At 65.6% G+C, this 110636-nt stretch carries 117 protein-coding genes and 2 tRNA genes (2 of these 119 running past the window's edge); 49 read left to right on the top strand and 70 right to left on the bottom strand.

Translation table 11 applies throughout. The annotated features are described in order from the left end of the window. Positions 1-859, top strand: partial view of an EAL domain-containing protein gene (locus WJU17_RS08040; protein WP_346326806.1) — the 3' end only. 1232 nt of this gene lie to the left of the window's left edge; 859 of the gene's 2091 nt are visible here — the last part of the coding sequence; its start codon lies beyond the left edge, outside the window; it ends in the stop codon at positions 857-859. An 84-nt stretch (positions 860-943) separates the two neighbouring features. On the opposite strand, the gene WJU17_RS08045 is transcribed toward WJU17_RS08040, so the two are convergent. From WJU17_RS08045 to WJU17_RS08060, 4 genes are all read right to left on the bottom strand, one after another. Then, positions 944-1645, bottom strand: coding sequence for an outer membrane beta-barrel protein (locus WJU17_RS08045; protein WP_346326807.1), 702 nt, complete (start codon positions 1643-1645; stop codon positions 944-946). Positions 1646-1862: 217 nt separating this feature from the next. Continuing rightward, positions 1863-2456, bottom strand: coding sequence for a hypothetical protein (locus tag WJU17_RS08050; RefSeq protein ID WP_346326808.1), 594 nt, complete (start codon positions 2454-2456; stop codon positions 1863-1865). An 80-nt stretch (positions 2457-2536) separates the two neighbouring features. Further along, complete coding sequence (locus WJU17_RS08055; RefSeq protein WP_346326809.1) at positions 2537-3007, bottom strand: nuclear transport factor 2 family protein; 471 nt, start codon at positions 3005-3007, stop codon at positions 2537-2539. Between the two features lie 55 nt (positions 3008-3062). Continuing rightward, positions 3063-3689, bottom strand: coding sequence for a VOC family protein (locus tag WJU17_RS08060; protein WP_346326810.1), 627 nt, complete (start codon positions 3687-3689; stop codon positions 3063-3065). A 487-nt stretch (positions 3690-4176) separates the two neighbouring features. Between WJU17_RS08060 and WJU17_RS08065 the strand changes: the two genes are divergently transcribed. The 3 genes from WJU17_RS08065 (at position 4177) to WJU17_RS08075 (ending at position 5570) form a co-directional block, all read left to right on the top strand. Beyond that, on the top strand, positions 4177-4638 hold the full coding sequence (locus WJU17_RS08065) for a VOC family protein (RefSeq protein ID WP_346326811.1): 462 nt from the start codon (positions 4177-4179) through the stop codon (positions 4636-4638). Positions 4639-4764: 126 nt separating this feature from the next. Next, positions 4765-4947 carry a hypothetical protein gene (locus WJU17_RS08070; RefSeq protein WP_346326812.1) on the top strand — a complete coding sequence of 61 codons (183 nt, stop codon included), beginning with the start codon at positions 4765-4767 and terminating at the stop codon, positions 4945-4947. Positions 4948-5000: 53 nt separating this feature from the next. Next, positions 5001-5570: a putative 2OG-Fe(II) oxygenase gene (locus WJU17_RS08075; protein WP_346326813.1), complete on the top strand. Its 570-nt coding sequence runs from the start codon at positions 5001-5003 to the stop codon at positions 5568-5570. A gap of 3 nt (positions 5571-5573) precedes the next feature. Here WJU17_RS08075 and WJU17_RS08080 read toward each other — a convergent pair whose 3' ends face one another. Then, on the bottom strand, positions 5574-6863 hold the full coding sequence (locus WJU17_RS08080; RefSeq protein WP_346326814.1) for a phospholipase D-like domain-containing protein: 1290 nt from the start codon (positions 6861-6863) through the stop codon (positions 5574-5576). Positions 6864-7096: 233 nt separating this feature from the next. Here WJU17_RS08080 and WJU17_RS08085 point away from each other — a divergent pair, with 233 nt between their 5' ends. Together WJU17_RS08085 and WJU17_RS08090 are read left to right on the top strand one after the other, a co-directional pair. Continuing rightward, the gene (locus WJU17_RS08085; RefSeq protein ID WP_346326815.1) at positions 7097-7372 is read left to right on the top strand and encodes a hypothetical protein; all 276 of its coding nucleotides are present in this window, start codon (positions 7097-7099) and stop codon (positions 7370-7372) included. A 97-nt stretch (positions 7373-7469) separates the two neighbouring features. Continuing rightward, entirely contained in the window at positions 7470-8198 is a 729-nt protein-coding gene (locus WJU17_RS08090) for a pseudouridine synthase (RefSeq protein WP_346327415.1), read from the top strand. On the opposite strand, the gene WJU17_RS08095 is transcribed toward WJU17_RS08090, so the two are convergent. Together WJU17_RS08095 and WJU17_RS08100 are read right to left on the bottom strand one after the other, a co-directional pair. Beyond that, on the bottom strand, positions 8195-9430 hold the full coding sequence (locus WJU17_RS08095) for a serine hydrolase domain-containing protein (protein ID WP_346326816.1): 1236 nt from the start codon (positions 9428-9430) through the stop codon (positions 8195-8197). The two genes, WJU17_RS08090 and WJU17_RS08095, sit on opposite strands and share 4 nt — an antisense overlap. A gap of 197 nt (positions 9431-9627) precedes the next feature. Next, the gene (locus WJU17_RS08100) at positions 9628-9867 is read right to left on the bottom strand and encodes a hypothetical protein (protein ID WP_346326817.1); all 240 of its coding nucleotides are present in this window, start codon (positions 9865-9867) and stop codon (positions 9628-9630) included. Between the two features lie 148 nt (positions 9868-10015). Between WJU17_RS08100 and WJU17_RS08105 the strand changes: the two genes are divergently transcribed. The 3 genes from WJU17_RS08105 to WJU17_RS08115 all read left to right on the top strand — a co-directional run bounded on the left by WJU17_RS08105 (position 10016) and on the right by WJU17_RS08115 (position 13053). Further along, entirely contained in the window at positions 10016-10258 is a 243-nt protein-coding gene (locus tag WJU17_RS08105; RefSeq protein WP_346326818.1) for a DUF2188 domain-containing protein, read from the top strand. 83 nt (positions 10259-10341) lie between these two features. Continuing rightward, on the top strand, positions 10342-11628 hold the full coding sequence (locus WJU17_RS08110) for an MFS transporter (protein ID WP_346326819.1): 1287 nt from the start codon (positions 10342-10344) through the stop codon (positions 11626-11628). A gap of 57 nt (positions 11629-11685) precedes the next feature. Further along, a complete protein-coding gene (locus WJU17_RS08115) occupies positions 11686-13053 on the top strand; it encodes an amino acid permease (protein ID WP_346326820.1) in 1368 nt (455 codons plus the stop codon). Here the strand turns inward: WJU17_RS08115 and WJU17_RS08120 are convergent. The 6 genes from WJU17_RS08120 to WJU17_RS08145 form a co-directional block, all read right to left on the bottom strand. Further along, positions 13036-14085, bottom strand: a complete 1050-nt coding sequence (locus tag WJU17_RS08120; RefSeq protein ID WP_346326821.1) for a nucleotidyltransferase family protein — start codon at positions 14083-14085, stop codon at positions 13036-13038. The genes WJU17_RS08115 and WJU17_RS08120 overlap by 18 nt on opposite strands. A 43-nt stretch (positions 14086-14128) precedes the next feature. Next, positions 14129-15037 carry an HprK-related kinase A gene (locus WJU17_RS08125; protein WP_346326822.1) on the bottom strand — a complete coding sequence of 303 codons (909 nt, stop codon included), beginning with the start codon at positions 15035-15037 and terminating at the stop codon, positions 14129-14131. Next, positions 15034-15324, bottom strand: a complete 291-nt coding sequence (locus tag WJU17_RS08130) for an HPr-rel-A system PqqD family peptide chaperone (RefSeq protein ID WP_346326823.1) — start codon at positions 15322-15324, stop codon at positions 15034-15036. The genes WJU17_RS08125 and WJU17_RS08130 overlap by 4 nt, the downstream gene beginning before the upstream one ends. Before the next feature lie 17 nt (positions 15325-15341). Further along, positions 15342-15857 (bottom strand): hypothetical protein, encoded by a 516-nt coding sequence (locus tag WJU17_RS08135; RefSeq protein ID WP_346326824.1) that lies wholly within the window; start codon positions 15855-15857, stop codon positions 15342-15344. A 145-nt stretch (positions 15858-16002) separates the two neighbouring features. After that, a complete protein-coding gene (locus tag WJU17_RS08140) occupies positions 16003-16737 on the bottom strand; it encodes a methyltransferase (protein WP_346326825.1) in 735 nt (244 codons plus the stop codon). Continuing rightward, positions 16730-16939 carry a DUF2007 domain-containing protein gene (locus WJU17_RS08145; protein ID WP_346326826.1) on the bottom strand — a complete coding sequence of 70 codons (210 nt, stop codon included), beginning with the start codon at positions 16937-16939 and terminating at the stop codon, positions 16730-16732. Before WJU17_RS08145 ends, WJU17_RS08140 begins: the two co-directional genes overlap by 8 nt. A gap of 107 nt (positions 16940-17046) precedes the next feature. Between WJU17_RS08145 and WJU17_RS08150 the strand changes: the two genes are divergently transcribed. The 6 genes from WJU17_RS08150 to WJU17_RS08175 all read left to right on the top strand — a co-directional run bounded on the left by WJU17_RS08150 (position 17047) and on the right by WJU17_RS08175 (position 22802). Next, entirely contained in the window at positions 17047-18057 is a 1011-nt protein-coding gene (locus WJU17_RS08150) for a polyprenyl synthetase family protein (RefSeq protein WP_346327416.1), read from the top strand. 76 nt (positions 18058-18133) lie between these two features. Next, positions 18134-18210, top strand: a tRNA-Pro gene (locus WJU17_RS08155). 132 nt (positions 18211-18342) lie between these two features. Continuing rightward, positions 18343-19764: a DegQ family serine endoprotease gene (locus WJU17_RS08160; RefSeq protein WP_346326827.1), complete on the top strand. Its 1422-nt coding sequence runs from the start codon at positions 18343-18345 to the stop codon at positions 19762-19764. A gap of 84 nt (positions 19765-19848) precedes the next feature. Then, positions 19849-20763 carry a ChuX/HutX family heme-like substrate-binding protein gene (locus WJU17_RS08165; RefSeq protein ID WP_346326828.1) on the top strand — a complete coding sequence of 305 codons (915 nt, stop codon included), beginning with the start codon at positions 19849-19851 and terminating at the stop codon, positions 20761-20763. A 70-nt stretch (positions 20764-20833) separates the two neighbouring features. Continuing rightward, complete coding sequence (locus WJU17_RS08170) at positions 20834-22216, top strand: aspartate aminotransferase family protein (RefSeq protein ID WP_346326829.1); 1383 nt, start codon at positions 20834-20836, stop codon at positions 22214-22216. Between the two features lie 73 nt (positions 22217-22289). After that, the gene (locus WJU17_RS08175) at positions 22290-22802 is read left to right on the top strand and encodes a hypothetical protein (RefSeq protein ID WP_346326830.1); all 513 of its coding nucleotides are present in this window, start codon (positions 22290-22292) and stop codon (positions 22800-22802) included. Positions 22803-22859: 57 nt separating this feature from the next. Here the strand turns inward: WJU17_RS08175 and WJU17_RS08180 are convergent, their stop codons facing one another. Next, positions 22860-24401 carry an AMP-binding protein gene (locus tag WJU17_RS08180; protein ID WP_346326831.1) on the bottom strand — a complete coding sequence of 514 codons (1542 nt, stop codon included), beginning with the start codon at positions 24399-24401 and terminating at the stop codon, positions 22860-22862. Between the two features lie 236 nt (positions 24402-24637). Here WJU17_RS08180 and WJU17_RS08185 point away from each other — a divergent pair, with 236 nt between their 5' ends. The 5 genes from WJU17_RS08185 to WJU17_RS08205 all read left to right on the top strand — a co-directional run bounded on the left by WJU17_RS08185 (position 24638) and on the right by WJU17_RS08205 (position 30871). Further along, on the top strand, positions 24638-25447 hold the full coding sequence (locus WJU17_RS08185; RefSeq protein WP_346326832.1) for an SDR family oxidoreductase: 810 nt from the start codon (positions 24638-24640) through the stop codon (positions 25445-25447). A gap of 23 nt (positions 25448-25470) precedes the next feature. Further along, positions 25471-27021: a wax ester/triacylglycerol synthase family O-acyltransferase gene (locus tag WJU17_RS08190; protein WP_346326833.1), complete on the top strand. Its 1551-nt coding sequence runs from the start codon at positions 25471-25473 to the stop codon at positions 27019-27021. Between the two features lie 5 nt (positions 27022-27026). Beyond that, the gene (locus WJU17_RS08195; protein ID WP_346327417.1) at positions 27027-27872 is read left to right on the top strand and encodes an alpha/beta fold hydrolase; all 846 of its coding nucleotides are present in this window, start codon (positions 27027-27029) and stop codon (positions 27870-27872) included. Beyond that, the gene (locus WJU17_RS08200) at positions 27869-28366 is read left to right on the top strand and encodes a MarR family transcriptional regulator (RefSeq protein WP_346326834.1); all 498 of its coding nucleotides are present in this window, start codon (positions 27869-27871) and stop codon (positions 28364-28366) included. The genes WJU17_RS08195 and WJU17_RS08200 overlap by 4 nt, the downstream gene beginning before the upstream one ends. Before the next feature lie 213 nt (positions 28367-28579). Then, positions 28580-30871 (top strand): PAS domain S-box protein, encoded by a 2292-nt coding sequence (locus WJU17_RS08205; RefSeq protein ID WP_346326835.1) that lies wholly within the window; start codon positions 28580-28582, stop codon positions 30869-30871. 4 nt (positions 30872-30875) lie between these two features. Here WJU17_RS08205 and WJU17_RS08210 read toward each other — a convergent pair whose 3' ends face one another. Beyond that, positions 30876-31058, bottom strand: coding sequence for a hypothetical protein (locus tag WJU17_RS08210; RefSeq protein WP_346326836.1), 183 nt, complete (start codon positions 31056-31058; stop codon positions 30876-30878). Positions 31059-31179: 121 nt separating this feature from the next. On the opposite strand from WJU17_RS08210, the gene WJU17_RS08215 reads away from it, so the two are divergent. The 6 genes from WJU17_RS08215 to WJU17_RS08240 all read left to right on the top strand — a co-directional run bounded on the left by WJU17_RS08215 (position 31180) and on the right by WJU17_RS08240 (position 36225). Further along, positions 31180-31563 carry a DUF2147 domain-containing protein gene (locus WJU17_RS08215; RefSeq protein WP_346326837.1) on the top strand — a complete coding sequence of 128 codons (384 nt, stop codon included), beginning with the start codon at positions 31180-31182 and terminating at the stop codon, positions 31561-31563. A gap of 4 nt (positions 31564-31567) precedes the next feature. Beyond that, the gene (locus WJU17_RS08220) at positions 31568-32473 is read left to right on the top strand and encodes an MBL fold metallo-hydrolase (protein ID WP_346326838.1); all 906 of its coding nucleotides are present in this window, start codon (positions 31568-31570) and stop codon (positions 32471-32473) included. After that, on the top strand, positions 32473-33834 hold the full coding sequence (locus WJU17_RS08225; protein WP_346326839.1) for an aminotransferase: 1362 nt from the start codon (positions 32473-32475) through the stop codon (positions 33832-33834). The genes WJU17_RS08220 and WJU17_RS08225 overlap by 1 nt, the downstream gene beginning before the upstream one ends. A 132-nt stretch (positions 33835-33966) precedes the next feature. Beyond that, positions 33967-34989 carry a quinolinate synthase NadA gene (nadA, locus tag WJU17_RS08230; RefSeq protein WP_346326840.1) on the top strand — a complete coding sequence of 341 codons (1023 nt, stop codon included), beginning with the start codon at positions 33967-33969 and terminating at the stop codon, positions 34987-34989. Further along, a complete protein-coding gene (gene nadC / locus WJU17_RS08235) occupies positions 34982-35824 on the top strand; it encodes a carboxylating nicotinate-nucleotide diphosphorylase (RefSeq protein WP_346326841.1) in 843 nt (280 codons plus the stop codon). Before nadA ends, nadC begins: the two co-directional genes overlap by 8 nt. Before the next feature lie 17 nt (positions 35825-35841). Next, complete coding sequence (locus WJU17_RS08240) at positions 35842-36225, top strand: nuclear transport factor 2 family protein (RefSeq protein WP_346326842.1); 384 nt, start codon at positions 35842-35844, stop codon at positions 36223-36225. A 12-nt stretch (positions 36226-36237) separates the two neighbouring features. On the opposite strand, the gene WJU17_RS08245 is transcribed toward WJU17_RS08240, so the two are convergent. Next, positions 36238-36918: a nitroreductase gene (locus WJU17_RS08245; RefSeq protein WP_346326843.1), complete on the bottom strand. Its 681-nt coding sequence runs from the start codon at positions 36916-36918 to the stop codon at positions 36238-36240. A gap of 247 nt (positions 36919-37165) precedes the next feature. Here WJU17_RS08245 and WJU17_RS08250 point away from each other — a divergent pair, with 247 nt between their 5' ends. Then, positions 37166-38548: an FAD-dependent oxidoreductase gene (locus tag WJU17_RS08250; protein WP_346326844.1), complete on the top strand. Its 1383-nt coding sequence runs from the start codon at positions 37166-37168 to the stop codon at positions 38546-38548. Between the two features lie 32 nt (positions 38549-38580). Here the strand turns inward: WJU17_RS08250 and WJU17_RS08255 are convergent, their stop codons facing one another. Beyond that, positions 38581-39054, bottom strand: coding sequence for a nuclear transport factor 2 family protein (locus WJU17_RS08255; protein ID WP_346326845.1), 474 nt, complete (start codon positions 39052-39054; stop codon positions 38581-38583). A 154-nt stretch (positions 39055-39208) separates the two neighbouring features. After that, positions 39209-39862: a glutathione S-transferase family protein gene (locus WJU17_RS08260; RefSeq protein WP_346326846.1), complete on the bottom strand. Its 654-nt coding sequence runs from the start codon at positions 39860-39862 to the stop codon at positions 39209-39211. A 154-nt stretch (positions 39863-40016) separates the two neighbouring features. Between WJU17_RS08260 and WJU17_RS08265 the strand changes: the two genes are divergently transcribed. Beyond that, a complete protein-coding gene (locus WJU17_RS08265) occupies positions 40017-40283 on the top strand; it encodes a DUF2171 domain-containing protein (protein ID WP_346326847.1) in 267 nt (88 codons plus the stop codon). A gap of 441 nt (positions 40284-40724) precedes the next feature. On the opposite strand, the gene WJU17_RS08270 is transcribed toward WJU17_RS08265, so the two are convergent. From WJU17_RS08270 to pdxH, 10 genes are all read right to left on the bottom strand, one after another. Next, complete coding sequence (locus WJU17_RS08270; protein ID WP_346327418.1) at positions 40725-41429, bottom strand: YoaK family protein; 705 nt, start codon at positions 41427-41429, stop codon at positions 40725-40727. A 130-nt stretch (positions 41430-41559) separates the two neighbouring features. Further along, the gene (locus WJU17_RS08275; protein ID WP_346326848.1) at positions 41560-42432 is read right to left on the bottom strand and encodes a crotonase/enoyl-CoA hydratase family protein; all 873 of its coding nucleotides are present in this window, start codon (positions 42430-42432) and stop codon (positions 41560-41562) included. A gap of 35 nt (positions 42433-42467) precedes the next feature. Further along, positions 42468-43964 carry a hypothetical protein gene (locus WJU17_RS08280; protein WP_346326849.1) on the bottom strand — a complete coding sequence of 499 codons (1497 nt, stop codon included), beginning with the start codon at positions 43962-43964 and terminating at the stop codon, positions 42468-42470. Then, positions 43961-45478, bottom strand: coding sequence for a hypothetical protein (locus tag WJU17_RS08285; RefSeq protein ID WP_346326850.1), 1518 nt, complete (start codon positions 45476-45478; stop codon positions 43961-43963). Before WJU17_RS08285 ends, WJU17_RS08280 begins: the two co-directional genes overlap by 4 nt. Before the next feature lie 5 nt (positions 45479-45483). Continuing rightward, positions 45484-45816, bottom strand: coding sequence for a hypothetical protein (locus tag WJU17_RS08290; RefSeq protein WP_346326851.1), 333 nt, complete (start codon positions 45814-45816; stop codon positions 45484-45486). A gap of 64 nt (positions 45817-45880) precedes the next feature. Continuing rightward, entirely contained in the window at positions 45881-46639 is a 759-nt protein-coding gene (locus WJU17_RS08295; RefSeq protein WP_346326852.1) for an SDR family oxidoreductase, read from the bottom strand. Beyond that, positions 46636-48432 carry a hypothetical protein gene (locus WJU17_RS08300; protein WP_346326853.1) on the bottom strand — a complete coding sequence of 599 codons (1797 nt, stop codon included), beginning with the start codon at positions 48430-48432 and terminating at the stop codon, positions 46636-46638. Before WJU17_RS08300 ends, WJU17_RS08295 begins: the two co-directional genes overlap by 4 nt. Before the next feature lie 42 nt (positions 48433-48474). Further along, the gene (locus WJU17_RS08305) at positions 48475-48822 is read right to left on the bottom strand and encodes an ArsC family reductase (RefSeq protein WP_346326854.1); all 348 of its coding nucleotides are present in this window, start codon (positions 48820-48822) and stop codon (positions 48475-48477) included. Between the two features lie 4 nt (positions 48823-48826). Next, positions 48827-49753: a cation diffusion facilitator family transporter gene (locus tag WJU17_RS08310; RefSeq protein ID WP_346326855.1), complete on the bottom strand. Its 927-nt coding sequence runs from the start codon at positions 49751-49753 to the stop codon at positions 48827-48829. 7 nt (positions 49754-49760) lie between these two features. Further along, positions 49761-50360 (bottom strand): pyridoxamine 5'-phosphate oxidase, encoded by a 600-nt coding sequence (gene pdxH, locus WJU17_RS08315; RefSeq protein ID WP_346326856.1) that lies wholly within the window; start codon positions 50358-50360, stop codon positions 49761-49763. Positions 50361-50509: 149 nt separating this feature from the next. Between pdxH and WJU17_RS08320 the strand changes: the two genes are divergently transcribed. Continuing rightward, positions 50510-50995 (top strand): RT0821/Lpp0805 family surface protein, encoded by a 486-nt coding sequence (locus WJU17_RS08320; RefSeq protein ID WP_346326857.1) that lies wholly within the window; start codon positions 50510-50512, stop codon positions 50993-50995. 62 nt (positions 50996-51057) lie between these two features. On the opposite strand, the gene WJU17_RS08325 is transcribed toward WJU17_RS08320, so the two are convergent. Continuing rightward, positions 51058-51885 (bottom strand): peptidoglycan-binding protein, encoded by an 828-nt coding sequence (locus WJU17_RS08325; RefSeq protein ID WP_346326858.1) that lies wholly within the window; start codon positions 51883-51885, stop codon positions 51058-51060. A 297-nt stretch (positions 51886-52182) separates the two neighbouring features. Between WJU17_RS08325 and fabI the strand changes: the two genes are divergently transcribed. From fabI to WJU17_RS08345, 4 genes are read left to right on the top strand one after another with little or no spacing between them, the layout of a single operon-like run. Next, positions 52183-53004 (top strand): enoyl-ACP reductase FabI, encoded by an 822-nt coding sequence (gene fabI / locus WJU17_RS08330; RefSeq protein ID WP_346326859.1) that lies wholly within the window; start codon positions 52183-52185, stop codon positions 53002-53004. A gap of 19 nt (positions 53005-53023) precedes the next feature. Continuing rightward, entirely contained in the window at positions 53024-54097 is a 1074-nt protein-coding gene (gene aroC, locus WJU17_RS08335; RefSeq protein WP_346326860.1) for a chorismate synthase, read from the top strand. 58 nt (positions 54098-54155) lie between these two features. Beyond that, complete coding sequence (locus WJU17_RS08340; protein WP_346326861.1) at positions 54156-54554, top strand: hypothetical protein; 399 nt, start codon at positions 54156-54158, stop codon at positions 54552-54554. Between the two features lie 59 nt (positions 54555-54613). After that, entirely contained in the window at positions 54614-54961 is a 348-nt protein-coding gene (locus WJU17_RS08345; RefSeq protein WP_346326862.1) for a hypothetical protein, read from the top strand. Positions 54962-54965: 4 nt separating this feature from the next. Here the strand turns inward: WJU17_RS08345 and WJU17_RS08350 are convergent, their stop codons facing one another. Genes WJU17_RS08350 through WJU17_RS08390 form a run of 9 tightly spaced genes read right to left on the bottom strand, consistent with a single transcriptional unit; the run spans position 54966 to position 65118 of the window. Beyond that, on the bottom strand, positions 54966-56237 hold the full coding sequence (locus tag WJU17_RS08350; protein WP_346326863.1) for a hypothetical protein: 1272 nt from the start codon (positions 56235-56237) through the stop codon (positions 54966-54968). 4 nt (positions 56238-56241) lie between these two features. Then, a complete protein-coding gene (locus WJU17_RS08355) occupies positions 56242-57585 on the bottom strand; it encodes a hypothetical protein (RefSeq protein WP_346326864.1) in 1344 nt (447 codons plus the stop codon). Further along, positions 57582-58508: an ABC transporter ATP-binding protein gene (locus WJU17_RS08360; protein WP_346326865.1), complete on the bottom strand. Its 927-nt coding sequence runs from the start codon at positions 58506-58508 to the stop codon at positions 57582-57584. Before WJU17_RS08360 ends, WJU17_RS08355 begins: the two co-directional genes overlap by 4 nt. A 33-nt stretch (positions 58509-58541) precedes the next feature. Then, positions 58542-59282, bottom strand: coding sequence for a TlyA family RNA methyltransferase (locus tag WJU17_RS08365; RefSeq protein ID WP_346326866.1), 741 nt, complete (start codon positions 59280-59282; stop codon positions 58542-58544). Between the two features lie 9 nt (positions 59283-59291). Beyond that, a complete protein-coding gene (gene dxs, locus WJU17_RS08370) occupies positions 59292-61217 on the bottom strand; it encodes a 1-deoxy-D-xylulose-5-phosphate synthase (protein ID WP_346326867.1) in 1926 nt (641 codons plus the stop codon). A gap of 14 nt (positions 61218-61231) precedes the next feature. After that, positions 61232-62098, bottom strand: coding sequence for a polyprenyl synthetase family protein (locus WJU17_RS08375; RefSeq protein ID WP_346327419.1), 867 nt, complete (start codon positions 62096-62098; stop codon positions 61232-61234). Positions 62099-62154: 56 nt separating this feature from the next. Next, positions 62155-62409: an exodeoxyribonuclease VII small subunit gene (locus WJU17_RS08380; protein ID WP_346326868.1), complete on the bottom strand. Its 255-nt coding sequence runs from the start codon at positions 62407-62409 to the stop codon at positions 62155-62157. Positions 62410-62442: 33 nt separating this feature from the next. Beyond that, a complete protein-coding gene (locus WJU17_RS08385; RefSeq protein ID WP_346326869.1) occupies positions 62443-63381 on the bottom strand; it encodes a histone deacetylase family protein in 939 nt (312 codons plus the stop codon). A 24-nt stretch (positions 63382-63405) separates the two neighbouring features. Continuing rightward, entirely contained in the window at positions 63406-65118 is a 1713-nt protein-coding gene (locus WJU17_RS08390) for a long-chain fatty acid--CoA ligase (RefSeq protein WP_346326870.1), read from the bottom strand. A gap of 300 nt (positions 65119-65418) precedes the next feature. Here WJU17_RS08390 and rnk point away from each other — a divergent pair, with 300 nt between their 5' ends. Beyond that, positions 65419-65799, top strand: coding sequence for a nucleoside diphosphate kinase regulator (rnk, locus tag WJU17_RS08395; protein ID WP_346326871.1), 381 nt, complete (start codon positions 65419-65421; stop codon positions 65797-65799). A gap of 17 nt (positions 65800-65816) precedes the next feature. Here the strand turns inward: rnk and WJU17_RS08400 are convergent, their stop codons facing one another. After that, complete coding sequence (locus WJU17_RS08400; RefSeq protein WP_346326872.1) at positions 65817-66917, bottom strand: MBL fold metallo-hydrolase; 1101 nt, start codon at positions 66915-66917, stop codon at positions 65817-65819. A gap of 95 nt (positions 66918-67012) precedes the next feature. Here WJU17_RS08400 and WJU17_RS08405 point away from each other — a divergent pair, with 95 nt between their 5' ends. The 4 genes from WJU17_RS08405 (at position 67013) to WJU17_RS08420 (ending at position 71372) form a co-directional block, all read left to right on the top strand. Further along, entirely contained in the window at positions 67013-67981 is a 969-nt protein-coding gene (locus WJU17_RS08405; protein WP_346327420.1) for an L-threonylcarbamoyladenylate synthase, read from the top strand. Continuing rightward, entirely contained in the window at positions 67978-69405 is a 1428-nt protein-coding gene (locus WJU17_RS08410; RefSeq protein ID WP_346326873.1) for an FAD-binding oxidoreductase, read from the top strand. The genes WJU17_RS08405 and WJU17_RS08410 overlap by 4 nt, the downstream gene beginning before the upstream one ends. A gap of 90 nt (positions 69406-69495) precedes the next feature. Beyond that, complete coding sequence (locus WJU17_RS08415; RefSeq protein ID WP_346326874.1) at positions 69496-71250, top strand: DUF945 family protein; 1755 nt, start codon at positions 69496-69498, stop codon at positions 71248-71250. Beyond that, complete coding sequence (locus tag WJU17_RS08420; protein WP_346326875.1) at positions 71250-71372, top strand: hypothetical protein; 123 nt, start codon at positions 71250-71252, stop codon at positions 71370-71372. Before WJU17_RS08415 ends, WJU17_RS08420 begins: the two co-directional genes overlap by 1 nt. Positions 71373-71378: 6 nt before the next feature. Here WJU17_RS08420 and WJU17_RS08425 read toward each other — a convergent pair whose 3' ends face one another. The 3 genes from WJU17_RS08425 to WJU17_RS08435 are packed head-to-tail and all read right to left on the bottom strand — an operon-like array spanning position 71379 to position 76115. Beyond that, positions 71379-72767, bottom strand: coding sequence for an efflux transporter outer membrane subunit (locus WJU17_RS08425; protein WP_346326876.1), 1389 nt, complete (start codon positions 72765-72767; stop codon positions 71379-71381). Positions 72768-72789: 22 nt separating this feature from the next. Beyond that, positions 72790-74745 (bottom strand): MacB family efflux pump subunit, encoded by a 1956-nt coding sequence (locus WJU17_RS08430; protein WP_346326877.1) that lies wholly within the window; start codon positions 74743-74745, stop codon positions 72790-72792. Further along, positions 74742-76115 carry an efflux RND transporter periplasmic adaptor subunit gene (locus WJU17_RS08435; RefSeq protein WP_346326878.1) on the bottom strand — a complete coding sequence of 458 codons (1374 nt, stop codon included), beginning with the start codon at positions 76113-76115 and terminating at the stop codon, positions 74742-74744. Before WJU17_RS08435 ends, WJU17_RS08430 begins: the two co-directional genes overlap by 4 nt. Before the next feature lie 301 nt (positions 76116-76416). On the opposite strand from WJU17_RS08435, the gene WJU17_RS08440 reads away from it, so the two are divergent. The 3 genes from WJU17_RS08440 to WJU17_RS08450 are packed head-to-tail and all read left to right on the top strand — an operon-like array spanning position 76417 to position 78180. After that, complete coding sequence (locus WJU17_RS08440) at positions 76417-77070, top strand: MotA/TolQ/ExbB proton channel family protein (protein WP_346326879.1); 654 nt, start codon at positions 76417-76419, stop codon at positions 77068-77070. 1 nt (position 77071) lies between these two features. After that, entirely contained in the window at positions 77072-77512 is a 441-nt protein-coding gene (locus tag WJU17_RS08445; protein ID WP_346326880.1) for an ExbD/TolR family protein, read from the top strand. Then, the gene (locus WJU17_RS08450) at positions 77509-78180 is read left to right on the top strand and encodes an energy transducer TonB (RefSeq protein WP_346326881.1); all 672 of its coding nucleotides are present in this window, start codon (positions 77509-77511) and stop codon (positions 78178-78180) included. Before WJU17_RS08445 ends, WJU17_RS08450 begins: the two co-directional genes overlap by 4 nt. Positions 78181-78195: 15 nt before the next feature. On the opposite strand, the gene WJU17_RS08455 is transcribed toward WJU17_RS08450, so the two are convergent. Then, positions 78196-78870, bottom strand: coding sequence for a hypothetical protein (locus WJU17_RS08455; RefSeq protein ID WP_346326882.1), 675 nt, complete (start codon positions 78868-78870; stop codon positions 78196-78198). Between the two features lie 64 nt (positions 78871-78934). Between WJU17_RS08455 and WJU17_RS08460 the strand changes: the two genes are divergently transcribed. Further along, on the top strand, positions 78935-79813 hold the full coding sequence (locus WJU17_RS08460) for an alpha/beta hydrolase (protein ID WP_346326883.1): 879 nt from the start codon (positions 78935-78937) through the stop codon (positions 79811-79813). Here WJU17_RS08460 and WJU17_RS08465 read toward each other — a convergent pair. The 5 genes from WJU17_RS08465 to WJU17_RS08485 all read right to left on the bottom strand — a co-directional run bounded on the left by WJU17_RS08465 (position 79810) and on the right by WJU17_RS08485 (position 83741). Beyond that, positions 79810-80199 (bottom strand): ankyrin repeat domain-containing protein, encoded by a 390-nt coding sequence (locus WJU17_RS08465; protein ID WP_346326884.1) that lies wholly within the window; start codon positions 80197-80199, stop codon positions 79810-79812. The genes WJU17_RS08460 and WJU17_RS08465 overlap by 4 nt on opposite strands. A gap of 8 nt (positions 80200-80207) precedes the next feature. Then, positions 80208-81047 (bottom strand): SDR family NAD(P)-dependent oxidoreductase, encoded by an 840-nt coding sequence (locus WJU17_RS08470; protein WP_346326885.1) that lies wholly within the window; start codon positions 81045-81047, stop codon positions 80208-80210. 13 nt (positions 81048-81060) lie between these two features. Then, positions 81061-81711: a glutathione S-transferase family protein gene (locus tag WJU17_RS08475; RefSeq protein ID WP_346326886.1), complete on the bottom strand. Its 651-nt coding sequence runs from the start codon at positions 81709-81711 to the stop codon at positions 81061-81063. 109 nt (positions 81712-81820) lie between these two features. Further along, a complete protein-coding gene (locus WJU17_RS08480; RefSeq protein WP_346326887.1) occupies positions 81821-82858 on the bottom strand; it encodes a glycosyltransferase family 1 protein in 1038 nt (345 codons plus the stop codon). A 49-nt stretch (positions 82859-82907) separates the two neighbouring features. Further along, positions 82908-83741, bottom strand: coding sequence for a UDP-2,3-diacylglucosamine diphosphatase (locus WJU17_RS08485; RefSeq protein ID WP_346327421.1), 834 nt, complete (start codon positions 83739-83741; stop codon positions 82908-82910). A gap of 177 nt (positions 83742-83918) precedes the next feature. On the opposite strand from WJU17_RS08485, the gene WJU17_RS08490 reads away from it, so the two are divergent. Beyond that, positions 83919-84821 (top strand): diacylglycerol kinase family protein, encoded by a 903-nt coding sequence (locus WJU17_RS08490; protein ID WP_346326888.1) that lies wholly within the window; start codon positions 83919-83921, stop codon positions 84819-84821. 7 nt (positions 84822-84828) lie between these two features. Here the strand turns inward: WJU17_RS08490 and WJU17_RS08495 are convergent, their stop codons facing one another. After that, a complete protein-coding gene (locus tag WJU17_RS08495; RefSeq protein ID WP_346326889.1) occupies positions 84829-86337 on the bottom strand; it encodes a 3-hydroxyacyl-CoA dehydrogenase in 1509 nt (502 codons plus the stop codon). A 135-nt stretch (positions 86338-86472) separates the two neighbouring features. Between WJU17_RS08495 and WJU17_RS08500 the strand changes: the two genes are divergently transcribed. Together WJU17_RS08500 and WJU17_RS08505 are read left to right on the top strand one after the other, a co-directional pair. Next, the gene (locus tag WJU17_RS08500; protein WP_346326890.1) at positions 86473-87333 is read left to right on the top strand and encodes a sulfurtransferase; all 861 of its coding nucleotides are present in this window, start codon (positions 86473-86475) and stop codon (positions 87331-87333) included. A 193-nt stretch (positions 87334-87526) separates the two neighbouring features. Continuing rightward, entirely contained in the window at positions 87527-89383 is a 1857-nt protein-coding gene (locus WJU17_RS08505) for a potassium/proton antiporter (RefSeq protein ID WP_346326891.1), read from the top strand. Here WJU17_RS08505 and WJU17_RS08510 read toward each other — a convergent pair. Genes WJU17_RS08510 through WJU17_RS08520 form a run of 3 tightly spaced genes read right to left on the bottom strand, consistent with a single transcriptional unit; the run spans position 89380 to position 91312 of the window. Next, the gene (locus tag WJU17_RS08510; protein WP_346326892.1) at positions 89380-89766 is read right to left on the bottom strand and encodes a RidA family protein; all 387 of its coding nucleotides are present in this window, start codon (positions 89764-89766) and stop codon (positions 89380-89382) included. The two genes, WJU17_RS08505 and WJU17_RS08510, sit on opposite strands and share 4 nt — an antisense overlap. A gap of 20 nt (positions 89767-89786) precedes the next feature. Next, positions 89787-90548 (bottom strand): glucose 1-dehydrogenase, encoded by a 762-nt coding sequence (locus WJU17_RS08515; RefSeq protein WP_346326893.1) that lies wholly within the window; start codon positions 90546-90548, stop codon positions 89787-89789. Beyond that, positions 90548-91312, bottom strand: a complete 765-nt coding sequence (locus tag WJU17_RS08520; RefSeq protein ID WP_346326894.1) for a glucose 1-dehydrogenase — start codon at positions 91310-91312, stop codon at positions 90548-90550. Before WJU17_RS08520 ends, WJU17_RS08515 begins: the two co-directional genes overlap by 1 nt. A 137-nt stretch (positions 91313-91449) precedes the next feature. Between WJU17_RS08520 and WJU17_RS08525 the strand changes: the two genes are divergently transcribed. Further along, positions 91450-91944 (top strand): hypothetical protein, encoded by a 495-nt coding sequence (locus WJU17_RS08525; protein ID WP_346326895.1) that lies wholly within the window; start codon positions 91450-91452, stop codon positions 91942-91944. A gap of 3 nt (positions 91945-91947) precedes the next feature. On the opposite strand, the gene aroQ is transcribed toward WJU17_RS08525, so the two are convergent. The 9 genes from aroQ to WJU17_RS08570 form a co-directional block, all read right to left on the bottom strand. Beyond that, positions 91948-93225 (bottom strand): gamma subclass chorismate mutase AroQ, encoded by a 1278-nt coding sequence (aroQ, locus tag WJU17_RS08530; protein ID WP_346326896.1) that lies wholly within the window; start codon positions 93223-93225, stop codon positions 91948-91950. A 105-nt stretch (positions 93226-93330) separates the two neighbouring features. Beyond that, complete coding sequence (locus WJU17_RS08535) at positions 93331-93777, bottom strand: thioesterase family protein (RefSeq protein ID WP_346326897.1); 447 nt, start codon at positions 93775-93777, stop codon at positions 93331-93333. A 1-nt stretch (position 93778) separates the two neighbouring features. Beyond that, entirely contained in the window at positions 93779-94558 is a 780-nt protein-coding gene (locus tag WJU17_RS08540) for an SDR family oxidoreductase (protein ID WP_346326898.1), read from the bottom strand. A 64-nt stretch (positions 94559-94622) separates the two neighbouring features. Beyond that, on the bottom strand, positions 94623-95774 hold the full coding sequence (locus WJU17_RS08545) for a phage tail sheath C-terminal domain-containing protein (protein WP_346326899.1): 1152 nt from the start codon (positions 95772-95774) through the stop codon (positions 94623-94625). 68 nt (positions 95775-95842) lie between these two features. Continuing rightward, positions 95843-96058, bottom strand: coding sequence for a hypothetical protein (locus tag WJU17_RS08550; protein WP_346326900.1), 216 nt, complete (start codon positions 96056-96058; stop codon positions 95843-95845). A 138-nt stretch (positions 96059-96196) separates the two neighbouring features. Next, positions 96197-96544, bottom strand: a complete 348-nt coding sequence (locus WJU17_RS08555) for a glycine zipper 2TM domain-containing protein (protein WP_346326901.1) — start codon at positions 96542-96544, stop codon at positions 96197-96199. A gap of 227 nt (positions 96545-96771) precedes the next feature. Then, a tRNA-Glu gene (locus WJU17_RS08560) sits at positions 96772-96847 on the bottom strand. A 73-nt stretch (positions 96848-96920) separates the two neighbouring features. Beyond that, positions 96921-97343, bottom strand: coding sequence for a M67 family metallopeptidase (locus tag WJU17_RS08565; RefSeq protein WP_346326902.1), 423 nt, complete (start codon positions 97341-97343; stop codon positions 96921-96923). Next, positions 97340-97726: a hypothetical protein gene (locus tag WJU17_RS08570; protein ID WP_346326903.1), complete on the bottom strand. Its 387-nt coding sequence runs from the start codon at positions 97724-97726 to the stop codon at positions 97340-97342. Before WJU17_RS08570 ends, WJU17_RS08565 begins: the two co-directional genes overlap by 4 nt. On the opposite strand from WJU17_RS08570, the gene WJU17_RS08575 reads away from it, so the two are divergent. The 3 genes from WJU17_RS08575 to WJU17_RS08585 all read left to right on the top strand — a co-directional run bounded on the left by WJU17_RS08575 (position 97725) and on the right by WJU17_RS08585 (position 100171). Beyond that, positions 97725-98717 carry an RluA family pseudouridine synthase gene (locus tag WJU17_RS08575; RefSeq protein WP_346326904.1) on the top strand — a complete coding sequence of 331 codons (993 nt, stop codon included), beginning with the start codon at positions 97725-97727 and terminating at the stop codon, positions 98715-98717. The genes WJU17_RS08570 and WJU17_RS08575 overlap by 2 nt on opposite strands. A gap of 111 nt (positions 98718-98828) precedes the next feature. Then, positions 98829-99740: an RNA polymerase sigma factor RpoH gene (gene rpoH, locus WJU17_RS08580; protein ID WP_346326905.1), complete on the top strand. Its 912-nt coding sequence runs from the start codon at positions 98829-98831 to the stop codon at positions 99738-99740. A 143-nt stretch (positions 99741-99883) separates the two neighbouring features. After that, positions 99884-100171 carry a DUF1294 domain-containing protein gene (locus tag WJU17_RS08585; RefSeq protein WP_346326906.1) on the top strand — a complete coding sequence of 96 codons (288 nt, stop codon included), beginning with the start codon at positions 99884-99886 and terminating at the stop codon, positions 100169-100171. 18 nt (positions 100172-100189) lie between these two features. Here WJU17_RS08585 and WJU17_RS08590 read toward each other — a convergent pair whose 3' ends face one another. The 9 genes from WJU17_RS08590 to tilS all read right to left on the bottom strand — a co-directional run. Next, complete coding sequence (locus WJU17_RS08590) at positions 100190-101482, bottom strand: adenylosuccinate synthase (RefSeq protein WP_346326907.1); 1293 nt, start codon at positions 101480-101482, stop codon at positions 100190-100192. Between the two features lie 2 nt (positions 101483-101484). Beyond that, positions 101485-102630, bottom strand: a complete 1146-nt coding sequence (locus WJU17_RS08595) for an ATP phosphoribosyltransferase regulatory subunit (RefSeq protein ID WP_346326908.1) — start codon at positions 102628-102630, stop codon at positions 101485-101487. 39 nt (positions 102631-102669) lie between these two features. Further along, complete coding sequence (gene serA, locus WJU17_RS08600) at positions 102670-104253, bottom strand: phosphoglycerate dehydrogenase (RefSeq protein WP_346326909.1); 1584 nt, start codon at positions 104251-104253, stop codon at positions 102670-102672. Continuing rightward, positions 104253-105401, bottom strand: coding sequence for a phosphoserine transaminase (locus tag WJU17_RS08605; RefSeq protein ID WP_346326910.1), 1149 nt, complete (start codon positions 105399-105401; stop codon positions 104253-104255). The genes serA and WJU17_RS08605 overlap by 1 nt, the downstream gene beginning before the upstream one ends. A gap of 154 nt (positions 105402-105555) precedes the next feature. Beyond that, entirely contained in the window at positions 105556-106353 is a 798-nt protein-coding gene (gene thiD, locus WJU17_RS08610; protein WP_346326911.1) for a bifunctional hydroxymethylpyrimidine kinase/phosphomethylpyrimidine kinase, read from the bottom strand. Then, positions 106350-107702 (bottom strand): phosphoglucosamine mutase, encoded by a 1353-nt coding sequence (gene glmM, locus WJU17_RS08615; RefSeq protein WP_346326912.1) that lies wholly within the window; start codon positions 107700-107702, stop codon positions 106350-106352. Before glmM ends, thiD begins: the two co-directional genes overlap by 4 nt. Further along, positions 107699-108529, bottom strand: a complete 831-nt coding sequence (gene folP / locus WJU17_RS08620) for a dihydropteroate synthase (protein ID WP_346326913.1) — start codon at positions 108527-108529, stop codon at positions 107699-107701. Before folP ends, glmM begins: the two co-directional genes overlap by 4 nt. A gap of 35 nt (positions 108530-108564) precedes the next feature. Further along, complete coding sequence (gene ftsH / locus WJU17_RS08625) at positions 108565-110490, bottom strand: ATP-dependent zinc metalloprotease FtsH (RefSeq protein ID WP_346326914.1); 1926 nt, start codon at positions 110488-110490, stop codon at positions 108565-108567. Positions 110491-110563: 73 nt separating this feature from the next. Continuing rightward, positions 110564-110636 carry the final stretch of a tRNA lysidine(34) synthetase TilS gene (tilS, locus tag WJU17_RS08630; RefSeq protein WP_346326915.1) on the bottom strand. The gene runs 1205 nt beyond the window's last position, so the window shows 73 of its 1278 coding nt (coding positions 1206-1278); its start codon lies beyond the right edge, outside the window — the gene reads right to left on this strand; its stop codon occupies positions 110564-110566.

Below are 110636 nucleotides of genomic sequence, written 5' to 3' on the forward strand. Positions count from 1 at the left end.
GCAGGGCAAGCAGCACTTCCAGTTCTTCACCGCCCAGATGAACGCCGAGATCGAGGAACGTCTGACCCTGATCGGCGGCTTGAGCCAGGCGCTGGACCGGGAAGAGTTCGTCCTGCATTTCCAGCCCAAGATGGATCTGCGCACCGGACTGCTTGCCGGCGCGGAGGCCCTGCTCAGATGGCGGCACCCCGAACTGGGCCTGGTTCCCTCCGCCAAGTTCATTCCCATCATGGAAGAAAGCGGCCTGATCGGCCCGGTGAGCGAATGGGTGATCGAAGCGGCCTGCCGGCAGCACCGGCTGTGGCGCGATCATGGTCTGGACATCAAGGTCGCGGTCAATCTGTCCGTCCGCCAGCTGCGCCAGCCGGATCTCGCCAAGATCGTCGGTGCCTTGCTGGCCAAGACCGGGATCGATGCCAGCGGCCTCGAGCTGGAGATCACCGAGAACATGCTCATCAAGGATACGGATCATGCCGTCCGCACCCTGCGTGAGCTGAACGAGATGGGCATCACGCTGGCGCTCGACGATTTTGGCACCGGCTATTCGTCCTTGTCCTATCTCAAGCGATTTCCGCTGCAGACGATCAAGATCGACCGTTCCTTCATCGTCAACATCGCCATCGACGTCGACGACCGGGAGATCATCCGGACAATCATCGCCATGGGCCATTCCCTGCGCCGGCGCGTGCTCGCCGAAGGGGTGGAGACGCCGCAACAGGTAGAAATCCTGCGCGAGATGGGCTGTGACGAAATCCAGGGGTACGTTTTCAGCCCGCCGGTCACAGCGGATGAGGTCGCGCGGCTGGCGCAGCCGGGACGGGTCGCCGAACCGATCCGTTTTGGCGACGTGGCCGAGTAACCGTCCCGCTATCCGGGCGCATGAAAAAGGGCCGGCTTGCGCCGGCCCCTCGGATGATTCTGGAACCCGTCCTATCGGATGGTTCTAGAAGTAGTAGGACACACCGACCGAGGCCTGATGCGCCGTCGGCTTGATCACGAAGCTGTTGAGGGGATTCACCGTCACTTCGTAATCGCTGTAATTGGCGTAGGTGTAGTCCAGACGGGCAGTCCAGCCGCCGCCGAGCGCCGCTTCAATGCCGCCGCCGATGCGCCACGAATCGCGGGTGATCCCGTCATCGAAGACTTCGGTGGGATTACCCCCGACCGGCGTATTGATGAAGCGGGTGTTGAAGCGCGTCTGACCCCAGCCACCCGAGCCATAGATCATGGTGGTGGGCGATACCAGGAAGCCGACGCGGCCCATGATGCTCCAGCTGGCGCGGGTGCCGGTTTCGATGGAACTGTCGCTGGTATTGTCGGACACCGAGGTATCACCGCTGGCGTCGCTGTAACGGCCGGTACCCTCGATACCCAGAATGAAGGCGTCCCCCATCGGGATATTGAAACCCGCGACGACGCCGCCGGCGATGCCATCGCTGCCCAGGCCGCTGATGCGCCCGCCATTCTCCTCGTCGAAGTCCGGCAGGTTCGAGCTGTTCTGATTGCTCAGAAAGTCGTACCCGACCATGCCGCCCACATAGAACCCGTCGAACGGGTTGCGATCCGCCGACTGGGCGAACGCACCGGTTGCCGTGGCGGCAACCAGACCTGTGGCGATACATGCCGTGCGCAGAATTTTAGTCATGAGATGCTTCTCCTTGCGATCAACTCAACGGCGCGAACATCCGTGAGCGTCGAGAGTTCCAAGGACGGAAGCGTATTGACTCGCCAAGTGTGGCAAGAAGGCAACAGAAGATTGCCGCATCGCCGTCGGAACGCGGCGAACCCCGAGGCCGGTATCACCGCGTGAACCGTCGTGCCGTGGTCAGCGCGACACGCCGACCACGATGACGATCCGACACTTAGCGGGGCGGCAGACCGCGTTTGGCCCGTTCGGCGTTCATGCGCTCGCGATCCCCGCTCAGTCGCTCGCCAAGCTCTTCCTCGCTGATCGTGCCGGCCATGTGCTGGTTCGCCTTGCCGCCATTATACATGATCATCTTCTCGGGTGTGACGGCCAGGATGGTGCGCAACGGCGAGTCGAGCAGGTTGTAGAAGAACTCCTCGCCTTCCTTGCTGGTCGGATTCAGCTTCTTCGACAGCGCCCGGTAGAACCATTCCTTGGTCTCGCGATCATCGAAGAATTCGCCGCGCCCCTTGAAGGTGATGGCCCCGCTCGGCAGACCTTCAGGCGCGCCCTTGGGATAGCCGGCGCTGCTGACGTTGACCGAGACCCTGTTGTCGCGGCGAATCGCCGCTGCCCGGTGACGATGTTCGGCGAAGGTCAGCCAGATCTTGCCGTCGTGCCAGACGAAGGCATGGGTGACGCCGACGGGCCAGCCATCCTTGGTCGCCCACATCAGGACACATTCGTTGGAATTGTTGGCAAGCTGATCGACCTCGGCTTCCGTGAACGGATAGATCGAGACGATTTCGTGATCGTGAGTCTGCGCCATGATGTCCTCCCCGCGCTGTTACAGTCCGCACTGTCACGGATCACGCGCCAAAAAACAATCATCAACGATGAATTCGTAGCTCAACTCAATTGATCGGCATAACCGGCCAGGAAGGCGGGATCGGCAAAGGTGGTCCGCACCCTGACCGACTGGAATCGCCACCCGTCCGCCGTGCGCACGAACGTGTCGGTGTAGATGTTGGAGAGCCAGACCGGAGCCGGCTGGGAATCGGAGACAAACGCGAACAAACCGCTGAACATGCCGCGCGCCCGGTCGCCATCCAGTTCGATCAGCGGATTGAGCATATAGTGCATGGCGCATCGCCACTGGGTGGTGAGCGTCTCCATCATGGCCTCGATCTCGGCCGGCCCCCGGGCCTCGCCCATGCCCACGTCGAAACTGGCATCGGCCGCGAAGAGGGCCGCGAAGGCTTTCAGGTCACCCGGCACGCCGTCGATGATGTTCGCATCGTAGGCATAGCGATGCTTCAGCGCCTTGATATCCTCGATATCGCGAAGCTGCCGGACAATATCGTCAGTGTTTCCGGACATGTGATCCTCTCCCGTACTGATCCACGGGAAAGGATGACACTTTCCGACCAGATTGTCAGGCTGGCTGGAGCACCCGCTCGCGGCCGGGCGCCTTGGTCACCTCCCAGGTGTCCATGCCCTCGCCCGGTCCGCCCGGACCGTAGAACGCCTTCAGTTCCTCGTCGATGAAACGGATCGGGCGCGTGCCGTCATACCGGTCGGTATGATACTTCACCATGGTGAACATCCGGCGATGCCGCTCCACCGTGCTCATCAACTGGATGATCGGCCACGGATTGTTCGGCTTCTTGATATAGCAATCGAGCTCGTTGAAGCGCTGCAGCACCTCGAAGTCCTCGCCGAGACGCTTTAGGCGGTCCAGTTCCTCGTCGATGTTGTCGACCCAGACCGCCACATGCTGCAATCCGCCTGCGGGATTGTCCTTGAGGAAATCCTTGTAGACCGAGGGCGTGTCGTTGTGGTGACAGATCAACTCGAACTGGTGCTCGCCCGAATAGGTGAAGGCGGCCGTGATGTTGAAGGTGTACTCCTGGCCCCGATACATGCAGCCGCCACCGACCACGTCGAAGCGGTCGCGAATGAAGAACGGCCCGATTCCGATATCGATGAAATAAGGCAGCGCGGCGCGCACATCCGGCACCACATATCCCTGCTGGACGATCGGCCCAAGAATCACACTCATCGCTCTCTCCCCGCTGAGGCATTGTCCTGCGTCTCAGAATGGGTCAGCCGGCGGCGGCGGCCAAGCGAAAATTCACGCGTGCATTTATTCGCGGATGCACAAAAAGAAATGCCGGGCTCTTGCGAGCCCGGCAAATCAGGGAAGACTTCATGTCTTGGGGAGACGATGAAATGGGAGAGCCCTGGAAACGGGGAGGAAAACAGGGCCACTCCATCGAAAGCCTCAATATGAGGAGGCCTCCGCGCCACCACGCTGAACCGTTGTTTCGTGGTGACAAGACAAACCTTATTTGTGCGACGCAACATACTCCAGACACATTCTGACAATCCCGTTATGCGATAATGCGATATCGAAACGATCTTGGCTTGCCGGGAATGACGCTGCCCAAGCCGCTGACGGATCGGAGCCGGGACGGGAGCCATCGACATGACTGGTGCCGCCCGGCCCTGCCCCGTATCCTGACGGGCGACTTCTGGGGAGATAGATCATGATTCGCGGCATTCACCACACCTCCATATCCACGGGCAATCTGGAGCGGCTCCTCGGCTTCTACCGGGACCTGGTCGGAATCGACGTGCTGTTCGTGGCGGATTTCAGCGGAGAGGAGATCGAGAACGTGACGGCGCTGCCGGGCGCGAAGGGGAAAGTGGCCATGCTGCGCGCCGCCAACGCCCATATCGAACTGTTCGAGTACGCCGCGCCCACGCCCAGGGCGGGCGACGGTGAAAGGCCGGTGTGCGACCATGGCTTGACCCATCTGTGCTTCGACGTCGTAGACCTGCCCGCCGAATATGCGCGGCTGTCGGCCGCCGGCGTGCCGTTTCACTGCCCGCCGCAGTTGCTGGGGCGTGGCACGGTGCTGACCACCTATGCCCGCGATCCCGATGGAAACGTGGTCGAGTTCCAGGAAATCCTCAATCCGAAGAGCCGGATGGCCATGACGTTCTGACTCCCGGAAATCACTCTCGCCGGGTCGTGATTCGGTTATTCATGGCGTTGCCGGCGTTTTACGACGATAAGAGCCGGGACGCAGCCGGCCGCCGGCCTCCGCTGCACAAACAGCAAGGACCCCGCCATGTTCACGAAATTCGAGATCATCGACCTGATCGCCGATGCCATCCAGTCGGCGCGCACGCCCGGCGCCAAGGCCGTCGCCGGGGAGAAGCTCTGGAGCGGCGGTCCCGATGCCCGCACCCTGGCGATCGTCCTGCTCGACAAGATGGAAGACCGCGGCGTGCTTCAGGTCAGCCACGGCTGATCCTTGGCAAGAGCAATGCTAGACTGAGGCAGGGCCAGACTCGCCGGGTTGCGATGCACGACAATGACGCCGACCTCAACGCCTTGACGCTCATGCCCCGCGGCGGCATCGTCGCCGGGCATGAGCGGCTGAATGCGGCGCTGCGTGCCCTGCTCATCGACATGTCGGAACGGACTCCGGGCCGCGAGACCAACAGAGCATCGGGACGATCCTACTTCAGCGACAAGTGGCTGTCGGACGGAAATCTCTTCCTGTTGCCCGACCCGACCGTTCGGCAGTTGATCAGCGTGATCGAAACTCTGGCCAATCGCCTGGCGTGGGGCGATGCACCCGCCGCACGCGCTCTTGGGATCAGCAGCATGTGGGCGATCATCTCCCGGAGAGGCATGGAAGGCCGACTGCACAGCCACGCAGGCAAGGTCTCGGGCGCCTACTACGTGGATGCGGGCGAATGTTCGAATACGAGCGGTGCTTTTAGAATCCATGATGCCAACGGTCTGCCGGTCCGGCATATCGTGCCGCGGGACGGATTGCTAATGCTATTCCCCAGTGGCCTGTTGCACAGCGTGGCGCGCTACGACAGCGATACGCCGCGGATGGTGATTTCCTTCAACCTGAACTGACGGTCAGAGCTGGGAGGAAACCAGCGACGCGGCCTTGTCCATCAGCCGCTCCGACCATGGCCGTCGCCGCCATTCATCGAGCGACATCTGCCTGCAGCGCTTCAGGTCGCCTTCGAACACGCCGGTCATGCGGCGGGCAAACTCCTCGTCGTAGACGTTGAGGTTGGCCTCGTCGTTCAGTCGGAACGAGCGATTGTCGAAATTGGTCGATCCGACGGACACCAGGTGGCCATCAACGATCAGCATCTTGCAGTGAAACATTGTCGGCTCGAAAACATGGATTTCCACCCCTGCCTCCAGCAACTCGCCCCAGTCGGCACGGGATGCCCTGCGGACGGTCTTTTCGTCGATGTGCTTGCCTGGCAGGATCACCCGGACCGTCACGCCGCGCTGGACCGCCTCGATCAATGATTGCCGCGTCAGCGAATCAGGCACGAAATAGGCGGCCGCGAGATCGATGCTGGTCTCCGCCGCGGCGATGGACATCAGATACATGAGTTGCATGCTGTCGCCGCCGCCGCGGGGCGAAGACATGAACATCTGTCCGCTGACCTCTCCGGCCACGTGTTCCGCGGGGAAATACTCTTCGCCCTGCAGCACCCGGCCCGACGTCGTGATCCAGTTGTCCATGAAAGCCGCCTGGATATGGGCGACGACCGGCCCCTCGATCCGGAAATGCATATCCCTCCAGTGAGCGGGATCCTGCGCGCTGCCGCGCCATTGATCGGCGACACCGACACCGCCGGTAAAGCCAATCCTCCCGTCGATCACCAGCAACTTCCTATGGGTGCGGCTGTTGAACCGGCTGAGCGTGTACCACTTGAGCGGATGGTAGAATTCCACTTCGGCACCGGCTTCGCGCAGCATGTCGACGGTCTTGTCGCTGACCTTCTGACTGCCGACCCAGTCGAGCATGATATGAACCTTGACCCCGGCCCGGGCGCGCTCGACCAGCGCATCCCGAAACTCGCGTCCAACGTCCCCGCTCCAGTAGATGAACGTCTCGAAGGTGATGGTGCGCCGCGCGCCGCGGATAGCGCTCAGCATGGCGGGAAATATCTCGTCGCCGTTCTGAAAGTCCTCGACCTTCATGCCGCCGAGGACGGGCGGCCCGAGCAGGGTGCCCATTTCACGCATGAACTGAGGGTCACGTACCTTGCAAAGATGTCGCAGAGGTTCCTTGATGCATTTTTCCGGTCCGGTGACGTTGAGAACCAGAATGGTGAGCACGAATGTGATCAGCGCCCCCGCCCCGGCAGCGTACGCAGGATAGTCCTTCAGCCATTCGAGCATGGTTTCCCCAAGCAGTTCGACCGCCCGGCGCGGTACCCGACTAACGAGTCACCGGGTCAAAAGTGCGCCGCGCCGCGAAATTTCGTCGCTGCGGGGAACACAGCCCATGTGGAGAAAAGTCCACGCGAAATCTTTTTCCGGCTACGCGGAACCAAACGGACGCAAAAGCATTTCTCGCCAGTGACTTGGACAGGCGACCGTGCCTTCCGGCACGCCCAGTAAGGATACATCCCATGACGGATTCCACGGCCCGCAGTGCTCTTGCCCCCATTCTCACGCCGGATAACGACAATGTGCCCGTCAAGGCCGTACGGGATGGCGCGGAAGGCATTCTGGCATTCCCGCAGCGTGCCGCACGCCGCGCACCCGTCATGCGCCGGTACGTCGATCGCGAGATGACCCTGCAGGAGATGTTGGCCGATCCGATCGTGCGCGCGGTCATGGCCCGCGACGGCGTGACCGAAGCGGCGATTCACGCGGCGCTCGAGCGCGCGCTGCCTGTTTCCTGAAACAGGCCGGCAAACTTCTCTTGCCCCCGCCGCCCACCGCCCGCGATAAGGCTCGCCAGGTAGGCGAAGGGCGGACATGGCAAAGCACCCCACCACTATGCGTCTCGACAGGCTGCTCTCCAATCTGGGGTATGGCAGCCGCAAGGAAATCGCCACCGCCATCCGCAATGGCTGGCTGGAGGTCGACGGCAACCGCGTGACCGATCCCGGCTATACGGCTGATCTGTCGCGCTTCGGCGCTATTCTGTTCGATGGCGAGCCGATTGATCCGCCCCCGCCATTGACGGTCATGCTTCACAAACCAGTCGGCTATACATGTTCCCACAATGATGTCGGGGCGCTGATCTATGACCTGTTGCCGGACCGGTGGCGTATCCGCAAGCCGGCCCTGTCGAGCATCGGGCGGCTGGACAAGGAAAGCAGCGGCCAGCTGCTGATGACGGATGACGGGGATCTGCTTCACCGGATTACCCATCCCAGGCGTCATGCCGACAAGCACTATCGGGTAACGCTGCGGGACGAGCTGCGTGGTGACGAGTCGGCGCTGTTCGCGGCGGGCGACTTCATGATGACCGGCGACGCCAAGCCGCTGAAGCCGGCGGCCTGGACGCCGGACGGCCCCACGTCCGGCCTGATGGTGCTGGGCGAAGGCCGCTACCACCAGATCAGGCGGATGTTCGAGACCCTGGGCAATCTGGTCATCGGCCTGCACCGCTTCCGGACCGGCGGCCTGGAACTGGGCGATCTGCCGCAGGGAGAGTGGCGGCAGTTGAACGACGCCGATCTCGAGTCTCTGTTTTCCGCCAGCGCCGACGGAGGACTTTAGACGTAGGACTCCGTCATGGCCGAATAGACCAGGGTCCGCAGATCGCGGCGAAGGCCGATATGGTGGGGGGACTGCATCACCTGGGTCATGAACACGACCGTCATATCCTCCTTCGGATCGATCCAGAAGGCGGTAGAGGCCGCGCCGCCCCAGAAGAATTCGCCGACGGTGCCGGGCAACCGGGTCTTGGCCACATCGATGGTGACGCCGCAGCCGAGCGAGAAGCCGACGCCGGCATAGCCGGCTTCGTTAAACAGCCCAGGCGCCAGTCCCATTTCGGTCATCTCTCTGTTGCCCGGAAGGTGATTGAGGCTGAACAGCGCGACCGTCTTGGGGCTGAGGATGCGGACACCGTCCAGTTCGCCCTTGTTCAGCAGCATGCGGCAGAATCGCAGGTAGTCGGCCGCCGTGGAGACGAGACCACCACCGCCCGATTCGAGCGCCGGCGGCGCGGCGTAGGTGCTGGACCGCGCATCGTCCTGCAAGGCGATGGATCCGCCTGGCTTGCCTTCATAGCAGGAGGTGAACCGCTCGATCTTGTCCTCGGGGCAATGGAAGCCGGTGTCCGGCATGCCGAGCGGCTCGAACAGCCGCGTGCGCAGGAATTCGCCGAAGGAGACGCCGGACAGCTTCTGGACAAGATAACCCATGACGTCGATGGATACCGAGTAGTTCCAGTTGTCACCCGGCGAGTGTTCGAGCGGCAGCCTCGCGAGTTCCTCGATCATGGCCTCCAGCCCGCCCTCCTGCCGGGCCTCGCCGACGCGCCGCTTGCGGTAGGCGGCGTCCACATTGGTGCGCGCGAGAAAGCCGTAGGTGAGGCCGGCCGTGTGGGTGAACAGGTCGATGACCTTCATGCCCCGCCTTACCGGCGAGGTGATGAAGGCACCGGGCACGCCACCAACAAATACAGACAGGTTTTTCCACTCCGGAATGTGGATGGAGACCTCGTCGTCCAGTCCGATACGCCCTTCTTCCACCAGCATCATGAGCGCCACGGCCGTGATCGGTTTGGTCATGGAATAGATGCGGAAGATGGCGTCCTCGCGCATGGGCGTGGCCCGCTCGATATCCATCAGGCCGGTCATGCCGTTATAGACGAGTTCGCCGCGGCGCCAGACCTGAGTCAGTGTCCCCGGCAACTGGCCCTTGGACACGTACTTGTCCTCCAACAGCTGCCCGACCCGCTCCAGCCGTTCGGCCGAAAATCCCGCCCGCTTCGCCTTGCCCATGATGCATCCTTCCGTTGTCGCGGACACTCTAGCGTCACCGCCGATCAGTCTGGAACGCAAAAGACTCGATGGATTGTTCATCAGCGTGACGAACCGTCATGGACAACAAGACGGTGCATGGACGCTGGGCCGACCTTGCCGGTCGGTCCGGCATGGAGTGAGATTAAGGCAAACCCGCCAACGCCGCCTTGGGCGCTTTACGACGAATAACCGGCTTCCGGGGGCATGTCCGGTGGCGAACCAAACAAATCGCCGGCGCCCCTCGCCTGATTGTCATGACACTCGGTCAGGTGCTGGCGCAGCGCCTCTTCGGTGATGCCGCACACATCCGCGAGGGACCGCAAGAGATGCTGGCTCGGACTCAGGTTCGCCTCCACGAACGCCGCAAGAATCTCTTTCATGTCGGTCGGGGAAAGCAAGGAAGTCACGTAGGCCATCGGGCGCCCTTCAAAGGTTGGTCACCAGTGTAGGCGACCGACCGGCAAAAGGATATACGCTCGCCGCGCCGCGACGCGGAACTGCGTGGCGACGCGGAACTGCGTGGCCAGCGGTCCGTTCACCCCTGACACACAGATGGAGACGGCGATGACCGAGGTTCTGTACGAGATCGTGGAGCATGATGGCGGCTGGGCCTACAAGGTGGGCGATGTGATCTCCGAAACCTTCGAAACGCACGACGAGGCGCTGGCCGCCGCCAAAAGCGCGGCCGCGCGCCAGGAACTGCCCGGCGATACCACCGACATCGAATATGAAGACGAACGGGGCCGCTGGCACGAAGAGACCGCGCCGGGGGATGACCGGCCGCACACGGACGTGGTCGACCGGTAAGCCGGTCTCCCTCAAGCCAATTTTCTTCACCCCTGCCGGACGGCATGCCATGGTGCGCTTCCGCTGCACTGGGGGAGACGCGCATGGGGGATCGTATTTGCCGGAAAGTGGCGTTGCAGCTGCTTCCGCTGCTGGTGTTCTGCTATTTCCTGTCGTTTCTCGACCGCGTGAACATCAGCTTCGCCGCGCTCACCATGAACGCCGACCTGGGCTTTTCCGCCACCGTATATGGCTGGGGCGCCGGAATCTTTTTCATCGGCTACATTCTGTTCGAGGTGCCGAGCAACATCCTGATGAAACGTTTCGGCGCGCGGATCTGGATCGCGCGGATCATGGTGACCTGGGGCCTGATATCGGCCTGCATGTCGCTCGTCACCACCCCGACCAGCTTCTACATCCTGCGCTTCCTGCTGGGTTTCGCCGAGGCCGGGTTCTTTCCCGGCATCGTCTTCTACCTATCGCAATGGTTTCCCGCCGCCTGGCGCGCGCGAATCATGGGCGGCTTCCTGCTGGCCCTGCCGCTGTCCACCATGCTGGGCGCGCCTGTATCCACCTGGCTGCTGGGCATGGACCATTTTGGCCTGGCTGGCTGGCAGTGGCTGTTCATCCTGGAAGGACTGCCCACGGTCCTCGTCGGCGTCGCTGTCTTCTTCATTCTGCCGAACCGGCCCGATGACGCCCGCTGGCTGACCCCTGACGAGAAAGACTGGCTCAACCGTACGCTGGCCGCCGAGCAGGCCGAAGGCTCGCAAACCCACGGATCGGTGCGGGCCGTGCTGGCGAGCGGCAAGGTGTGGATGCTCAGCCTGATCTATCTGGGGATAGTGGTCGGTCTCTACGCCTTCACCTTCTGGGTGCCGCAGATCACGCGCAGCCTGGGCACGCTCAGCCTCTTCGAGGTCGGGCTGATCGCCGTGATCCCCAACATGCTGGCCGCGTCCGTCCTGCTGCTGTGGGGCCAGAAGTCGGATCGCTCGGGCGAGCGGATAGGACATCTGGCCTATCCGGCGCTGGTCGGCGGCCTTCTGTTCGCCGCCAGCGGCTGGACGGCCGACCGGCCGCTGCTCAGCTACCTGCTGTTCTGCGCCGGCTTCCTCGCCAGCTTCGCCGCGTTCCCGGTGTTCTGGACCCTGCCCATGGCGCTGCTGAGTGGCACGGCGGCGGCGGCCGGTATCGCTCTGATCAATTCGGTCGGCAACATCGGCGGGTTCCTGGGTCCCATCATCATCGGCGAAGTCAAGGACATGACCGGCAGCTATGGCATGGGCATCGCCGTGGTCGGCGCCTTCGTCTTCATGTCGGGCCTTTTGACGCTGGCTCTCGCCCGGAAAGCGCCCGAAGTCGTCGAGGCCACGCGTCGAAGCGGCTAGGCCCGCGCGGCCTCAGCGACTACCCTGAACCACCGAATCCAAGAGAACGGAGCGCCCATGACGCCGCCGACCACTGGACAACCCACCCTGCTGCGCACCATCGGGCCGCTCCAGCTGACCCTTTACGGGCTCGGCAGCATGCTCGGCGCCGGCATCTACGGCTTGATCGGCAAGGCGGCGGGGCAGTTGGGCAGCGCCATATGGGTGGCGTTCCTCGTCAGTATGATCGCCGCGCTGTTGACCGGTCTCTCCTATGCATCCATCGCGTCGCGATATCCGCGCGCGGGCGGCGCCGCCTATGTCACGCAGCGCGCGTACCGGAAGCCGCTGCTGAGCTATCTGGTCGGCCTCGCGGTGGTCTGTTCGGGCCTGACCTCCATCGCGACCCAGTCGAACGTGGTCGCCGAGAACCTCAAGCACCTCTTCGGCTGGGCAAGCCTGCCGACGAGTCTGCTGGCGCTTGGTTTCCTGCTGGTGATCGCCGGCATTCTGGTGCGCGGCATCCGCGAATCGCTCTGGTTCAACCTGATCTGTACCGGCGTCGAGGCGGCGGGACTGCTGCTTGTCATTGCTGTCGGCGTCGATCATTGGGGCAGCGTCAGCCTGCTGGAGCTCCCGTTCCCGGGCATGGGCAATGGCGCGCTCGCGTTGCTGATCATGCAGGGCGCGGTGCTGACCTTCTTCTCGTTCATCGGCTTCGAGGACATGCTGAACGTGTCCGAGGAGGTGAAGAACCCGCAGCGCAACATGCCCCTTGCGCTGATCTCGGCCATGGTGCTGGCCACGGTGATCTACATGGCGGTGGCCGTCACGGCCGTCTCGGTCGTCCCGTGGCAGGACCTTGCCCAGGCCGCCGGACCGCTGACCCTCGTGATCGAACGCGCGGCGCCCTGGTTTCCGGCCGTCGGCTTTACGGTGATCACCATCTTCGCCGTCGCCAACACGGCGCTGATCAACTACCTGATGGCCTCGCGGCTGCTCTATGGCATGTCCTATCAGGGATTGATGCCGAAGGCGCTGGGCGCGGTTCATCGTACGCGTCGCACGCCGCACATGGCCATTGCCGTGCTGTTCGTGATCGTCGCCGCGCTGGCGCTGATCGGCAACATCCAGGAACTGGCGTCCGCCACCGTACTGCTGCTGCTGAGCGTGTTCGTCGTCGTCAACATGGCTCTGGTCGTCCTGAAATTGCGGAAGGGCGAGGCGCGCGGCAAGTTCGAGGTCCCGCTGGCGGTTCCGATCGCGGGGGCGCTCATCTGCCTGGCGCTGATCGTGGTGCGCGTGCAGCAAGGCGACATTCTCGCGACACTGATTTCCGGCGGACTGCTCGGCCTGATCGTGGTCCTGTATTACGCAACGGGCGCAGGGCGCAGCGACAGGCTGCAGGCATTCCTCGAAGAAGAGCGATCAGATCCGGCCGCGTGACAGGCGCCGCTTCAGCGAAGCCCAGCCCTTGATCGCCGCATGCCGGGCCAGCAGGCCCGGCGGCATCTTCAGCCAGTGGGACCGGAGCAACAGCAGCCCGCGCGCCAGTGCCGCGCCCGTCGCCGCACGGTCCGGGTGGCTGGGGACCAGCGCCGCCGGTACGACCAGATCCATGACCCGCCGCGCCAGCGGGCCGGGCCTGTGCGACAGGGTGTTCAGAAAGCCGTCCGACACGGACGTGCCGAACAACCGCTGGGCAAAATCGATCGCATGGAATACAGGGCGGCCGGCGCCGTGCAGCTCCGCGCGCCGGGCAAGCGCTGGCCAGAACTCCGCATCCTGCTGCGCGAACTCGCTCACCAGCTCGTGAATGTCGAGCAACTCGCGCAGCCGTTCGGCCAGATCGCCGTCCTGGAACAGGTGGACGGCGGCATGCACGACCATATCGACCGGCAACGGCACAAGCGCGGCATAGCCGTGGACATCGACAGGCAGCGCATCCCGCAGCATCGCCCCGGCATCCGGACGAATCCGTCCGGTAAGGGGCAGGATGGTGTGGTGGACGTCCATGATGGTGGCGCGGTACTGGTGCTGGAGGGGCGGCAGCTCGTGCATCCATTCCCGGTAATAGCGCTGGTCGTACTCATCCAGATCCAGCCCCAGCCAGCCAGCCTCGCCCAGCGCCCGCTCGACCGCGGCGAGGCGGTCACGCGGCACGAGGATGTCCACGTCGGACGAGACCCGGCCACGGGCGACGTGCAGACCACGCAACGCATAGGCCGCGCCCTTGAGGAACAGGACCGGCGCGCCGACATGATGCAGCGCATGCATGACGAAGAACGCCTCGGCGCGCAGATGATCGTCCTGATAGGCGCACAGCCGCGTGACCGAGGCGAACTGCCGGGCGACCGCCGGCGGCAACCGCTCGCCGATCCCGGCATCCGCCGCGTACCGGGCCAGCTTGCCCAGCAGCGCCCGGCGGCGCGCTCGCTGCAGGACGCCGGTCCATTCCCGAGGCGTCAGCGCCGCCATCCGCGTGGGAGTCCGCAGGGTCTCGAGCAAAGGGTCAGGCGGCCTAGAGGCCATCGAGCAACCCTTCGATCAGGCCGACGCCCCCTGCGGTATCCGAGTAGCTGGCGGCAAGAACCGGACGCTCGCCCGCGATGGCGGACAGGGCCTCGAAGCCCGCCTTGCCGATTTCCCGGTAATTCACCGAACAGGCGCTGAGGGCGATGAAGGCCGCCGCCTTGCCCATGGGCGACAGTCCGGCCTCGGCCTCCGGGTCGAAGTGGGGGAACACCACGGCGACGGGCGCGACCAGGTCTCCGGCCGCGTCGATATCCGCGCGGCGCGGCTGGACATAGGCCACCGTGCCTTTCGGCGTCTCCCGAAGCGGGGTCGAGAGCACCAGGTCCGGCGCCCAGGCGGCGACGACGTCGATCGATGCGTTCTTCAGTGAAATCGGCCTCGGATGGGCCGTGATGCGCAGGGTTTCCGGATCGAGCAGGCAGAATTCGTCCGAGACGTGGCGCCAGCCCCGCGCCACGAGCGCCGCGCACAGCGTACTCTTGCCCTGGCCGGACTGCCCGGGAATGATGATGGCGCGGCCTTCCCTGGCCACCACCGCGGCGTGCAGAATCAGATGGGTGAAGGTTCGCGTCGCGACGCACCAGTTGAACGCCTGCTCGAACATCAGGGCCGCCATGTGCTCGGGCAACGGCACATAGGGCGGCGGCGTGTCGATGAAGGCCATGGACTGCCGCCGGATGAACCGCCGCAGGCCGCCCGTGCCCGCGACGCGGATCGAAAAGTCCGGCACCGCGTCCGAAAGGATGTCGAAATGACCGTACAGGCCATGCAGCGACCGATGGAGGACGGAAAGCGGGCTGTGGACGCCGACGATGAAGGGCGGCACGTCAAGGCAGGCGCCGGCCGCCACCCGCCGCGAGAACGCCGCAAGCGCCATGCCGCCGATCCGGCTCATGACCGTCGCGCGATCAGGGCGAGCGCCTCGAAATTTCGCAGCGCCGTGCCGATGCGTCCGCCAAAGGCGCCGGCATCCGCATCGCCCAGGTCTTCGTGCACCGTGTCGGTCAGCGCCGCTTCGGTCAGCGGACTCGCGGCGATCAGGCGCAGGAGGTAGCTGGTGAAGAGATCGAGATAGTGGGTTTCGCCGGTGACCCGGTTGAACACCACGCATCCATCGTCCCAGTCGCGCCAGGTCAGGGCGTCACTGGCGGCGAGGCGAATGACGGCATCGGCCTCTGCCATTCCCGCTCTCGGCCAGCCTACTTGCAGACGGAAGGGCTGGTGTTGTTGTAGATGGAAACGTCGCGCGTGCGCTTGATCGGCCCGCTGCAATAGGACGTCCAGCACGAGCCATTCGTGACCATCAGGTGGATCATGTCACCCGTTTCGACCGAATCGCCTGGCCCGTTCGGATAGCTTCGGCCCGCCCCGGACCCTGAAAAATCGTTCACGATCGATTCGATGTCGTGGCGGTCCTTGCCCTTCTTCTTTTCGGGAATACCCGTCAGCGACGTGACCGTTTCCCGGTTGCGTCGCTGCGTCGAGGTCGGATCCTTACTGAAATCACCGAACGTGCTATCGAGTTGGGATGTCGAGGGGCGCTTGAGCTTGCTGGCGCAACTGGACAGCGCCCAGGCAGTGCCGCTCTGCAGGGAAATGATCACCGGCACGGCGACGACACCGGTCTTGATGATCTTGCGCCGCAACTGGTTGGCCGCCTCGCGCGATTCAGCGCCGCTATCCTGACGGATCTCGTGCGTGTCCTGCTCAGACATGGCGTGTACCTCTTTCCCGCCCCCAAGGGCACCGCAGCGGCATATCGCCGGGTCTGCCGCGCGTGTGCCGCGGCGGATCGGAAACCCCACTGAATTTCGTATTTTAGAAGAGGACCGCCCCGCGATCAATGGCACTGCTTGCCGGTCAGGCCGTCAGGGCGTTACCGCCGCGCAGCACCTGTTCGGCCGCCTCGGTAAACGCGCCATCTTCCGCATGCAGCACGAGGCCAGGCAGCAGCCGAAGCGGCGCGCTACCGGCACGTCTTCCCTGCAGGATGACCCGCTTCGCTTCGGCGCCGAGGCGCGGCCACAGCGGTGTGACGATCAGCGCGCCGAACAGGGGCGCCAGCACGGCGAGCGCCCGGGCCAGTTCGCCGGCCGGCAGGATCAGGCTGAGCATCCCCTTGCCGCGCACCCGACCCGCGCAGAACGCCAGCCAGGAGTCGAACCCGAGATCGTCGATGAAGTGGGCGCGCGCCAGATCCGGATTGGGACTGGTACGCCCACGGTCGATGGAGCGATAGGGCGGATTGCTGATGACATGATCGAACTGGCGGGCCAGCAGCGAAGCGGGTGGATGAAAGACATCGCCTTCGATCCATTCAACCTCGCGGCAATTCATCGTCGCGCTGCGACGGGCGAGCGTCAGGCTGGCGCCATCATACTCCAGCCCCGTCAAGCTCAGGCCGGACACCCGCGCGGCGAGGCAGAGCGCCGCCGCGCCGGTACCGCACCCAACATCAAGCACACTCTGGCCGGCTTTCGCCGGAACCCCGGCGGCGAGCAGCACGGGGTCGAGCGCGACGCGGTATCCGGTCCTCGGCTGAAGCAGCCGGACCCGGCCGTCCAGCAGGGCATCTTCCGTGACGCCGTCAGACATCAAGGTCCGAATCGGACAGGATCGAGCGGGCGCGATCGGCGTCCTCGTCGATGACCATGATCCGGCGCGGGATGGCGCCGATGCTTCCCTCGAGAATCGAGGTGTGGCCATCGAATACCACGGAGTCGATTCCTACATCCTTGAGAAGGCTTTGCGCGTATGAAATGAGAACGGGATCGTTGGTGCGCAGGATTTCCCGCATGGCTTTCGCTCCCGTTCCAGGATTACCGGCAGTTCACTTGACCGCCGATCTTACCGCCTTCTATCTTGGCTAAAACAAGGAAAATCGAGGAACGTCCCGTGGATAATGTGGTTCGGATTCCCAGGGAGAAGCGCGAGAAAGCCTCGGCCCTCGACGTGCTGACCGACCTCGTCAAGGACGATATGCGGCGCGTGAACGACGTCATTATCAAGCGCATGCACAGCCCGGTGGCGCTGATTCCGCAGCTGGCCGGCCATCTGATCGCCTCGGGCGGCAAGCGGCTGCGCCCCATGCTGACGCTGGCGACGGCCAATCTGTGCGGCTATGAGGGCGACCGCCACATTCCGCTCGCCGCCTGCATCGAGTTCCTGCACAGCGCCACCCTGCTGCACGACGACGTGGTCGACGAAAGCCGCCTGCGGCGCGGCAACGAGACCGCCAACGTGCTGTGGGGCAACCAGGCCAGCGTGCTCGTTGGCGACTTCCTGTTCAGCCGGGCCTTCCAGGTGATGACCGACGACGGTTCGCTGGACGTGCTGCGCCTGTTGTCCGGCACCTCTGCGGTGCTGGCGGAAGGCGAGGTCCTGCAGCTGACAACCTCCAACGATGTCGACACCAGCGAGGATTCCTACCTGCAGGTGGTCGCCGCCAAGACCGCGGTGCTGTTCGCCGCCGCCTGCCAGATCGGCGCCATCGTCGCCGGGCGGCCGGCCGCCGAGGAGGAGGCGCTGGAAAGCTTCGGCCGCAACCTGGGAATCGCCTTCCAGCTGGCCGACGACGCGCTGGACTATTCGGCCAAGCAGGCGACGCTCGGCAAGTCGGTGGGCGATGATTTCCGCGAGGGCAAGATCACCCTGCCCGTCATCCTGGCCTATCGCCGCTCCAGCGCCGAGGAGCGCAATTTCTGGCGCCGCACGCTGGAGACGGTGGAGCAGGAAGACGGCGACCTGGACCACGCCATCGCCCTGATGACCAAGTATGACGCGCTGCGCGACACCATCGAGCGGGCGCGTCATTACGGCGCCATGGCCAAGGACGCGCTGCGGCTTTTCTCGCCTTCGCCGACCCGCGAGGCCCTGACCGCCATCGTCGATTTTTCCATCGAACGCGCTTTTTGACATTTCCCGTGCAAGGCCGCTTGCAGGGACGCCAGCGGAGCGCTATACACGCGCCCTGCCCCACCTAAGGGCCCGTCGGGGAGTAGCTCAGCCTGGTAGAGCACTGTGTTCGGGACGCAGGGGCCGGAGGTTCGAATCCTCTCTCCCCGACCAATTAGGCCCTGGTTCAGATGATGGTACTGCCCGCCCGAACGGGCAGCCATCTTTCCTCCTACTGCCATCACCGGCCTTGAACGTTTCGCCCCCGCTTGCCAATTCCTAGGTCTGGCAATCACGAGGGCGACCATGAAGCGTGTTCTGACGGTGCTGGCGGCTGTTCTGGTCGCTGGCGGTTTGGCGTGGGCTTTCATTCCTGAAGTGCGGCAGACCGTTTCCCCGGCCACCGCACCGCAACCGCTGGCCACGGCGCCGCCTCTCACCGGTATCGCGCCCGCCCTGCCGTCGCTTCATCCCGTGCTGGCCCGCGTCTCGAGCGCCGTGGTGAACATCTCGGTCGAGGGCAAGGCCCAGGGCCCCATGAATCCGTTCATGGAAGACCCGATGTTCCGCCGCTTTTTCGGCGATCCGCGCGAGACGCCCGAACGGCGCTCCACCAGTGTCGGCTCCGGCGTGATCGTCGACGCCAAAAACGGCTATATCATCACCAACCACCATGTGGTGGCGAACGCGGGCCGCATCGACGTGACCCTGACCGATCGGCGCGAGTTGCGGGCAAAGCTGGTCGGATCGGATCCGGAAATCGACATCGCCGTGCTGAAGGTGGATGCCCGCGACTTGACGGCCATGCCCATCGGCAAGTCCGACAGCCTGAAGATCGGCGATTTCGTGATCGCCATGGGAAATCCTTTCGGCCTCGGCCAGACCGCGACCCTCGGGATCGTCAGCGCACTGGGCCGGACGGGGCTGGGGATCGAAGGCTATGAGAACTTCATCCAGACCGATGCGTCGATCAATCCAGGCAATTCGGGCGGCGCGCTGATCGACCAGAGCGGCAATCTGGTGGGCATCAACACGGCGATCCTGTCGCGGACCGGCGGCAATATCGGCATCGGCTTCGCGATTCCCGCCGAAATGGCCATGCTCGCCGCCTCGCAGATCATCGATTATGGCGAGGTCCAGCGCGGCCAGATGGGCGTCACCATCCAGGACCTGACACCCGAGCTGGCCGAGGCCATGGGAATCGATGCCCGGCGCGGCGCTCTGGTCTCCGGCGTCATGCCCGCCTCTCCCGCCGAGAAGGCGGGGCTGCGCCCCGGCGACGTCGTGACGGCGGTCGACGGCAAGGCCATCGGCAGCAGTTCCGAACTGCGCAACACCATCGGCCTGATGCGCCCTGGTCAGAGTATTGCCGTCGATATCGTGCGCGAGGGCGAGACCCAAACGCTGGAGATGGCGCTGCAGGGCCAGCAGAAGACGGCACAAGCCGCGCCGCTTGTGGGCGAGCGCTTCGCCGGACTGGCGCTCGGGCCTTTGCCGGAGAGCCATCCGCTCGCGGGCGAGGTCAAAGGCGTCTATGTGCAGTCGGTCGCACCGGGCAGCAACGCGGCACGGGCCGGCGTCATGGCCGGCGACGTGATCGTGAGCATCAACCGACAGCCCGTCGCGGGGCCGGATGACCTTGCCCAGGCCGCCGCCAGCGCACAGGGAAGACCGTTGCTGCTGCATATCCGCCGCGGGGCCGGCAGCCTGTTCGTCGCCATGCCGTGACGCGGAGGGAGAGCAAATACCTCGACCTCCGCCTGTTTCGGTCGATATCATCGACTCCACACGCCGCATTCGGGGAGAACCGCCATGAGTTCCAGCGCCATCGCAGATAAGACCACGTTCCTGAAACCCGCCTGGGAGGACATCGTCAAGGCGCTGGAGAAGTCGGGAACGTTCACCGTGCGGACCGGCAGCGGCGGCATCTTCATCGAGCAGACCGACGGCATCGACGAGGTATTCCTGCGCGGTGAAGGCGCATTCGCCTCGGTCGTGCAGGAGAACATGGATTTGCGCTTCCTGTTGAAGCGACTGGCGCGGGCCGAGGTGCATCCCGCCCACACCACCATCGATCTCTACAACGAAGCCGGCGCGCTGGCGACGTCGATCCATGGCGCCGACGACGAGGCCAAGGCCACCATCGAAGGGCTGGTCGGCCGCTTCGGGACCGATTCGGTGCATCATGAGGCGGGCCGCGGCGGCGCGCACCGGCCGGGCCTCGCGGACAAGGACGTGGACGTGGCGGCGGTCCGGGCCGACTGGGCCGCGATGACCAACGTGCATCATTTCGAGGCGCTGCTGGCCAAGCACCGCATCGGACGGCTGCAGGCGTTCCGGCTGGTCGGCGAGGAATACGCCGCCGAGCTGAGCGCCGAGGCTTTCCCGGATCTGCTTTCCAAGCTGGACAAGACCGGCGAACAGGTGATGGTGTTCGTCGCCAATCGCGGCTTCGTGCAGATTTTCTCCGGCCCGGCCCATGCGCCCAAGCGCGTCGGCCATGGCTGGGAGATCGTCCACGACAAGGCGAAAGTGTTCATCCCGGACGCGGCGCTCCAGCATCTGTGGCTGGTCAACAAGCCGACCGCCGCCGGCATCATCTCGTCGCTGGAAATCGTCAGCGAGGCCGAGGACCAGGCGTTGGCGAGCCTTTTCGGCCGTCACCCGCACGGCGATCCGCAACCGGCGAGCTGGCTTGAGCTGCTGAATACGCTGCCCAGGAAGTAAGGCAAAACCTTCAGCCTTGCCGGTCCGGCCTCCCTCCCCGTAAGCTGTGAAAAATACGGGGAGAGATTCAATGAACATGGCATTCAAGATCACCGACGACATTGGCGCCGCCGGCCGCGCCGTCCGCGAAAGCCTGAGCCGAAAGAACGAACGCTCGCGCGAGCTGACCGGACGCACCAAGGAACTCATGAACATGGGTTCGGCGGCCAGCGTCGAGATGCCGTTCCCGGTGCTGATCGAAAAGGGTGAAGGCCCCTACATCATCGACGCGGACGGCAACCGCTACATCGACTTCCAGATCGGTTTCGGCTCGCTGATCCTCGGCCACCGCCATCCGGTCGTGCAGCAGGCCATCATGGACCAGGTCGAGAATCGCGGCTGGCAGTTCGGCCTGCACAATCCCAACCAGGTGCCGCTGGCCGAACAGCTGATCAAGGCCGACAACTGCGTCGAGCGGGCGATCTTCTGCAACACGGGGACCGAAGCGTCCATGTACGCCATCCGCGCCGCGCGCGCCTTTACCGGCAAGAACAAGATCGGGGTGTTCGACGGCTTCTATCACGGCGCCCATGATTACGGCATCGGTCTGGCAGATCCTTCCAGCCCGCGCGATGCGCCGGTCTATCGGCCGCTGGGCGCCGGCGTGCTGCCGGCCGTGGTCGAGAACCAGATCATGCTGCCCTACCGCTCGCAGGCGGCCTTCGACCTGATCCGCAAGCACAAGGACGAGCTTGCCGTGGTGATGATCGAGGCGGCGCAGAGCTCCAACCCGCACATGAACGACGAGATCCGCGAATTCCTGCATGAGTTGAAGGCGGTCTGCACCCAGTCCGGCGTGCTGATGATGATGGACGAGGTCATCACCGGGTTCCGCTTCGCCTATGGCGGCGCGCAGGAATTCTACGGCATCAAGCCGGACCTTGCGACCTACGGCAAGGCGCTGGGCGGCGGCCTTCCCATCGGCGCGGTCGGCGGCCGAGCCGACATCATGCGGCTGTTCAACGCCATGCACGAGGGCGATCCCAAGGGCATCATGTCGGGCGGCACCTTCTCGGGCAATCCGCTGACCATGGCGGCCGGTTATGCCCAGGTGAAATACTTCGACGACAACCGGGACACGGTCTATCCGCACATCAACGGCCAGGGCGAACGCCTCGCCCGGATGATCAACGACTATGCCCACAGCCAGAACATGGCCGTGCAGGTGCTGAATGCCGGCTCCATGTTCCAGATATACTTCAAGAAGGAAGAAATCCGCTCGGCGCGGGACCTGAACATGAAGAAGCCGCCCGCCGAAACCGAATTCTACCTGCACCTGCTCGATAACGGCGTTCTTGTGCCCGGCACGCGGCGGTCGTTCGTGTCGTTCGCGCACACGCCCGAGCTGATCGACGACGCGGTGGAACGGGTCAAGCGGTCACTGGATCTGGTGCGCGCGGACGGCCTGATCTGAGCAGGCTTGCCAAGCTCCGCCGGCACCGGATATTCGCTAAGGCACGCCACCATGCATAGAGGGGAATCACCGCATGACCGTACCATTCAGAACAGTGCTGATCGCGCTCGCCGCCGTTTCGGGCCTCGCCGCCTGCGATAGTTCCGAGACCCTGACCGAGAAAGCCATCGAGAAATACGCCGAGCAGCAAGGGGTCGACATGGATGTCGACCTGAAAGATGGCGGCCAATCGGTCACCATGAAATCCGATCAGGGGGAAATCACGACCCAGGTCGGCGGCGAGGTCAAGATACCCGACGGCTTCCCAAGCGACATTCCGGTTTATGACGGTCTGACCGTCCACGCGGCCAGCACCATGTCGGACACCTACATGCTGCACGCCCAAAGCGCCGAACCGCTGGACAAGATCGTCCAGTACTATGTCGAGGCCATGCCCGCCCAGGGCTGGGTAAAGGAAGCCGAAAGCAACCAGGCCGGCGTGATGTACATCAGCTCGTACAAGAAGGATGGACGCACCGCCGGCGTGACTGTCGTTGCCGGCGATGATTCAAGGACCGTGCAGATCAGCGCGCTCGGCCCCCGCTAACCGTCCGCGCATCGCGGAGGGAGCCAAGTTCCCTCCGCCGAATGCCGAGAATGTCGTTCAGACGATCCGGCTGTCCTTCTTGCCCCAGTAGCGGTCGCGCAGCAGGCGCTTGTAGAGCTTGCCCGTGGGATGGCGCGGCAACTCGGCCTCGAAATCCACGCTTCGGGGGCATTTGAGATGCGCCAGGTGCTGGCGGCAATAGGCGATCAACTCCTGCGCCAGCGCCGGTCCCGCCTCGGACCATTCCATGGGCTGGACGACCGCCTTGACCTCCTCGCCGAACTCCTCGTTCGGGACGCCGAACACGGCGACATCGGCGACGGCGGGATGCCCGATCAGCAGATTTTCGACTTCCTGCGGATAGATGTTCACGCCGCCTGAGATGATCATGAAGGCCTTGCGGTCGGTCAGGTACAGGAAGCCGTCCTCGTCCACGTAACCGACATCGCCCAGCGTCGACCAGCCCCTGTCGTTGCGGGTCTGGGCCGTCTTCTCGGCGTCGTTGTGATAGCTGAAATCGGGGCCGCCGGAGAAGTAGATGGTCCCGGGCTCGCCCTGCGGCACCTCCTCGCCATCCTCGCCGACGATGTGCAACTGGGCGACGAGCGGCCGGCCGACCGAGCCGGGGTGCTTGAGCCAGTCATGGGAGTTGATGAAGGTCATGCCGTTCGCTTCGGTCCCGGCATAGTACTCCAGCAGGATCGGCCCCCACCATTCGATCATGCGCCGCTTCACGTCAACCGGGCAGGGCGCGGCCGCATGCACGGCGACCCGCAGCGATGACACGTCATAGCGAGCGCGCGTCTCCTCGGGCAGCTTGAGCATCCGCACGAACATGGTCGGCACGAGCTGGGTGTGGGTCGCCCGGTATTCCTGCAACAGCCGCAGATAGTTCTCGGCGTCGAAGTGATCCATGATGATGCACGTTCCGCCGACGCGCATGACCCACATGTTGAAGCGCAGCGGCGCCGCGTGATACAGCGGCGCCGGCGACAAATAGATGCAGTCAGCGGAGAAATTGTAGAGCGCCCGGGTCGCCTGCGCCGTCGGCGTGACATAGTCGATGGGATCGCCCGCGAGCGGCACCTTGACCCCTTTGGGCCGGCCCGTCGTGCCCGACGAATAAAGCATGTCGACGCCGGAAATCTCGTCGGCGATGGGCGTGGCGGGGTAGCCGTCCACGGCAGTCTCGTACGCCTCATAACCAGCGATCGCGCCATCGGTCATCAGCCGGGTTTCGACCGCCGGTATCTGGCTCGCCAGTTCCTCGGCCACCTTGGCCAGAGCATGCGAGACGACCAGCAGGCGGGCACCGCAATCATTGACGATATACGCCGCTTCCGGCGCCGTCAGCCGGGTGCTGATCGCCGTGAAGTATAGACCCGACCGCTGCGCCGCCCAGCAGACCTCGTAGAAGCGGGCCTGGTTCTCCATCATCAGAGCGATGTGGTCGCCCGGCTTCAGCCCCTTGGCGCGGAACAATTGCGCCAGACGGTTGGAGCGGGCCTCCAGCTCGCCATAGGTTACCGTCTCGCCTGTCGCCGCCATGATGTAGGCGGGCTTTTCGGGCGTGGTACGGGCGTGCACGGACGGGTGCATGAAACGTGATCTCCCCAGTTGTTTCGCGTCTATTTAGCACCCGGCTTACCGCCTGGTAAACGGCGGAAGCCCGCTCTCAAGCGCCGATCCAAGCCGGCGCAATCAGATCTGACCATGCAGTCAGCGCATAGCTGCACCGCAACATACTTGTATTTGCAACCATCATCTCTGTTCGTTATAACGCATCGCAATATGTATTGCTGCAGCGCAGCATGAGTGCGCATCGGGGAGATTGCATGGCTCACGGATACGGAAAGACCGCGCTTGTGACGGGCGCGTCAACGGGGATAGGCCGCGAACTCGCCGCTGTCTTTGCAGAGCACGGCTACAATCTCGTCGTCGTCGCCCGCGATGTCGCCAAGCTCGAGAGCCTCGCCGGAGAGCTGTACGATGCGTATGGCACCAGTGTGACCGTGGTGCCGAAGGACCTCTCCAAGGCCACCGCGCCCCAGCAAATTTTCAAGGCGGTGAACGAGGCGGGCATCCATATCGATGTCCTCATCAACAATGCCGGCTTCGGCACCTTCAAGAGCTTCGGCGAAACGCCATTGTCGCGCGTGACCGAGATGGTGGCCGTCAATGTCGCCGCTTTGACCGCGCTCTCGCACCTGTTCGCCGGGCCCATGATCGAGAACAAGGAAGGCCGGATCCTGAACGTTGCCTCGGTCGCGGCCTTCAATCCGACGCCGGGCGCCGCCGTTTACGGTGCGACCAAGGCGTTCGTGCTGTCCCTTACCGAAGCGCTGAGCGAAGAACTGAAACCCTACAACATCGCCGTCACCGCCCTGTGTCCCGGCCTGACCGAAACCGAATTCTCGCGCAACGCCACCGGCAAGGCCGGCCCCAATCCGGCGGTGCCGAACTTCATGAAGCTCGATGCCAGACAGGTCGCGCGCGAGGGCTTCGAGGCGCTGCACGCCAATGAAGTGATCCGCATCAACGGCCTCGCCTATCAGCTCGGCGTGGAGTGGCTGCGCTACACGCCGCGGTCCGTCGCCCGGACCATCGGCGGCATGTTCGGCAAGCAGCTTGAAGACGGCTTCTGAAGCCGCGAGGGGAGACACATCCGATGAGCACGCATATCGAAAAACTATCCGGCGCGGACGCCAGCTGGTTGCACCTCGAAAGTGAGGACGTGCCGCTGCACGTGGCCAGCTGTCCGATCTTCCAGTTGCCCGAGGGCACCGACACGGAGACCTTTTTCAAGCAGGTCAAGGAACTGGTCCGGCAGCGTGCCCCGGCGCTGAAGAACTACCGGATCCGCCGTGTCGATACACCGTTCGGCCTCGATCATCCGGTCTGGCACGACGACGTGCGCAACATCGATTTCGACTATCACATCCGCCGCGTGCGCCTGCCCAAACCGGGTTCGCTGGAGCAGCTCGAGGCAGCCTGCTCGCGCATCGCCGCCGCGCCCATGGACATGAACCGTCCGCTCTGGGAGTACCATCTGATCGAGGGCATCCAGGGCAACCGCGTCTGCCTGGTGATCAAGATCCATCACGCGGTGATCGATGGCGAATCCGGCGTCATGCAACTCGACCTGATGATGGACCGCACGCCCGAGCCGCGCCATGTCGTGCTGCCGGACAATCTCCCCGAGGGCACCGAGGCGCCGCATATGTGGGAGTTGCTAAGCGACGCATTCCTGAGCTTCATGCGCCAGCCTCTTACCATGCTCGAGTCCCTGCCGCGCATGGCCGAGGCGGCGAACAATTATTCCAGCGTGATGATGGACCGGCTGAGCCATGGCGAGACCCTGAACCGGGTCGCCCCGCCCACGCCCTTCAACCGCTCGGTCTCGCGCAGCCGCCGCTATGTCATGGCATCGGTGCCGCTGGGCGAGGCGAAGGCGATCAAGAATGCCCTGAAGGTGACGCTCAACGACGTGGTCATGAGCGTATGCGCGGGCGCGTTGCGCCGCTACCTGCTGCGCGCGGGAAGTCAGGTCGGCGAGGAATTGCTGGCCATGGTACCCGTCTCGCTGCGCCGCGGCGATGCCAACGCCGATCACATGGGCACGCTGGTCACCGGCATGGTCTGCGGCCTCGCCACCGATATCGCCGACCCGATCGACCGGCTGCGCGCGGTCAACAAGCGCAGCCGCGACGCCAAGGCCCAGGTCGAGGCGACCAAGGGCGCCATGATCCAGAACTACAATATCGCCGGCGCACCGCTGGCGCTGCGCCTCGCCTCCCAGTTGTATGGCGGGCTCAAGCTGGCGGACCTGCACCAGCCGATGTTCAACGTCACCATCTCCAACGTGGCCGGCCCGCGCGAGGTGCTGTACCTGAACGGCGCCCGGATGCTGCATTATCACCCGCTGTCGCTGATCACTCACGGCCTCGGCCTCAACATCACCGTCCAAAGCTACTGCGATACGCTGGATTTCGGACTGATCTCCTGCGCCAAGCTCCTGCCCGATCTGGCCGAACTGCGCGACGATCTACTGGCCAGCTTCGAGGAACTGCGCAACGAGGTGTTCCCCGACGCGGCCGCGGGCGTCGCGCCGGACACCGTGCGCGGCCTGTCCATGCCGCGCGCCGGAAGGACCGCGCCGGTCAAGGCGAAGGCGCTTCGGCTGCCCTCGCGACGCACCCCGGCCGGCAAGGCGTCGTGACCGCCATGAATGACACCATGCTGAGAAACGGCTATCGCCAGTTCCGCCTGGGCAGCGATATCCTGCTGGCGGGCTGCGAATATGTCGGCCAGTTCCTGTACGGTCCGCTGGCGCTTTCCGTCGCCCGCCGCGCCGCCGCGCCCAAGGCGGTGATCACCATTCCCGGCTTCACCGGCACGGACGAGACCGTTGCCCCGCTCAACGACGCCCTCAACAATCTCGGTTATACGGCGGAGTCCTGGGGCCTGGGGCTGAACCGGGGCATTCCCGACCGCGCCCGATTCGAGCAGCAGACCAACCAGATCGCCAAGCGTGCCTCGCGCCTTGCCGAGACGACGGGCGCGCCAGTGGCGCTGGTCGGCCATTCGCTAGGGGGCATGTACGCCCGCGAGATCGGCCGCCGCTATCCCGATCTCGTCGACCGTATCGTGACCATGGGCAGTCCGGCGCATGTTATGCCGCTGGATCCCGCCGTCACCGGTCAGCCACTGCGCCGTGGCAGGCCCTTTGGCCGGCGCGACCGCGATCACATCTTCAGCGACGATCCGCCCGCCGGGATTCCGCTGGTGGCGATCTACAGCCGGCTTGACGGTATCGCGCCAGTACGCACGACCCAGATTCCAGGCAACTACCTGTTCGATGCGCAGGGCACGCCCCGCGAGAACATCGAGATCCTGTGCTCGCATCTGGGGATGGCGGTCAATCCGCTGGTCCAGATCGTCATAGCCGACAGGCTCGCCCAGAGCCTTGACGACTGGCGCCCCTTCGACGCCTCCGGCTATTTCCCGCTGCCGGTACGGCTCGCCCATTCCGTGTTCTTCCCCCCTGTCAACGATCGGATCCCGGCATGAGAGACGGCCCCGATCTTCACTCAACCATGCCCGACCAGATGGTCTCGACCGGGAGCGATGAGATTTCCGCCTTCAATCTGAACGAGTACGTGCCCTTCCTGATCAACCGCGGCGCGACCCGCGTCGCGGCGGATTTCGGCTCTGGCCTGAAGCCGCACGGGATCAACATCACCGTCTGGCGCATCATCGCCTCGCTCAACCAGCACGAGAGCCAGCGAATCGGTGAACTTTCCGATTTTACCGGCATCGAGATGTGGACGGTTTCCCGGGTGGTAACGCGCCTGGAGCAGGATGGCTATGTCACGCGGCATCGCGGCGACCAGGACGCCCGCGGCGTCATCGTGTCGTTGACGGAGACGGGCCGGGCACTCGTCGATACGCTGATCCCGGAAGCTCAACGCTATGAGTCCCTGATATTGGAAGGGTTTAGCGAAGATGAAACCAAATGCCTGCGCGCCCTGCTGGATCGTCTGTTCCACAATATGCGGCGTTGAACCGACGGCGTCGACGGCCGGAAACCGGAATCGTCACAGACACTTAATCGGTAACTGTCGCTTTCACCGTTTGCCGGGGCCGTTTAATTCGGTGTATCGTCAGGTCGCTCGACTGTCGCGAGGCCGTCGAGAGCTTGATTGATGCACGGGCAGGAACGTTACCGTCAAGAAACGGTTACTGTTTTCAAGTTAGGGCCGAACTTGGAAGGGACCTTGGCCAACACGATCGACAAAAAGTGGTCGCACCTCAGCGCCACGCTGTTCAGCGACCTCTCCGAAGGCATTTTCGCCTTTGGCGAGGACCTGTCGATTATTGCCTGGAACCCGGCGCTGGTCGAACTTCTCCAGCTTCCCCCCGCCGTGATGACGGGCGCCACCGCCCATGACCTGATGTCGTACTGCGCCCTGCGCGGTGACTTCGGTCCGGGCGCTCCCGCGACGCTGGCCGACGCGGCCCTCGGACACTTGCGCGCGGCACACACCTCTTTCATGGCGTGGCCGGTGGCCGGCCGTACGGCGCTGCGAATTCGCGCCAAGCAGGTCGGCGAAGGCGTCACCATCGCTTTCGTGGCCGAAGAGGACGTGTCGGGTGCCCCGCGGCCCGTGCCGGCACGTGCCAGGGTCCATGCCGGCGACAGCCGACTGGAGACATTCATCCTTGGCCAGATCCGCGAAGGATTCGTGGTCACCGACGTCGACGGCATCATCGTCAACTGCAACCCGGCGGCCTGCGAAATCCTCGGCGTTCCGGAGACGGAGCTGCTGGGCCTGTCGACCTTCTCCTTCCTGCCCGCCGGTCCTGAAAAGGCAGTCGTCCAGGACACCATTCACAGCACCCTGAACGAAAACCGGACCTGGTCCGACGAGACCGAGATCGTTCGGCCGGACGGCAGCCGCCGGGTCATCGAATCCTCGGTGACGCCCATGCGCGGTCCGGATGGCGCCATTATCGGCCGGATCGGGGTGATGCGCGACGTCACCGCACGCTGGGAGGCGGAAAAGGGCGTGCGCGAGGCCGAGACCAAGTTCCGCAATTTGGTGGATGGCTCGCTGCAGGGCGTGATGATCCACCGGGACTCCCGGATCGTCTATGTGAATCAGTCCGCCGCCCAGATCTATGGCAGCACCACCGACCGCATGATCGGCCGCTCGGTGCTGGATTATTGTTCGGCCGAAGACCTGAAGCGCGGCCAGGACAGCATGCGCAAGACCATCTCTCCCGCCTGGAAGCTGCGCGGCCGCCGGGAAGACGGCAGCACCGTCTGGGTCGAGGTCAATGCCCGCGAAGTGGACTGGGAAGGCGAAGCCGCCCGCCAGGTCACCATTGTGGACATCACCGAGAAACAGCGCGCCGAAGAGGCGCTGCATCACGCGCAGAAGCTCGACTCCCTCGGCCAGTTGACCGGCGGCATCGCCCATGACTTCAACAATCTGCTGGGCGTCATCTCGGGCAATCTGGAGTTGCTGCGCGAGCAGATCGACAACCGCGGCGAACATGCCAGCTATATCGAGGCCAGTCTTCGATCCGTCCGGCGCGGCGCCGAGCTTTCCAAACGCCTGCTGGCATTCGCGCGCAAGCAGCCGCTGAAGCCTGAACTGACCGATCTGAACGAACTCGTCGGATCGATGACGACCATTCTGCAACGCACGCTCGGCGAGACCATCAACGTGGAACCTCGTCTGGTGAATGCTCCCTGGCCGGTGCTCATCGATCCCGGGCAGATGGAGAACGTGCTGCTCAACCTCGCGCTGAATGCGCGCGACGCCATGCCGCAGGGCGGCCGCCTGTTGCTGGAAACGGCCAATCTGTCGCTCGAGCACGACCTGGTCCGCGACCCGACGGTCATCCCCGCCGGCGACTATCTCAAGCTGACGGTGCGCGATACCGGCACCGGCATGGCGCCCGAGGTCCTGGAAAAGGCGTTCGAGCCGTTCTTCACCACCAAGGATGTGGGCGTCGGCAGCGGTCTGGGACTGAGCATGATCTACGGCTTCGTGCAGCAGTCGGCCGGCCACATCTATATCGACAGCGCGACTGGCGCGGGAACCACCGTGCACCTCTACCTGCCGAAGGCCGCCCAATCGGTTCCCTCACCCAGCCGTCAGAAAGTGAAATCATCCATGCCGGCGGGCAATAATGAGGTGGTGCTGGTCGTCGAGGATGACAGCGACCTGCGCGACCTGGCGGTTCTGCTGCTGAACCGGATGGGCTACAAGACCCACGAGGCGGCCGATGGACAGATGGCCATCGCCCTGCTCGATAAACTCCCTCACATCGATCTGCTGTTCACCGATCTCGTGCTGCCCGAGGGTATCGGCGGAGTCGAGATCGCCCAGGCGGCGCGCAAGCGGTTTCCGGGTCTGAAGGTCCTGTTCACCTCCGGCTATGGCGAGAGCGCGTCGTTCCAGAACGTGCTGCCGCCGGACACGACCGTGGAGATGATCAGCAAGCCCTATCGCCGCGAAGTGCTGGCCAAGCGCCTGCAGGAAGTCCTGTCGAGCTGAGCGACTAGATGCCGCAGATGGCCTTGCCGTGGCGGTATGCTGGCCGGTAGTTCAATGCCCGACGCAACCGTCGCTCGCGCAGAACCTCGCGAAGTTCACGAAATGTTCTCGCGCCGCCGACCAGCAAAAGCACGGTCATGGCAGCGAGCAACATCCAGCACATCAAGTGAATCAGTTCCGGGGACATATCGGCGACTCCAAATGTTCCTCATTTGTTCCAAAGTAGCGCGGAATACCGGGCCTGACAAGAAAATCCCGCATGCGCGCGGCAGACGGAACCTGAACCGTGCGGCGCCCGTTCCCCCGCCATGATCCGTCTCCCGCGATGGCTGATACTTGCCCTCGTCCTCGCGCCGTTTTCAGCCGGCGCGGACGATGCCGGGGCGATCCACGGCTTCTGGTCGTCGCCGGAAGGCGGCCGGATCGAAATCCGTCCCTGCGGCGAGGCACTCTGCGGTCATATCCGCGATGACGGCACGGCGCTCCCGGGCGAGCCCACCTATGACGGGCACCTGCTGTTGGAGAATTTCCGCTATATTGGTGGCCTGTCCTGGGAGGACGGCACGATCCACGATCCGCGCGCCGGCCGCAGCTATCGGTCCAAACTCAACCTTCTCGACGAAAAGCAGTTGAAAGTCAGAGGCTGCGTGTGGATTTTCTGCGGCTCACAAGTCTGGACACGGATAGAGTAGCGCCATGGTCGAAATTCCGTACGTACGCGACATCCAGTTCGAATATGGCGTGACCCAGCAGGTCGCGCCCGGCATCCGGCGCGTCATCGCCGCCAACAAGGGGCCGTTTACCTATACGGGCAGCGGCACCTACATCATCGGCGACGGCGAGGTCGCGGTGATCGACCCCGGCCCCAACCTGCCCGAGCATGTGGACGCGATCCTGGCGGGCCTGAAGCCGGGCGAGCGGATCACCCATATCCTGATTACCCACACCCACATGGATCACTCTCCCGCCGCCGCGCCGCTGAAGGCGCTGACCGGCGCGAAGACCTATGCCTACGGCCCGCATGGCGGCGCCCGCGGCCGGGGCGAGTCCGAGGAAGGCGGCGACTGGGACTTCATGCCGGATGTGCGCGTCGCCCATGGCGACGTTGTCGAGGGCAATGGCTGGTCCGCCGAGGCCGTGTTCACGCCGGGCCATACCTCGAACCACATGAGCTGGCAGTACCGCGAGCACAAGGCGCTGTTCACCGGCGATCATGTGATGGGTTGGTCCACCTCGGTCATCGCGCCGCCCGATGGCGACATGAAGTCCTACATGGACAGCCTGCGCCTGCTGCTGGACCGGGACGACGAAATCTACTGGCCGACCCACGGACCCGCGATCACCGATCCCAAACCGTTCGTGCAGGCCTTCATCACCCACCGCGAGGAACGCGAGGCGCAGATCATGGCCTGCCTGCGCTCGGACGCGCGCTATATCCCGGCCATGGTCAAGATCATGTACGCCAACGTGCCGGAGAACCTGCACCCGGCCGCGTCGCGATCGGTGCTGGCGCATCTGGAGCATATGATCGATACGGGCCGCGTCGTCTCCTCGACGGAAACGGCCACCATGAAATCCCTCTACACGGCGGTTGATAACTGATGTCGGCGATCCCCAATTCCCTCGAAGCGCGCGACATCGACAATCTGGTCCACCCCTACACCAATCTGGCGAAGCATGCCGAGAACGGCCCGCTGGTCATCGACCGCGGCGAAGGCATCCATGTGTGGGATACGGACGGGAAGCAATACATCGAAGGCGTGGCTGGCCTCTGGTGCACCTCGCTGGGCTATGGCGAGAAGGAGCTGATTCACGCCGCCACGGCGCAGATGGAAAAACTGGCCTTCAGCCATCTGTTCCAGAGCCGCAGCCACGGCCCCGCCATCGAACTGGCCGAGAAGCTGAAATCGGTGGCGCCCGTCGACACGGCCCGCGTGTTCTTCGTCGGCTCGGGCTCCAGCGCCAACGACACCGCGATCAAGCTGATCTGGTACTACAACAACGCCATCGGCCGGCCGGAGAAGAAGAAGATCATCGGCCGCATGAAGGCCTATCACGGCGTCACGGTCGCCTCGGCCAGCGTCACCGGCCTGACCCACAACCACCTGGACTGGGACCTGCCGCTGAAAGGCTTCCTGCACACGGATTGCCCGCACTACTACCGCGAGGGCAAGCCCGGCGAGAGCGAGGAACAGTTCGTCGACCGGATCATCGCCAACCTGGAGCGCCTGATCAACAAGGTCGGCCCCGAGACCGTCGCGGCCTTCTTCGCCGAACCGATCCAGGGCGCCGGCGGCCTGATCGTGCCGCCGCAGAGCTATTTCCCCAAGCTGCAGGCCGTGCTGAAGAAGTACGACATCCTGCTGGTCGCGGACGAGGTCATCACCGGCTTCCTGCGCACGGGCAATTACTGGGGCTGCCAGACGGTCGACATGCAGCCGGACATGGTGACTTGCGCCAAGGCGCTGTCCTCGGCCTATCTGCCCATCGGCGCCGTGACCATTCCGTCCTTCATGCACGAGGCCATGATCGAGCAGTCGAGGAAGATCGGCACCTTCGGCCACGGCAACACCTATTCCGGCCACCCGGTCTGCGCCGCCGTCGCGCTGCGCACCCTGCAGATCTACGAGGAGCGCAACATGCTCGAGCATGTGCGCGGCCTGATCCCGCGCTTCCAGCGGCGCCTGGCCGACCTGTCGGGTCATCCCCTCGTCGGCGAGGCGCGCCTGGGCGGCGGACTGATGGGCGGAGTCGAGTTGGTCGAGGACAAGGCGACGAAAAAGCCCTTCGATCCCAAGCTGACCGTGGGCATGAAGGCGCTGCTCGCCTGCCAGGAGGAAGGGCTGATGATCCGCGCCGTGGGCGACGTGGCCATCCTGTGCCCGCCGCTGATCATCACCGAGGACCAGGTCGACACCATGTTCGACCGCCTGAACGCGGCGCTGGACAAACTGCAGGTTTAGCGGCTCGCTCTTCCCCTTCCGCGCATCCCAGCCCTTCGCTGAATTTCCTTGTTATCCGGTCGCGCATGGCCAACATAACGCGCCACGCTAGACGTCATCCAGCCGGGAGCGGGCGCAAGCCCGGATGATGCCATGAACACAACGGTCCTCGACCGGCCCAAGGGCAACCTGAAGCCGCTGAACGTCACCGAGATCGATCCATTCATCGATCTGAAAGCCGAGATCGACAGGCTGCGCAAGGAGCGCAACGCCGTCATCCTGGCCCATTATTATCAAGAGGGTGAGATCCAGGACATCGCCGACTTCGTCGGGGATTCGCTGGACCTGTCACGCAAGGCGGCCGCCACGGACGCCGACGTCATCGTGTTCTGCGGCGTACGCTTCATGGCCGAGACGGCCAAGATCCTGAGCCCGCAGAAGACCGTGATCCTGCCCGACATGAAGGCCGGCTGCTCGCTGGAGGACAGCTGTCCGCCGGACCAGTTCCGCAAGTTCCGCGAGGAACACCCGGACCATGTATCGCTGACCTATATCAACTGCTCGGCCGAGGTGAAGGCGCTGTCCGACATCATCGTGACCTCGAGCAACGCCGAATACATCGTCAACCAGATCCCCGAGGACAAGCCGATCCTGTTCGCGCCGGACCGGTTTCTGGGCGGCTATCTGGCCAAGAAGACCGGCCGCGACATGCTGCTGTGGCAGGGCTCGTGCATCGTCCACGAACAGTTCTCGGAACGGGAGCTGATCAAGCTGATGGGCCAGCACCCGGGCGCGCCGGTCATCGCCCATCCGGAATGTCCGGGCCACATCCTGCAGCATGCCGACCATGTGGGCTCGACCTCGTCGATCCTGAACTACGCGCTGACCTCGGCCGCCGAGACCTTCATCGTGGTCACCGAGCCGCACATCATGCACCAGATGCAAAAGAGCGCGCCGCACAAGACCTTCATCGGCGCGCCGAATGATGACGGCAACTGCAACTGCAACAACTGCCCCTTCATGGCGCTGAACACCATGGAAAAGCTCTATTTGTGCCTCGCGAACATGACGCCGCAGATCGAGGTGCCCGAGGATATCCGCGTCCGGGCGCTGCGCTCGGTGCAGCGGATGCTCGACATGTCGCCGCCGCCCGCGACGCCCGCCAAACATGCCTGATCTGCCGCTGTCGCCCGAGGCGCTGGACGACTTCATCACCCGCACCCTCGCCGAGGATGTGGGCACTGGCGACGTCACGGCCGAGGCGACCATTCCGGCCGATGCCCGCTTCCGGGCGCGCATCGCCGCGCGCGAGATTCTGGTGGTCGCGGGACTGCCCGTCGCCATCGCCATCGTCCGGCGGCTGGCGCCCGGCGCCGAGATCGAGGTGCTGGTCGGCGACGGCGAGACCGCCCGTCCCGGCGACACCGTGCTGCGCATGGACGGACCGGCCCGCGCCCTGCTGACCGCCGAGCGCTCGGCCCTCAACATCCTGCAACATCTGTCGGGCGTCGCCACCCTGACGCGCACCTATGTGGATGCCATCGCCGGTACCGGGGCGCGGCTGCTCGATACCCGAAAGACCATTCCCGGCCTGCGCCTGCTGGAGAAATACGCGGTGAAGATGGGCGGCGGCACCAATCACCGCATGGGCCTCTATGACGCCGTGCTGATCAAGGACAACCACATCGCCGTCGCCGGCGGCGTCACCGCCGCCATCAGCGCCTGCCGCGCCCACACCGCGCTGAAGGTACAGGTGGAGTGCGACACGCTGGAACAGGCCCGCGAGGCCATCGCGGCGGGCGCCGACAGCCTGCTGCTGGACAACATGACCCTCGATCAGCTGCGCGAGGCCGTGGCATTCGCCACCGTGCCGCTGGAAGCGTCGGGCGGCGTGAACCTGCGGACCATCCGCGGTATCGCCGAAACCGGCGTCGATTACATTTCGGTCGGCCGCCTCACCCAGTCCGCGCCGGCCATCGATCTGGGCATGGATTTCGAGTCGCTGGGCTGAATTTGGCGGGCATGCCGATGACGGATCTGGAGCGCAACAAGGCCACCGTCATCGCGTTCTATGAACTGATGTTCAACGAGTGCCGTCCACGCGACGCGATCGAGCGCTATGCGGGCGACGACTACATCCAGCACAACCCGCACGTGGCCACCGGCAAGCAGGGCTTCATCGACTATTTCGAGCGCATGGCGCGCGAGTGGCCAGGCAAGCGGGTCGAGATCAAACGGGCGCTCGCCGAAGGCGACTGCGTCGTGCTGCACTGCCTTCAACACTGGCCCGGCGATCATGACTACGCGGCCATCGACATCTTCCGCCTGGATGACCGGGGCAGGATCGTGGAGCACTGGGACGTGCTCCAGATCATTCCGGACCGGTCGGCCAACCCGAACGGCATGTTCTGACGGCGATGAGACTTATTCCTCGTCGAAGCCGATGAAGGTCGCGGCCTCGTCCACGGGCTTGCGGAGCGAGACCACCGCGTTGGCCGGGAAAGAGTCGTCCGGATAGCCCATGGCGATACAGGTCATGATCACCTGGTCTTCGGGAATGTTCGCATGCTCGCGCACCACCGGCGACTGCATGATGCCTTGGCTGTTGATCACGCAGCCCAGGCCGCGCGACCAGGCGGCGTTGACGATGGCGTTGGCGACACCGCCGCAGTCGAAGGGGCCGTAGTCGCCGCCGAAGATGGAGCGGTCATAGGTGACGACGATGGACACGGGCGCGTCGAACTGGCGAAACCCGCGCAGCACCCAGTCCTGGCGCCCGTCCTTGTCGTCCCGCGCGATGCCCATGGCGCCGAACAGCTGCTTGGCGACTTCGATCTGCCTGTCGCGATGAATGCCCGCATAGGCGCCGTGCGACCGGAACTCGCGCGATTCGGGTACGCCCGCCAGAATCCGCTCGGTGTTCCCGGCCCGGATGCGGTTCAGCGGCTCGCCCGACACCACGTAGAAATTCCACGGCTGGGTATTGAACGAGGACGGCGCCCGCATGGCCATTTCGATCACCTCGCGGACCAGCGCCTTGGGCACCGGCTTCGCCTGGTAGCCGCGAATGCTCCGGCGTCCCCGCACGACATCATCGTATTCCATGACTGACACTCCCCGTTGTCCTGCGGCGCACCCGTGACAGGGCCGCCTCCGGGATCAGCATTTACGGGTGCTGGTAAACCGAGTCAACGCCTCGAACGCCTTACGTCCGTTACATATACGGGCTGGCCCACGGCGGCCCGCCGCATTACTCTGATTTCCGTCAGGCGTGAATGTGGCCTGGAAATGGGGAAGCCCGGAAACGGGCGGGTACGCTCTCACGAGCGCGAACGGTTGGGGAAGACAAGATATGGCAAGAGATTATGACGTCATCGTCGTCGGCTCGGGCGCTGCTGGTTTGGCCGCGGCCGTCGCGGCGTCGGATGCGGGCGCGTCCGTTCTGGTGGTGGAAAGCGAAAAGAAGGTCGGCGGCTCGTCGCGCCTGTCGGGCGGGCATTTCTATGCCGCCGGCACCTCGGTGCAAAGGGCGGCGGGCGTCAATGGCGATACCGCCGACGCCATGTTCGAGCATTACATGACCTTGGCCCAGTGGCTGGTGGATCCGGCGGTGGTGCGGCGCTACTGCGACCTGTCCGCCCCGACCCTGGAATGGATGCTCGGCTTGGGCGTGAAATATCCCAAGGAAGGGCTGTATGCCTCCGGCGTCGGCTCGGTGCCGCGCGGCCATCCGCCGGAAGGCGACGGCGAGGAGGTGATCAACGTGCTGGATGGCCATCGCAGCAACAAGGGCATCGACGTGGTGCTGAACTCGCGCGTCACCGCGCTGGTGACCAATGACGAGGGCCGGGTCACGGGCGTGCGCATCGGCGACGACGAGGCGACCTGCGGCGCGGTCATCATGGCGACAGGCGGCTTCGGCAACAATCCGGAGATGATCCAGAAGTACCTGCCCCAGGCGGCGGCCGGCGGCGACTGGAACTGGTACATCGGGGCTGATGGCGCACGCGGCGACGGCCTCACCCTCGGCCAGGCCGTCGGCGGCGTGATCGATGGCCATGACCGCGCCCTGATCCTCGCCACGCCGGGCTTCAGCCGCGACCTGGAAGTGGCGCTGCCGGGCTGGCTGGTGATGGTGAACAAGGACGGACGCCGCTTCTGCGACGAGACCGTCAACTACACCGTGATGGCCGGGCTGCTGAACAAGCAGGGCGGCAGCGCCTATGCCATCTTCGACGAGGACTCGCGCGCCGCCGCCAAGCGCAGCCCGCAGTTCCAGGCCTACTGGGTCAACGACGTGCTGCAGCAGAAGGCCGAGGACGGCCGGATCTTCCGCGCCGACACGCTGGCCAAGCTGGCCGCCAAGGCCGGCATCGATCCGGAAGGGCTGGAAGGCATGGCCGAGCGCTACAACGCCGATGTGGACGCCGGCCAGGACACCGCTTTCTTCAAGAAGGCGAAAATGGCGCCGATCCGGAAAGGCCCGTTCTATGCCGTGGAAATCCGCCCCGCCATCCTGTGCTGGACCGGCACGGGCCTGCGCATCAACGCGGACACCTGCGTGATGAACAAGGCCGACAAACCCATTCGCGGCCTCTATGCCGCCGGCGAGACGGTCGGCAACCTGCACGGCGACCGCTACATCGGCGGCGGCGGCTCCTACGGCCCATGCCTGGTGTTCGGCAAGCTGGCCGGCGAGAACGCGGCGAAATATGCCAAGGAACTGAACGAGTAGGGAATACCTCTGATCGCGTGAGCGTCCCGCTCTTATGTGCGGGACGGAGCGCGGTCGAGCGGGTCCATGCCGGCCATGCCTTCGGGGCGGCCGGTGGTGCCGGCGGTCTTCAGGCGGCGTTCCTTGATCCGCCAGCCGTCCGCCGTCCTGACCCAGCGGTCGTGATACTGCGCATAGAGCACGAAGTCGTCGCCGCCGTCGACCGGGCGGTGCCAGGCATGGAGGTAGCACTGGGAGCGCGCCGCGTCGGCGCCGTCGAACTCGATCTCGATATTGGTGATGTAGTGGTGGGTCGCGGCGTAGACCTGCACCAGCGGCGTGATCAAGGCCTCGATATTATCGCGCCCCTCGATCCAGTGGCCGCCGCCAAACGAGAGGCGCCCGTCCTCGGTGAGGATCTGCACCTGCTTGTCGACCCGGTTGAGGTCGACCCATTTGGTGTACCAGTGGAGGCCGTCGGTGATCTCCTGGCGGTCCACGATCTGTCTGAGAATTTCATCATTCATGCTGAAATGCTCCCACGCGCGCCCGGCGAAGTCGAGCATATTCGCGGGCGCCGGCCCTCCCGGATGACGGAACCTTGTTCGCTCTGGACAAGTTGGCCGGCGAGACGCGGCGAAGTATGCAAAGGAGCTGAACAAATAGAAAGAAGTGAGAGCCTTAGCCCACCGGTCGGCTCGCGGTGAACACCGCCAGCTGGTCAGCAAAGGCACGCCGGTAGGCGGGACGCGCTTCGCCCCGGGCGATATAGGCGCGCAGGGTCGGATAATCCTCAAGGATGTCCGATCCTTCCAGCCGGCGCAGCACGGTCACCATCAGCAGATCGGCGGCGCTGAACGCCCCGTCGAGCCACTCGGCATCGGCCAGGCGCGCGGACAGCGGGTCCAGCCGTGCGCGCACCCGCGCATTGAGGCCAGGCAGGCGCTCGGCATACCAGGGCTTGTCGCCCTCCAAATACCAGGACTGTTCGCGCTCGACGATGGGCGGCTCCACCGTGTTGAGCGCCGCGAACATCCACGCGGTAGCGCGTGCCCGCGCATCGGCATCCTCGGGCAGCAGGCCCGGATGCCGCTGGGCGACATGGAGCACGATCGCGCCGGTTTCGAAAAGCACCAGATCGCCGTCCTCATAGGTCGGGATCTGTCCGAAAGGGTGCAGCGCCAGATGCGCCGCCTCCTTCATCGCCGCGAACGACACCAGGCGGACATGATAGGCCTGCCCCACCTCCTCCAGCGCCCAGCGAACCCGCATGTCGCGCGCGAGCCCCCGTCCCTCGTCGGGTGAACTTTCGAAGGCGGTGAGGATGATGCTCATGCGACGTCTCCGTTGGGTGCTCGATGCGCTGCGAAATCAGGCTTGAGAGTAAATCGAACGAAGGCCGTTGCCATCATCTCCCAAGCGCCCCTCACGGCACCGATCCGCCGCTGGAGCGTTGTTTTTCAGAACCCAATCATCGCAGGAGCCAGTCATGTCCGATCTCAGCCGCGTCACGGCCCATATGGAAATCATCGGCGCCGATGGCGTCCACATCGGCACGGTGGACAAGGTAGAAGGCAATCGCATCAGGATGACGAAGGCCGACAGTGGCTCGCACAGCGACCATCATCACTACATCTCCGGCGCGCTCGTGGCCGAGGTTGAGGGCAATCAGGTCAGGCTGTCCGCCTCAGGCGACGCAGCGGCCCTGCTGGAAGAGGAAGAAGGCGGCGAGGCGTTGGCGGACAAGCGTCCCTGACAAAAAAGGGCTCCGAAGGCCCCTTCGCAACCGGTGAGTAGACCACTTGGAAGTCGTCCAATATCATGGGGATATGGCGACACCCAATCTCATTTATCGAAGACTCTACATAGGCTGGTTGATAATTATCGCCGCAATGTTTTTAGCCATCGGATGGTCTGCAGCGACCGGTTCGCATTCCTTCATGAAGGTCACTTTTGCAGTGGCCGTCCTATACTCAGGCGCTTTTGCTTTCTACGAGCTGGCTTCCGGAGCTGCACGCTGTGCTTCGTGCGACAGCAAACTGCTTAACAGCTATGGTTTCGGCCACAGCTTCCTTCGACCTTAGGAATTCTGGATTCCTAAAACTTGCCGACATTGTGGCCATCCGCTGAAGTCGCAACCACGACAAGATGACGGCGACGCTGAGCCGCCTTCAACGCAATAGAGCCAGGAGGAGCACTAGACATCGCACGCCTTGCGCGGACGTGCCGGCCCCATCAGGTAGGCAATCCCCGCCAGTATCACCAGCGCAACCGAAGCGGCCCATAGCCCTTGCAGACCGAGATGAGGGTAGGTCGCCGCCCCCACGACCGCGCCCATGACAAGCCCGAACCAGAGCAGCAGGTGGGAGAGCCATGCCCACCGCGCCTCGCCAAAGAAGCTCGCCAGGAGGCGCTGGGCGAATTTCACCAGCGCGCCGGTCATGTAGGTGAGGCCGATGCGCACGTCGCCCTCGTCCTCGAACACCGCGTTCTCCGCGCCCATCGACCCGGCCGCCAGAACCACGGCGACCCAGTCATGGCCCATCGCGGCCAGGCCGCCGGCTGCCGCGAGCAGGGCCGCGACGAACAGCAACACCGCGCCGCGACGGCGCTGCTGCGCCAACCTGCCGACCAGCGACCCGCCCATGGCGCCCAGCACGAAGGCGGCGATCAGGCTCGCCACAAGCGCGATGAACGGCGCGGCCTCGGCAAAGCCCACGGCCAGACGCGTCGTGTTGCCGCTCATGAAGGAAAGAAAGAACCCGCCCGTCGCCATGAATCCGGTCGCGTCGACATAACCGGCGACGCCGGACAGCAGGATCGCGAGGGCCTGGGTGCGCTTGTCGTATCGGGTCGCGTCAAAAAGGATAGCCGAAGGCCCGGGCGGTAGCGACAGCGATATTACTGCGTCGAAAGGACGAAAACCGTTGCCTCAACCGGACATGAAACGCGCGGTCAGTTGCATCGATTGTTCACCGGCATTCGCACAGGTCCGCAAAAAAGGGGCCCGAAGGCCCCTTTCGCAACGGCTCTCAGCCGAAGCGGGGTTCGTCCCACCAGGGGAACCAGCCGGGCATGTCTTCGGACACTTTCAGCTTGTAGTCCGCCGGGCGCTTTTCCAGGAACGAGGTGACGCCTTCGGCGGCGTCGGCCATCTTGCCCAGGGTGGCGATGCCGCGGCTGTCGATGTTGTGGGCTTCCATGGGGTGCGACGCGCCCAGCATGCGCCACATCATCTGGCGCATCAGCGCCACGGAGACGGCGGAAGTGTTCTCGGCGATCTCACGGCCGATCTCGCGGGCGCGCGGGATCAGGTCCTCGGGCGCCAGGATTTCCGACACCAGGCCGCCATCGAGCGCTTCCTGCGCCGGGAAGACGCGGCCCGAATAGCACCATTTGGTCGCCTGCTGGATGCCGACGAGGCGCGGCAGGAACCAGCTGGAGCACGCTTCCATCACCAGGCCGCGGCGGCCGAACACGAAACCATAGCGCGCCTCGGTCGAGGCGAGGCGGATGTCCATGGGCAGCTGCATGGTGACACCGACGCCCACCGCCGGGCCGTTGCAGGCGGCGATGACCGGCTTCAGGCACTCGAAGATCTGCAGGGTCACGCGGCCACCGCCGTCGCGCCACAGGCCGCCGGGGCCGACCTTGTCGATGCTGGGGCGCTTGTCGGTGTCGAAGGTGGAGCCGCCCGCGCCCAGGTCGGCGCCGGCGCAGAAGCCGCGGCCTTCGCCGGTGACGATGACCGCGCGGACCTCGTCCTCGTCATTCACCTTCTTGAACACCTCGACCATTTCCGACTGCATGTCGAAGTTGAAGGCGTTCAGCCGTTCCGGGCGGTTCAGCGTGATGGTGAGGATGCGATCCTTCACCTCGGTCTTGAGCGACTTGTAGGTGGTCATGCCATCTGTCCCCTGATTCGTTTACGCGTGAATTTTCAGTGTTTCGCTATGTATTGGGCCACGGCGAGAATGTCACCCGTTTTGGCCGCGATGTCGGGGTTTTCGCGCTCGGCAAGAGTGACGGCATCCTTGAACCGCTTTGCCTCAAGCAACGCGCGGCGGGCCGCCAGCGCGCGCCACGACGGGTCGACCGCCGCCGTGACAGCGGCCGCGTCACCGCGGCTGATGCGGTCGGCCAGCAGCACCTGATTGGTCATGGCCAGCGTCTCGGTCGCGCGCGAACGCCGCAGGCCGTAGCGATCGGCGGCGAAACGCTGCTCCAGCAGGGCGACCAGCGCGGCGGCTTCGGCCCGCTGACCGAGGGCGATGTGGGCCTCGGTCAGGGTGCGCAGCGCCGGACCGAAATCCATCAGGCGCTGGGGCGCGCCGTGCTGGTCGGCCAGGATCGGATCGATCACGGCGCGGGCATCGGCGACGAAACGGGCGGCGCCGGCCGGATCATCCTTGGCGAGCAGCAGCGCCATGCGGGCGGAGGCCGCGATCCTGTCCTTGCCATTGTTCATGGTGGCGATCAGGGCGCGCGCCTCGTCGCTCTGGCCCGCCTCGGCGAGCAGCGCCCAGAGATCGTCGAGCAGCGCCTGATCATAGCTCAGCGCCGTGGGAAAGCGGGCCCGCATGGCCGCGAAATCGCCGGTGCGCGCGGCCATCAGGCTGGCGGCGAGGCGCGCGTCGGTGGATCGCGGCGCCGCCGCCAGCAGGGCGGTCATCGCCTTGACAGCTTCGTCCCGCTTGCCCTGGTCGAACAGCTTCAGGGCGAGCCGCGCCTCCATGCGCAGCCGGTCCGAATCCGGCAGCAGACGCCCCGTCTGGCGCGCCGCCTCGAGCCGGCCGGCCTTGACGAAGTCCAGCGCGGTCCGCGAATGCAGGATGATCGGCACGCCCGCGTTGGAGTCGGCCGCGCCGAACTCCTTGATGAGCGCGGCAGCCCGGTCCATCCGCTTGGACTCCTGATAGACCCGAACCAGTCCCAGGAGAGCGTTCACCCGCCGTTCGGCGGGCCAGCTCTCGAGATAGGCCTTGATACGCGCCGGGTTGTCCAGCGCCGCGAGAATGGACACCGCGCCCCAGTCCACCTGCCGCGCATTGGGCGGCAAGGGCTCGGCCAGCATGGCATCCAGCACTGCCACCGCGCCCCGCGTGTCGCCGGTCCCGGCCAGGTGCGTGCCCAAGCGACCAAGGGCCACGCGCCGCTGGTTGGGATCAGTGATCCGGTCCGCGCTTGCCCGCAACTTTTCCGTATTGCCGGTCGCCCCGGCGGTCTGGCTGACCCAGTCCCACAGCACGTCGCGTGTAGACGCCTCCTTTGACGCCATGGCCGGATCGCCCAGCAGGGCGACCGCCCGGCCGAGCAGGCAGTCCGCCATGGCCTTGTCCGGCCTGGTCTGCGCGCAGGATGTCCCGGCCTCCTGCGCCTGCGCCGCACCGGGCACGGCCAGAACCAACAGGGCCGACAGGGCAAGCCAGCGGGTCATCGTGTCTCCTTCCCCGAGGCCGGCAACGTACCGGCGATATCCAGAAGATAGGTCGCGAGGGCCAGACGGTCCGGCGCATTCCGTACCGCCAGCTCGATCGCATCCCCCGTCAGCCCCTGCCGCGCCAGCGCCCGGCGCGCGGCCTCGGCCCGCAGCGGCGCATCCGAGGCGAGCGCCAGGACCTCATCCCTCTCGCCGTTCTCGATCATAGCCTCCATGACGGGCTGCCAGACCCGCGGCACAATCTCGGCGGACACGATGCGCGGCATGTGCCCGGCGCCATCCTTCAGCGCGTCCTCGACCCTGCGGGCGATATCCCGGGCCTTGTCCAGGTCGCCGGCCTCCATATGGGCCCGTTCCAGATCCTCGATGGCGGCCGGCTGATGACGAAGGATGCCGGCCTGCATGGCGCCCCGCTTGATCCGCTCGTCCATGGCCTGATCGGCGGCGTCGAACAGACGGGCGCGCAGGCGGTGGTCGGGATGCGAGACGATCAGGCGGGCAAGACGCGCCAGCGCCGCCGGACGGTCCTCGATGCGGAGCACTCCGGTCGCAAGATCGAGCGCCAGATCCGGGCGGCCCCGGTCCACCAGTTCCATCCAGAACAACTCGCCCAGCGCTTCGTCGCCTATGGTTGCCGGGAAACGGTCGCGGACGTTGTTCCAGTCGCCCCGGCGCACGGCGAAGATGGCGCCCGCCAGACGGACATGATCGTCCGGCCGCGGCACGGCCAGCAAGCGGCCGAGAATGCGGCGCGCCTCGTCGGTTCGGCCGTCCATGTCGATCCGCAGCGCGATGTGCGCCTCCAGCCGGTCGCGGTCCGCCTGGGGCAGCAACCCGGCAAGGCGCCGCGCGGTGTCGTGACGGCCGGCATCGATCAGCATCGCAACGAGCGGCCATGCGCCCTGAACCCGCCGTGCCGGCGCGGCGTCGCCCTGATCCGCGACAAGGCGTTCCGCCTCATCGAGGGCACCGCCACGCACCAGCGCCTCCGTCAGCGCCACCAGCGCCTCGGGCCGCGCCGCGACCGGCAGGATCTGGAAATAGCGGCGGGTCTGGGACGGGTCGCGCAGCGCCACCAGTACGGTAATGATGTCCCCGTCGGGCATGGCCGGCAGCCGGGCATGGGCATCCGAATCGCCCAGCAGCCGGTTGAGGATCGAGACCGCCGCGTGGGCATCCCCCGCCCTCGCCTGAGTGGCCGCCAGCACCGCGAGCCCACTGCGCCGTTTCCTGGGGTCGCCGATTCGCGGGACGATGCGGCTCACCCGCGCGACATCGCCCGCCTCGCTCGCGAGCACGGCGAGCCGGTACCAGGCCGCGCTGGCATCCGCCGGATCTCGCACACGAATCTCGGGATGGCCAAGCAGGCCTTCGATGCGGTCGAGCAGACAGGGCCGCAGCGCCGCTTCGGCCGCATCCGCGCACGCGTTATCCGCCGCCAGGGTCTGCGAATCACGCGGCCCGAGCATGACCGCGATGGCGACGAGCGCGATCGCGGCCAGCGGGCGCACGCGCCTTAGTGGTCGGACTTGGCGGCGTTGAGCAGGCCCGTATCGTAGTTCAGGCCGTCCTTGGTCAGGGTGATGGCGACGGGGAAGTGGGACTTGGCGAGCCCCTTACGCTCCAGGGCGATCCAGACGGCCTCGTTGCTGAAGCCGGTGATGTCCTTGGTGGATACCACGTACTCGCCCACATGCACGTGGTCGCCGTGGGCATGCGGCATGTGGGTGACGACGACATCGCCGGATTCCTCGTCGATGATCGAGGTTTCCCGGTGACGGGCCAACTCCTGCATCAGCGCAAGCGTCTTGTTCTGCAGGGCGTTGAGTTTGATCTTGTCCTTGGGCATCGGTCGTTCCCCGAGTGTTTTTGCCAGATGACCCTTGGTGGGCCGTTACGAGAATGAGGCGCGGCTAGACGTGCTGCCCGCCATTGACGTGCAGTTCCGCGCCGGTGACGTAGCTGGACTGCTCGGAGCACAGGAAATAGATCGCCTTGGCGACCTCCTCCGGCGTGCCAAGACGGCGCATGGGAATCTGCTCAACGATCTTGTCGGTGCCAGGCGACAGGATCGACGTGTCGATCTCGCCCGGCGCGATGGCGTTGACCCGGATGCCATGCGGCCCGAAATCCGACGCCATCTCGCGGGTCAGCGCGGCCAGCGCCGCCTTCGACGTGGCATAGGCGGTGCCGGCGAACGGATGCACCCGGCTGTCGGCGATGGACGTGACGTTGACCACGGCGCCGCGCGCCGCCTTGAGCTCGTCCATCAGCCCCCGCGCCAGCAGCAGCGGCGCCACCAGATTCACCTCGTAGACCCGGTGCCAGACGTCGACCGGCGTGTCGATGGAACTGAGACGCACGCCGCCCGGTCCCTTGGGCGAGATGCCCGCATTGTTGACCAGCGCGTTGAGCGGGCTGCCGTTCAGCCGCTGGCGCATCAGCTCGATTCCCTTGGAGCGGCTGTCGGGATCGGCCAGATCGATCTGGATGTGGTTGTCTTCGCCGCCGTCCCATGGACAGTCTTCGGAGAACGCCATGCGCGAACAGGTGATCACGCGCCACCCGGCGCTGGAGAAGCGCTTCACGGTGGCGTGCCCGATGCCCCGGCTGGCGCCGGTCAGGATCAGGGTCTTGCGGTCTTCGTTCAGGGGCAACTGGGTTCCGTTCAATAGTGCAAACGATTCTTGCCGATGCGGATATCATAATACGCGGGTTCCACCAATTCGATATCCCCCGCGAGGAACGCATTCCAGAGGGTGTCCGACGCCGGGATGTAGCTGCTGTCGGCCGTGGCCCATCCGTCACTCGATCGATAGATCATCATTCCCGATATCCGTGGGCCTTCGGGCGCGCTCTCGGAGGCATCCTGGGTGCTGCCTATGACAGTCGCCGTCATCATCGAGAGGAACACGAATTCCGGTGTGCCGTCGCGGTTCAGGTCGGTGACCAGTATGCCGCAGCGCTGACTATCCTGAAGGCATTCCCGCAAGGCCCAGTCGCGGGAATCGTTCATGGCGGCGATAACCTCGTCGGGCACCTCCGTTCCCGCCGGACGCACCACCAGCTTTGCTCGGAGACCGATAAGATCGTTCGCCGGGATCATGGACGGGTCCAGCCGGACTTCCCAGTAATGCTTCGCCTCGTCCACGGCGGCGATCCTGGCGGCGATCACGTCGCCCTGCGGATGCCCGCCCTGCATGAGCCGGACATTGTCGAGGGCATAACGGCCCGGCCTGCCGGTCTTGAACTTCAGCAAACCGTAATCGAACGCCTCCACCGTCACCTCGCCCGCGGCCAGACGCTCGACCTGGGCATAGGCGCTGCGCCCGTAGGGATCGGCCAGCGGGGTGAACAGCAGCGCCGCCATCACGGCGACCAGCGGCGCGATCCACGGATTGACCCGCGTGATGCAGCCCGTCCAGTCGCGCCAGCGCAGCAGGACCGAGGCCGCGTAGGCCAGTGACAGAACAGACGCGGCGATGACGATGAACTGGCCGATGAACCGCTCCGGCGTCAGGCCGTACTGGTCGATCCGCAGCCGCACGGCATAGAAGGCGATGCCAGCGAAGACCGGCATGGCGACCAGGCTGGCCCCCATCAGCCAGTTCATCCAGCGCCCGAACGGCAGCAGCCGGTCGCCATCCTGGATCACCGCGTTGGCGAACAGCGCCAGCGCGAACAGCAGGCTCACCAGCACCAGCGTCGCGGACCGGGTCGCCCACAGTGGCTCCAGCCCGGTCACGGGCAGCACGGCGAGGAACAGCAGGGCGGCGGCGGCGAGCACCGGCGCCAGAATCTGGAACAGCATCAGCGCCACCCGCCGCAGCACCGGCACCAGCTTGCCGTTCTCGCGCGCCACGGCGATGCCGAGGCCGAACACCGCGCCGGAGAAAAGCCAGGCGAAGATGCTCTCCTGGAAGAGATCCTTGAAGAAATCGATGCCGACCAGATGGAACAGCGCGCCCCAGAGCAGCAACACCAGCCAGAATGCGCCGAGGAAGGCGGCGGCGATGGCCGCGATCAGGATGTTGCTCCAGGCGAAGCGGAACAGGCTGGCATAGGCAAACCGCAGGCGCCCGCCCTCGACCCAGGTCTGGAGATAGGCCCAGACGATATAGGCGATGACCGGCAGCGCCGTGAAGAAGACGGCGCGATGGTCGGTGAACCGGGTCTCTCCGCCCCAATCGATGCGCCAGTCATACCAGCACGCCAGCAGCGCCATGGGAAGCGCGAGAACGGCGCTGGCCGTGACCGCGCGGCGCAAGGGGCCGAGGCCGTAGGTGAGCTGAAAGGTGGATGGCCCGAGCAGACACAGGGTCGTGAGCCCCATCAACAGGGCCGTGCGGGCTGCCCAGACATCCTCGAAGAGCAGGAACAGCCCCAATCCCTGGACGAGGCCGACGGCCGTCAGGACGATGCGCAGTACCGGGCCGGAGTGCCTGTCGTCCTCGACATCGTTCATCTACCTACCCACCTGGATCGTCACAGCCGGGAAACGGTAACATCAAGTCTTGGCGAGAGCCTGCTTTTGTTCATCCCCGAAGCCGACGAACAGGGCGCCGCCGGTATCGAACACCGGCCGCTTCACCAGCGACGGCTGCGCGGAGACGAGCGCCGCCGCCGCGGCGTCATCGGCCAGGTCCTGCTGTTCAGGCGACAGCTTGCGCCAGGTCGTGCCACGTTTGTTGATGACCACGTCGCGGCCCAGCGCGCCGATCCAGCGTGCCGCCGTCTGGGCATCAAGGCCTTCCTGCTTGAAGTCGTGGAACCGGTAGGCGATGCCGCTGGCGTCCAGCCAGTCGCGGGCCTTCTTCACCGTGTCGCAATTCTTGATGCCATAGACGTCGATCATGAACCTACCTCTCGAAATGATCGCGGCGTTCGATGACGCCCTGCGGATCCACATGCACGATGAGCTCGGCGCCGGGATAGCGCTCGAGCAGCACCTTTTCCACCGAATCGGCAATCTCGTGCGCCGCGATCAGGCTCAGTGTTCGATCGACCTCGATGTGGAACTGGATGAAGACGTTGGCGCCGGATGAGCGTGTGCGCAGATCGTGGATGGCGAGGACGCCGGGATGCGCGCGCACGAGGGTCTTCACCGCCGCCCTGTCGTCATCCGTCAACTCCTTGTCCATCAGCACGTTGAACGACCCCCGCACAATGGCGAAAGCACTCCACGCCAGATAGCCGGCGATACCAAGGGCGAAGATGGGGTCGGCGTAGGCAAAGCCAGTGTAACCCGCGATCACGAGCGCGACGATCACGCTGAGATTGATAAGAATGTCGCTCGTGTAATGCAGTGAATCGGCGGAAATGGCGGTCGAGCCCGTCTTGCGCACGATATGCCTCTGGTACAGCACCAGGCCCACGGTGGCGGCGATGGAGAACCCCATCACGCCAATACCAGCCTCGGCGTTCCGGACCTGCGGCGGCGCGACGAGACGGGTCGCCGCCTCGAACAGCACGAACGCCGACGAGCCCATCATCACCGCGGCCTGTACCAGACTGCCGATAGCCTCGGCCTTGCCGTGGCCGAAACGGTGGAGACGATCCGCGGGCGTTACCGCCTGGAAGATCGCGAACAGGCTGACGGCCGAGGCCATCAGATCCAGCATCGAATCGACGAGCGACGAGAGAATGGCGACCGAACCGGTGTAAAGACCAGCCGCGAACTTGACCGCGATGAGCACGATGGCGACGGAAATGGACGCATAGGCCGCGCGCTTCATCAGCGGCGCCGCTTCCCTGATGTCGATTGTCGCGCGTTCCAGTTCGCTCATGAGGCGTTCACGGGTACAGCCATTGCACGGTCCAGCCCTCGCCATCCCTGTTGAACAGCTGCCGCTCGTGCAGCCGGTGGTCCCTATGCTGCCAGAACTCGATGGCCTGCGGGACGATCCGGAACCCTGTCCAGTACTCGGGGCGCGGCACCTTGCCGACCGCATAGCGCGCCGCATAAGCGGCCACCGCCTTCTCCAGCGCGAAGCGGCCCTCCAGCGGGCGAGATTGTTTCGACGCCCAGGCACCGATGCGGCTGCCCCGGTCGCGGCTGTCGTAATAGGCGTCGGCCTGCGCGTCGGACACCCGCTCGACCGCGCCGCGCACGCGGACTTGGCGGCCCAGGCTTTTCCAGTGGAAACACAGCGCGGCGCGCGGATTGGCCAGCAACTCGCCGCCCTTGGCGCTTTCCGTATTGGTATAGAACACGAAGCCTTCCTGCGGCCCGCGCGCCTTCAGCAGGACCATGCGGACATTGGGGCTACCATCAGCGTCGGCGGTGGCCAGCGCCATCGCCTCCGGCACGTCGGGCTCGGACTGCCGCGCCTCGGCGAACCACTGCTCGAAGCGGGCGAAGGGATCGGTATCGGCGTTCATGGTGACCCGCATTCAGGGAGGACTGCATGAGTTGTAGAGCGCGCGAGCCACGCCGCCAAGAGCCGCCACATGCATTCGTGCTCATACAGGGTGGCCGCGCGTCCGCCGATCCTTATACTGCCTGCCATCACGGCGTTTCTGGCAACAAAGAGGGTTTTCCCATGCGGCTTCACCGGCTTTTGTGTCTCACGGCCCTGTCGGCCACCATGGCCGCCTGCGCGAGCGACTACGAGCCGCCCATGACGGAAGCGCCGCCGCCCCCACCGCCCGTGATGGCCGAACCAGAGCCGGCGCCGCCGCCTCCTCCGCCACCGCCGCCGACCATCGTCCCGCGTGAAAGCGGTCTGGTGGCCGGGCGCGATGTAGGCGGCGCGGCCGCCAAATTCCTGAAACCCGAGGACCGGGCCATCCTGGAGCGCACGACCCAGCAGGCGCTGGCCACGGGCGCGGCCGGCAAATCAATCGCCTGGTCGAACGCCGCCACCGGCGCGCGCGGCACCATCACGCCGCAACCCGCCTTCCCGATGAATGGCAAGAGCTGCCGCGAATTCCAGCAGACCCTGTTCGCGGGCGGCAGCAAGTCCACCGGCTACGGGACCGCGTGCCGCGGCCCGGATGGCGTCTGGCTGCTCGATCAGAACGGCTGATCCGGCCGCCGGGCATGAAAAAGGGGGCCGAGGCCCCCTTTTCCTATCAGGCTGAGCCTGAATTACTTGGCCAGTTCCAGCAGTTCCGACAGCACCCAGCCGCGGTCGCCATTCGGCTCCTCGACTTCCCAGTACAGGCCGGACTTGTTGCCGGTCGGATGCAGCAGGATGCCTTCGCGCAGGCCGCGCACCGGCGCCGCGTCGTCGCGCGGCTCGGACAGCAGCGCCGTCCGCTCCAGCAGACGCTGCGCGGGCAGCGGCGCGGTCATCCTGGCATCGCCCGACAGGCCACCCATCTGAACGACCATGTTGCGATAGGCCTTGATGTAGGCCAGCGTGATCACCTTACCGATATCCGTGTCGGCGTAACCGCCGCCCGCCGCCGCGAGCGCGAGGCCCATGCCGGCGAAGCCGCCGCCGCCCAGGCCGAACGACACGTCGGTCTTCTTGTAGGTGCCTTCGGCGATGAGCTCCTGCACGCCGGTACGGGCATTGGTCAGGGTCAGCAGCGCCTGGGCCTCGAGCTTCTTGGTCTTGATGCCGCCCAGCGCCGCGCCGAAGCCGCCGCCGATCATGCCACCGATACCAGCGCCGACGGCGCTGCCGCCGGTATCGCTGTCCTGAGTGACCAGGTCGGGCAGAATGAAATAGTCGGCGGCGACCATCTGGCCCTTGCCGATATCCGAACCGCGCTGCAGTTCATCGTCGCCCACCAGATCGCGCTCGGCCTTCATCATTTCCATGCCCTGGCCGCGGTCCACGAGCTTGAAGCAGCCTGACTTCATGACGATGAGCTTGATCACCGAAGCAGGATTGCCGAGGTTGTACTGACGCCACCACTCGTTCTGCGAATCCTTGATCGCGACCGTGCCCAGCACCTGCGGGCACATGGGAATCTCGAGGTTTTCCTCGGGCGTCTTCCTTTTGGCGAAAGCCGGACCGGCGCAAAGGATTAGGCTTGCTGCCACAGCAGATGCGATCAACCGCATGATTGTACCCCCTCGAGGTTGGAATCGGACGCCGCGATCCACCGAACAAAGGGGACGGCGCTGAAGGAAGAGGTATAGTTTCAGCCATTTCGTGTCAATGTCGGGGGGAGACGTCGGCGCTCTCGCCGGCCCGTTTGACGGAATCCACCTTTAGTGTACGATGCCGCAATCTTTAGCCGGGGATAAAAGCAAGAGCCTATGACTGTAGCGAACGGCCTGATGAACGGTAAGCGCGGCCTTATCATGGGGGTCGCCAACAACCGATCCATCGCCTGGGGTATCGCCCAGAAATTGCATGAGCACGGCGCCGAAGTGGCGTTCACCTTCCAGGGCGAGGCGCTGGAAAAACGCGTCCGGCCGCTGGCGGAATCCGTGGGCAGTACGCTCGTGCTGGAATGCGATGTCACCAAGCCGGAACAGATCGACGCGACTTTCGCGGCGCTCGAGCAGGCTTGGGGCACCATCGATTTCGTGGTCCACGCCATCGCCTATTCGGACAAGGACCAGTTGAAGGGCCGCTATGTCGATACGACGGCGGACAACTTCGCCATGTCGCTGAACATCTCGTGCTATTCGTTCACGGCCGTGTGCCAGCGGGCCGAAAAGCTGATGCCGAACGGTGGCAGCCTGCTCACCCTGACCTATTTCGGCGCCGAGAAGGTGCTGCCCCATTACAATGTGATGGGCGTGGCCAAGGCGGCGCTGGAAGCCAGCGTGCGCTATCTGGCCAAGGATCTGGGCGAAAAGAACATCCGTGTGAACGCGATCTCGGCCGGACCGATCAAGACATTGGCCGCGTCGGGCATCGGCGACTTCCGGTTCATCCTGAAGTGGAACGAGTATCATTCTCCGCTGCGCCGCAACGTCAGCATTGAGGAAGTCGGCGGCTCGGGCCTCTATCTTCTCAGCGATCTGTCGAGCGGCGTGACCGGTGAAATCCACCATGTCGACAGCGGCTACAACATCATCGGCATGAAGGACGAGTCCGCGCCCGATATCATCGTCGGCGGACCGGCCTGAGACCGGCCCGGTAGCACCCATGTCGCACAACACATTCGGTCATCTGTTCCGGGTCACGACCTGGGGCGAAAGTCATGGTCCGGCCATCGGCTGCGTCGTCGATGGCGCGCCGCCGCTGCTGCCTCTGGACGAGGCGTTCATTCAGGGCTTCCTGGACAAGCGCAAGCCCGGCCAGTCGCGCTTCACCACGCAACGGCGCGAGCCGGACGCGGTGAAGATCCTCTCGGGCGTGTTCGAGGGCAGGACCACCGGCACGCCGATCCAGCTGATGATCGAGAACGTGGACCAGCGCTCGAAGGACTATGGCGACATCGTCAGCAAGTTCCGGCCCGGTCACGCCGACTACACCTACATGGCCAAGTACGGCATCCGTGACTATCGCGGCGGCGGACGCTCCTCGGCGCGCGAGACCGCGTCCCGGGTCGCGGCCGGCGCCGTGGCGCGGCGCATTCTGGGCGAGGACGTGGTCATCCGCGGCGCGCTGGTGCGCATCGGGGAACATGCCGTCGATCCGTCGGACTGGGACTGGAGCGAAACCGGCAACAACCCGTTCTGGTCACCCAGCGCCCGTACGGCCACGGTCTGGGAAGACTATCTGGACGGCATTCGCAAGGCCGGCAGTTCGGTCGGCGCCGTGATCGAGGTCCATGCCTCGGGCATCCCGGCAGGCTGGGGCGCGCCGCTCTATGGCAAGCTGGATGCTGATCTCGCCGCCGCGATGATGAGCATCAACGCGGTGAAAGGCGTCGAGATCGGCAGTGGTTTCGAGGCCGCGACGCTTACCGGAGAAGCCAACGCGGACGAAATGCGTGCCGGCAATGACGGCGTGCCGCGTTTCCTCTCCAACAAGGCAGGCGGCGTGCTGGGCGGCATTTCCACCGGGCAGGACGTGGTCGTGCGCTTCGCGGTCAAACCGACATCGTCCATCCTGTCGCCGCGTCAGACGGTGACCGTCACCGGCGAGGAGACGGACATCGTCACCAAGGGCCGCCACGATCCGTGCGTGGGCATCCGCGCCGTTCCCGTGGGCGAGGCCATGATGGCCTGTGTCCTGGCCGATCACCTGCTGCGCCACCGCGCGCAGGTCGGATAGCATTGCAGCATTCGCGGCCTACATCAGGTAGCATCGTCGCCTCATCAGGGGGATATTCATGAAACTGCTTCCGGCCGCCGCGCTTTGCATGGGCATTTTAGGAACCGTCGCGGCTGCATCGGCCCAGGACCAGCCCAGCGATGGCCCGGGTCAGCCGAACCTGATGCAAAAGCCCATCGACGAGACTTTCCAGCAACCGATTCCGCCGACCGCCGACGCGCCCACGGTCCAGGACTGGGGCGGACTGCGCCCGGATTACGGCCGCGAGGAAACCTACTACTTCTGCAGTCCGTGCCATTCGGACGCGCGTATCCGCCAGGCACGCAAGACGCGCGGGGAATGGTCAGCCACCATCGACCGGATCCTGAAACAGTATCCCTACGAGCCGCTCGAGGCGCAGGAGCGCGAGGTGATCCTGGATTACCTCGCGAAGCAATACGGTCCCCAAGTGCCGTGAACCATATGGCTGCCGCCAGCGTTTTCCATTAGCATGCGGGCAGCCAAGGGGATGATCCGATGAAAACGCTGTTACTGGGCGCGGTGTTGGTGGGTCTGTTGTCGGGGGGCGCGGTCGCGCAGACCATCGATGATCAGTACCAGAGCCCGATCCCCGAGGAACGCACCTTCCTGCGCAATAACGACAAGTACGAAGGTCTCGTGGCCGACGTCGGGCGCGAGGAAACCTTCCACACCTTCAAGGGCTGCTTCAAGATCGGCTGGATCAAGCGCCAGAAACTCACCCGCACCGAGTGGGACCTGGCGGTGGACCAGATGGCCAAGGATTGCCGCATGGAACCGCTGGAGGCCGAGGAAAAGGACATCATCGTCGAGTATCTGGCCAAGAATTACGGCCGTCGCCGCTGAACCTTCACGTCCTTAGGAAGACCGCCGCAAGTTCCACATGCGCCGACCAGCGAAACTGGTCGATCGGCGTGACCTGTTCAAGCCGGTAACCCCCGTCCACCAGGATCCGCGCATCGCGGGCGAAGGTCGCGGGATTACACGAGAACGCCGCGATCACCTTGACGCCGGACGCGGCGAGCGTTTCGGTCTGGGCTTTCGCGCCCGCGCGCGGCGGATCGATCACCACCGCGTCGAATGGCTTCAATTCCTTGATCGTGAGCGGCTCGCGAAACAGGTCGCGGCGCGCCAGCGTGACCGGATGCAGGCCCGTCGCACGGTTGAGACCACGCCGACACGCCTCGATCATCTCGGCCGACGATTCGAAGGCCGAAATGGCGGCCCGGTCGGCAAGGCCCGCGGTAAAGGTGCCACAGCCGGCGAATAGGTCGGCGATGCGCCGCGCCTTCGACGTGGCCTCGCGTGCCAGCGCAATCATCCAGGCTTCGCTCTCCTGGGTCGCCTGCAGGAAGGCGCCGGGCGGCACCGGCACCCCCACCGACGCGAAATCCACGATCGGCTGACGGCGCATGGCGATGAGTTCGGGACCGTCCTTCGACTCCCACGTCAGACGCGCCAGATCCTGGGCCTCGGCGAATTCGGACAGACGCTGCAGGCCGCGCAGATTGGGCCGCCGCTCGGCGGTGACCATCATGTCGATTCCGGTTGTTGTCGCGGTGAGGACGATATGGAACACGTCCTTGGCGCCGAGCAGGCTGGCGAGGAGGTTCCGTAGCGGCGGCAACAGGCGCTCCAGAGCGGGCACGATCACCGGGCAGGCCGCGACATCCACCATGCGGTGGCTGCCTCGTTCCAGGTAGCCCAGCAGCACCCGTTCACCCGCCTTGCGCGCGGTCAGCCTTGTGCGCCGCCGTGCGCCGGCCGGCGCGATCAGCGGCGCGGCGACCGGAACGTCCCCCAGCCCATGATGAGCCAGCGCCCGGGCGATCTGATCCCGTTTGAATTCGGCGTACGGGGCCTCCGAAACATGCTGCAGCGCGCAGCCGCCGCAGACGCCGAAGTGAACGCAGGCCGCGTCCTGGCGCCCCGGGCCCGGCTCGATCAGGTCGATGACGGTCGCGGAGACACCCTCGCCGCGCTTCTCGCCCGGTAGCACGCGGACCAGATCACCGGGCACCGTATAGGGGACATAGACCCGATCCTCGCCGATGGTGGCGATACCGTCTCCCTGGGCGCCCAGTACGCCGATGCGCACGTCGATGGTCGTGGGTCCGGGCACGATGTCAGGCGTTCGCGAGCACGAAACGGGCGCGCCAGCGGCGGACCAGCAACAGGATGACGAAGCCGACCTGGGCCAGACCCGCGCAGATCACGCTCACCGGATGGCCGGGCGCGAACGGAATGAACAGGAACATGGTGTCGGGGTCGAATTCGGTGAAGCCAGGGCCGACCCAGTACAGCAATCCCAGAACAATGAGCGTGATCAGATTGGCGCGGGCCGGACTGGGCGAGAGCCAGAAATAAAGGTTGATGCCGATATCCCGCAACATGAACAGCAGGCCGCCGATCACCGCCGCCCAGACCGTCACTCCGCCCATGGCGCCGCCGCCACCGACCAGCAGCAGCAGGATGGCGAGAACGGCCGTGATCGCGAAGGACACGAACCATGTGGGCGTATGGGCCGCGAACGTACTCCAGTCCCGCGCCCTCGCCAGCCGGATCAGGCGGCGGAAAACCACCGGATCCTTGTCGTCCCAGAACAGCGAGGCATAGGTCAGCACGGCCGCGACGCCGGTCGCGACCACCAGCCGCGCGGCAAGGTCGGGACGCATCACGTCACCGATGATGGTCGGTTCGGCGGGTTCGAAACCGGCGATGTAGAAGCAGGTGAACAACACGAAGATGGGCCAGGTCCAAGGCCGCGTCCTGTAGGACAGCTCCCGCATCATCAGCCGCTGCGCGCCGAGCAGCGCCCAGCCGAGATAAAGCGCCAGCGAGACCGTCGCCACGGTCGTCGACGGAAAGGTAAGACCATACCAGCCGACAACAGGGGCCAGCTTGAGCGCGTCAAGCCATTCGAGCAGGCCGCCCGGCAGAAAGCTGCCGCTGGAAATGATCACGAGACCGGTCAGGATGCCCAGCATCTGGCTCATCAGCGTGCCGCTGCGGGTTCTGTGGCCGCGCAGGCGCACGGCCTGGAGACCCAGCAGGAAGGCGACCGCCTGTCCCATCAGCGCCCCGGCTGCCAGATAGAGCGTGACGTGCACCATGGCGACGACGCCATGGTCTGGCACCAGCGCGACGAAGCGCACGCCGAGGCAGATCAGCGCGCCATACCAGCTGAACAGCGTCGCGCCCACCAGCTTGCCCCAGGTGAGTTGCCACGCCGACAGGGTCGACAGCCGCTGCCAGTCCCAGGTGCTGTCGGCGACTTCGCTCGCCACGGCGTCGGCCGCCTGGCGGGTGCCCCAGAACACGGTGAAGACGATGAACAGGAAGCCCGCCGTCTCGGTCACGCCGTCGAACGAGGACGGCACCCAGAGAATGACACCGAGGATCAGCGGCATGGCGATCACACGCCGCCAGGTCAGTTCGTGCCAAACGTTGCGCAGCAGTTCCGGATTCATCGGCCTGCCTCCAGCCCGTCGACAAAGGACAGATAGGATTCCTGCAGACGCTCGCGGTGTTCGGCGAATTCGATGACCGGCAAGTCCGCGCCCACCAGCGCCGCCAGAACAGCGCGGCGCGCGTCGGGATCGACCGCGACGGTAATGATGGCCTCGGTCTCCTCGCATGAATCGATGGCGACACCGGGCGTCCGTGACAACGCCTCACGCAGGGCGGGAGCGGGCCGCGCCAGTTCGACGCGGATACGGATCGTCGGCGACGTCTCCTGCACGCCGATGGCCGAATGCTGCATCAGCTTGCCGTCACGGATGAACAGCACCTCGGTGGCGTAGTCTTCCAGCTCGGAAAGAATGTGCGACGACACCAGCAGCGTCATGCCCTGGTCGCGCAAGGTGCGAAACAACAGCGACAGCGAATGGCGCGCTTCGGGGTCGAGGCCGGAGGCCGGCTCGTCGAGCAGCAGCACGGTCGGATCGTGGATCATCGCCTGAGCAATGCCGAGGCGCTGGCGCAATCCGCGCGACAGGGTGCCGGAGGTCGCCGACATGCGGTCGGACAGACCGACGCGGGCCGCGGCGCGGGACACGGCGGCGCCGACCTTGGCGGTGTCGACGCCATTGGCCATGGCGGCATGGCGCAGGCAGCGCTCGACGGTCAGGTCGCCATAGACGCCGAAGAAATCCGATAGATAGCCGATGCGTTTGTGGACCTCGCGCGGGTGATCGGCGGTGTCGACGCCATCGACGGCGATGCTGCCCGAATAGGGCCGGTCCAGCGCCGCGAGACAGCGCAGCAGCGTGGTCTTGCCGGCGCCATTGGGGCCAATGAGGGCCGCGATGGCGCCTTCGCCGATGGAGAAGCTGACGTCCGAAAGGGCCCGCAAATTCGGGTATTCATAGGTAACGGCGTTGGCGACGATCATTGAGTTCCCGGGTCCTTGAAGGCGCACACTCTATCAGGCGCCGCGACGGGCCGCGATGAGGAACTCCTTGTTGCCTTCCGGTCCGGTAATGGGGCTTTCGGCGATCCCCAGCACCTGCCAGCCCGGCACGCCGTCCAGCCAATCGTGGATGCGCGCGCAGACCTCCTCGTGCAGCGCCGGGTCGCGCACGACGCCGCCCTTGCCCACCTGGCCCTTGCCGACCTCGAACTGCGGCTTGATGAGCGCGACCAGGATGGCGCCGGGCGCGGCCAGCGCCATGGGCGCGGGCAGCACGGTCTGCAGCCCGATGAAACTGGCGTCGCAGACCACCGCATCGACAGGCTCGGGAATTTCCGTAGTGGTCAGGTGCCGGGCATTGGTTTTCTCCAGCACGACCACGCGCGGGTCCTGCCGCAGCGACCAGGCCAGTTGTCCATGACCGACATCGACCGCATAAACCCGCGACGCGCCGGCCTGCAGCGCCACGTCGGTGAAGCCGCCCGTGCTCGCACCGACATCGAGCACGGTCTTGCCCGCGAGATCGATCTCGAACTTCCTGATGGCATGATCCAGCTTCAACCCGCCGCGGCTGACCCAGGGATGATCGCGCCCCTTCACCTCGAGCGGCGCGTCCTCGGCCAGGGTCTGGCCTGCCTTTGAAATCCGTTCGGTGCCCGTATAGACCGCGCCGGCCATGATCAGCGCCTGCGCCCGGCTGCGGCTCTCGACAAGCCCCCGGTCCACCAGCATCACATCAACGCGGATTTTGGGCACGGGCCGGGATCAGGCGATTTCCTGCCGCAGGGTGCTGGCGATCGCCGCCGTATCCATGCCCAGTGCCGCGAGCGCCTTCTCGACGATCTGCTGCGCGTTGAGACCGGCGACGGCGTACATGACCTCGGGCTTGTCCTGGTCGATGAAGATATCGGGCAGGAACAGCGAGCGCACCTTCAGGCCGCGATCAAGACGGCCATCCTCGGCAAGAAACTGCATGACGTGCGAGCCGAAGCCACCGATGGCGCCTTCCTCGATGGTCAGCAGCACCTCGTGCTCCTTGGCGAGGCGGCGGATCAGATCGTGATCGAGCGGCTTGGCGAAGCGGGCGTCCGCGACCGTCGTCGAGAAACCGCGCGCGCCCAGCATGTCGGCGGCGAGCAGGCATTCCTGCAGCCGGGTCCCGAACGACAGCAGCGCGATGGAGGTGCCTTCGCGCATGACGCGGCCCTTGCCGATCTCGAGCGGAATGCCCCGTTCCGGCATCTCGACACCGACGCCCTCGCCGCGCGGATAGCGGAACGAAGAGGGCCGGTCATCAATGGCGGCGGCGGTCGCCACCATGTGCACCAGTTCCGCCTCGTCGGCGGCGGCCATGACCACGAAACCGGGCAGCGTCGCCAGATAGGTGACGTCGAACGACCCGGCATGGGTCGGACCATCCGCGCCCACCAGGCCGGCACGGTCGATGGCGAAACGGACCGGCAGCGACTGGATCGCCACGTCGTGGACCACCTGGTCGTAAGCCCGCTGCAGGAAGGTCGAATAGATCGCCGCGAAGGGCCTGAACCCTTCGGACGCCAGGCCCGCCGCGAAGGTCACGCCGTGCTGTTCGGCGATGCCCACATCGAAGCAGCGTTCCGGAAAGCGTTCGGCGAACAGGTCGAGGCCGGTGCCGGACGGCATGGCCGCGCTGATGGCGACGATTTTGTCGTCCTGTTCGGCCTGCTTGATCAGGGCATCGGCGAAGACGCGCGTGTAGCTCGGCGCGTTGGCCTTGGCCTTGACCTGGGTGCCGGTCACCACGTCGAATTTGGAGACGCCATGATACTTGTCGGCGGCCGCTTCGGCGGGCGGATAGCCCTTGCCCTTCTGGGTCACCACATGGACCAGCACCGGCCCGTCGATCTCGTCGCGGACGTTCTTCAGCACCGGCAGGAGGTGGTCGATGTTATGACCGTCGATGGGGCCGATATAGTAGAAGCCCAGCTCCTCGAACAGGGTGCCGCCCGTGGCCATGCCGCGGGCATACTCCTCGACCTGCTTGGCACGGCGCTCGATGGATTTGGGGAACTTGCTGGCGATCTGCTTGGCGACCTCGCGGAAGCCCAGATACTGGCGCGACGACAGCAATCGCGCCAGATAGGCGCTCATGGCGCCAACGGGCGGCGCGATCGACATGTCGTTGTCGTTCAGGATGACGATCAGCCGCGCGTCCATGGAGCCGGCGTTGTTCAGGGCCTCATAGGCCATGCCCGCGCTCATCGATCCGTCGCCGATCACCGCGATGACGTTGTTGTCGCCGCCCGACAGGTCGCGCGCCACGGCCATGCCGAGACCGGCGGAAATGGATGTCGAGCTGTGCGCGGCGCCAAACGGATCGTACTCGCTCTCGGCTCGCTTCGTGAAGCCCGAGAGGCCGCCGCCGGAGCGCAGCGTATGCATCCGGTCACGGCGACCGGTCAGGATCTTGTGCGGATAGCACTGATGTCCCACGTCCCAGATCAGGCGATCACGCGGGGTATCGAACACATAGTGAAGCACCGTCGTCAGCTCGACCACGCCGAGTCCGGCGCCGAGATGGCCGCCGGTCCGGGAGACCGTGTCGATGGTCGCGATGCGCAATTCGTCGGCGACCTGCCTGACCTGCTTGGGTTGCAGTTTCCGCAGGTCTTCCGGGGTGTTGATGGTGTCCAGAAGCGGTGTCTGACTCATCGACAAGCCACCTTTCAGTTCCGGCGATTGATGACGAAATGCGGCAGCAGTCGGAGCAGTTCGGCTTTCTCGTCGAACATGTCCAGATGCACGCCCGCCTGATCGGCCAGCATCCGCGCCTGGGTGCGGGCGCGGTCCACGCCCAGCAACGAGACGAAAGTCGCCTTGCCCCCGTCACTGTCCTTGCCGACCGCCTTGCCCATCTCCTCGGCGCTGCCCTCGACATCGAGAAGATCATCGACGATCTGGAAGGCAAGCCCGAGGTCGTGGGCATAGTTCTGCAGGGCCTGGCGCTGTTCCTTGGTGGCACGGCCCATTATGGCACCCGCGTCCACGGCGAAGCGGATCAGCGCGCCGGTCTTCATCTGCTGCAAGCGGGTGACCGCCCCGATATCCAGTTCCTCGGTTTCGGCCAGCAGATCGATCATCTGACCACCGACCATGCCGTGCGCTCCCGATTCACGGGCCATGGCATGCACCAGTTCGGCCCGCACCAGCGGATCGTGATGAGTGCGCGGGTCGGAGACGATCTCGAACGCGTAGGTCAGCAGCGCGTCGCCCGCCAGCACGGCGGTCGCCTCGTCGAACTTCCTGTGCGTGGTCGGCATGCCGCGGCGCAGATCGTCGTCGTCCATGCAGGGCAGGTCGTCATGGACCAGCGAGTAGGTGTGGATGCACTCCAGCGCGCAGGCGACCCGCGTCGACCGGTCCGTCGGCACGTCGAACAGCGCGCCGCTGGCCAGCACGAGGAACGGGCGCAGCCGCTTGCCACCTGCCAGCGTCGCATACCGCATCGCCTCCATCAGGCGGCCTTCCGTGCCCTCGACGGGCGGCAGAATATTTTCGAGCGCACTGTCGATGGCCTCGGCGACCTTGCCCATCTCCGCCTGCAGCACCGCGATATCCGGCGTCTTGTTCAAATTCGTTCTCACCCTGATTATCCGATATCCGCGGGTTGCGCGGCGATGCCGTCCCCGGAAACGACCACTTTCTCGATCCGCGCCTGCGCATCGGCCAGCTTGGCGGCGCAATGCTGGCGCAACTGGGCGCCGCGCGTGTACATTTCGATGGATTCCTCCAGCCCGACGCGTCCGCCCTCGAGCTTCTGGACCACGGTCTCCAGCTCGAGCAGGGCTTGTTCAAACGTCATGCCGGTAATGTCGTCGGGCAGTGTGGTGTGCGTATCCGCCATCAGGTTTCCTTATGTGCCCGCGCGCATCGGCCTTCAGGCGTGCCGCATAAGTGCGCGTACATGCCCGGCGGCGCTGGCCGCCAGGTCTTTCAGGTTATAGCCTCCTTCCAAAGTAGAGACGACACGGCCTTCGCACAAGCTTTCCGCAGCCTTACAAAACAGATCGGTGGCCCATTCGAAGTCGGCCTCGTCCAGGTTCAAGCCCGCGAGCGGATCGTTTCGGTGACCGTCGAAGCCCGCGGAAATCATGAGGAGATCAGGACTGAATGCCTCCAGCGCGGGAAGGATGTCGGCCTCGAGGGCATGCCGGAACGCACTGCCGCCGCTGCCGTCCGCCAGCGGCACGTTGACGATGTTGCCGACGCCGGTTTCGCTGGCGCGTCCCGTTCCGGGATAGAGCGGCCACTGATGGGTCGATGCGTAGAACAGGTCGGCATCGGCCTCGAAAAGCTCCTGCGTCCCATTACCGTGATGGACGTCGAAATCGATCACCGCGATGCGGCGCAGGCCGTGCACGGCCCGCGCCTCCAGCGCGCCGATCACCACGTTGTTGAACAGGCAAAATCCCATGGGCCGGCGCGATTCAGCGTGATGTCCGGGCGGCCGCACGGCGCAGAACGCGTTACGCGCCTCGCCGAGCGCCACGGCGCCGACGGCGTGACACACCGCGCCCGCCGCGCGGCGGGCGGCCAGATACGAGCCGGGCGACACGATGGTGTCGGCATCGATATGGCAATATCCCTCCTGGGCCGACTGATCGACCGCCGCGGCCACGAGCTGCAGCACCTGGCGCGGATGCGCCCGCAGCAGCTGCTCGTCCGTCGCGACCGGCGCCTCGGCCCGCGCCAGATCCCTGAACGCATCCTCATCCAGCGCGCGCATGACAGCCCGCAGCCGATCCGGCGATTCCGGATGGCCGGGCGCCGGATCGTGGTAAAGGCAGTCGGGATGAGTCACCAGAAGCGTCGTCATGCATGTTCCTTGCAGGCGGAAAACTTAGCGGGCTGACGCCCGCCGGGCCTTTTCCTCGGCCACCAGCTCCTTCTTCGACAACTTGCCGACCGCGGTTTTGGGCAGTTCCTTGCGGAACTCGATCTCGCGGGGCAACTCATGCTTGCCCAGTTCGCCCCGCAGGAACTCCGTCAGCTTTTCCGCATCGAGGCTGTGATCACCGTCCTTGAGGACCACGAAGGCCTTCGGCACCTCGCCATGATAGTCCTCGGGCACGCCGATGACGGTCACCTCCTTGACGGCGGGATGCTTCATGATCGCCTCTTCCACATAGCGCGGGAACACGTTGAAACCGCCGACCAGGATCATGTCCTTCATCCGGTCGATGATGAAGGTATAGCCGTCCTCGTCCATGTATCCGACATCACCCGTCCGCAGGCGGCCGGCGACGATGGTCGAGGCCGTCGCCTCCGGATTGTTCCAGTAGCCCTTCATAACCTGGGGGCCGACCACACAGATCTCTCCCACCTCGCCGCGCGGCAGTATCTTTTGCGGGTCTTCCCTGTCGACGATGACGATCTCGGTCCCCGGCAGCGGCAGGCCGATGGAGCCATCCTTGTTCACGCCTTTCTCCGGCCCGCAGGTAGCGGTCGGCGAACACTCGGTCAGACCGTAGCCCTCCAGGATCGCGACACCCGTGACCTCCTGGAAATGGCGGCGTACTTCCGCCGGGAGCGGCGCGCCGCCCGACATGCACCAGCGCAGTGACCCGAACGACTGCTTGTCGACCTTGGGATGGTTCGCCAGCGCCGTGAACATGGTCGGCACGCCGGGCAGGGAACTGGGCCGTTTGCGGATGACGTCCTTGACCACCGCATCCAGCTCGAACTTGGGATGCAGCACGATGCGGCAGCCCGTCATGGTGCCCATCACCAGGATCGTGGTCATGGCGAAGACATGGAAGAACGGCAGCGCGCCAATGGTGGTCTCGACGCCGTCCGCGAAGTCGGGAAACCAGGCCCGGTTCTGACATCCATTGATGTAGACGTTGGCGTGGGTCAGCATGGCCCCCTTGGGAACGCCGGTCGTCCCGCCCGTGTACTGCAGTACCGCCACATCCTCGACCGGATCGATGGCAACCGGATCGACGAGCCCGTCATTGTCGAGCAGGCCACTCCAGTCCAGATGCCGGTCATCCCACCGCCGTGCCGCGATGTCCTTGCGCCGGAGCAGGGAAAACAGCGTGCCCTTGACCCGCGGCATGGTATCGCTCAGCCGCGATACCACCAGCGCGCGCAGGCGGCTTTCGTCCAGCAACGCCCGCGCCTTGGGATAGAGCAGTTCGAGATCGAGCGTCACCATCACGTCGGTGTGCGAATCCTCGATCTGGTTCAGCAACTCGTGCTGCGAATAGAGCGGGCTGAAATTCACCACCGTGCCGCCGGCCTTCAGCACGCCGAAATAGGCGATCACCTGTTGGGGGCAGTTGGGGAGGTAGAGGCCGACCTTGACACCCTTGCCCACCCCCAGCTTCTGGAAGCCCTTCGCGGCTCGGTCCGCCAGCGCCAGAACCTGCGCGTAGGTGAAGTCACGGCCAAAAAAATCCAGATGGACATTGCCGGGCCACCGGCGTGCCGCCTCGTCGAGCACGGTCTGCACCGGACGCGCCTCGAAGCGCCGCTCCCACTCGATATTGGCCGGATAATGCGCGAGCCAGGGACGATCCGCCACTCTCTCGTTCCCTTGGGAAGTCAGCATGCTCTTTCCTCTCCGGCCCGGTCCAGAACAGGATTCTACCACCTTTTCATGCCCGTCTTTCAAGAGCGAGCCGATCGTCTTGCAATCCCGGCCGGATGAAACCATGTTGAGGTGATGAGCATGGCGACAGATCATAGCCGCTACAGTGCGCGGGCGGGCCAGACCAGATCCGGCACGTCTGCCCCGGTAAGCCGCGCCTGACGGCGCCGACGCGCTTCCGGGGCTAGAAGGCCTTCACATCGATCGGCGCGAACCGCGCCAGCGCCGCACGGCTACCGCGCGGCTGACGGAGCATGCATTGTGACACCCCTTCCTCCAGTAGTCCTCGGCGAGGACGACTTCGATTATTTGAGCAATCTTACCGCCGCCCGGGCGGGCGCGGCATCCGAGGCGATTGATTTCCTCGAACAGGAACTGGATCGAGCGGAAATTCTGCCACAGGAAAAACTTCCCGCGGATGTCGTGCGCATTGGATCGACCGTCGACTATCGCGATCTGGCCGCGGGCGCCGTCCGCAAGGTGATGCTGGTGTACCCGAACGAGGCGGATTCGGAAGCGGGCAAGGTATCGGTCCTGACCCCGATCGGCGCTGCCCTGATTGGGCTGAAGACCGGCCAGCACATCGGTTGGAACGCCCGAAACGGGCAACACCGGGAACTGGAAATTCTCGCGGTCGGCTGACAGGCCGACCAAGGCCTCTAGACCATCAAGGGTGCCGGGTCCGGGCTCTCGTGGGTATCGGGATGCGCCCGCTTCGACAGGGTGGGGTCGATGCTGCGGTAGCGGTATCGACCATCCTGGTCGAGCGTGCGCTCGAGCCGGCCGCGGCCCATCAGGCAATGCAGGTGAGCGATGCATTCGCCCAGCGCCAGCATGATCTGGAACGAATCCAGCGGCCTTGAGAACATCACCGGCAGCAGATCGTGCGCGGTCTGCGGCGTGACGCACTTCTCCTCGCAGGCCAGCATCCGGTCCTCGTGATGCTCCAGCAGATAGCGCAGCCGGGTATGCAGGCCATAGAACGGACGGTTGTGCGACGGCAGGACCAGCGCCGTATCAGGCAGCGACAGGAACTTGCGGTGGGAGTCCAGCCAGTAGCTGAGCGGGTCTTCCTCGGGCTCGTTAGCATTGACGCTGACGTTGGAGGTGATGCGCGGCAGGACCTGGTCGCCGGAAATCAGCACGTCGATTTCTTCGCAGTACAGGCAGACATGCTCGGGAGAATGACCGCTACCGGTGACGACGCGCCATTCGCGCCCGCCGATGGTCAGGACCTGCCCATCGATCAGACGGTGATAGCCAACGGGCATCGGCTCCACATTGCTGCTGAAGCCGCCCCAGCCGCGCGAGGCGATCTCGCTCAGGATATTTTCCGGAATGCCGCCGCGCTGATAGAACAGAATGGCTTCCGGCGGCAATTCGCGAACATTCTCGTTCGAGAACGTCCGGGCATAAAAGTACTCGGTCCGGCTCATCAGCAGCGGCGCGTTCCAGTGCCGGCACAGCCAGCCGGCCTGACCGAGATGGTCGGGATGCATGTGCGTCACGATCACCCGCGTCACCGGCTTGCCATCCAGCGCATTGGCGAAGATCTCGCGCCAGAAATTCTGCGTCTTGTCGCCGCGGATGCCGGTATCGACGATCACCCAGCCGTCCCCGTCTTCGATCAGATAGAGGTTGATGTGATCGAGCGCGAAGGGCAGCGGCATCTGCAGCCATTTGATGCCGGGCGCGACATCGCGCGCCGTGCCCGAGGGCGGCAGGTCGTCGAACGGATAGGTGAGGCTGAAGTTATCCACGTATTTACCGAGCGGTATCAAGAAGGGGGCATCCTAGAGAGGAAGGCAGGCGAAACCAACACGGAATTGATTTAGATATGAAGGCCATGGACAGCATGCCAGCAACGGAACACGCCATCTTCAAGCCCGGCGCGGCGACCACGACGCGCGCCGTCGCCCTGCTGCGCGCGGGCCTGCCGATCGGGCTGCCGACCGAGACCGTCTATGGCCTTGCCGCCGACGCCTGCGACGACAAGGCGGTGGCGCGGATCTTCGAGATGAAGGGCCGTCCCACCTTCAACCCGCTGATCATCCATACCGCCAGCGCGGAGATGGCCGAGCGCTTCGTCGATTTTCCCGAGGCCGCCCGTACGCTGGCCCGCCATTTCTGGCCCGGCCCCCTCACCCTGGTGCTGCCCCGCAAGCCGGACTGTCCCGTCTCGCTGCTCGCGTCGGCCGGGCTGGACACGCTCGCGATCCGGGTGCCCGCCCATCCGGCGGCGCGCGACATCCTGACGGCGTTCGGCGGACCGCTCGCCGCGCCCAGCGCCAACCGTTCCGGCCATGTCAGCCCGACCACCGCATGGCACGTGGTCGAGGAACTGCCCGTCGCGCTGGTGGTCGATGGCGGCGCCTGCACGGTCGGCGTCGAATCCACCATCGTCGGCTTCGAGGGAACGACACCGCTTCTGCTGCGGCCGGGCGGCGTTGCCGCCGAGGATATCGAAGCGGTGCTGGAGCAGCGCCTGGCCCGCCGCGCGGTGAACGACGCGATCAACGCGCCGGGCCAGTTGAACAGCCACTATGCCCCTAACGCGGGCGTCCGGCTGGACGCCGCGGATGTCGCGGCCGATGAAGCCCTGCTGGCCTACGGCCCCCCGTTGACCGGCGCGGCCCTCACCCTGAACCTGAGCCCGGCGGGTGATCTCGCCGAAGCGGCGGCGAACCTTTTCGCCATGCTGCGGGCATTGGACCACCCAGGCATATCGGGGATCGCCGTCATGCCGGTGCCGGAAACCGGACTGGGCCAGGCCATCAACGACCGGCTGCGCCGCGCCGCCGCGCCCCGGGAGGGCAGGACATGAGTCTCGACGGCCTCAAGCAATTGCTCGGGCCCGGCGGCTATGTGGACGATCCCGCCGAGATGGTCCCCTATCTCACGGAGTGGCGCGATCGCTGGCAGGGCGACTCTCCGCTGATCGCCCGCCCCCGCACGACGACCGATGTGGCGTCGGTGATGGCCTATTGCGCCGCGCACGGTCTGGCGGTCGTGCCGCAGGGTGGACATACCGGTCTGTGTGGAGGCGCGATGCCGCATTCGGGCGCCGGAGAGATCGTGCTCTCCCTGAGCCGGCTGAACCGGGTACGCGGGATCGACCCGCAGGGGTTCACCATGACGCTGGAGGCCGGTTGCACGCTCGCGGCGGCGCAACAGACCGCCGAACAGGCGGACCGGCTGTTCCCACTTTCCCTCGCTTCCGAGGGATCGGCCCAGATCGGCGGCGTGTTGTCCACCAATGCCGGCGGCAACGCCGTGCTGCGCTATGGCAATGCCCGCGACCTGGTGCTCGGTCTGGAGGTCGTGCTGGCCGACGGCCGCATCTGGAACGGCCTGCGCGGTCTGCGCAAGGACAATACCGGCTATGATCTGAAGCAGCTTTTCGTCGGCTCGGAAGGCACCTTGGGCATTATCACCGCCGCCGTGCTGAAACTGTTTCCCGCCGCCCGCCAGCGCGAAACCACCTTGGTCGCCGTGCCCGATGCCGACGCCGCGGTCCGCCTGCTGGGATTGGCGCGGGAACTGTCGGGCGACCGGGTGAGCAGTTTCGAGCTGATGCCCCGGATCGGACTGGAATTTGTCATCACCCACATGGACGGCCGCGACCCGATGGAGACGGCATCGCCCTGGTACGTCCTGATCGACCTGACCACCGCCGCGGCGGGCACCGATCTGGGCGAGGCCATGCAGGCGCTGCTGGAGCGTGCCCTTGAACGGGAGCTGATCACCGACGCCGTGGTCGCCGCCTCGGAAACGCAGCGCGACGCCCTGTGGCGGTTGCGCGAGAGCCTGTCTGAATCGCAGAAATACGAAGGCGGCAGCATCAAGCACGATATCTCGGTGCCCATCGCGCGCATTCCCGAATTCCTGCGGCTGGCGACCGCCGCCGTGGCGGACCGGATTCCAGGAATCCGGCCGGTGCCCTTCGGCCACATGGGCGACGGCAACATCCACTTCAACCTCAGCCAGCCCGTCGGCATGGACCGGCGCGCCTTTCTCGACCGCTGGGAAGAAATCAACGTGCTCGTGCACGATATCGCCGCCAGCCTCGATGGAAGCATCAGCGCCGAGCATGGCGTCGGCCAGCTGAAGGTCGCGGAGATCGTCCGCTACAAGACCGATGTGGAAATGGATCTGATGCGGCGCGTCAAGCAGGCGCTCGATCCCCACGGCCTGCTCAATCCCGGCAAGGTCCTGGCAGCGGCAGGGCGGAACGGTCCCGATGCGTGACCCGCGCCGGATGCCGGATTCATTGATAAGGCTGGTCAAATTCCCCGCGAGGCGGCTAAAAAGAGTCCAGGGCCTTCAGGGAGCAGACCGATGAATCGCGCCGTCGTGGGCGTTATTGCCGCCGGCGCGGTTCTGGGCGCGGCGCTGCTCGTAATGCCGGGCATCATCGGATATTCGGCCGAGAACAGCCTGCGCACCTCGCTGAAGACCATTTCCCAGCAAGGGTCCTACCGCATCGAGCTGGTGCGGTTCGAACGCGGCTGGTTCACCTCGAAGGCCGAAAGCAGACTGATCGTCGAGGGCGAATACGCGCGCACCCTGCAGCAATTGATGGGCATGGTGACCGGCGACGAGTTCGAGGTCACCTTCACCCATGATATCCGCCATGGTCCGCTGCTGCTCCACAAGATCCAGCCGGTCATCGGCATCGCCTTTGCCAAGACCGACATGCGCCTGCCCGAAGGTGTCGAGACCGTTCTGGAGAAATATCTGCGCGGCCAGCCGCTGCTGACGTTCCGCACCACCTTCGATTTCCTCGGCGGCTCGAAGACCCTGATCGACAATCCCGAATACATGGGCGAGATGGGGCCGCACACCTCGGTGGAATGGGACGGCGCGTCGGGACGCATCCTCGCCGCCAAACGGGCGTTCAGCGTCACGCTCGACATGCCGTTGTTCCGTCTCGAGACCAGCGAACGCATGACACTGCTGCGCGACATGAAGGTCACCGGCGCGCAGGAGAAATGGGGGTCGCATCTGTGGCTGGGCGAGATCGACGCACGCGCGGCCGAAGTCAGGCTCTTGCATCCCGAAGCCGGCGACGCGGTCGATATCGAGGCGCTCGGCTACCGCACGGCGGTGACCATCGACAAGGCGGACCGGCTCGACGCCAGTGTTTCGCTCGGTCTGGACGGCGGCGCGTTCGAAGGTGGGCGGCTGGGTCCGAGCAGATGGTCGCTGGAAGTCGTCGACCTGTCGGCGCCCGCGCTCGACGAGGCCTATGGGCTGTACAACAAGGTGCTGGACAAGGCGGGCACGCCCTACGAGCAGCAGATGCTGCTGGACAGCTTCCTCGACAAGTCACTGACCGGCCTGTTCGATGCCCCCGTGGCCATGAAGGCCGGCATCTCCCTGGACGTGGACAGTCCGTTCGCCCTGTATCGGGGTACGACCAGCATCGGCGTCAGCGGCAAGAACGCCGAGGTCGCCATCGCCATCGACCAGACCACCGACGCCCTCGACTACGGCGGATGGACCATGACGGACAGCCGCGGCCAGTTGCGGCTGTCGGGCCTGGACGGCCGGATGCTGGGCGAGATCTACGCCGATCTGGTGCGCTTCATCACCCTGGGAATGCCTGACTCGCAGATGGAGGAAGAAAAGGCGCTGGTGTTCAGCGAGAAGCTGCCGGCCATCATCCGGCCTGGCACCCGCCTCACTCTGGAGAACGTGACCATCAACGTCCCCGGCGGCAGCGTGACGGCGAATGGCGACCTCGGATTCACCGGAGACCAGCCACTGAACTATGCCGACATGGACGCGGTGACCCGGCGCCTCAAGGGAACCGGAACGGCGCGAATCTCGCAAGGCGCGCTGGTGTGGTACCTGACACGCGAATTGCTGCACGAACGGCAGATGGCATTGGCCGTGGAAGGACGCGAGGTCGACGAGGATACATTGCGTCTCCTGGCGCGGACCTCCGCCAACAGCCGAATCCTGGAGCTGGAACGGCAGGCTGTCATCCGGCGCGACGGCGACGGCTTCGTTATCGAAGCGGCACTCGCGGATGGCAAGGTCATGCTCAACGGCGTCCCGCGACCGGAACTGGCCCCGGCGGCGCCGTGATGTGGACCCGGTTGAAGGCGCATCTCAAGGTGCTGGGCATCGCCATCGTCTTCGGCCTGAGCGCCTATACCGCCCTCATGATTCTCCACGCGATCGGAAAGATGCTCGGCGCCCGCCTCTGAACGGCGTCATCCCGCCGCCGACCAGCCGCCCGCCATGGCCTTGAACAGGGCAATGGCTGCTTCGTAACGGGCGACCTGGGCATCGACCAGCGTATCTTCGGCACTGAACAGGTTCCGCTGCGCGTCGATCACGGCGAGAAAATCATCCGCGCCCTCCTTGTAACGAACCTGGGCAAGGCGATAAGTCTCGCGGGCCTGTACCGCCGATTCGACCAGATAGCGATACCGCACATCGGTGGTCTGCACGGCGATCAGGGCATCCTCGACCTCGGCGAAGGCGGTGATCACCGCCTGACGGTACAGCGCCACCAGTTCGCGCTGACGCGCCTTGGTCCGCTCGAGAGACCCGGTCAGCTCGCCGCCGCGAAAGATCGGCGCGGCCAGCCCGGAGGCGAGCGAGATGAAGGTCGACGTCGCGTCCGGCGAAATCGTTCCGGACAGACCGCCATTGGCCGAGAGGCTGATCGTCGGGAAGAACGCGGCACGGGCGATGCCGATATCCGCGTTGGCCGCGATCAGCGATTGCTCGGCGCTGCGCAGATCGGGGCGGCGGAGCAGCAGCTGGGACGGCTGTTCGACGGCGATGGCCGGCAGCGCCAGATTCGCCAGAGCGGTCTCGGCCACCGAGAAGCCCTGGGGCGTCCTGCCAGCGAGCAGCGCCAGCGCATGCTCGCTGGCTTTCAGCTGCTGCTCCAGCGACGGAATTTGCGCCTCGAACGATGCAATGGCGCCGCGCTGCTGCGAAACGTCGAGGCCCGAAATGGCGCCTTCGCGGTAGCGGAGCTCGACCAGATTCAGCAGGTCCCGCGCCGCCGCCAGATTCTGCCGCGCCAGGTCCAGTCGTTCACGCAGCGCGAGGATGCCGACATAGAACGTGGCCACGTCCGACTGGACGACGAGCTTGAGCGACTGGAAGTCGAAGACAGATACCTCGTAACCGGCTTTCGCGCCTGCGACCCGCGCGCGGTTCCTGCCCCACAGATCGAGCTCATAACTGGCGGCGACCGACGCCGAGTAGTTGTTGCTGCTGGCGGCGTTGCCGAAAGGCTGGTCGGTGCGGCGCGAGAGCCCGGCCGAGCCGTCGATGGCAGGGAGCAACGCCGAGCCCGCGACCTTCACCGAAGCCCGGGCCTGCTCGATCCGCTCGAGGGAGGCGGTCAGATCGTAGTTGCTGGCGAGGGCGTCTCGCATCAGGGATGACAACGCCGGATCGCCAAAGAGATCCCACCACGCCGCATCGATACCGGCCGCCTGGTCCGCCTCCGCCGCGAGGGCGGTCGGCACGGCGGTCGACCACGCCGGCGGCACGTCGCTTGTGGGGCGCTCGTAATCGGGCGTCAGCGAGCAGCCAGCCACCAGGGCGGCGATCGAAACGGCGGCGACGGGACGAAACATGATTTTCCTTACAGGCATGCCGCTACTCCGAGGACAGCGCGACGACGGGATCGAGCCGGGCTGCCTTGCGCGCGGGCAGATAGCCGAACACGAGCCCCGTCGCGACGGCGCAGGAGAAGGCGAGGATCGCCGGGCCCGGCGTGAATTGAATGGCGACATCGAACTGGCCCAGAGTGAGACCGATCGCGACGCCCAGCAGAACGCCCACCACGCCACCGATGGCGCAGACCACCAGCGCCTCGGTGTTGAACTGGACGAGGATGTCGTTCATGCGCGCGCCGGTGGCCATGCGCAGCCCGATCTCGCGGGTGCGTTCGGTCACGCTGACCAGCATGATGTTCATGACGCCGATGCCGCCAACCAGCAGCGAGATCGCCGCCACCGAGCCGAGCAGGATGGTCAGCGTCCCTTGGGTTTCCTGCACCATCTCGAGCAGAGAGGCGGTATTACGGATTTCGAACGTCTTCGACGGCTGACGCTGTTCCATCAGGGCGCCGATATCCGCCTCCACCTTGGAGATGTCGCCGGCATTCTCGACCTTGACGCTGATGGTGCTGACGCTTTGCGTGCCGAACACCCGCATGAAGCCTGTGGTCAGCGGAATCAGCGCGACATCGTCCATATCCTGGCCGAAGGACGACGCGCCCTTGGTGGCCAGCACGCCGATGACCTGGAAGGGCACGTTGCCGACCATGACATACTGGCCGATCGGGTCCTCGCCATTCGCGAACAGATTTCGCACGGCCGTGCTGCCGAGCACCGTGACCGGCGCGAAACTCTGGATATCCTCGTCGGTGAAAAACGTGCCCTCGACGATGGGCCAGTCACGGGCGACCGGGAACCCTTCCTGTGTCCCCTGCACGCGCGTCCGGTAATCCACGTTGCCGAAACGCAGGGTGGTGTTGGACTGCCGCTCGCCGACGGCGACCTGCACGCCGGGCAATTCGGCGATGGCCTCGATATCCGCAAGACCCAGCGAGGCCGAATCGTCGGACCTGGCGCCGCGGCCGCCGGCACGGACGAGCAGCAGATTGCTGCCCATGTTCTGGATGCCCTGCAGCACCTTTTGCTGCGCGCCCTCGCCGATGGCCAGCATGGTCACCACGGCGGCGACCCCGATCACCACGCCGAGCAGCGTCAGCGCCGTCCGGAACAGGTTCACCCGAAGCTGACGCAGGGCGATCTTCACCGCCTCGCCCATCTCCGAGAGCAGCCGGAACGCGCCATGGTCCACGACCGGGCGACGCGCGGCGATCTTGCCCACTGGCGCTCCGGTCTGGGTGTCGTCGACGATCTTGCCGTCCTGGATCTGGATCACCCGCTGCGCATGACTCGCCACGCTGGGATCGTGGGTGATGAGAATGACGGTGGTGCCCTCGACGTTGAGCTGCTTGAGCAACTCCAGCACTTCCGCGCCGCTACGACTGTCGAGCGCGCCCGTCGGCTCGTCGGCCAGGATCACGTCGGCGCCGTTCATCAGCGCCCGCGCGATGGAAACACGCTGCTGCTGGCCGCCCGAGAGCTGGCCAGGGCGATGCTCTGTCCTGTCGCCAAGACCCAGCCGTTCGAGCAGGCGGTGCGCTTTCTCGACCCGGTCGCGCTTGGCCACGCCCGCGTAGATGGCGGGAATCTCCACATTCTCGGTGGCCGTCGAGCCGGAGAGCAGGTTGTAGCGCTGGAAGACGAAGCCGAACGTATCCCGCCGCAGCGCGGCCAACTCATCCAGGCTGAGCGAGGCAACATCGGTGCCCGCCACCTCGTAGACGCCTTCATCCGGCCGGTCGAGGCAACCCAGTATGTTCATCAAGGTGGACTTGCCCGAACCGGACTGCCCCATGATGGCGACGAACTCACCCGGAAAGATGCTCAGGGACACGTCGTCCAGCGCCCGGATCTCGGTCTCGCCGTTCTGGTAGATCTTGCTGATGCCGTCGATCCGGATCAGCGCATCGCTCTGATCGGCGGGGGCGTAGTTCACAGCCGAGGCCCTCCCCTGAACCCGCCGCCGCCCTGACGGCCCTGACCCGGGCCGTTGGCCTGCTGGCCTGCGGCTGGCGGCAGCGGCAGGATGACCTGCTCGCCTTCCTTCAGGCCCGACAGCACCTCGGCGTCGGTGCGGTTCATCAGCCCGACCATGATGGCCCTCTCCTCGGGTCCATCCTCGCCCATGACCTTGACCACATAAGGCGTGGGATCGCCAGGCTTGCGCGGACCTTCGCCGCGTTGCCCCCTGCGGCGGCGCTCAGGAGCGGCCGAGGAACCCTCGCCGTCCACGGCGGTACTTCCACCCGGCTGGGCTTTTGCCGCCTCGCGCCGGGCACGCCGTTCGCCGCGCGCGGCGCCGTCGCCGCGTGGCTTTTCCAGCGCGGTGACCGGCACGACCAGCACGTCGCGTGCCTCTCCCTGGATAAAAAAGACCTGCGCCGTCATATCGGTCATCAGCGCGCCATCCGTGTTGTCCACGTCCAGCAGCACCTTGAACAGCACCACCTCGTTGACCACTTCCGGCGTCGGCATGATCTGGCGGACGTTAGCGACCCAGCGCCGGCTGGGATCGCCCAGCGTGGTGAAATACGCCGGAATGCCGGGAGTCAGCTTGACCACGTCGGCTTCGGAGACGTCCGCCTCGACGGTCATCTTGCTGAGATCGGCGATGCGCAGCACGATTGGCGCGGTCTGATTGGCGTTCAGGGTCTGGCCGAGATACGCCGTTTGCGACACCACCGTGCCCGAGATCGGCGCGTAAATCTTGGTATAGCCAAGCTGCGCCAGATCGCCGTCGAGAGTCGCCTGCGCCGAGGCCTGCTGCGCCACGGTCGCCGCGACCTGGGACTTGCCCACATCGACCGCCGTCTCGCTCGTCTGCAGCAGATCCTCGCTGACCGCGTTGCCTTCGAAAAGGCGCCGGTTACGCGCCGCCTGCTGCTCCGCCAGCGCCAATTGCGCGCGCTGGAGAGCGAGCTGCGCCTGAAAATTCTGGATATTGGATCGGCCCGTACGAACCCGTGATTCGAGCACGCGGGCATCGATTTCCGCCAGCAACTGGTCCTTTTCGACCGTATCCCCCACTTCGACATGGATGCGCACGAGCTGGCCGGACACCTGAGCGCCCACGTCCACGTAGTTCTGCGGCTTCAGCGATCCTAGGGAGTTGACGGTTTTCTCGATGTCGCCGCGCACCACCTCGACGGTCTGCGGCTCCGGCTCGTCCTCGCCAAAGAGGCCGGACCAATAGGCGATGGCGAGCACGAGAACCACGATGCCGGCCGCGCCGCCCCAGATCGCGGCTTTCGGCCGCCGTGCCGGCTTCTTCGCCGCCGTGCGGCCCGTAACGCCCTGTGGATCCATAGGTCTTCTCGCCTCTCGCATGAACACGCCGCCTGTTGCGGCGGACACAGGTTGAACGCACGTCGCGGCCAAAACCTTCGCGATCTTGGTCCGCTGCCTCTGAACTTCGGATGACTGGCCCGGGACGAGCGCGCTTCGAGACGCTACCCGCCGCTAAGCCGGCACGGCGTCGATGCGCGAACGCAACGATGCGTGCCGATGTTTCAGCCCCGGGAAATCACCGGAAATTTCCTTGTTGCAAATCAGTATTAGTTACACAATAAGATTTACCGTCTTCTCGGCCACTCATCGGACCCGAACCATGCCCGTGACTCACGATCTTTCGCTCTGGACGCTGTTCTGGCAGGCCAGCCCGGTCGTCAAGGGTGTTATCGTCCTCTTGATCGTCCTGTCCGTTGCATGCTGGTCGATCATCATCGAGAAAGCCATTCGCCTCGGCACGCTCCGCCGTCAGGTGGCGGCGCTCGCGGCGTTGGACGAAGGTGCCGCCGCACCGGGCATCGGCGCGGTCATCATGGCCGCTGGTCGGGCGGAGGCGCAGGACCGACTGGGCGATGAAACCCGCACCGAACTGCGTGACCGGATCGAACGGGCCATGCGCGTCGCCATGGCGCGCGAGTTGCGCAGGATCGAACCCGGTCTGCCGTTCCTTGCCACGGTGGGCTCGGCCGCGCCTTTTATCGGCCTGTTCGGGACGGTATGGGGCATCATGCACAGCTTCTCCTCCATCGCCAGTTCCAACAATGTCAGCCTCGCGGTGGTGGCGCCGGGGATCGCCGAGGCGCTGTTCGCGACGGCCATCGGCCTCGCGGCGGCGATCCCGGCCGTGATCGGCTACAACAAGCTGGCGGTCGATCTGGGCCGCTGCGGACAGGAGATCAACACCCTCATCATCGGTCTGTGCAAGCAGATGATGCGGGTTGAACCCCAGCCCGCGTTGCGCAGGACCGCGTGACATGGCCGCCAATCCCATCGAGCCCGCGAGTTTCGAAGAGGGCGGCTACAAGCCACTGGCCGAGATCAACGTCACGCCGCTGGTCGACGTCATGCTGGTGCTGCTGATCATCTTTATGATCACCGCGCCGCTGATGCTGTCCAACGTGCCGCTGGAATTGCCGAAACTGTCCGGCCCCAATCTGGACCGGCCGGAAGAGCCCCTGGTCGTGAGCCTGAACCGCGACGGCGCTATTTTCCTCAAGGACGAGAAGCTCGGCATGGACGAACTGCTCGTGCGCCTCTCCGCGCTGGCGCCCGCGCGCGGCAATGACGTGATCTTCGTGCGCGGCGACAAGGGAGTCGAGTACGGCTCGGTGATGGAGGTGCTCGGCAAGGTCGGCGAGGCAGGCTTCGCCAAGATCTCGCTGATCGCCGAGAACCCGCCCGGGACGGCGCGGTGAGCTGGATTCCGGTCTCATCGAGGCTGGTGGCCGTCGGCATTCATGTCGCGGGCATCGGCATTGCCATGAGCATGCCGTCGAGCCCGCCGCCGCCCAGGCCCCGTGACATTCCGATCACCCTGTCCATCGCGCCTCCGGCACCGCCCGCGCCGAAAGTGCTGGAGAAGGTCGAGGAGCCGAAGCCGGTCATCACACCGAAGCCCAGGCCCAAGCCGATCGTCGAGGACATCCCGCCGCCACTGCCGCAGCCTGTCGCCCCGCCCGCGCCCGCCGTGATCGCCAGCGCGGCCACTTCCATCGCGGAGACGGTGACGGCGCCGGCGGAACCTGTCGCGCCCCCGCCACCGCCGCCACCCTCCCCAAGCCCGGGCGACGTCAAGGCGAAGGATGATTATTTTGCCCGTCTCCTCGCCTGGCTGGAGCGGCACAAGCGGTATCCCGGCGAGGCGCGCTCGCGGCGAAACGAAGGCACTGTCATGGTCCGCTTCACCATGGATCGAACGGGCCGCGTCCAGAAGTGCGCTCTGGACCGGACCTCGGGGTCTCCGGTACTCGACACCGCCGCGCTCAAGATGGTCGAGCGTGCCTCGCCCCTGCCGTCCATGCCGAAGGAAATGCCCGACCAGCAACTTGAACTGGTCGTGCCGGTCGAGTTCTATATTCGTTGAGCCGGCACGCCGGGATCAGGTTTTTTCCTGACGCATCAGGCGGCGATACATCATGGTCAGCAGCTCGGACATCTCGCTCATGACGCGCGACATCCGCATCTGATCCTGCCGCAGCTGTTCCACGTCCGGTGCGGGCTGCGGGGCCGGCGCTGGCGGTTCCTTGGCAGGCTTGGGCAATTCCACCTTCACCAGATCCTGCAGCGATTTGTGCGCCTGCTGGATGAGGATGTCCTTGCGGCGCATCTCCTCGGCATGCTGTTGGCGCACCGCCACCAGTTCCGACCGAAGGAAGTCAATTTCACCGACCATGCTCTTGTGCTGGCGCTCGAGAACATCGAGCAGCGGTACAAGGCGCTGGCCGAGCGTGTCCTCCCTTTGCACGGGTGCAGGGGACCCGCTCGCTTTCAGCGCCTCGACTTCCTCGCGCAACGCCTGGTTTTCCTGCCGCAGGCGTGCCACGGCCTCGGCCCGCAAGGCCCGCTTCTCCTCGGCCGCCCGTGCCTTGTCCGCGACCGCATGCTCGATCTCCGGCTCGATGTAGACGAACCAGTTGTTGCCGATCTGGGTGCCGCGACGCTTGCCGCGCTTGATCTGCTTGAGGAGACGATTGGGCGTCAGTTCGAGGACTGCCGCTGCATCCTTCAATGTGGCCCATCGGCCCAGTGCGGGATCGCTGGCGGGGTTGGTCACTGAGTTCTCGCACGCTAGAGTGGCGGATGCGCATACTCGCATAAGTCTCGGGAAGGAGCCAGCCATGTCGGCCAGCGTGACGATAGACAAGACAGCCACTTACCGCTCCAACGACGGGCTCGACCTGTTCTATCGCGACTATGGCGACCATGCATCGGGCGGCGTGCCGGTGATCTGCATTCCCGGGCTCACGCGCAATTCGCGCGATTTCGACGCGTTGGCCCAGCGGCTGTCAGCCGACCGCCGTGTGATCTGCCCTGACCTACGCGGACGCGGCTATTCAGCCTGGGACCCGAATTACGTCAATTATGCTCCGGGCACCTATGTGCGGGATGTCCTGACGCTGCTGGACCATCTGGGTATCGACCGCGTGGTGTCCATCGGGACGTCGCTGGGCGGCATCATCACCATGGTGATCGCGGGCGCGAGGCCCGGCCTTCTGGCGGGCGCCGTGCTGAACGATATCGGTCCGGTGGTCGGCCCGGGAATCGCCCGCATCCAGTCCTATACGGGCAAGGCGGACCCGGTCGCGACCTGGGACGAGGCCGTCGCGCAGGCGAAACTGGTCTATGGCGCGGCCCTGCCCGGCCTGACCGACGCGGAATGGCAGGCATTTGCCCGTCGCGGTTATCGCGAGGACGATGATGGCCGCCCGCGCCTCGACTACGACCCCCGAATCGGCGATGCCATCCGCGAGGCCCCCGCGCCCACCGGAGATCCGTGGCCCCTGTTCCTTCGCCTGAAGGACATACCGACGGTCGCGATCCGCGGTGCCCTGTCCGACATTCTGGAGCAGGAGCCCTTCGAGGAAATGGGCCGCCGCAAGCCGGACACGGTTCTGGTCACGGTTCCGAACCGCGGCCACGTCCCGCTGCTGGACGAGCCCGAGGCGGCGGCCGCCATCGACGCCCTGCTCGCCTCGGTGGATGTCAGCGCGCGCTAGCGCCCTTCCAGCAGCGCAACCAGCCTCTTGCGCCGCATGTTGCGTGCCATGTCCACGGGCGTGACGCCATCCTCGTCCTCGGCCAGGGGGTTGGCGCCCTTGGCCAGAAGAATGGCGATCACTTCCACATGCGCCTGCGACACGGCCTCGTGCAGCGGTGTGTTGCCGGTCGCGCCGGCCGCATTGACGTCGGCGCCGGCATCGATCAGTGCCAGCACCTCCTCCGCGACGCCTCGAACACAGGCGACATGCAGCGGATAATCACCAAAATTGCCTTGGACGTTCACCGCGTCCAGGCGAATTCCGGCGAATTCAGGGAGCCGTTCCGCCACGTAACGTGCCAGCACGTCGCGGCCAGTCAGTTTCACCAAGGTCAGAAATCCCATGGTCAGGGTCAATCCATCCGCAAGCCGCCATCCACGTTCAGCGTCTGGCCGGTGATGTAGGACGCGTCCGGGCCGCACAGGAACGCAACGGCCGCCGCCTGTTCCGACGGCTTGCCCTGCCGGTCCATCGGGATGACCGTGCGCACGCCCTTCTTCACGTCGGCGAAGTCGCGCTGATACAGCTCGGCCGTCCGCTTGAAGGTGCTGTCCATCATGTCGGTGTCGGTGGAACCCGGGCAGACGCAATTGACCCTGATGCCCTGCTTGGCCAGTTCGATGGCCATCTGCTGGGTCAGTCCGATCACGGCGAATTTGGACGCGCAATAGGCGCCGTAGAGCGGCAGTCCGACCCGGCCCGCCATGGACGAGATATTGACGATGGCGCCGCCGTCGCCGCTTTTCAGCATGGCCTTCGCGGCCAGCTTGGAGACCAGATAGACTCCGTTCAGATTGACATCGACCGTGCTGTACCAGAGCTCGTCCGACATCTCGACCACCGACGCCGCCCCGGCATCGCTCGCCACGCCGGCATTGTTGACCACCGCGTAGACCGGACCCAGCTGCTTCTCGGTTTCCGCGATCAGGGTCTCGACCTGTTCGCGCTTGGTAACGTCGCACAGGATGGCGGCGGCGCGCCGGCCCATGGCGCGGATTTCCTCGGCGACGCTCTCCGCGCCTTTCCAGCCGTCGGCCTTCTCGTGATCGGGAAAGGTCGCCGGATCGCGCGGATAGGCCGAGACGGCAACGTCGAATCCATCCTGCGCTAGCCTCAGCGCGATGGCCCGGCCAAGACCGCGCTTGCGGCCGGCACCGGTGACGATGGCCACTTTACCGTTGGAATTTCCCATGATGTCTCTCCCCTTAAGCGCGCGCGGCCAGCATGGCCTTGAACGTCGTATCCATGTCGTCGAGGATGCGGCCCAAGACCGCATGCCGGCTCATGTTCATCCAGTAGGCTTCCAGTTTCGGGCTGTCGCGCAGCGGATCGTGGTCGCCGAAGAACGCCATGACGTAGTGCACGAAGAACAGAACGGGCGGTACGGCGCAATCCGCCAGGGTGAGCGACTCGCCGATGGCGAACTCGTCTCCCTCCATGAAGCCTTCCAGCAGCACGACGCCCTGCCGAAGCGCCGCGATACCGGCGTCGGCTGCCGCCTGATCGCGGGTGGCCGGGTTGAGCTGGGCGAACAGCGGAAACATCGGCCCCATGATGTACAGGTCGCAGACCCGGTTGATCAGCCGCGCCCGCGCGCGGACCACCGGATCGGCCGGCCGCAGCGCCGGCGTCGGATGGACATCCTCGAGATATTCGCAGATCAGCTCGGATTCCGGCAGCGTCAGGCCGCCATCGATCAGTGTGGGCACCTTCCCGATGGGATTGATGGCCAGATATTCGGCGGATTTCGGCGAGCCGCCGGGTGGCAGCTCCTGCTCATAGGTCATGCCCTTGATGGCCAGAACCGCGCGCACGCGTGCCACGAAGGGCGAATAGGACGGCCCGTATATCTTCATGAACTTCCCCGATCATGTCTCCCGGACTCCTTTCTAAAGGGGTTTAGGGGATCGGGGAATGGGAAAGCGCGAAAGGGGTCCGCCTGTCGCGGCCTGATGCGTCAGCGCTTCAGGCCGCGACCTCTAAAGGGGCCAGATTCTCCACGAATTGGCGGGTGCAGGCCTCCCAGCTGAACGCTTCGGCGAAGTCGAGGCAAGCCGCCCTGTCCAGCCTGAGCGCGCCTGCGATGGCCGTCGCCAGATCCTCGGACAGGCAGCCAACGGCGCCGCGATCGGCGCTGTCGCCGCGCGTGGCGCGTTCGCCGAGCACGTCGAGCGGCCCGGGCACCGGATAGGCCGCCACGGGTACACCGCACGCCAGCGCCTCGAGAATCACCAGGCCGAACGTGTCCGTCCTGCTGGGAAACACGAAGACGTCGCTCTGCGCGTAATACCGCGCCAGTTCCTCGCCCTGCTTGACGCCGGTGAACACCACGTCGGGATAGGCCTTGCGCAACTCGTCCAGCTGCGGGCCATCGCCGACGACCACCTTCGTGCCGGGCAGGTCGAGGCTGACGAAGGCTTCGAGATTCTTCTCGACCGCGACTCGCCCTACATAGGTGTAGACCGGTCGCAGCATGTCCATCGCGGTCTTTTCCTGCGGGCGGAACACCGCCATGTCGACGCCGCGCGAGAACAGCGCCGTGCGGCCGAACCCGCGTTCCTCAAGTTCGCGGCGCAGCGACTCCGTTGCCGCCATCACCCGGTCCGCCGGCTTGTGGAACCTACGCAGCATGGCATAACCCCAGGACAGGGGCACATGAAACCGGGCGGAAATGTACTCGGCGAAGCGGGTATGGAACGCCGTAGTGAAAGACAGGTCTGCCTTGAGGCAGACGCCGCGCGCCGCCCATCCGAGCGGACCTTCCGTCGCGATATGAATGGCGTCCGGCTGAAATTCCGCCAACATCTGGCGCAGGCGGCGGCGCGGCAGGACGGCCAGCCTGATTTCCGGATAGGTCGGCATCGGCACGGTGCGGAACAGGTCGGGCGTGATCATCATCACGTCGTGCCCAAGCTTGAGCAGTTCCTTCCGGGTCGTGTCGAGCGTGCGTACGACGCCGTTTACCTGGGGAAACCAGGCATCGCTGACGATCGCGATTTTCATGGATCAACCTTGCGAGCGTGGGAGGATTGAGAGAAGGCGCGGCCCGTTTTCAGGCGAATATTTTTTCGCCATCGGCAGGCTCGGTCTTGCCGGCCAGATCGAAGCGTTCGACCACGTCCAGCCAGCGCAGGATCTCGAGGCGCCCGTCATGGTGTTCGACCAGGGCGGTACAGCTTTCGACCCAGTCGCCGTCGTTGCAGTACAGGACGCCGTTCATCTCGCGCATTTCCGCGTGATGGATGTGACCGCAGATCACGCCGTCCAGCCCGCGTTCGGCGCATTCCTGCGCCACGGCGACCTCGAAGCGGCTGATGAACTCGACCGCGTTCTTCACCTTGTGTTTCAGGTACGCCGACAGCGACCAGTACGAGTAACCGAGGCGGCGGCGTACCGCATTGACTACCCGGTTCACGGACAACGCCGCGTGATAGGCATGATCGCCGAGGAACGCCAGCCAGCGGGCATGCTTGACCACCGCGTCGAACGCGTCGCCGTGGAAGACCAGGAAGCGGCGACCGTCGGCGGTATAGTGGATCGTCTCGTTGGTCACCAGGACGCCGCCGAAGAAGTGGCCGGCGAAGTCGCGCAGCGCTTCGTCGTGATTGCCGGTGATGTAGATGATCTCGGTGCCCTTGCGCGCCTTGCGCAGCACCTTCTGCACCACGTCATTGTGTGCCTGTGGCCAGTACCAGCCCTTTTTCAGGCGCCACCCGTCGATGATGTCGCCGACGAGATAAAGCCTTTCGCACTCGGTATATTTCAGGAAATCGAGGAGATAGTCCGCCTGCGCCCCCTTGGTGCCGAGGTGAAGGTCGGAAATCCAGATACTCCGGTAGCGCAGCCCGCCTTCGTCCAGCAGCGGTTTCGGCAGGGCCACCTGCATGGCGCGCGGGCGACTGCCGCCGGCATTCCTTGCCGCCCTGGCCATCCAGCTGTCGCCCGGAATGTCCCGTCGCGATGTTTCTGCTTGTCGGATCATATAACCGTAATCTTTCTTGCTATGATCCCGTTGCTCGCTTAATTCCACCTCATCAAAATACCTGCCGGTAGTTACAGATTTATGTCCAAGACAAACCAGAACGCGCCCACGCGACGATTTCTTGTGATTCTCAACCCCATCGCCGGTCGCCGGCGTCAGGTTTTCTTGGAAAAGACGCTCGACAATTTACGCGCCGCCGGTCTCGACCTCATCGTCGAGGCCACGACGGCACGCGGCGATGCCGAGGCCATCGCGCGCCGGGTTGCCAATGGGGCCGAAGACGTGGACGCCGTGATCGCCGCCGGCGGCGACGGCACCATCAACGAGGTGGCCAACGGGCTGGTGGGATCGGACATGCCGTTGGGCATCATTCCGATGGGCACCGCGAACGTCCTCGCGAGCGAGCTGGACATATCGCCCTGGTCGGGACCGGTGTCCGACGTTCTGATCAATGGTGTCGCCCGGCCGATCCGCATGGGAGATATCGATGGCCGCCGCTTCCTGATGATGGCGGGCATCGGCTACGACGCCCGCGTCGTCGCGCGCATCGACCTGAAGCTGAAGTACCGGTGGGGCAAGGCCGCCTATGGGCTGGCTGGATTGCTGGAATGGCTGGAGCCGCCGCGCGCGCCGTTCCATGTGGTGGTCGACGGGGAATCCCGTGAGACCGCCTGGGCGATCATCGCCAATGGCCGCCGATACGCGGGAAAATACATCGTCGCGCCCATGGCGCGGCTGGACGCGCCCTCAATGACCGTTTGCCTGATGCCGGGCACCGGCAAGCTGGACATGCTGCGCTATCTCGCGGCGATCGGACGCGGCCGCCTGGACCGCGAGAAGGACGTCACCTTCATCGAGGCCCGGGACATTCTGATCCCGGACGCACCGCACGCCATGGTCGAGATCGACGGCGATTTTCACGGCGCCGGACCGGTCAGGATCTCGCTGGCGGACGAGGTCCTGAACCTCATCCAGCCAGCCTGATCCTGGTTCAGCCCTCCGGCGTCGTCAGCGACACGCCGAGCAGGGCACGGCGCTTCAGCCAGGCGCTCGGACGGTAGCGCGGATCGCCATAGAAGCTGTACATCGCCTCGAGGATGTCCAGCACGGTGCGCGCGCCGAGCGCGTCGCCGAATTCCAGCGGCCCCTTCGGATACCCGAGACCAAGGCGCACGGCCGCGTTGATGTCGTCCGGCGTGGCGATGCGCTGCTGGGCGATCTCGCAGCCCACATTGACGATGCAGGCGATGACGCGCTGGGCGATGAAGCCGGGGCTGTCGTGAATGACCGTGACCGCTTCGGCCGCCTTGGCGAACAGCGCGTGGGCGCCGTCGCGGATTTCCGGGCGGGTGACCGGCGTGGTCATCAGGGTACGGTGCGTGCCCAGGCCGAACAGCGGGTCGATGGCGACCGTGTTCGCCGGATCGATCGCCAGCTCGAGCGCGGTCGTCGTCGCGTCCTTGCCGACCGGCGAGATGATGTTGACCGTGTCGGCGCCCGGCACGTCGGCGATGGCGACGCCATTGGCCTTGGCCAGGTCGGCGACGATGGCCTGCACCTCGGGTGACGCCTTGGCGACCCAGACAGCCTTGGGCAGCGCCGTCGGCGCGGCCGCCCGCGCGAAGGTGCTGCGCTTGCCGTCCTCGTAGGAGTAGAAGCCTCGGCCCGTCTTGCGCCCATAGAGTCCGGCGGCGACACGCTGCGGCGCGAGGGGGTTCGGCACGTAACGCGGCTCGTTGAAGAACTGCTGCCAGATGCTGACCATCACCGGGAACGAGACGTCGAGGCCGGTCAGATCGAGCAACTCGAACGCACCCATGCGGAACCCGCAGGCATCGCGCAGCACGTCATCGATCACGGGATACTCGGCCACGCCCTCGGACAGGATGCGGAAGCCCTCGGTGTAATAGGCGCGGCCGGCATGGTTGACGAGGAAGCCGGGCGTGTCCTTGGCGCCGACCGGACGGTGCCCCATGGCGTTGGCCAGCGCGTTCAGGCGGTCGACGACCCAATCCTCGGTCATCAGCGCCTTCACCACCTCGACCACCTTCATCAGCGGCACCGGGTTGAAGAAATGGAAGCCCGCGACGCGGCCCGGCTTCTGGCAGGCGGCGGCGATGGCCGTCACGCTGAGAGAGGAGGTGTTGGTCGACAGGATGCAGTCGTCGGCGACGATGGCTTCCAGGTCGGAGAAGACCTTCTTCTTGACGTCCAGGTTTTCGAGGATCGCCTCGACCACCACCGTGCAGTCGGCGAAGCCCTCGAGCCCGTCGGCCAGCGTCAGATTGGCCTTGGCCGCGTCGGCGGCAGGCTTGTCCATCTGGCCCTTTTCGGCCGCGCGGTCGAGCATCTTGCCGATGAAGCCGGCCGCTTCGTCCATCGAGGCGCGGTTCATGTCGAACAGGCGGACCTGGCAGCCGGCCTGGAGGGCGATCTGGACGATGCCGCGCCCCATGGCGCCCGCGCCCAGGACGCCGACGATTTCATTCTGCTTGCTCACGAGATCCCCCGTTCGTTCGGCTCAATTCGGATGGTTGGGGTTCATAGCACAGGCAATTCGGCAGGTCCAAGCGCCTCGGCTGCGGATTCCCGCCGCCATATCCGTTATGCTGTCGGACACTCTGGGGAGAACGCGATGACCGACATGCAAGGCGATCTGGTGGAAACCGGCTGGCTGACCGGACATTTGAACGATGACAATCTGCGCGTCTATGACTGCACCGTGTTCCTGACGCCCAAGGGCGACGGTACGGTGAGCATCGAAAGCGGCCGGGCGCACTGGCAGGAAGGCCACATCCCGGGCTCTGGCTTCCTCGATCTGGTGGAAGATCTGTCCGACACCACGCAGGCGCTGCGCTTCATGATGCCGCCCGCCGAGAAATTCGCGAAAGCCATGAGCGAGGCCGGCCTGGGCGACGACTGCCGCGCCGTCCTCTATTGTGCCGGCCCGCCCATGTGGGCGACGCGCGTCTGGTGGATGCTGCGGGCCTTCGGTTTCGACAACGCCGCCGTGCTCAATGGCGGCTGGACCAAGTGGAAATCCGAAGGCCTGCCCATCTCCACCGAACCGCCATCCTACGAACCGGCCACATTCACCCCGCGACCGCGCCCGGGCCTGTTCGTCGGCAAGGACGAGGTCGCCGCCGCCATCGAGGACGGGCAGACCTGCGTGCTGAATACCCTCTCGCGCGACTTGCACGCGGGCAAGGTCGCCATGGGACCGCGCGCCGGGCGGATCGCCGGCAGCGACAACCTTCCCGCCATGGACCTTCTGGGCGAGGACCTGCGTCTGCTGGACGATCCGGCGCTGATGGAGCGGCTAGGCGGCATCGGCGCCGATCCGGATCGCCGGATCATCACCTATTGCGGCGGCGGCATCGCCGCGACGCTGACCGCCTTTGCGCTGACCCGGCTGGGACACGACAAGGTCGCGGTCTATGACGGGTCGCTGTCCGAATGGTCGGCCGACCCCTCCGCGCCCATGGAAACCGGATAAGCAGTCGCGGCGACGAAAAATCACGGCGTCCCCTCGCAGTCGGCGTTCGGAAAACCTACTTAAGTTTCCGGTGTATAACGGCTGGTCCTGACGGACCCGCAATGATTTCACGCCTCCGCCCCGCTGCGGATGTTACCCTGTCCCGCCGGCGGCTTTCCGCCGCTCCAGCAACCGAGGATCACAGAACCGTCCGATGGAATGGATCGACCATATCATCCTGCTGTCGTCCGGCCTGATCGTCCTGAGCATTTTGGTCGGGCTGGTCTCGACCCGCTTCGGCGCACCATTGCTGCTGGTCTTCCTGATTCTCGGCATGCTAGCGGGCGAGGACGGCCCGGGCGGCATCAAGTTCGACAATTTCTACACCGCCTATGGCGTCGGCAGTCTGGCGCTGGCGATCATCCTCTTCGACGGCGGATTGCGCACCGAGCGCAAGGATTTCCGCATGGTACTGGCGCCCGCGGCGACGCTGGCGAGCGCCGGCGTGCTGATCACGGCGCTGATCACCGGCGCCGCCGCCAAATGGTTCATGGGCATCGGCTGGATCGAGGCCATGCTGGTCGGCTCCATCGTCGCCTCGACCGACGCCGCGGCGGTGTTCTTCCTGCTGAACGTCCGCGGCGTCCGCCTGCGGGACCGGCTGCGCGCCACCCTCGAAGTGGAGGCCGGCCTCAACGATCCCATGGCCGTGTTCCTCACGCTGACCTTCCTCACTCTGCTGCAGATCAGCGCCGCGAGCCCGATCGAGGCGACCATCCAGACCTTGATGACGCAGGCCGTCGTGCAGCTTCTGGGCGGCATTTTCCTCGGCGTGCTGGGCGGCGCGGTGCTGCTGGCGCTGGTCAATCGCCTCAGCCTGTCGGCCGGTCTCTACCCGGTATTGGCGGTCGCCGGCGGCCTGTTCGTGTTCGCCCTTGCCCAGACGGTCGGCGCCAGCGGCTTCCTCGCCGTCTATCTGGCGGGCTATGTCTTCGGCCGTCGCCGGCACCGGGCGACCCAGATCATCAACCGCTTCACCGACGGCATGGCCTGGCTGAGCCAGATCGCCATGTTCCTGATCCTGGGCCTGCTGATCACACCGTCGAAGATGCTGCCCATGCTCGCGGCGTCCGTCGGGATCGCGCTTGTCCTGATCTTCGTCGCACGCCCGATTGCCGGCTTCCTTTGCCTGCGGCCTTTCAGGTACACGCCGCGCGAGATCGGCTTCGTGTCCTGGGTCGGCCTGCGCGGCGCGGTGCCGATCTATCTGGGTACCATACCGATCCTGGCCGGCATTCCCGGCTCGGAAACCTGGTTCAGCGTCGTCTACATGGTGGTGATCACCTCGCTGGTGGTGCAGGGCTGGACCATCGGCCTGGCGGGGCGCTGGCTGCATGTGGTGCTGCCGCCGCGTCCGCAGGCGCCGCAGCGCGTCGATATCGACCTGCCGCACGACATCGGCCGCAGCATGATCGCCTATACGGTCCAACCCGGCAGCCTGGCCATGCGGCGCAGCTATCCCCGGCTGCCGCTGCCCGATGAAGTCGATATCGTGTCCATCGTCCGCGACGGCGACATGCACGCGCCGGGCGAACTCGAACAGCTGGCGCCGGGCGACGATGTCCTGCTGATGACGCCGTCGGACCATGTGGCCCTGCTCGACCGCATTTTCGGCGCCAAGGCCGGTAATGTGCGCGATACCGCGGTGGAGCTGCTGGGCGAGTTCATCTTCGCCGGCGACACGCCGACCGGCGCCGTGGCCGATCTCTACGAGGTCAAGATCCCCGCCAACCAGAGGGAGGTCCCGCTGGGGTTGTTCATGGAAACCCACCTGCTGCTGAGGCCACGCGCCGGGCGGCGGCTCAGGCTGGGCGCCATAGAGCTGATCGTCGCGGAAACGCGCAAGAGCCGCGTGGTTCGGGTGGGCATCGAGCTGGAGCCCATGGAAGGCTCGCTGCGCAGGTTCGACCCGGGCATGATCTGGCTGCGATCGACCCTCTGGCTGCCGCTCAGCCGCGCCATCGGACGCTTCCTCCCGAAGGTGCCGACCCCCGCCTGGTGGCGGCGTTAAAGTTTGGCGACCCCGTCGATCTCGACGATCAGATCGCGGTGAGACAGCTCGCGGACGCCAATGGCCGTCCAGGTGGGATAAGGGTCGTTGACATAGCGGTCCTTGACCTCCGCGAACAGCGCGATGCTGTGTTGCAGCTCGATGTGATAGCTCTTCATCTCGACGAGATTGTCGAAGGTGGCGCCGACCTCGTCGAGGATCGCCTTCATGTTCTCGAAGCAGAGCTCGAACTGGGCTTCGTGATTTCGCGGAATGCCGCCTTCCGGCATGATGCCGAGGGCGCCCGAGATGTAGAGCGTGTCGCCGACCAGCAGGCCGGGAGAATAATGCCAGTTGTCGTGCAGACTTTTCAGCCTGTCGGGGACGATCATCTTCTTGTGCATGACACGCTCCTCTTCGCGGTTCAAAGCCCTCCGGTGACCGGCAGGATCTGGCCCGTGACCCAGCCGGACGCGGGCGAGCCTAGGTAAACAACGGCGGCGCCGATATCCGACGGCGTGCCGAAACGGCCCGCCGGAATGTTCACTTTCTCGAGCAGGCCGGGCAGACCCGACTCGTCGATGCCCAAGGCGTTCATCACAACCTCGGTCGGAATCCACGCCGGTTCGATGGCATTAACGCGAATGCGCGGCGCCAACTCGCGCGCGAAGGTCTCGGTCAGACTGTTCACGGCGGCCTTGGCCGCGCCGTAATGCCCGCTGCCGGGCACCGGTCCCCGCGCCGCGCGCGAGGAAATGTTGATGACCGCGCCGCCATCCTGCATGCGCTTGACCGCCGCGACCGTGCCGGCCCAGACGGCGGTCAGGTTGACGTCCATGCAGTGCCGCCAGGCATCGGGCGACGCGCCCGTCAGCGGCCCCATATAGGTCGAGCCGCCCGCGTTGTTCACCCAGATGTTCAGGCCGCCGAACGTATCGATCGCTGCCTTGGCGAGCGCATCGAGCGCATCGCTGTCGGTGACATCTGTCGGCACGGCGATCGCCTTGCCGCCCTTGGCGACGATATCGGCGGCGACGGCATCGATGTCGTCCTTGCGCCGCGCGGCGAGCACCACCGCCGCGCCCGCTTCGGACAGGGCGTGAGCGATCCCCTCGCCGATGCCCCGGCCGCCGCCGGTGATGACCGCCACCTGTCCGTCGAGCCGGTACTGATCGAGGATGCTCATCAATGACCTCCGGTCACGGGCAGCATCTGCCCGGTCACCCAGCCCGAGGCAGGCGAGCACAGATAGACGACGGCGGCGCCGATATCCTGCGGCCTGCCGAAGGTGCCCATGGGAATGGCGAGCTGTTTGGCCAACGCCGGCAAGCCGGCTTCGTCGGCCACGCCCAGCGCCGCCATCATCACCTCGGTCGGGATGTAGCCCGGCATGATGGCGTTGACCCTGATCTTCGGCGCCAGTTCACGGGCGAAGGTTTCGGTCAGACTGTTCACGGCGGCCTTGGCGGCGCCGTAGTGGCCGCTCCCCGGGATCGGCCCGCGCGCCACCAGCGACGAGATATTGACGATCGAGCCGCCCTCGCTCATGCGCTTTACGGCAGCCAGCGTCGCCGCCCAGACGGCGGTGATATTCAAGTCGATACAGTCCTGCCAGTCCTGCGGCGACAATTCGGTCAGCGGCCCCATGGCGCGCGATCCGCCGGCATTGTTCACCAGGATGCTCAGCGTGCCGAATTCGTCGACCGCCGCCTGCGCCAGCGCCTCGAGCGCCTGCGAGTTGGTCACGTCGGTGGGCACCGCCAGCGCCTTGCCGCCCTTGGTCCTGATGTCGGCCGCCACCTTTTCCACCTCGGCGCCGCGCCGCGCGGCGACCACGACCGCCGCGCCCGCATCAGACAGCGCATGCGCGATTCCCTCGCCGAGACCGCGTCCACCGCCAGTGACGACGGCAACCTGGCCATCCAGCCGATACTGGTCCAGAACTCCCATAAGCATCTCCCCGTTTTCCCCGAGTCAGCTTAGCACAATGCCGGCGGCGGCCACCCGAAAACGCCCGCCGATGGGAAATGGCGCCGCGGCACCGTATATCCTGTCGGGAGGGGTGCTCGCGAACGGGAGAGAACACCATGTCGAGACGGTCAATGGCCCTGTTGCCGGCTGCCATGCTGGCGCTGGGCTTGTCTATGTCGGCGCTGGCGGCGCCGGCAGACGCGCCGGAAGGCGCACCCGCGCCCACGCGCGCGCCCGGCGTGCCCGCCCAGGCCGCGCCGCCCGGCAAACAGGTCGATGCCTCGGACGTCACGGTCCATATCGGCTTCACGCCCGCCATGAAGGAATCCATTCGCACCTTCTACAAGGGCAAGGGCTGTCCCAAGGGCGAGGCGGCGCCGCAGGCGGGCTGCATCCCGCGCACCGATCCCGCGGCGACGCCGCGATATGGCGTCGGAAAGCCGCTCCCACGGGGAATCGAGGTCACGGCTCTGCCCAAGCCGCTGGCAGGTTCCATGGCCGCGCCGAAGGGCTACCGCTTCGGCCTGGTGGACGGCGACGTGCTGATGCTGGCGGAGGACGACAAGCGTGTCGCCGACCGTTATCCCGCCATCGATCCAGCGGCGCCTTGAGCGTTACTGGGCCGGCTTCTTGAGGTACTTGTCGAACGTCGCCTTCAGGGTGCCTTCGCTTTTCACCCGGTCCAGCCAAGCGTCCACATAGCGCAGCAGCGCGTCGTCGCGCGGCATCAGATAGGCCTTCTCGGTGAGCGTGAAGGTCCCGGCTAGCGCGGGGCAGAGCCGAGGATCGAGCGCCGACTGGTATTTGACCTCGATCTGGTCGGTGACCATCACGTCGGCGCGCCCGGCGGCGATCTCGTCGAAGATCTTGGTATTGTCGGGAAAGACCTGGATCGTCGCCGACATCAGCTTCGCCTGCGCGAACCGCTCGTTCGTCCCGCCCGGGTTGACGATGACCCGGACGCCCTTGCGGTCGATCTCCTCGACGGTGTCGTAGCGCGCTTCCTCGCCGCAGCGGACGATAGGCGTCTTGCCGTCCATCAGATAGCTCTGCGACTGATAGGCCTCGCGCTGGCGTTCCTGGGTCTTGGTGATGCCGCCCATGCCGATATCGAAGCGGTTCGCCTTCAGGTCCGTCATCAGATTCTGCCAGGTGGTTCGCACGAACACCGGCTCCACTCCGAGGCTCTTGGCCAGATCCATGGCCAGGTCGATATCGATGCCGGCATAGCCATCGGCCGCGACGCTGCTGAACGGCGGATAATCGCCCGTCGTGCCGATCCGCAGCTGCTTGCGGGCGACGATCCGGTCGAGCAGCGAAGCGCCCTGCGCGGCATAGGCGACGGGACTGGCGGCTTGGGCGATTTCTGCCAGGGCCTGTGGGGCAAGCCCGCGGGTCTTGGCGGCGGTCGTCAGAATGGAATTCAGATGCGCCCTTTGCTCGGGCACGTCCAGCAGCGGGCGCACCAGCACCAGCTGCGCCAGGATCGCGTCGCCGGCCCGGGCGATGGAGGGGCGCAGGATCGTGTTCAGGTCGAGATCGGGCTGGGTCGACGGAAAGCCCTTGGCTTTCCAGGTCGCGAACCAGCGCCGCTGCATCGCCTTGGAGGCCTCGATCTGGGCCGCCAGGAACGGGCGGACGGTCAGGAAATCCAGTCCCGTTGCCTCGGCGTTGATGGCGGCCGCGTCGAGCACGCGGGTTTCCTGCGCCAGATCCTCGATCGGCTTGTCGTTACGCCATTTCCACGCCGCCACATGCTCGGCCAGGTCGAGCCTATAGAGAATCAGCTCGGCGAAGCGCTGGATTTCAGCCGCCGGCGGCTGTTCCGCCTGCGCCGGCCGGGCGAACGCCGCCAGCAGAATCCCCAGCACCACGACCATGACAGACTTCATCCGACGCTCCACTATTGCGGCTTCACCTGCCGCGCGTTTCGACAGCCATACCCTTTCGGAGCCGCCATTGCCATGGCGGCATGAGCCTTTCCGCCCGCGCCAGCGTCAGGCGGCGGGCAAGTAGCCTTCGAGGGCACGCCGGAAGGAGTCGGACAGCCGTTCGCCCTTCCGGCTTTCGTGGCCGATATGCACCATGATCAGCCGGGCGGTCGCCACGCAGGTTTCGCCGAGGAACACGCCCTGCCCCATGACGAAGGAACTGTTGCCGATCCGCTCGACCCGCGTGCCGACGCTCAGTTCCCCGGTCTCGCGGATCTCGCGCAGATACCGGATCGTCTGCTCCGCCACCACGAAGCCGGCCACCGCCGCCTTGGGCAGCGCCTGACGGATGGTGTGGTTCAGCAGCCGATAGCGGCCCTCTTCCAGATAGGCGGCGACCACGCTGTTGTTCACATGGCCCTGCGTGTCCAGATCGCGCATGCGGACCAGGATCGGGTTGAAGACCGAATAGCTGTCGCGGCGCGCCAGGGCGTCCCAATCCGTGTCCGTCATGTCAGTAGATCGTGTAGGCGCCGTCGATCACCAGCGTGTCGCCGGTGTGATAGCGCGACGCGTTCGAGGCCAGATACACCGCGATGGCCGAGAAATCCTCGCCATCGGCCCAGCCGCCGGTCGGCACGCGGCTGATGACGTTCTCGTTGAACTTGTCCCACGCCTGCGCACCGGCGGTCATTTCCGACCGGACCCAGCCGGGACAGATGCTGTTGACGCTGATCCTGTGGCGCGCCAACTCGACCGCCATGGCGCGGCACATGGTCACCACCGCCCCCTTGGTCGCCGCGTAGTGCTCGTTGCGCGCCGCGCCGTGGATCGCCGCGGTCGAGGCGATGCCGACCAGCGAACCGCCGCCATCGCCCGCCTTGTGCCGTTCGATCATCGAGCGCGCCGCCTCGCGCAGGGTGAACAGCACGCCGTGAAGGTTGATCCCTTCCATCTTCTGGAAGTCCTCGAGCGAGATGTCGAACAGATCCTTGCGGCGGATCGATATCCCCGCATTGGCGATGGCCTGGTCGATGCGGCCGAACTCCTTGAGGATGTCGGCCATGCCGGCCTTGACCGCGGCCTCGTCGGAGACATCGACGACGGCGGCGCGCACCTCGCCGCCATGCGCCTTCAGCCGTTCGACGGCGCGGGCGTTCTTTTCCGCGTTGGTGCCCCAGATCACCACGCTCGCGCCGTGCATGGCGAGGCCCTCGGCCATGCCGATACCGATGCCGCCATTGCCGCCGGTAACCAGCGCCACCTTGCCCGTCAGGTCGAACAGATTTTTCACCCATGCCTCCCGCATTTCCGTTTTCGGCGGGAACGCTAGACCGGATCGGTGGACGGGAAAAGCCTCAAAGCGTCGGAGCAGCGGCCAGCGTGAGGCGCAGGATGATGAACTCAGACGGTTTGACGGGCGCGAAACCGATCATCAGGCGAACACGGCCCTGCGCCAGTTCCACCTCGCTCGTCGTTTGCCGGCCGCACTGGGTGAACCACGCATCCTTGGGCGCGGCGCCCACCAGCGCCCCATCACGCCAGTACGACTCCATGAAGCCATCGACCGTCTCGCGGATCGCCGCCCACAACGGTTCGTCATTCGGCTCGAACACGGTCCAGGCGAGACCCCGCTCCAGCGAACGTTCCAGATAGAGCGCGGCGCGGCGCACCGGCACGTAACGCCACTCCGAATTCGCCGACAGCGTCCGCGCGCCCCAGACGAGCGGTCCAGCCGTCCCCATGACCCGAATGACATTGATCGCCTGCGGGGTCAGACGCTCCTGCTCCGCCGTGCTCACTGTCACGTCGAGCGCGGCGCCGACGATGGTCGCCCCCGGCCCGGCCGGGGTTTTCCATACACCGCGCTCGCTGTCGGCGCGCGCGATGATGCCGGCCACGCTTCCCGATGCGCCGACCTCGTGGCCATCGGGCAGCTTCAGGCGCGGATAATAGAAGGCGGCGTTCGGCGACCGAACCTCCGCCAGCGCCGCGAGCCAGGTCCCCAGCGCATCGAGCCCCACGACCCCGGTCGGCGTGTCCACCAGCAGCAAAGCGCGCCGCGCCGTGCACACCGCCAGTGCCGCGCCATACAGCGCGATGCCGCGATCGGGCACATGGACGGCGTCCGGCAGGCACAGCAGGTCGAAATCCTCGGGCGTATCCATCAGCACCCGCAACCCATCCTCGATCGACGCGGCCGAATTGCTCGGCACGCGCACCAGGATGGCCTTGGTGCCGCCATTGAGGAAAAATTGCAGCACCGCGCGCGGCGCCTCGCCCAGGCCGTGGGCGCCGCCATAATCCCGTTCGAATTCGAACAGGCTGGAAATGTTGAGGGCCCGGCCCGAGGGACCCAGCGCGAAGGCGCCGACAAAGGCCGCGACGCCCGTCTCCACCCCGTTGATCGACCGCGCCTGCACCTGTATTTCCGGCACGTAAACACCCGGCCGGGACGATACCGACCGGGTCATCGACCGCATCCAGCGAACCACCTGCTTCAGAGCCATGCGCGAGATTTAATCGCCACTGTGGCGATTTTGTGAACCCGCCGGCTCACGGCCGCATGCCGGCCAGATCACGGCCGCATGAAAGTGAAATCCGTATCCGGATCGATGTTCTCGGCCACGAACTGCAACTCGCTGGCGATGTCGTCATAGCTTCGGGTCAGGCGATAAATCCGCACCACGTGATCGAGCAGGGTGCGGCCAAGAATGTCGCTCGGAACGCCGGCGGCGGCGGCCTCCTCGAGCATGGCGGCGACGTGGCGGGCGGCGATTTCCTTGTGCGGCATGGAAATAGGTTCTCCGGTTGGCGGGACCCTCAGGCTAGCGTGCCCCGACCGAAAGACCATTGATTGCGCTCAAGCAAAAGGCCCGCCATCCGGAGATGACGGGCCTCTCGTCAAACCTGAGCGATCAGGCGCGACCGATCAGCGGCACTTGATGTCGCCGCGATCGAGCTCACGGCCAACCAGCGCGCCGGCGCCGGCGCCGACCACGGTGCCGAGGGTCTTGTCGCCGCGGCCCGCGACCATGTTGCCGACGATGCCGCCGCCGACCGCGCCGGCGATCGCGCCGCCGGTACCCTTGTCACGCTTGCAGTGACGGTCGTAATCGCGGCTGTAACGCCGGTCGTAATCACGGCCATAATGCCTGTCGTGACCGCGATAGTCGCGGCTGTGGTCATAGCGATAGTCGTCGCGATAATGCCTGTCGCCCGCGAACGCCGGGGCCGCCACGGTCAGGGCCAGCACGCCTGCCAGAATTGCTCGTTTCATGACGTTTCACTCCTTCAACCTACGGCCTGCGCGGGGATACGCGCCGCCTGGGTCAATCAAATCGAACTACTAACGTTGACCTGAGAGGAAGGTTGCACGCGGCGGATGAACGGTAGCTGAAAGGGTGATTTTTTTCGCAGAGCCATCCTCCGGCCTCCACGCAGAAGGCGGAAGGGAACTCGGGGCTGCGCACGAAAGTCTGGAGTCGAGCACGGGCCGGAAATTGTTGGCGCTCCCTAGGGGACTCGAACCCCTGTTTTCGCCGTGAGAGGGCGACGTCCTGGGCCACTAGACGAAGGGAGCGTGAGGGCCGTGCGAACAGGCGCCTTAGATAGGCGGGACGGGCCTGCCGGATCAAGGGAAAAGTGCGGCCCGGTCAGGCCAGCATGGAAATCGGCACCGGATCGAAGCGGCCAGCGGCCTGGTTCAGGCGGAAGGCGTTGACCTCGCCCGCGCCCTCGGCGGTCACGCCGGCGATCAGCCAGATCATTTCCGGCTCCCATGCCTGGGCGCGGTCCCGCTCGGACGGGGCGGCCGGCGCGTCGGGATGGGAATGATAATGGCCGACGATCTCGCGGCCGGTGCCACGCAGTTCTTTCTGCAGGCGCAGGCGCAGGCGCAAATCGATCTCGAAACTGTCTTGCGGCGACGGCGACAGGTTGGCGCTGGCCTCGACGGCATCGACGGTCAGCACGTCGCCGATCCAGCCGCCGATCAGCAGGCCGCAGCATTCATGGGGATAGGCGGCGGCGGCGGCGGCGCGGATGCGCTCGATCAGCGCCGGCGCCAGCCGAATCACGGCGCGGCGGCAGGCAGCGGCGCCGCGGGCGCGGCGCCCGGCGCGAACCGCAGGGTGCCGAGAACGCCGCCGGTGGCGCGGTCGACCAGCAGCAACTGGCGCTGGCCATCCGGCATATCCACCAGGACATAAAGCTCGGCCGCGCCGCCCGTCACCTGCACCACCTTGCCGGCATAGGGAATCGGCACGTCCACATTGCCCAGCACCTTGGCGGGCGCGACCGGAGCGGACATGGCCGCCGGCGCATTGGCCCGGTCGCCCTTGCCCGCGGCGCGCATGGCGATGGTGACGATGATGACGCCGATGCAGACGATGATGGCGATACCCAGAACGATCACGATGATCTTGAGTACCCGCTGCTTTTGGTCCACTTCTTCGGTCATGTCCCAGCTTTCCGATCAGACTGTCGAAACCATCATCGCCGACGGCGCCGCCGGCGACCGGCTCGACAAGGCCCTGGCCGCCGCCCTGCCCGACATGTCGCGCGCCCGGATCCAGCAATTGCTGGCGGCGGGACATGTCAGCCGCATGGACGGGCCGGTCGCCCGGACCATAGACAACGCGTCCGCCAAGGTCAAACCGGGGGAGCGCTACGTCCTGTCGGTGCCGCCGGCGGTCGAGGCCGAGCCGCAGGGCGAGGACATTCCGCTGCGCGTGGTGTTCGAGGACGCGCATCTGATCGTCATCGACAAGCCGGCCGGGCTGGTGGTGCATCCGGCCGTCGGCCACGCCCAGGGCACCCTGGTCAACGCCCTGATCGCCCATTGCGGCGACAGCCTGTCGGGCATCGGCGGCGTGAAGCGGCCGGGAATCGTGCACCGGCTGGACAAGGACACGTCGGGCCTGATGGTCGCGGCCAAGAGCGACGCGGCCCATAACGGCCTCGCGGTGCAGTTCGCCGACCACAGCATCGAGCGTGCCTACCGGGCCATCTGCTGGGGCGCGCCGCGCCCGCGCCAGGGCACGGTCGATACCCAGATCGGCCGCAGCACCAGCAACCGGCAAAAGCGCGCCGTGCTGAAGGCGGGCGGCAAGCACGCGGTGACCCACTACGCGGTCGAGGAGGTTTACGGCGACCTGCTCGCGCCCGTCGCCAGCATGATCGAATGCCGGCTGGAGACCGGCCGCACCCACCAGATCCGCGTGCACATGGCCCATATCGGCCACGCCGTCGTCGGCGACCCCCTGTATGGCGCGGGCCGGCGCGCCAAGGGACTGAGCGCCGAAGGACAGGAGTTCGTGCGCGGCTTCGGCCGGCAGGCGCTGCATGCCGGCGTGCTGGGATTTGAGCATCCCGTTACCGGCGAGGTCTTGAACTTCGAAAGCGACCTCCCACCTGACATCGAGGCGCTCGCGCGCATCCTGGCTGCTTGAGTCCTCAAGCCCCCGCCTCTTCCGGGATGCAGGCTGGAGCCTGTCCGTGGGAGGGAATTGGCGTTTTCCGACGCAATCCCCTAAAATAAGAAAATGAGCGAAAGAACCGAGATGTCATCAGCACAGCTCCCGGCGCTTCTGAGTCCGGAAGGCAGTCTCTCCCGCTACCTGCAGGAAATCCGCAAGTTTCCCATGCTGGCGCAGGAAGAGGAGTACATGCTGGCGCGCGCGTGGCGCGAACATGGCGACACGGAAGCCGCGCACAAGCTGGTGACCAGCCATCTGCGCCTGGTCGCCAAGATCGCCATGGGCTATCGCGGCTATGGCTTGCCGCTGGGCGAGCTGATCTCGGAAGGCAATGTCGGCATGATGCAGGCCGTCAAGCGTTTCGACCCGGAAAAGGGCTTCCGGCTGGCGACCTATGCCATGTGGTGGATCAGGGCGTCGATCCAGGAATATGTCCTGCGCTCCTGGTCGCTGGTCAAGATGGGCACCACCGCCGCGCAGAAGAAGCTGTTCTTCAACCTGCGCCGCGTGAAGGGCCAGATCGAGGCCATCGAGGAAGGCGACCTGAAGCCCGAGAACGTCGCCGAGATCGCGCGCCGCCTCGGCGTGACCGAGGACGAGGTGGTCAGCATGAACCGGCGGCTGACCGCGCCGGATAGCTCGCTGAACGCGCCGCTGCGCGACGAGTCCGACAGCGAATGGCAGGACATGCTGGTCGACGAGGACATGGACCAGGAGGAGCGCCTGGCCGAGCGCGACGAATTGTCGCTGCGCCAGCAGCTGCTGATGGATGCCATGTCGGTGCTGAACGACCGCGAGAAGCACATCCTCACCGAGCGCCGCCTGCGCGACGACCCGGCGACGCTGGAGGATCTGAGCCAGCAATACGACATCTCGCGCGAGCGGGTGCGGCAGATCGAGGTCCGGGCCTTCGAGAAGCTGCAGAAGGCCATGAAGAACGCCATGAAGGACCGCCAGATCGCCGCCGGCGAAAGCCGCGCGGAACTGGGCGCCTGAGCACCCCGCGAGGACGCGGCGCCGTCAAAAGCGCCCCTGCACGGAAGACCGCGACACCGGCATCGGGAACAGCGCCCGAATGGCGCGGTCCCGTCGCCGCGCTCGTCGGCGCCAGCGCGTTTCTGGGCGGTCTCTGTTATCTGATGAAGATCGGCGCTGCGCCGCCGGCCGTCGTGATCGGCTACGCCGCCATGTCGCTCCTCTCGGCCGCCCTTTATGGCTTCGACAAGCTCGCGGCCCAGGGCGACGCGCCGCGCACCCCGGAGAGCACCCTCCATGTGATCGACCTGCTTGGCGGATGGCCTGGCGGGCTCATCGCGCAGCAACTGTTCCGCCACAAGCGAAACAAGCCGCCCTTCATGGTGGCGTTCGCGGGAACGGTCGCGCCGCATCTCGCGCTTTGGACACTCGTCAGCTACAAGGTCGCCTGATCAATACAGACCAGTCTATCAGTCCACGAACGGGTCGTGGACCAGGATGGTGTCCTCGCGCTCCGGGCTGGTCGACAGCATGGCGACCGGCGCGTCGATCAGTTCCTCGATGCGGCGGATGTACTTGATCGCCGTGGCCGGCAGCTGGGCCCAGGAGCGCGCGCCCTGCGTGCTGTCCTTCCAGCCTTCCAGCGTCTCGTAGACCGGCGTGACGCGCGCCTGCTTGTCGGCGCTGGCCGGCAGGTAGTCGATCTGTTCGCCGTCCAGCATGTAGCCGACGCACACCTTGAGCTCGTCGAACCCGTCGAGCACGTCCAGCTTGGTCAGCGCGATGCCCTGGATTCCGCCAACCTTGACGGCCTGGCGTACCATGACGGCATCGAACCAGCCGCAGCGGCGCTTACGCCCGGTGACGGTGCCGAACTCATGCCCCCGCTCGCCCAGCTTCTGGCCGATCTCGCAGGTCAGCTCGGTCGGGAACGGACCGCTGCCGACGCGGGTGGTATAGGCCTTCGTGATGCCCAGCACGTAGTCCAGCGCCCCCGGACCGATGCCGGCGCCGCCCGCCGCTTGGCCGGCGATGGTGTTGGACGAGGTGACGAACGGATAGGTGCCGTGATCGACGTCGAGCATGGTGCCCTGCGCGCCCTCGAACAGGATGCGCTGGCCCGACCGACGGGCTTCGGCCATGAACCGCCAGGTCGGCGACGCATAGGGCAGGATCTTGGGCGCGATCTCCTTGATCTGCGCGAACAGATCGTCGCGATCCACCTCGGGCTGGCCCAGCCCGCGGCGCAGCGGATTGTGATGCGCCAAAAGGGCGTCGATCCGGGTGTTGATCGCCTCGTCGTCTTCCAGGTCGCACACCCGCAGGGCGCGGCGGCCGACCTTGTCCTCATAGGCCGGACCGATGCCCCGGCGCGTCGTGCCGATCTTGGCGCGCTCGCTCGAGGCGTCCTCGCGCATGCCGTCCAACTCGCGGTGCAGCGGCAGGATCAGCGAGGCGTTCTCGGCCAGTTGCAGCGTCTCGGGCGTCACATCGATGCCCTGGGCGCGCAGTTTCTCGATCTCGGACACCAGCGCCCACGGATCGACCACCACGCCATTACCGATGATCGAGGGACGGCCGCGCACCACGCCAGAGGGCAGCAGCGAGAGCTTGTAGGTCTGGTCGCCCACGACAAGCGTGTGTCCGGCGTTGTGACCGCCCTGGAAGCGCACCACCACATCGGCGCGTTCCGACAGCCAATCGACAATCTTACCTTTGCCTTCGTCGCCCCACTGGGAGCCGATGACGACCACGTTTGCCAAGATCAGACTCCTTCAACACCGCCGTCGCGGTAGACATGGCTGCATCCGAGACGCCGCGCCTCGGCGGCATCGTCGGCGACCGGATCGAGACCGGCCACCGTGCGCCATCCATCGGCGCGCAACTGCTTCGCGGTCTCCCGCGCGATACCCGCCGGCACGAAAACCGACGCGGCGCGGCGCGGCTCGGGCAGCGCGCGCAACAGCGAATCCACATAGACGGTAAAGCCCACCGCCGGCTCGGCGCCCTTGGCGCCCTGCACCTGATAGCGCCCGCCACGGCCCAGCTCGCGGCTGGTGTTCCGGTCGAAGGCGGTGAAGCATATACCGCTGTGATACTCGAAATTCCGGTACTCGCCCGGGTCGATGGTCAGGATCAGCTCGGGCGACGCCTCGCGCAGCGTGCCGACCATGGCGCGCAATTCCTCGACCAGCGCGGCGGCCTCGCCGGGCAGGTCCAGCCGGAATAGCGCATCGAGCGCCTTGTCGGCCACGCCGCCGGCCAGCAGCAGCGTCTCCAGCACCTCGCGGGCGCGCCCCTCGAAGGCGGACAGGCCGGCCATGTCCTTTTCGTCGAGCGCCTCGCGCGCCGCGGCCGTGCTCTCGGCATCGAGACCCAGTCCGGCCGCCACGGCGGGCACCAGCGTCGGCACGGTCAGATCCACGGTAAAGTCGGTGGCGCCAACGGCGCGCAGTGCTTCGGCGGCCAGCAGCAGCACCTCGGCCTCGGCGCCGGTCGACGCGGTGCCGATCAACTCGATGCCCGCCTGCCCGAACTCCCGCTCCGACCGGAGCTTGCCGCTTTCCACCCGCAGCACCTGCCCCGCGTAGCACAGACGCAGCGGCCGGTGCGCGGCGGCAAGGCGGGTGGTGGCGACACGGGCGACCTGGGTGGTCATGTCCGTACGCACGCCCATCATGCGGTGCGAGGCCGGATCCATCAGGCGGAACATGCGGCGGCCTTCGGCGGCGCCCACGCCGGCTAGCAGGCTGTCCTCGAACTCGACCAGCGGCGGCGCGACCTGCTCATAGCCCTGCGAGGCGAAACATGACAGCAAGCCGGCCACGGTCGCGCTTTCCAGCTCGGCCCTGGGCGCCAAGGTATCGTGCAGGCCCTCGGGCAGGAGGGCGCGTGTGGCGGCGTCGGTCATGGTTTCGAGCCTAGCCCAACCAGCGGGCCGTGGTGAGTGTTAAAACGAGAGCGACTTGGCCTGGCGCATGTGCGGCAGGGCGCAGATCTTCTTCAGCAGGTCGTCGCCGATGGACTGGTCCACGTCGATCAACGCGATCGCGCCCTCGCCCGGACCGACCCGGCCCAGATTGAAGTTGGCGATGTTGACGCCCGCGTCGCCCAGGATCGTACCCAGCGCGCCGATGAAGCCCGGCTTGTCGTCATTGCGCACGAACAGCAGATGCTGGCCGAGCTGGGCATCGATATCGATACCGAGGATGTTGACGATACGCGGCTGGCGGTCGGCGAACAGGGTACCCTCGATGGTGTAGGTCGCGTTGTCCTGGGTGTTCACGGACAGGCGCACCAGCGTGTGATAGTCGGCTTCCCTGTTCAGCTTCTTCTCGGTGACCTCGATGCCCTTTTCCTTGGCGATCACCGGGGCGTTGACCATGTTGACCGCCAGATCGAGCGTCGGCGCCAGCAGGCTCTGCAGCACGATGGCGTTCAGCGGACGGGTGTTCAGCTCGGTCGCGGCGCCCTGGTACTCCACCTCGACGCAGGCGATGTTGCCCTCGACGATCTGCCCCATGAACGAGCCGAGCTGTTCGGCCAGCTTCATGTAGGGACGCAGGCGCGGCGCTTCCTCGGCCGACACGGACGGCATGTTGAGCGCGTTGGTCACGGCGCCGTCGACCAGATAGTCGGCGATCTGCTCGGCGACCTGCAGCGCCACGTTCTCCTGCGCTTCCTCGGTCGAGGCGCCCAGATGCGGCGTGGCGATCAGATTGTCGCGGCCGAACAGGATGTTCTCCTTGGCGGGTTCCACCTCGAACACGTCGAAGGCGGCGCCGGCGACCTTGCCGCTGTCCAGCGCGTCGCGCAGATCGGCCTCGACGACCAGTCCGCCACGGGCGCAATTGATGATCCGCACGCCGGTCTTCATCTTGGCGATGGACTTGGCGTCGATGATGCCGCGCGTGCCGTCGGTCAGCGGCGTGTGCAGGGTAATGAAATCGGCGCGGGCGAACAGATCGTCCAGCTCGACCTTCTCGACACCCAGATCCAGCGCGCGCTCGGGCGACAGATAGGGGTCGAACGCGATGACCTTCATCTTCAGGCCGATGGCGCGGTCGGCGACGATCGAGCCGATATTGCCGCAGCCGATCAGGCCGAGCGTCTTGCCGGTGACCTCGACGCCCATGAAGCGGGACTTTTCCCACTTGCCGGCCTGGGTCGACCGGTCGGCGGCGGGAATGTCGCGGGCCAGCGCGAACATCATGGCGATGGCGTGCTCGGCCGTGGTGATGGAATTGCCGAACGGCGTGTTCATGACGATCACGCCGCGCGAGGTGGCGAACGGGATGTCGACGTTGTCGACGCCGATACCGGCGCGGCCGATCACCTTCAGATTGGTGGCCGCTTCGAGCACCTTGGCCGTGACCTTGGTGTTGGAGCGGATGGCGAGACCGTCGAACTCGCCGATGATGGCGATCAGTTCCTCGGGCTTCAGGCCGACCTTCTCGACCACCTCGACGCCGCGTTCGCGGAAGATTTCAGCGGCCCGGGGGCTCAAGCTGTCGGAAATAAGAACCTTGCTCATCAGCCTTTTACCTCGTTGAACGCCCAGTCCAGCCACGGCGTCAGCGCCTTCAGATCATTCGCCTCGACCGTCGCGCCGCCCCAGATGCGCAGCCCTGCGGGCGCATCGCGGTAACCGTTGATATCGAAGGCAACGCCTTCCTTTTCCAGCAGGGAGGCAATCTTCTTGGGGACGTCTGCCTTCGCGCTGTCGCCGTCCAGGCTTTCGAACCACGGATCGACGATCTTGAAGCACACCGACGTGTTCGAACGGATCGCCTTGTCCTCGGCCAGGAAGCTGACCCAGTTCTTCGACGCGACCCAGTCCTCCAGCACGCCGAGATTGGCGTTGGAGCGCTCGATCAGCGCCGGAAGGCCGCCGATATCCTCGGCCCAGACCAGCGCGTCGATATAGTCCTCGACGCAGATCATGGACGGCGTGTTGATGGTCTCGCCCTGGAAGATGCCCTCGATCAGCTTGCCGCCAGAGGTCAGGCGGAAAATCTTCGGCAGCGGCCACGCCGGCTTGTAGGTCAGCAGCCGCTCGACAGCGCGCGGGCTGAGGATCAGCATGCCGTGCGCGCCCTCGCCGCCCATCACCTTCTGCCACGAATAGGTGACGACATCGAGCTTGTCCCAGGGCATCTCCATGGCGAACACGGCCGAAGTCGCGTCGCAGATGGTGAGCCCTTCGCGGTTCGGCTTGATCCAGTCGCCATTGGGAACCTTCACGCCGGATGTCGTGCCGTTCCAGGTGAAAACCACGTCGCGGTCGGTGTCGACCTTCGACAGATCGACGATCTGGCCGTAATCGGCCTCCATGGTGCGCACGTCGTTCAGCTTCAGCTGCTTCACCACGTCGGTCACCCAGCCGGAGCCGAAGCTCTCCCAGGCCAGCATGTCGACGCCGCGCGCGCCCAGCATGGACCACAGCGCCATTTCGACGGCGCCCGTGTCCGAGGCCGGCACGATGCCGATGCGGTAATCTGCTGGCACGCCGAGAACGGCGCGCGTACGGTCGATGGCTTCCTGCAGCTTGGCCTTGCCCAGCTTGGAGCGGTGCGAACGCCCGATGCAGGCATCCTTCAGGGCATCCACCGACCAGCCAGGGCGCTTGGCGCAGGGACCGGACGAGAAGAAGGGCGAACGGGGCCGTTCTGTCGGTTTCATTATGATTTCCCGGGTGAAGATGAGGCTGTCTGGCTATCGCAATTGCGGCGCGGCATCGGTTCGCGGCGGATAATAGGGGCAGGCCAAGGCATGTCAACGGCGCAGTGCCGCCCGTTCGGCGTGCCAATCGCACGACGGGGTTGCGTTTCCGGGCTCAATCGCCGCCGAGCGGATGACCGTGATTGAGCGGGCCGTGACCATGGCCGAACCCGGGCGCGGTCTCGATGGCGCGGTGGACATAGTCGCGCGCGCGGGCCACCGCCCGCTCCATCGCCAGCCCCTGCGCCAGACCGGTCGCGATCGCGCTGGCCAGGGTGCAGCCGGTGCCATGGGTATGCTGAGTATCGATGCGGCGGGACTCGAACACCGTTTCGCCCCGTTCGGTCAGCAGCAGGTCCAGCACGGTCGGATGCTCGAGATGGCCACCCTTCACCAGCACGGCGCCCGGCCCCAGCTTCAGCAGCGCCGAGGCGGCGCGGCGCATGCCGTCGAGATCGGTTACGGGAAAGCCGGTCAGCACCTCGGCCTCGGGCAGATTGGGCGTGAGCAGCGCGGCCTTGGGAATCATCCGTGTGACGAGCGCATGCGCGGCGCTGTCCTGCAGCAGCGCCGCGCCGCCCTTGGCAACCATGACCGGATCGACCACCAGCGGCACACCGGTCGCGTCCTCCTCGATCACAGACGCGACCGCCTCGATGACCTCGGCGCTGTGGAGCATGCCCGTCTTGAGCGCATCGGCGCCGATATCGCGGAGCACGACCTGCATCTGATGGCGGATGAAGTCAGGATCGACACCGAGAATGCCGTGAACACCAAGCGTGTTCTGCGCCGTCAGCGCGGTGATCGCGGTGGCCGCGAACCCGCCCAGCATGCTGACCGCCTTGATGTCCGCCTGGATGCCAGCGCCCCCGCCCGAATCCGAGCCGGCGATGATGAGAACGCGGCCCTTCACGCGCCGGCCGCGGTCGAGATGGCCCCGGCGATGTCATCGACGACGGCGTTCACCAGAATCTGGTCCTCTCCCTCGGCCATCACCCGGATCTTGGGTTCGGTCCCCGACTTGCGGATCAGCACGCGGCCGGTGCCGGACAGACGCGCCTCGCCGTCGGCGATGGCGGCCTTGACCTTGATGTCCTCCAGCGGCGCGCCGCCGCTGAACCGGACATTCTTCAGCACCTGCGGCAGCGGCGCGAACACCCGGCAGGTTTCGCTGGCGGGCCGCCCCGATTCCAGGATGACCGCCATCACCTGCAGCGCCGCGATGAGACCGTCGCCGGTCGTGGTGTAGTCGGTCATGACGATATGGCCCGACTGTTCGCCGCCCAGATTGCAGCCATGCTCGCGCATGTGCTCGACCACGTAGCGGTCGCCCACCTGAGTCCGCACCAGATCGATGCCCATCCCGCCGATATAGCGCTCGAGCCCCAGATTCGACATGACGGTGCTGACCAGGCAGCCGCCGCGCAGCATGCCCCGGCGATGCCAGTAGGCGGCGATCAGGCCCATGAGCTGATCGCCATCCAGCAGCTCGCCCTTCTCATCCGCCATCAGCACGCGGTCGGCATCCCCATCGAGCGCGATGCCCAGATCGGCGCCGTGCTCGCGCACCGTGCGCTGCATCAGTGCCGTGTCGGTGGAGCCGCAGCCCTTGTTGATGTTGAAGCCATCCGGCTTGACGCCGATCGGGATCACTTCCGCGCCCAGCTCCCACAGCACCGTCGGCGCGACCGTGTAGGCCGCGCCATTGGCGCAATCGATGACCACCTTGAGGCCGGCGAGCGTGCGCCCGGCTGGAAACGTGCTCTTGACCACTTCGATGTACCGGCCGCGCACGTCGTCGAGACGGCGCACCCGGCCCAGATCGGCCGAGGCCGCGAGCGGCGCGCTCGCGCCGCTTTCGAGCCGGGCTTCGATCTCGGCCTCGATGGCGTCGGACAGCTTGAAGCCGTCGGGTCCGAACAGCTTGATGCCATTGTCTTCATAGGCGTTGTGCGACGCCGAGATCATCACGCCCAGATCGGCGCGCATGGAGCGGGTCAGCATGGCGACCGCCGGCGTCGGCATGGGGCCGACCAGCACCACGTCCATCCCCACCGACGCGAAACCCGACGTGATGGCCGCCTCCAGCATGTAGCCGGACAACCTTGTGTCCTTGGCGATGACCACCTGATGCCGATGATCGCCCCGGCGGAACTGCGCGCCCGCCGCCATGCCGACACGCAGGGCCACATCCGCCGTCATCGGCGGCTGGTTGGCGGTGCCGCGAATGCCGTCGGTGCCGAAATATTGTCTTTTGCTCATGAACCCTCTGTCGTGGAACCCTGGAAGATCGCCTGCCAGACGGCGATTGCCTGGCGCGTGTCGGCCACGTCATGGACCCGCAGAATATGCACGCCGTGCAGAACGCCCGCAAGCGCCCCGGCCAGCGACCCGGCCAGCCGGGCATCAGCGGGCACGCCGCCCGCCAGCCGGCCGATGAAACTTTTTCGCGAGACGCCCAACAACAGCGGACATCCGAGCGCATGGAAGCGACCCAGCGACCGCAGCAGCGCCAGATTGTGTTCCAGCGTCTTGCCGAAGCCGATACCCGGATCGACGATGAGGCGGTCGCGGGCGATGCCGGCGGAGACGCAGGTCTCGATCCGGGCCGCGAGGTAATCATGAACCTCGCCGACCACGTCGTCATAACGGGGATCGTCCTGCATGGTGCGCGGATCGCCAAGCGCATGCATCAGGACCACGGGCGCGCCGGAGGCAGCGGCCACCGGAAGGCTGCCGGGATCGGCGGTCAGGGCGGAGACGTCGTTGAGGATCGCCGCGCCTGCCTCGAGCGCGGCGCGCATCACCGTTGCCCGCCGTGTATCGACGGAAACCGGCACCCCGCAGTCGCGCAGCGCCTCGATCACCGGCACGACGCGGCGGAGTTCCTCATCCACAGGGACCGGCTCCGCCCCGGGCCGCGTGGATTCGCCGCCTACATCGAGGATATCGGCACCCTCGCCGATAAGCCGCCGCGCCTGCACCAGCGCGGCGTCCACCGACAGATATCGGCCGCCATCGGAGAAACTGTCGGGGGTGACGTTCAGGACGCCCATGACGAGAGGCCGCCCGAAAACGAGCGGCCCCATCGGTGGATGATCGATTCGGACAGACGTGGACAGGCTCAGGTGCCCGGCTGCGGCTCCGGCGACGCACCGGGGCGCTGGCCCCGACCGGCACTGGGAACGGTACGCGGCTTGGTCGGCGTGGCGGGCGGTTCAGTCACCTCCTGCGGGCGGTCGATTTCCTCGCCGCGCAACAGGCCACGAATTTCCTCGCCGGTCAGCGTCTCGTACTCCAGCAGTGCCTGGGCGATACGGTGAAGATCGGCGATATGCTCGGTCAGGATCCGGCGCGCATCGGCATAAGCTTCCTCCACGAAACGCCGCACTTCGGAATCCACCAGACGAGCGGTTTCCTCGGACATGTTCTGGGTGCGGGTCACCGAATGGCCGAGGAATACTTCTTCCTCGTTGTCGCCATAGGCCAGCGGACCCAGCTTGTCGCTCATGCCCCAGCGCGTGACCATGGCCTTGGCGAGGCGGGTGGCGCCGGAGATGTCCGACGACGCGCCCGAGGTCACCTTGTCGTAGCCGAAGATCAGTTCCTCGGCGAGACGGCCGCCCATCATCACGGCGAGACGGGAATTCATCTGCTCGCGGGTCTGGGACAGCTTGTCCTTCTCGGGCAGTTGCATGACCATGCCCAGCGCGCGGCCGCGCGGAATGATGGTCGCCTTGTGGATCGGGTCCGTGTCGGCGACGTGCATGCCGACCAGCGCGTGGCCCGCCTCGTGATAGGCGGTAAGCCGCTTTTCCGCCTCGTCCATGACCATGGACCGACGCTCGGGGCCCATCATGACCTTGTCCTTGGCATCCTCGAAGTCGTGCATCGACACGACTTTCTTGTTCTTTCGCGCGGCCATCAAAGCGGCCTCGTTCACGAGGTTGGCCAGATCGGCGCCAGAGAAACCGGGCGTGCCGCGCGCGATCACCCTCGCTTCCACGTCCGGTGCGAGCGGCACGCGGCGCATATGCACCTTCAGAATGCGTTCGCGGCCGATGACGTCCGGATTGGGCACCACGACCTGCCGATCGAAACGGCCCGGGCGCAACAGCGCGGGATCGAGAACATCGGGACGGTTGGTGGCGGCGATGATGATGATGCCTTCGTTTTCCTCGAAGCCATCCATCTCGACCAGAAGCTGGTTCAGTGTCTGCTCGCGTTCATCGTTGCCGCCGCCAAGGCCGGCGCCGCGATGACGGCCGACCGCGTCGATTTCGTCGATGAACACGATGCAGGGGGCGTTCTTCTTCGCCTGCTCGAACATGTCGCGCACGCGGCTCGCGCCGACGCCGACGAACATCTCGACGAAGTCGGAACCGGAGATGCTGAAGAACGGGACATTGGCCTCGCCGGCGATGGCGCGCGCGAGCAGCGTCTTGCCGGTACCGGGCGGGCCGACCAGCAGCGCGCCGCGCGGGATCTTGCCGCCGAGGCGCTGGAACTTCTGCGGGTCACGCAGGAATTCGACGATCTCCTGCACTTCTTCCTTGGCCTCTTCCACGCCCGCGACGTCATCGAAGGTCACGCGGTCGGTGCGCTCGTTGAGCAGCTTGGCCTTGGATTTGCCAAAGCCCATGGCGCGTCCGGAGCCCGCCTGCATCTGGCGCATGATGAAGATCCACACCGCGATCAGCAGCAGCATGGGGCCGAAATTGGTCAGCAATATCCAGAAATTGCTGGTCTCAGGCTGCTCGAAGCGGACGTCCACCTGCTTGTCGCGGAGCACGTCGACGAGGCGCGGATAGGCGCCTTCCTGATACTGGGTCGAGAACTGGGCCTTGCTCTCGCGATAGACGCCGGAAATGTTGCTGCCGGTGATCTGCACCTTCTGCACGTTGCCGGCATTGACCTCGTCCAGGAACACCGAGAAGTCGATTTTCTCGACGGGACCGGGCGATCCGCTGCGCTGGAACTGGCTGAACAGCACGATGACGACAAGCGCCACGAGCGCCCAGATGAAGAGGTTACGGCCCATATTGTTCACGAAAGTACCTTGCCCTTCGCCGGAGGAAGGCCCGCCATCCGGGCCGCTCTGCAAAGATAGGCTATTTGCCCGGTCAGACAAGAACCATGCGGTCGGTGCCGAAACAGTTCGGCGGCAGGTCGCGGGCCGCCAGAAACTCCAGCATT

Origin of the sequence: Iodidimonas sp. SYSU 1G8, assembly GCF_039655775.1 — a bacterium.
Taxonomy (GTDB): domain Bacteria; phylum Pseudomonadota; class Alphaproteobacteria; order SMXS01; family SMXS01; genus RI-34.

What these genes read in the sequence shown, in the direction of transcription:
- WJU17_RS08325 (WP_346326858.1), bottom strand. Translation starts at nt 51,885, where the DNA reads ATGTGCCCGCAGGTGCTGGGCACGGTCGCGATCAAGGATTCGCAGAAC.
- WJU17_RS08320 (WP_346326857.1), top strand. Translation starts at nt 50,510, where the DNA reads ATGCGGCTTCACCGGCTTTTGTGTCTCACGGCCCTGTCGGCCACCATG.
- WJU17_RS08260 (WP_346326846.1), bottom strand. Translation starts at nt 39,862, where the DNA reads ATGAGCATCATCCTCACCGCCTTCGAAAGTTCACCCGACGAGGGACGG.
- WJU17_RS08465 (WP_346326884.1), bottom strand. Translation starts at nt 80,199, where the DNA reads ATGGGATTTCTGACCTTGGTGAAACTGACTGGCCGCGACGTGCTGGCA.
- WJU17_RS08555 (WP_346326901.1), bottom strand. Translation starts at nt 96,544, where the DNA reads ATGAAACGAGCAATTCTGGCAGGCGTGCTGGCCCTGACCGTGGCGGCC.
- WJU17_RS08145 (WP_346326826.1), bottom strand. Translation starts at nt 16,939, where the DNA reads ATGCGGGAAATCCTGCGCACCAACGATCCCGTTCTCATTTCATACGCG.
- WJU17_RS08470 (WP_346326885.1), bottom strand. Translation starts at nt 81,047, where the DNA reads ATGGGAAATTCCAACGGTAAAGTGGCCATCGTCACCGGTGCCGGCCGC.
- WJU17_RS08510 (WP_346326892.1), bottom strand. Translation starts at nt 89,766, where the DNA reads ATGCACAAGAAGATGATCGTCCCCGACAGGCTGAAAAGTCTGCACGAC.
- WJU17_RS08215 (WP_346326837.1), top strand. Translation starts at nt 31,180, where the DNA reads ATGATCCGTCTCCCGCGATGGCTGATACTTGCCCTCGTCCTCGCGCCG.
- WJU17_RS08225 (WP_346326839.1), top strand. Translation starts at nt 32,473, where the DNA reads ATGTCGGCGATCCCCAATTCCCTCGAAGCGCGCGACATCGACAATCTG.
- nadA (WP_346326840.1), top strand. Translation starts at nt 33,967, where the DNA reads ATGAACACAACGGTCCTCGACCGGCCCAAGGGCAACCTGAAGCCGCTG.
- WJU17_RS08545 (WP_346326899.1), bottom strand. Translation starts at nt 95,774, where the DNA reads ATGGCTCTGAAGCAGGTGGTTCGCTGGATGCGGTCGATGACCCGGTCG.
- WJU17_RS08525 (WP_346326895.1), top strand. Translation starts at nt 91,450, where the DNA reads ATGTCGAGACGGTCAATGGCCCTGTTGCCGGCTGCCATGCTGGCGCTG.
- WJU17_RS08375 (WP_346327419.1), bottom strand. Translation starts at nt 62,098, where the DNA reads ATGGGCAAGGTCGCCGAGGCCATCGACAGTGCGCTCGAAAATATTCTG.
- WJU17_RS08100 (WP_346326817.1), bottom strand. Translation starts at nt 9,867, where the DNA reads ATGGCCTACGTGACTTCCTTGCTTTCCCCGACCGACATGAAAGAGATT.
- WJU17_RS08585 (WP_346326906.1), top strand. Translation starts at nt 99,884, where the DNA reads ATGAAGATCGGCGCTGCGCCGCCGGCCGTCGTGATCGGCTACGCCGCC.
- WJU17_RS08520 (WP_346326894.1), bottom strand. Translation starts at nt 91,312, where the DNA reads ATGGGAGTTCTGGACCAGTATCGGCTGGATGGCCAGGTTGCCGTCGTC.
- WJU17_RS08385 (WP_346326869.1), bottom strand. Translation starts at nt 63,381, where the DNA reads ATGACGACGCTTCTGGTGACTCATCCCGACTGCCTTTACCACGATCCG.
- WJU17_RS08175 (WP_346326830.1), top strand. Translation starts at nt 22,290, where the DNA reads ATGACCGTACCATTCAGAACAGTGCTGATCGCGCTCGCCGCCGTTTCG.
- fabI (WP_346326859.1), top strand. Translation starts at nt 52,183, where the DNA reads ATGACTGTAGCGAACGGCCTGATGAACGGTAAGCGCGGCCTTATCATG.
- WJU17_RS08115 (WP_346326820.1), top strand. Translation starts at nt 11,686, where the DNA reads ATGACGCCGCCGACCACTGGACAACCCACCCTGCTGCGCACCATCGGG.
- WJU17_RS08075 (WP_346326813.1), top strand. Translation starts at nt 5,001, where the DNA reads ATGCACGACAATGACGCCGACCTCAACGCCTTGACGCTCATGCCCCGC.
- WJU17_RS08060 (WP_346326810.1), bottom strand. Translation starts at nt 3,689, where the DNA reads ATGAGTGTGATTCTTGGGCCGATCGTCCAGCAGGGATATGTGGTGCCG.
- WJU17_RS08170 (WP_346326829.1), top strand. Translation starts at nt 20,834, where the DNA reads ATGAACATGGCATTCAAGATCACCGACGACATTGGCGCCGCCGGCCGC.
- WJU17_RS08090 (WP_346327415.1), top strand. Translation starts at nt 7,470, where the DNA reads ATGCGTCTCGACAGGCTGCTCTCCAATCTGGGGTATGGCAGCCGCAAG.
- WJU17_RS08265 (WP_346326847.1), top strand. Translation starts at nt 40,017, where the DNA reads ATGTCCGATCTCAGCCGCGTCACGGCCCATATGGAAATCATCGGCGCC.
- WJU17_RS08310 (WP_346326855.1), bottom strand. Translation starts at nt 49,753, where the DNA reads ATGAGCGAACTGGAACGCGCGACAATCGACATCAGGGAAGCGGCGCCG.
- WJU17_RS08050 (WP_346326808.1), bottom strand. Translation starts at nt 2,456, where the DNA reads ATGGCGCAGACTCACGATCACGAAATCGTCTCGATCTATCCGTTCACG.
- WJU17_RS08505 (WP_346326891.1), top strand. Translation starts at nt 87,527, where the DNA reads ATGGAATGGATCGACCATATCATCCTGCTGTCGTCCGGCCTGATCGTC.
- WJU17_RS08440 (WP_346326879.1), top strand. Translation starts at nt 76,417, where the DNA reads ATGCCCGTGACTCACGATCTTTCGCTCTGGACGCTGTTCTGGCAGGCC.
- dxs (WP_346326867.1), bottom strand. Translation starts at nt 61,217, where the DNA reads ATGAGTCAGACACCGCTTCTGGACACCATCAACACCCCGGAAGACCTG.
- WJU17_RS08190 (WP_346326833.1), top strand. Translation starts at nt 25,471, where the DNA reads ATGAGCACGCATATCGAAAAACTATCCGGCGCGGACGCCAGCTGGTTG.
- WJU17_RS08360 (WP_346326865.1), bottom strand. Translation starts at nt 58,508, where the DNA reads ATGATCGTCGCCAACGCCGTTACCTATGAATACCCGAATTTGCGGGCC.
- pdxH (WP_346326856.1), bottom strand. Translation starts at nt 50,360, where the DNA reads ATGCGGGTCACCATGAACGCCGATACCGATCCCTTCGCCCGCTTCGAG.
- nadC (WP_346326841.1), top strand. Translation starts at nt 34,982, where the DNA reads ATGCCTGATCTGCCGCTGTCGCCCGAGGCGCTGGACGACTTCATCACC.
- WJU17_RS08220 (WP_346326838.1), top strand. Translation starts at nt 31,568, where the DNA reads ATGGTCGAAATTCCGTACGTACGCGACATCCAGTTCGAATATGGCGTG.
- WJU17_RS08180 (WP_346326831.1), bottom strand. Translation starts at nt 24,401, where the DNA reads ATGCACCCGTCCGTGCACGCCCGTACCACGCCCGAAAAGCCCGCCTAC.
- aroQ (WP_346326896.1), bottom strand. Translation starts at nt 93,225, where the DNA reads ATGAAGTCTGTCATGGTCGTGGTGCTGGGGATTCTGCTGGCGGCGTTC.
- WJU17_RS08485 (WP_346327421.1), bottom strand. Translation starts at nt 83,741, where the DNA reads ATGCAGGTGGCCCTGCCGAAACCGCTGCTGGACGAAGGCGGGCTGCGC.
- WJU17_RS08130 (WP_346326823.1), bottom strand. Translation starts at nt 15,324, where the DNA reads ATGGCAGAGGCCGATGCCGTCATTCGCCTCGCCGCCAGTGACGCCCTG.
- WJU17_RS08480 (WP_346326887.1), bottom strand. Translation starts at nt 82,858, where the DNA reads ATGAAAATCGCGATCGTCAGCGATGCCTGGTTTCCCCAGGTAAACGGC.
- glmM (WP_346326912.1), bottom strand. Translation starts at nt 107,702, where the DNA reads ATGAGCAAAAGACAATATTTCGGCACCGACGGCATTCGCGGCACCGCC.
- WJU17_RS08070 (WP_346326812.1), top strand. Translation starts at nt 4,765, where the DNA reads ATGTTCACGAAATTCGAGATCATCGACCTGATCGCCGATGCCATCCAG.
- WJU17_RS08345 (WP_346326862.1), top strand. Translation starts at nt 54,614, where the DNA reads ATGAAAACGCTGTTACTGGGCGCGGTGTTGGTGGGTCTGTTGTCGGGG.
- WJU17_RS08405 (WP_346327420.1), top strand. Translation starts at nt 67,013, where the DNA reads ATGCCAGCAACGGAACACGCCATCTTCAAGCCCGGCGCGGCGACCACG.
- WJU17_RS08255 (WP_346326845.1), bottom strand. Translation starts at nt 39,054, where the DNA reads ATGAATGATGAAATTCTCAGACAGATCGTGGACCGCCAGGAGATCACC.
- WJU17_RS08110 (WP_346326819.1), top strand. Translation starts at nt 10,342, where the DNA reads ATGGGGGATCGTATTTGCCGGAAAGTGGCGTTGCAGCTGCTTCCGCTG.
- WJU17_RS08085 (WP_346326815.1), top strand. Translation starts at nt 7,097, where the DNA reads ATGACGGATTCCACGGCCCGCAGTGCTCTTGCCCCCATTCTCACGCCG.
- folP (WP_346326913.1), bottom strand. Translation starts at nt 108,529, where the DNA reads ATGGGGCCGCTCGTTTTCGGGCGGCCTCTCGTCATGGGCGTCCTGAAC.
- WJU17_RS08165 (WP_346326828.1), top strand. Translation starts at nt 19,849, where the DNA reads ATGAGTTCCAGCGCCATCGCAGATAAGACCACGTTCCTGAAACCCGCC.
- WJU17_RS08245 (WP_346326843.1), bottom strand. Translation starts at nt 36,918, where the DNA reads ATGGAATACGATGATGTCGTGCGGGGACGCCGGAGCATTCGCGGCTAC.
- WJU17_RS08410 (WP_346326873.1), top strand. Translation starts at nt 67,978, where the DNA reads ATGAGTCTCGACGGCCTCAAGCAATTGCTCGGGCCCGGCGGCTATGTG.
- WJU17_RS08435 (WP_346326878.1), bottom strand. Translation starts at nt 76,115, where the DNA reads ATGGATCCACAGGGCGTTACGGGCCGCACGGCGGCGAAGAAGCCGGCA.
- WJU17_RS08445 (WP_346326880.1), top strand. Translation starts at nt 77,072, where the DNA reads ATGGCCGCCAATCCCATCGAGCCCGCGAGTTTCGAAGAGGGCGGCTAC.
- WJU17_RS08080 (WP_346326814.1), bottom strand. Translation starts at nt 6,863, where the DNA reads ATGCTCGAATGGCTGAAGGACTATCCTGCGTACGCTGCCGGGGCGGGG.
- WJU17_RS08095 (WP_346326816.1), bottom strand. Translation starts at nt 9,430, where the DNA reads ATGGGCAAGGCGAAGCGGGCGGGATTTTCGGCCGAACGGCTGGAGCGG.
- WJU17_RS08490 (WP_346326888.1), top strand. Translation starts at nt 83,919, where the DNA reads ATGTCCAAGACAAACCAGAACGCGCCCACGCGACGATTTCTTGTGATT.
- serA (WP_346326909.1), bottom strand. Translation starts at nt 104,253, where the DNA reads ATGAGCAAGGTTCTTATTTCCGACAGCTTGAGCCCCCGGGCCGCTGAA.
- WJU17_RS08135 (WP_346326824.1), bottom strand. Translation starts at nt 15,857, where the DNA reads ATGTCTGAGCAGGACACGCACGAGATCCGTCAGGATAGCGGCGCTGAA.
- WJU17_RS08575 (WP_346326904.1), top strand. Translation starts at nt 97,725, where the DNA reads ATGTCCCAGCTTTCCGATCAGACTGTCGAAACCATCATCGCCGACGGC.
- WJU17_RS08340 (WP_346326861.1), top strand. Translation starts at nt 54,156, where the DNA reads ATGAAACTGCTTCCGGCCGCCGCGCTTTGCATGGGCATTTTAGGAACC.
- WJU17_RS08515 (WP_346326893.1), bottom strand. Translation starts at nt 90,548, where the DNA reads ATGAGCATCCTCGATCAGTACCGGCTCGACGGACAGGTGGCGGTCATC.
- WJU17_RS08460 (WP_346326883.1), top strand. Translation starts at nt 78,935, where the DNA reads ATGTCGGCCAGCGTGACGATAGACAAGACAGCCACTTACCGCTCCAAC.
- WJU17_RS08420 (WP_346326875.1), top strand. Translation starts at nt 71,250, where the DNA reads ATGTGGACCCGGTTGAAGGCGCATCTCAAGGTGCTGGGCATCGCCATC.
- WJU17_RS08390 (WP_346326870.1), bottom strand. Translation starts at nt 65,118, where the DNA reads ATGCTGACTTCCCAAGGGAACGAGAGAGTGGCGGATCGTCCCTGGCTC.
- WJU17_RS08045 (WP_346326807.1), bottom strand. Translation starts at nt 1,645, where the DNA reads ATGACTAAAATTCTGCGCACGGCATGTATCGCCACAGGTCTGGTTGCC.
- WJU17_RS08210 (WP_346326836.1), bottom strand. Translation starts at nt 31,058, where the DNA reads ATGTCCCCGGAACTGATTCACTTGATGTGCTGGATGTTGCTCGCTGCC.
- WJU17_RS08195 (WP_346327417.1), top strand. Translation starts at nt 27,027, where the DNA reads ATGAATGACACCATGCTGAGAAACGGCTATCGCCAGTTCCGCCTGGGC.
- WJU17_RS08425 (WP_346326876.1), bottom strand. Translation starts at nt 72,767, where the DNA reads ATGTTTCGTCCCGTCGCCGCCGTTTCGATCGCCGCCCTGGTGGCTGGC.
- WJU17_RS08065 (WP_346326811.1), top strand. Translation starts at nt 4,177, where the DNA reads ATGATTCGCGGCATTCACCACACCTCCATATCCACGGGCAATCTGGAG.
- WJU17_RS08105 (WP_346326818.1), top strand. Translation starts at nt 10,016, where the DNA reads ATGACCGAGGTTCTGTACGAGATCGTGGAGCATGATGGCGGCTGGGCC.
- WJU17_RS08605 (WP_346326910.1), bottom strand. Translation starts at nt 105,401, where the DNA reads ATGAAACCGACAGAACGGCCCCGTTCGCCCTTCTTCTCGTCCGGTCCC.
- WJU17_RS08535 (WP_346326897.1), bottom strand. Translation starts at nt 93,777, where the DNA reads ATGACGGACACGGATTGGGACGCCCTGGCGCGCCGCGACAGCTATTCG.
- WJU17_RS08415 (WP_346326874.1), top strand. Translation starts at nt 69,496, where the DNA reads ATGAATCGCGCCGTCGTGGGCGTTATTGCCGCCGGCGCGGTTCTGGGC.
- aroC (WP_346326860.1), top strand. Translation starts at nt 53,024, where the DNA reads ATGTCGCACAACACATTCGGTCATCTGTTCCGGGTCACGACCTGGGGC.
- WJU17_RS08140 (WP_346326825.1), bottom strand. Translation starts at nt 16,737, where the DNA reads ATGTCTGACGGCGTCACGGAAGATGCCCTGCTGGACGGCCGGGTCCGG.
- WJU17_RS08595 (WP_346326908.1), bottom strand. Translation starts at nt 102,630, where the DNA reads ATGACCGACGCCGCCACACGCGCCCTCCTGCCCGAGGGCCTGCACGAT.
- WJU17_RS08305 (WP_346326854.1), bottom strand. Translation starts at nt 48,822, where the DNA reads ATGATCGACGTCTATGGCATCAAGAATTGCGACACGGTGAAGAAGGCC.
- WJU17_RS08300 (WP_346326853.1), bottom strand. Translation starts at nt 48,432, where the DNA reads ATGAACGATGTCGAGGACGACAGGCACTCCGGCCCGGTACTGCGCATC.
- WJU17_RS08120 (WP_346326821.1), bottom strand. Translation starts at nt 14,085, where the DNA reads ATGGCGGCGCTGACGCCTCGGGAATGGACCGGCGTCCTGCAGCGAGCG.
- WJU17_RS08160 (WP_346326827.1), top strand. Translation starts at nt 18,343, where the DNA reads ATGAAGCGTGTTCTGACGGTGCTGGCGGCTGTTCTGGTCGCTGGCGGT.
- WJU17_RS08250 (WP_346326844.1), top strand. Translation starts at nt 37,166, where the DNA reads ATGGCAAGAGATTATGACGTCATCGTCGTCGGCTCGGGCGCTGCTGGT.
- WJU17_RS08475 (WP_346326886.1), bottom strand. Translation starts at nt 81,711, where the DNA reads ATGAAGATATACGGGCCGTCCTATTCGCCCTTCGTGGCACGCGTGCGC.
- WJU17_RS08355 (WP_346326864.1), bottom strand. Translation starts at nt 57,585, where the DNA reads ATGAATCCGGAACTGCTGCGCAACGTTTGGCACGAACTGACCTGGCGG.
- WJU17_RS08290 (WP_346326851.1), bottom strand. Translation starts at nt 45,816, where the DNA reads ATGCCCAAGGACAAGATCAAACTCAACGCCCTGCAGAACAAGACGCTT.
- WJU17_RS08275 (WP_346326848.1), bottom strand. Translation starts at nt 42,432, where the DNA reads ATGACCACCTACAAGTCGCTCAAGACCGAGGTGAAGGATCGCATCCTC.
- WJU17_RS08500 (WP_346326890.1), top strand. Translation starts at nt 86,473, where the DNA reads ATGACCGACATGCAAGGCGATCTGGTGGAAACCGGCTGGCTGACCGGA.
- WJU17_RS08550 (WP_346326900.1), bottom strand. Translation starts at nt 96,058, where the DNA reads ATGCCGCACAAGGAAATCGCCGCCCGCCACGTCGCCGCCATGCTCGAG.
- WJU17_RS08185 (WP_346326832.1), top strand. Translation starts at nt 24,638, where the DNA reads ATGGCTCACGGATACGGAAAGACCGCGCTTGTGACGGGCGCGTCAACG.
- WJU17_RS08125 (WP_346326822.1), bottom strand. Translation starts at nt 15,037, where the DNA reads ATGAGCCGGATCGGCGGCATGGCGCTTGCGGCGTTCTCGCGGCGGGTG.
- WJU17_RS08200 (WP_346326834.1), top strand. Translation starts at nt 27,869, where the DNA reads ATGAGAGACGGCCCCGATCTTCACTCAACCATGCCCGACCAGATGGTC.
- WJU17_RS08055 (WP_346326809.1), bottom strand. Translation starts at nt 3,007, where the DNA reads ATGTCCGGAAACACTGACGATATTGTCCGGCAGCTTCGCGATATCGAG.
- WJU17_RS08570 (WP_346326903.1), bottom strand. Translation starts at nt 97,726, where the DNA reads ATGACCGAAGAAGTGGACCAAAAGCAGCGGGTACTCAAGATCATCGTG.
- WJU17_RS08240 (WP_346326842.1), top strand. Translation starts at nt 35,842, where the DNA reads ATGACGGATCTGGAGCGCAACAAGGCCACCGTCATCGCGTTCTATGAA.
- rpoH (WP_346326905.1), top strand. Translation starts at nt 98,829, where the DNA reads ATGTCATCAGCACAGCTCCCGGCGCTTCTGAGTCCGGAAGGCAGTCTC.
- WJU17_RS08380 (WP_346326868.1), bottom strand. Translation starts at nt 62,409, where the DNA reads ATGGCGGATACGCACACCACACTGCCCGACGACATTACCGGCATGACG.
- WJU17_RS08280 (WP_346326849.1), bottom strand. Translation starts at nt 43,964, where the DNA reads ATGACCCGCTGGCTTGCCCTGTCGGCCCTGTTGGTTCTGGCCGTGCCC.